This window comes from Microbacterium paraoxydans, from assembly GCF_020524545.1.
GTDB lineage: Bacteria > Actinomycetota > Actinomycetes > Actinomycetales > Microbacteriaceae > Microbacterium > Microbacterium paraoxydans_C.
In genome coordinates, this window is sequence record NZ_JAIVLG010000006.1 from 1 (window position 1) to 112,827 (window position 112,827).

Annotated in this window: 105 protein-coding genes (1 of these 105 only partly in view); 58 read left to right on the forward strand and 47 right to left on the reverse strand. The window is 69.0% G+C overall.

Annotated elements, in window-relative coordinates:
* Together LC041_RS12655 and LC041_RS12660 are read left to right on the forward strand one after the other, a co-directional pair.
* A partial coding sequence (locus LC041_RS12655; RefSeq protein ID WP_226532800.1) for an integrase core domain-containing protein occupies positions 1 to 118 on the forward strand: 118 nt, incomplete at its 5' end.
* A gap of 131 nt (positions 119 to 249) precedes the next feature.
* Positions 250 to 465, forward strand: a complete 216-nt coding sequence (locus tag LC041_RS12660) for a hypothetical protein (protein WP_226533446.1) — start codon at positions 250 to 252, stop codon at positions 463 to 465.
* Between the two features lie 10 nt (positions 466 to 475).
* Here LC041_RS12660 and nucS read toward each other — a convergent pair whose 3' ends face one another.
* Positions 476 to 1,171 (reverse strand): endonuclease NucS, encoded by a 696-nt coding sequence (gene nucS, locus LC041_RS12665; protein WP_047522024.1) that lies wholly within the window; start codon positions 1,169 to 1,171, stop codon positions 476 to 478.
* Between the two features lie 73 nt (positions 1,172 to 1,244).
* Positions 1,245 to 2,069: a GAP family protein gene (locus tag LC041_RS12670; RefSeq protein WP_226533447.1), complete on the reverse strand. Its 825-nt coding sequence runs from the start codon at positions 2,067 to 2,069 to the stop codon at positions 1,245 to 1,247.
* Between the two features lie 115 nt (positions 2,070 to 2,184).
* Here LC041_RS12670 and LC041_RS12675 point away from each other — a divergent pair, with 115 nt between their 5' ends.
* Positions 2,185 to 3,381 carry a sensor histidine kinase gene (locus LC041_RS12675; protein WP_226533448.1) on the forward strand — a complete coding sequence of 399 codons (1,197 nt, stop codon included), beginning with the start codon at positions 2,185 to 2,187 and terminating at the stop codon, positions 3,379 to 3,381.
* On the forward strand, positions 3,378 to 4,019 hold the full coding sequence (locus LC041_RS12680; protein ID WP_226533449.1) for a response regulator: 642 nt from the start codon (positions 3,378 to 3,380) through the stop codon (positions 4,017 to 4,019). Before LC041_RS12675 ends, LC041_RS12680 begins: the two co-directional genes overlap by 4 nt.
* 3 nt (positions 4,020 to 4,022) lie before the next feature.
* On the opposite strand, the gene LC041_RS12685 is transcribed toward LC041_RS12680, so the two are convergent.
* Positions 4,023 to 5,261, reverse strand: coding sequence for an MFS transporter (locus LC041_RS12685; RefSeq protein ID WP_226533450.1), 1,239 nt, complete (start codon positions 5,259 to 5,261; stop codon positions 4,023 to 4,025).
* 60 nt (positions 5,262 to 5,321) lie between these two features.
* On the opposite strand from LC041_RS12685, the gene LC041_RS12690 reads away from it, so the two are divergent.
* On the forward strand, positions 5,322 to 6,383 hold the full coding sequence (locus tag LC041_RS12690) for a LacI family DNA-binding transcriptional regulator (RefSeq protein WP_226533451.1): 1,062 nt from the start codon (positions 5,322 to 5,324) through the stop codon (positions 6,381 to 6,383).
* An 11-nt stretch (positions 6,384 to 6,394) separates the two neighbouring features.
* Here the strand turns inward: LC041_RS12690 and LC041_RS12695 are convergent, their stop codons facing one another.
* A complete protein-coding gene (locus tag LC041_RS12695; protein ID WP_226533452.1) occupies positions 6,395 to 7,891 on the reverse strand; it encodes a hypothetical protein in 1,497 nt (498 codons plus the stop codon).
* 119 nt (positions 7,892 to 8,010) lie between these two features.
* Here LC041_RS12695 and LC041_RS12700 point away from each other — a divergent pair, with 119 nt between their 5' ends.
* From LC041_RS12700 to LC041_RS12730, 7 genes are all read left to right on the forward strand, one after another.
* The gene (locus tag LC041_RS12700; RefSeq protein ID WP_226533831.1) at positions 8,011 to 10,980 is read left to right on the forward strand and encodes a Na+/H+ antiporter subunit A; all 2,970 of its coding nucleotides are present in this window, start codon (positions 8,011 to 8,013) and stop codon (positions 10,978 to 10,980) included.
* Entirely contained in the window at positions 10,980 to 11,549 is a 570-nt protein-coding gene (locus LC041_RS12705; RefSeq protein ID WP_226533453.1) for a Na(+)/H(+) antiporter subunit C, read from the forward strand. The genes LC041_RS12700 and LC041_RS12705 overlap by 1 nt, the downstream gene beginning before the upstream one ends.
* A complete protein-coding gene (locus tag LC041_RS12710; RefSeq protein ID WP_226533454.1) occupies positions 11,546 to 13,096 on the forward strand; it encodes a Na+/H+ antiporter subunit D in 1,551 nt (516 codons plus the stop codon). The genes LC041_RS12705 and LC041_RS12710 overlap by 4 nt, the downstream gene beginning before the upstream one ends.
* Positions 13,096 to 13,683 carry a Na+/H+ antiporter subunit E gene (locus LC041_RS12715; protein WP_226533455.1) on the forward strand — a complete coding sequence of 196 codons (588 nt, stop codon included), beginning with the start codon at positions 13,096 to 13,098 and terminating at the stop codon, positions 13,681 to 13,683. The genes LC041_RS12710 and LC041_RS12715 overlap by 1 nt, the downstream gene beginning before the upstream one ends.
* The gene (locus tag LC041_RS12720) at positions 13,680 to 13,949 is read left to right on the forward strand and encodes a monovalent cation/H+ antiporter complex subunit F (RefSeq protein ID WP_226533456.1); all 270 of its coding nucleotides are present in this window, start codon (positions 13,680 to 13,682) and stop codon (positions 13,947 to 13,949) included. The genes LC041_RS12715 and LC041_RS12720 overlap by 4 nt, the downstream gene beginning before the upstream one ends.
* Entirely contained in the window at positions 13,946 to 14,335 is a 390-nt protein-coding gene (mnhG, locus tag LC041_RS12725) for a monovalent cation/H(+) antiporter subunit G (RefSeq protein WP_226533457.1), read from the forward strand. Before LC041_RS12720 ends, mnhG begins: the two co-directional genes overlap by 4 nt.
* Positions 14,336 to 14,592: 257 nt before the next feature.
* Positions 14,593 to 15,474 carry an endonuclease domain-containing protein gene (locus LC041_RS12730; protein WP_226533458.1) on the forward strand — a complete coding sequence of 294 codons (882 nt, stop codon included), beginning with the start codon at positions 14,593 to 14,595 and terminating at the stop codon, positions 15,472 to 15,474.
* 82 nt (positions 15,475 to 15,556) lie between these two features.
* Here the strand turns inward: LC041_RS12730 and LC041_RS12735 are convergent, their stop codons facing one another.
* The 8 genes from LC041_RS12735 to LC041_RS12770 form a co-directional block, all read right to left on the reverse strand.
* Positions 15,557 to 16,318 carry an alpha/beta fold hydrolase gene (locus tag LC041_RS12735; protein ID WP_226533459.1) on the reverse strand — a complete coding sequence of 254 codons (762 nt, stop codon included), beginning with the start codon at positions 16,316 to 16,318 and terminating at the stop codon, positions 15,557 to 15,559.
* Positions 16,319 to 16,373: 55 nt separating this feature from the next.
* Positions 16,374 to 19,025, reverse strand: a complete 2,652-nt coding sequence (locus LC041_RS12740; protein ID WP_226533460.1) for a penicillin acylase family protein — start codon at positions 19,023 to 19,025, stop codon at positions 16,374 to 16,376.
* 95 nt (positions 19,026 to 19,120) lie between these two features.
* Positions 19,121 to 20,956 (reverse strand): YhgE/Pip family protein, encoded by a 1,836-nt coding sequence (locus tag LC041_RS12745; protein WP_226533461.1) that lies wholly within the window; start codon positions 20,954 to 20,956, stop codon positions 19,121 to 19,123.
* Positions 20,953 to 21,750, reverse strand: coding sequence for a hypothetical protein (locus tag LC041_RS12750; RefSeq protein WP_226533462.1), 798 nt, complete (start codon positions 21,748 to 21,750; stop codon positions 20,953 to 20,955). Before LC041_RS12750 ends, LC041_RS12745 begins: the two co-directional genes overlap by 4 nt.
* 17 nt (positions 21,751 to 21,767) lie before the next feature.
* Positions 21,768 to 22,400, reverse strand: coding sequence for a TetR/AcrR family transcriptional regulator (locus LC041_RS12755; protein ID WP_226533463.1), 633 nt, complete (start codon positions 22,398 to 22,400; stop codon positions 21,768 to 21,770).
* Between the two features lie 208 nt (positions 22,401 to 22,608).
* Positions 22,609 to 24,054, reverse strand: coding sequence for an argininosuccinate synthase (argG, locus tag LC041_RS12760; RefSeq protein ID WP_226533464.1), 1,446 nt, complete (start codon positions 24,052 to 24,054; stop codon positions 22,609 to 22,611).
* Positions 24,055 to 24,117: 63 nt separating this feature from the next.
* On the reverse strand, positions 24,118 to 24,534 hold the full coding sequence (locus LC041_RS12765) for a PIN domain-containing protein (RefSeq protein WP_226533465.1): 417 nt from the start codon (positions 24,532 to 24,534) through the stop codon (positions 24,118 to 24,120).
* Positions 24,518 to 24,748: an AbrB/MazE/SpoVT family DNA-binding domain-containing protein gene (locus tag LC041_RS12770; RefSeq protein WP_226533466.1), complete on the reverse strand. Its 231-nt coding sequence runs from the start codon at positions 24,746 to 24,748 to the stop codon at positions 24,518 to 24,520. The genes LC041_RS12765 and LC041_RS12770 overlap by 17 nt, the downstream gene beginning before the upstream one ends.
* A gap of 215 nt (positions 24,749 to 24,963) precedes the next feature.
* Here LC041_RS12770 and LC041_RS12775 point away from each other — a divergent pair, with 215 nt between their 5' ends.
* Positions 24,964 to 25,671 carry a ZIP family metal transporter gene (locus LC041_RS12775; RefSeq protein ID WP_226533467.1) on the forward strand — a complete coding sequence of 236 codons (708 nt, stop codon included), beginning with the start codon at positions 24,964 to 24,966 and terminating at the stop codon, positions 25,669 to 25,671.
* A gap of 3 nt (positions 25,672 to 25,674) precedes the next feature.
* On the opposite strand, the gene LC041_RS12780 is transcribed toward LC041_RS12775, so the two are convergent.
* Positions 25,675 to 26,082, reverse strand: a complete 408-nt coding sequence (locus LC041_RS12780) for a pyridoxamine 5'-phosphate oxidase family protein (protein WP_226533468.1) — start codon at positions 26,080 to 26,082, stop codon at positions 25,675 to 25,677.
* Positions 26,083 to 26,286: 204 nt separating this feature from the next.
* On the opposite strand from LC041_RS12780, the gene LC041_RS12785 reads away from it, so the two are divergent.
* Complete coding sequence (locus LC041_RS12785; protein ID WP_226533469.1) at positions 26,287 to 27,258, forward strand: alpha/beta hydrolase; 972 nt, start codon at positions 26,287 to 26,289, stop codon at positions 27,256 to 27,258.
* Positions 27,259 to 27,333: 75 nt separating this feature from the next.
* Positions 27,334 to 28,329 carry a hypothetical protein gene (locus LC041_RS12790; protein ID WP_226533470.1) on the forward strand — a complete coding sequence of 332 codons (996 nt, stop codon included), beginning with the start codon at positions 27,334 to 27,336 and terminating at the stop codon, positions 28,327 to 28,329.
* Between the two features lie 15 nt (positions 28,330 to 28,344).
* Here LC041_RS12790 and LC041_RS12795 read toward each other — a convergent pair whose 3' ends face one another.
* From LC041_RS12795 to LC041_RS12825, 7 genes are read right to left on the reverse strand one after another with little or no spacing between them, the layout of a single operon-like run.
* A complete protein-coding gene (locus tag LC041_RS12795) occupies positions 28,345 to 29,442 on the reverse strand; it encodes a hypothetical protein (RefSeq protein WP_226533471.1) in 1,098 nt (365 codons plus the stop codon).
* Positions 29,442 to 30,182, reverse strand: coding sequence for a hypothetical protein (locus LC041_RS12800; protein WP_226533832.1), 741 nt, complete (start codon positions 30,180 to 30,182; stop codon positions 29,442 to 29,444). The genes LC041_RS12795 and LC041_RS12800 overlap by 1 nt, the downstream gene beginning before the upstream one ends.
* A gap of 2 nt (positions 30,183 to 30,184) precedes the next feature.
* Complete coding sequence (locus tag LC041_RS12805) at positions 30,185 to 31,237, reverse strand: vWA domain-containing protein (RefSeq protein ID WP_226533472.1); 1,053 nt, start codon at positions 31,235 to 31,237, stop codon at positions 30,185 to 30,187.
* Positions 31,234 to 32,220 carry a vWA domain-containing protein gene (locus tag LC041_RS12810; protein WP_226533473.1) on the reverse strand — a complete coding sequence of 329 codons (987 nt, stop codon included), beginning with the start codon at positions 32,218 to 32,220 and terminating at the stop codon, positions 31,234 to 31,236. The genes LC041_RS12805 and LC041_RS12810 overlap by 4 nt, the downstream gene beginning before the upstream one ends.
* Positions 32,211 to 32,702 (reverse strand): hypothetical protein, encoded by a 492-nt coding sequence (locus LC041_RS12815; protein ID WP_226533474.1) that lies wholly within the window; start codon positions 32,700 to 32,702, stop codon positions 32,211 to 32,213. Before LC041_RS12815 ends, LC041_RS12810 begins: the two co-directional genes overlap by 10 nt.
* Entirely contained in the window at positions 32,689 to 33,576 is an 888-nt protein-coding gene (locus LC041_RS12820; RefSeq protein ID WP_226533475.1) for a DUF58 domain-containing protein, read from the reverse strand. Before LC041_RS12820 ends, LC041_RS12815 begins: the two co-directional genes overlap by 14 nt.
* A gap of 7 nt (positions 33,577 to 33,583) precedes the next feature.
* Positions 33,584 to 34,663, reverse strand: coding sequence for an AAA family ATPase (locus tag LC041_RS12825; protein ID WP_226533476.1), 1,080 nt, complete (start codon positions 34,661 to 34,663; stop codon positions 33,584 to 33,586).
* 248 nt (positions 34,664 to 34,911) lie between these two features.
* Between LC041_RS12825 and LC041_RS12830 the strand changes: the two genes are divergently transcribed.
* Entirely contained in the window at positions 34,912 to 36,336 is a 1,425-nt protein-coding gene (locus tag LC041_RS12830; RefSeq protein WP_226533477.1) for an NAD(P)-binding domain-containing protein, read from the forward strand.
* Positions 36,337 to 36,401: 65 nt separating this feature from the next.
* Here LC041_RS12830 and LC041_RS12835 read toward each other — a convergent pair whose 3' ends face one another.
* Both LC041_RS12835 and LC041_RS12840 read right to left on the reverse strand, forming a co-directional pair.
* Positions 36,402 to 37,103 (reverse strand): Pr6Pr family membrane protein, encoded by a 702-nt coding sequence (locus LC041_RS12835; RefSeq protein ID WP_226533478.1) that lies wholly within the window; start codon positions 37,101 to 37,103, stop codon positions 36,402 to 36,404.
* Between the two features lie 49 nt (positions 37,104 to 37,152).
* Entirely contained in the window at positions 37,153 to 38,085 is a 933-nt protein-coding gene (locus LC041_RS12840) for a DMT family transporter (RefSeq protein ID WP_226533479.1), read from the reverse strand.
* A gap of 240 nt (positions 38,086 to 38,325) precedes the next feature.
* On the opposite strand from LC041_RS12840, the gene LC041_RS12845 reads away from it, so the two are divergent.
* The 10 genes from LC041_RS12845 to LC041_RS12890 all read left to right on the forward strand — a co-directional run bounded on the left by LC041_RS12845 (position 38,326) and on the right by LC041_RS12890 (position 48,391).
* Positions 38,326 to 39,612, forward strand: a complete 1,287-nt coding sequence (locus tag LC041_RS12845; RefSeq protein ID WP_226533480.1) for an adenylosuccinate synthase — start codon at positions 38,326 to 38,328, stop codon at positions 39,610 to 39,612.
* 9 nt (positions 39,613 to 39,621) lie between these two features.
* Positions 39,622 to 40,788 carry a lactonase family protein gene (locus LC041_RS12850; RefSeq protein ID WP_226533481.1) on the forward strand — a complete coding sequence of 389 codons (1,167 nt, stop codon included), beginning with the start codon at positions 39,622 to 39,624 and terminating at the stop codon, positions 40,786 to 40,788.
* A 161-nt stretch (positions 40,789 to 40,949) separates the two neighbouring features.
* Positions 40,950 to 42,347 (forward strand): MFS transporter, encoded by a 1,398-nt coding sequence (locus LC041_RS12855; RefSeq protein WP_374197676.1) that lies wholly within the window; start codon positions 40,950 to 40,952, stop codon positions 42,345 to 42,347.
* Between the two features lie 154 nt (positions 42,348 to 42,501).
* A complete protein-coding gene (locus LC041_RS12860) occupies positions 42,502 to 43,083 on the forward strand; it encodes a biotin transporter BioY (protein ID WP_226533482.1) in 582 nt (193 codons plus the stop codon).
* A 107-nt stretch (positions 43,084 to 43,190) separates the two neighbouring features.
* Positions 43,191 to 44,627 (forward strand): dihydrolipoyl dehydrogenase family protein, encoded by a 1,437-nt coding sequence (locus LC041_RS12865; RefSeq protein WP_226533483.1) that lies wholly within the window; start codon positions 43,191 to 43,193, stop codon positions 44,625 to 44,627.
* 147 nt (positions 44,628 to 44,774) lie between these two features.
* Positions 44,775 to 45,077 (forward strand): DUF427 domain-containing protein, encoded by a 303-nt coding sequence (locus tag LC041_RS12870; protein WP_061015819.1) that lies wholly within the window; start codon positions 44,775 to 44,777, stop codon positions 45,075 to 45,077.
* A gap of 59 nt (positions 45,078 to 45,136) precedes the next feature.
* Positions 45,137 to 46,009 (forward strand): ABC transporter ATP-binding protein, encoded by an 873-nt coding sequence (locus tag LC041_RS12875; protein WP_226533484.1) that lies wholly within the window; start codon positions 45,137 to 45,139, stop codon positions 46,007 to 46,009.
* Positions 46,006 to 46,689 carry an ABC transporter permease gene (locus tag LC041_RS12880; protein WP_226533485.1) on the forward strand — a complete coding sequence of 228 codons (684 nt, stop codon included), beginning with the start codon at positions 46,006 to 46,008 and terminating at the stop codon, positions 46,687 to 46,689. The genes LC041_RS12875 and LC041_RS12880 overlap by 4 nt, the downstream gene beginning before the upstream one ends.
* Positions 46,686 to 47,411, forward strand: coding sequence for an ABC transporter permease (locus LC041_RS12885; RefSeq protein WP_226533486.1), 726 nt, complete (start codon positions 46,686 to 46,688; stop codon positions 47,409 to 47,411). The genes LC041_RS12880 and LC041_RS12885 overlap by 4 nt, the downstream gene beginning before the upstream one ends.
* 65 nt (positions 47,412 to 47,476) lie before the next feature.
* Positions 47,477 to 48,391 carry an ABC transporter substrate-binding protein gene (locus LC041_RS12890; RefSeq protein WP_226533487.1) on the forward strand — a complete coding sequence of 305 codons (915 nt, stop codon included), beginning with the start codon at positions 47,477 to 47,479 and terminating at the stop codon, positions 48,389 to 48,391.
* A 60-nt stretch (positions 48,392 to 48,451) separates the two neighbouring features.
* Here the strand turns inward: LC041_RS12890 and LC041_RS12895 are convergent, their stop codons facing one another.
* The gene (locus tag LC041_RS12895) at positions 48,452 to 49,672 is read right to left on the reverse strand and encodes an AI-2E family transporter (RefSeq protein WP_226533488.1); all 1,221 of its coding nucleotides are present in this window, start codon (positions 49,670 to 49,672) and stop codon (positions 48,452 to 48,454) included.
* Positions 49,673 to 49,734: 62 nt separating this feature from the next.
* Between LC041_RS12895 and LC041_RS12900 the strand changes: the two genes are divergently transcribed.
* Both LC041_RS12900 and LC041_RS12905 read left to right on the forward strand, forming a co-directional pair.
* Complete coding sequence (locus LC041_RS12900; RefSeq protein ID WP_226533489.1) at positions 49,735 to 50,034, forward strand: chorismate mutase; 300 nt, start codon at positions 49,735 to 49,737, stop codon at positions 50,032 to 50,034.
* Positions 50,035 to 50,197: 163 nt separating this feature from the next.
* On the forward strand, positions 50,198 to 51,364 hold the full coding sequence (locus LC041_RS12905) for an ROK family protein (RefSeq protein WP_226533490.1): 1,167 nt from the start codon (positions 50,198 to 50,200) through the stop codon (positions 51,362 to 51,364).
* Between the two features lie 142 nt (positions 51,365 to 51,506).
* Here the strand turns inward: LC041_RS12905 and LC041_RS12910 are convergent, their stop codons facing one another.
* The 3 genes from LC041_RS12910 to LC041_RS12920 are packed head-to-tail and all read right to left on the reverse strand — an operon-like array spanning position 51,507 to position 54,677.
* On the reverse strand, positions 51,507 to 52,427 hold the full coding sequence (locus LC041_RS12910) for a carbohydrate ABC transporter permease (protein WP_226533491.1): 921 nt from the start codon (positions 52,425 to 52,427) through the stop codon (positions 51,507 to 51,509).
* Positions 52,428 to 52,429: 2 nt separating this feature from the next.
* Positions 52,430 to 53,401 (reverse strand): carbohydrate ABC transporter permease, encoded by a 972-nt coding sequence (locus LC041_RS12915; RefSeq protein ID WP_226533492.1) that lies wholly within the window; start codon positions 53,399 to 53,401, stop codon positions 52,430 to 52,432.
* Between the two features lie 31 nt (positions 53,402 to 53,432).
* Complete coding sequence (locus LC041_RS12920) at positions 53,433 to 54,677, reverse strand: extracellular solute-binding protein (protein ID WP_226533493.1); 1,245 nt, start codon at positions 54,675 to 54,677, stop codon at positions 53,433 to 53,435.
* Positions 54,678 to 55,000: 323 nt separating this feature from the next.
* Here LC041_RS12920 and LC041_RS12925 point away from each other — a divergent pair, with 323 nt between their 5' ends.
* The 7 genes from LC041_RS12925 to LC041_RS12955 are packed head-to-tail and all read left to right on the forward strand — an operon-like array spanning position 55,001 to position 60,095.
* Positions 55,001 to 55,897 (forward strand): SIS domain-containing protein, encoded by an 897-nt coding sequence (locus LC041_RS12925; protein WP_226533494.1) that lies wholly within the window; start codon positions 55,001 to 55,003, stop codon positions 55,895 to 55,897.
* Positions 55,898 to 55,918: 21 nt separating this feature from the next.
* Positions 55,919 to 56,911, forward strand: a complete 993-nt coding sequence (locus LC041_RS12930) for an ROK family protein (RefSeq protein WP_226533495.1) — start codon at positions 55,919 to 55,921, stop codon at positions 56,909 to 56,911.
* Positions 56,908 to 57,852: a 1-phosphofructokinase family hexose kinase gene (locus tag LC041_RS12935; RefSeq protein WP_226533496.1), complete on the forward strand. Its 945-nt coding sequence runs from the start codon at positions 56,908 to 56,910 to the stop codon at positions 57,850 to 57,852. Before LC041_RS12930 ends, LC041_RS12935 begins: the two co-directional genes overlap by 4 nt.
* The gene (locus LC041_RS12940) at positions 57,849 to 58,703 is read left to right on the forward strand and encodes a class II fructose-bisphosphate aldolase (protein WP_226533497.1); all 855 of its coding nucleotides are present in this window, start codon (positions 57,849 to 57,851) and stop codon (positions 58,701 to 58,703) included. The genes LC041_RS12935 and LC041_RS12940 overlap by 4 nt, the downstream gene beginning before the upstream one ends.
* Positions 58,703 to 59,479 (forward strand): DeoR/GlpR family DNA-binding transcription regulator, encoded by a 777-nt coding sequence (locus LC041_RS12945; RefSeq protein ID WP_226533498.1) that lies wholly within the window; start codon positions 58,703 to 58,705, stop codon positions 59,477 to 59,479. Before LC041_RS12940 ends, LC041_RS12945 begins: the two co-directional genes overlap by 1 nt.
* A 35-nt stretch (positions 59,480 to 59,514) precedes the next feature.
* On the forward strand, positions 59,515 to 59,751 hold the full coding sequence (locus LC041_RS12950) for a hypothetical protein (RefSeq protein ID WP_226533499.1): 237 nt from the start codon (positions 59,515 to 59,517) through the stop codon (positions 59,749 to 59,751).
* Positions 59,748 to 60,095, forward strand: a complete 348-nt coding sequence (locus LC041_RS12955; RefSeq protein WP_226533500.1) for a type II toxin-antitoxin system PemK/MazF family toxin — start codon at positions 59,748 to 59,750, stop codon at positions 60,093 to 60,095. The genes LC041_RS12950 and LC041_RS12955 overlap by 4 nt, the downstream gene beginning before the upstream one ends.
* Before the next feature lie 261 nt (positions 60,096 to 60,356).
* Here LC041_RS12955 and LC041_RS12960 read toward each other — a convergent pair whose 3' ends face one another.
* From LC041_RS12960 to LC041_RS12980, 5 genes are all read right to left on the reverse strand, one after another.
* Entirely contained in the window at positions 60,357 to 62,807 is a 2,451-nt protein-coding gene (locus LC041_RS12960; RefSeq protein WP_226533501.1) for a CHAT domain-containing protein, read from the reverse strand.
* Between the two features lie 206 nt (positions 62,808 to 63,013).
* Entirely contained in the window at positions 63,014 to 64,582 is a 1,569-nt protein-coding gene (locus LC041_RS12965; protein WP_226533502.1) for a S8 family peptidase, read from the reverse strand.
* 56 nt (positions 64,583 to 64,638) lie between these two features.
* Entirely contained in the window at positions 64,639 to 65,094 is a 456-nt protein-coding gene (locus tag LC041_RS12970; RefSeq protein ID WP_226533503.1) for a hypothetical protein, read from the reverse strand.
* On the reverse strand, positions 65,091 to 65,771 hold the full coding sequence (locus LC041_RS12975) for an RNA polymerase sigma factor (protein WP_226533504.1): 681 nt from the start codon (positions 65,769 to 65,771) through the stop codon (positions 65,091 to 65,093). The genes LC041_RS12970 and LC041_RS12975 overlap by 4 nt, the downstream gene beginning before the upstream one ends.
* A gap of 68 nt (positions 65,772 to 65,839) precedes the next feature.
* On the reverse strand, positions 65,840 to 67,138 hold the full coding sequence (locus tag LC041_RS12980) for an MFS transporter (RefSeq protein WP_226533505.1): 1,299 nt from the start codon (positions 67,136 to 67,138) through the stop codon (positions 65,840 to 65,842).
* Between the two features lie 74 nt (positions 67,139 to 67,212).
* Between LC041_RS12980 and LC041_RS12985 the strand changes: the two genes are divergently transcribed.
* A complete protein-coding gene (locus tag LC041_RS12985) occupies positions 67,213 to 67,806 on the forward strand; it encodes a winged helix-turn-helix domain-containing protein (protein WP_226533506.1) in 594 nt (197 codons plus the stop codon).
* Positions 67,807 to 67,885: 79 nt separating this feature from the next.
* Here LC041_RS12985 and LC041_RS12990 read toward each other — a convergent pair whose 3' ends face one another.
* From LC041_RS12990 to LC041_RS13000, 3 genes are read right to left on the reverse strand one after another with little or no spacing between them, the layout of a single operon-like run.
* Positions 67,886 to 68,572, reverse strand: coding sequence for a hypothetical protein (locus LC041_RS12990; protein WP_226533507.1), 687 nt, complete (start codon positions 68,570 to 68,572; stop codon positions 67,886 to 67,888).
* Positions 68,572 to 69,486 (reverse strand): ABC transporter ATP-binding protein, encoded by a 915-nt coding sequence (locus tag LC041_RS12995; RefSeq protein ID WP_226533508.1) that lies wholly within the window; start codon positions 69,484 to 69,486, stop codon positions 68,572 to 68,574. The genes LC041_RS12990 and LC041_RS12995 overlap by 1 nt, the downstream gene beginning before the upstream one ends.
* Complete coding sequence (locus LC041_RS13000; protein WP_226533509.1) at positions 69,483 to 69,872, reverse strand: GntR family transcriptional regulator; 390 nt, start codon at positions 69,870 to 69,872, stop codon at positions 69,483 to 69,485. The genes LC041_RS12995 and LC041_RS13000 overlap by 4 nt, the downstream gene beginning before the upstream one ends.
* 101 nt (positions 69,873 to 69,973) lie before the next feature.
* On the opposite strand from LC041_RS13000, the gene LC041_RS13005 reads away from it, so the two are divergent.
* From LC041_RS13005 to LC041_RS13020, 4 genes are all read left to right on the forward strand, one after another.
* The gene (locus tag LC041_RS13005) at positions 69,974 to 71,173 is read left to right on the forward strand and encodes a class I SAM-dependent methyltransferase (protein WP_226533510.1); all 1,200 of its coding nucleotides are present in this window, start codon (positions 69,974 to 69,976) and stop codon (positions 71,171 to 71,173) included.
* Between the two features lie 352 nt (positions 71,174 to 71,525).
* A complete protein-coding gene (locus tag LC041_RS13010; protein ID WP_226533511.1) occupies positions 71,526 to 72,827 on the forward strand; it encodes a quaternary amine ABC transporter ATP-binding protein in 1,302 nt (433 codons plus the stop codon).
* Complete coding sequence (locus LC041_RS13015; protein ID WP_226533512.1) at positions 72,827 to 73,825, forward strand: ABC transporter permease; 999 nt, start codon at positions 72,827 to 72,829, stop codon at positions 73,823 to 73,825. The genes LC041_RS13010 and LC041_RS13015 overlap by 1 nt, the downstream gene beginning before the upstream one ends.
* Positions 73,826 to 73,875: 50 nt before the next feature.
* Positions 73,876 to 74,784, forward strand: a complete 909-nt coding sequence (locus tag LC041_RS13020; RefSeq protein WP_226533513.1) for a glycine betaine ABC transporter substrate-binding protein — start codon at positions 73,876 to 73,878, stop codon at positions 74,782 to 74,784.
* 216 nt (positions 74,785 to 75,000) lie between these two features.
* Here LC041_RS13020 and LC041_RS13025 read toward each other — a convergent pair whose 3' ends face one another.
* From LC041_RS13025 to LC041_RS13040, 4 genes are read right to left on the reverse strand one after another with little or no spacing between them, the layout of a single operon-like run.
* Entirely contained in the window at positions 75,001 to 75,768 is a 768-nt protein-coding gene (locus tag LC041_RS13025) for an ABC transporter permease (RefSeq protein ID WP_226533514.1), read from the reverse strand.
* The gene (locus LC041_RS13030) at positions 75,765 to 76,541 is read right to left on the reverse strand and encodes an ABC transporter ATP-binding protein (RefSeq protein WP_226533515.1); all 777 of its coding nucleotides are present in this window, start codon (positions 76,539 to 76,541) and stop codon (positions 75,765 to 75,767) included. The genes LC041_RS13025 and LC041_RS13030 overlap by 4 nt, the downstream gene beginning before the upstream one ends.
* On the reverse strand, positions 76,538 to 76,909 hold the full coding sequence (locus LC041_RS13035) for a DUF1048 domain-containing protein (protein ID WP_226533516.1): 372 nt from the start codon (positions 76,907 to 76,909) through the stop codon (positions 76,538 to 76,540). The genes LC041_RS13030 and LC041_RS13035 overlap by 4 nt, the downstream gene beginning before the upstream one ends.
* Before the next feature lie 2 nt (positions 76,910 to 76,911).
* A complete protein-coding gene (locus tag LC041_RS13040) occupies positions 76,912 to 77,247 on the reverse strand; it encodes a PadR family transcriptional regulator (RefSeq protein ID WP_226533517.1) in 336 nt (111 codons plus the stop codon).
* A 307-nt stretch (positions 77,248 to 77,554) separates the two neighbouring features.
* On the opposite strand from LC041_RS13040, the gene LC041_RS13045 reads away from it, so the two are divergent.
* Positions 77,555 to 82,753, forward strand: coding sequence for a beta strand repeat-containing protein (locus tag LC041_RS13045; RefSeq protein ID WP_226533518.1), 5,199 nt, complete (start codon positions 77,555 to 77,557; stop codon positions 82,751 to 82,753).
* A gap of 70 nt (positions 82,754 to 82,823) precedes the next feature.
* Here the strand turns inward: LC041_RS13045 and LC041_RS13050 are convergent, their stop codons facing one another.
* Positions 82,824 to 85,343: a LuxR C-terminal-related transcriptional regulator gene (locus tag LC041_RS13050; RefSeq protein ID WP_226533519.1), complete on the reverse strand. Its 2,520-nt coding sequence runs from the start codon at positions 85,341 to 85,343 to the stop codon at positions 82,824 to 82,826.
* Positions 85,344 to 85,426: 83 nt separating this feature from the next.
* Positions 85,427 to 86,326, reverse strand: a complete 900-nt coding sequence (locus LC041_RS13055) for an alpha/beta fold hydrolase (protein WP_226533520.1) — start codon at positions 86,324 to 86,326, stop codon at positions 85,427 to 85,429.
* A gap of 56 nt (positions 86,327 to 86,382) precedes the next feature.
* Between LC041_RS13055 and LC041_RS13060 the strand changes: the two genes are divergently transcribed.
* Positions 86,383 to 86,793 carry a helix-turn-helix domain-containing protein gene (locus LC041_RS13060; RefSeq protein WP_226533521.1) on the forward strand — a complete coding sequence of 137 codons (411 nt, stop codon included), beginning with the start codon at positions 86,383 to 86,385 and terminating at the stop codon, positions 86,791 to 86,793.
* Here LC041_RS13060 and LC041_RS13065 read toward each other — a convergent pair.
* Positions 86,790 to 87,512, reverse strand: a complete 723-nt coding sequence (locus tag LC041_RS13065) for an SGNH/GDSL hydrolase family protein (protein WP_226533522.1) — start codon at positions 87,510 to 87,512, stop codon at positions 86,790 to 86,792. The two genes, LC041_RS13060 and LC041_RS13065, sit on opposite strands and share 4 nt — an antisense overlap.
* Before the next feature lie 196 nt (positions 87,513 to 87,708).
* On the opposite strand from LC041_RS13065, the gene LC041_RS13070 reads away from it, so the two are divergent.
* The 3 genes from LC041_RS13070 to LC041_RS13080 are packed head-to-tail and all read left to right on the forward strand — an operon-like array spanning position 87,709 to position 91,180.
* Complete coding sequence (locus LC041_RS13070; protein WP_226533523.1) at positions 87,709 to 88,875, forward strand: MFS transporter; 1,167 nt, start codon at positions 87,709 to 87,711, stop codon at positions 88,873 to 88,875.
* Between the two features lie 4 nt (positions 88,876 to 88,879).
* A complete protein-coding gene (locus LC041_RS13075; RefSeq protein WP_226533524.1) occupies positions 88,880 to 89,356 on the forward strand; it encodes a cytochrome C5 in 477 nt (158 codons plus the stop codon).
* A gap of 21 nt (positions 89,357 to 89,377) precedes the next feature.
* A complete protein-coding gene (locus LC041_RS13080) occupies positions 89,378 to 91,180 on the forward strand; it encodes a glycoside hydrolase family 15 protein (protein WP_226533525.1) in 1,803 nt (600 codons plus the stop codon).
* A 157-nt stretch (positions 91,181 to 91,337) separates the two neighbouring features.
* Here the strand turns inward: LC041_RS13080 and LC041_RS13085 are convergent, their stop codons facing one another.
* From LC041_RS13085 to LC041_RS13100, 4 genes are all read right to left on the reverse strand, one after another.
* A complete protein-coding gene (locus LC041_RS13085; protein ID WP_226533834.1) occupies positions 91,338 to 92,342 on the reverse strand; it encodes a magnesium and cobalt transport protein CorA in 1,005 nt (334 codons plus the stop codon).
* A 317-nt stretch (positions 92,343 to 92,659) separates the two neighbouring features.
* Positions 92,660 to 93,685, reverse strand: a complete 1,026-nt coding sequence (locus tag LC041_RS13090) for a Gfo/Idh/MocA family protein (RefSeq protein ID WP_226533526.1) — start codon at positions 93,683 to 93,685, stop codon at positions 92,660 to 92,662.
* On the reverse strand, positions 93,682 to 94,692 hold the full coding sequence (locus tag LC041_RS17375; protein ID WP_226533527.1) for a Gfo/Idh/MocA family protein: 1,011 nt from the start codon (positions 94,690 to 94,692) through the stop codon (positions 93,682 to 93,684). The genes LC041_RS13090 and LC041_RS17375 overlap by 4 nt, the downstream gene beginning before the upstream one ends.
* Entirely contained in the window at positions 94,689 to 95,873 is a 1,185-nt protein-coding gene (locus tag LC041_RS13100) for an ROK family transcriptional regulator (protein WP_226533528.1), read from the reverse strand. The genes LC041_RS17375 and LC041_RS13100 overlap by 4 nt, the downstream gene beginning before the upstream one ends.
* A 189-nt stretch (positions 95,874 to 96,062) precedes the next feature.
* Between LC041_RS13100 and LC041_RS13105 the strand changes: the two genes are divergently transcribed.
* The 8 genes from LC041_RS13105 to LC041_RS13140 all read left to right on the forward strand — a co-directional run bounded on the left by LC041_RS13105 (position 96,063) and on the right by LC041_RS13140 (position 105,579).
* Positions 96,063 to 97,301, forward strand: a complete 1,239-nt coding sequence (locus LC041_RS13105; protein WP_226533529.1) for an ABC transporter substrate-binding protein — start codon at positions 96,063 to 96,065, stop codon at positions 97,299 to 97,301.
* A gap of 78 nt (positions 97,302 to 97,379) precedes the next feature.
* Positions 97,380 to 98,285 (forward strand): carbohydrate ABC transporter permease, encoded by a 906-nt coding sequence (locus LC041_RS13110; RefSeq protein ID WP_226533530.1) that lies wholly within the window; start codon positions 97,380 to 97,382, stop codon positions 98,283 to 98,285.
* Positions 98,282 to 99,193: a carbohydrate ABC transporter permease gene (locus tag LC041_RS13115; RefSeq protein WP_226533531.1), complete on the forward strand. Its 912-nt coding sequence runs from the start codon at positions 98,282 to 98,284 to the stop codon at positions 99,191 to 99,193. The genes LC041_RS13110 and LC041_RS13115 overlap by 4 nt, the downstream gene beginning before the upstream one ends.
* A gap of 19 nt (positions 99,194 to 99,212) precedes the next feature.
* Positions 99,213 to 100,265, forward strand: coding sequence for an NAD-dependent epimerase/dehydratase family protein (locus tag LC041_RS13120; protein WP_226533532.1), 1,053 nt, complete (start codon positions 99,213 to 99,215; stop codon positions 100,263 to 100,265).
* Positions 100,265 to 101,344 (forward strand): dihydrodipicolinate synthase family protein, encoded by a 1,080-nt coding sequence (locus LC041_RS13125; protein WP_226533533.1) that lies wholly within the window; start codon positions 100,265 to 100,267, stop codon positions 101,342 to 101,344. Before LC041_RS13120 ends, LC041_RS13125 begins: the two co-directional genes overlap by 1 nt.
* Complete coding sequence (locus LC041_RS13130; protein ID WP_226533534.1) at positions 101,341 to 102,354, forward strand: hydroxyacid dehydrogenase; 1,014 nt, start codon at positions 101,341 to 101,343, stop codon at positions 102,352 to 102,354. Before LC041_RS13125 ends, LC041_RS13130 begins: the two co-directional genes overlap by 4 nt.
* Positions 102,351 to 103,319: a GNAT family N-acetyltransferase gene (locus LC041_RS13135; protein WP_226533535.1), complete on the forward strand. Its 969-nt coding sequence runs from the start codon at positions 102,351 to 102,353 to the stop codon at positions 103,317 to 103,319. Before LC041_RS13130 ends, LC041_RS13135 begins: the two co-directional genes overlap by 4 nt.
* 106 nt (positions 103,320 to 103,425) lie before the next feature.
* Positions 103,426 to 105,579, forward strand: a complete 2,154-nt coding sequence (locus LC041_RS13140; RefSeq protein WP_226533536.1) for a peptidase C14 — start codon at positions 103,426 to 103,428, stop codon at positions 105,577 to 105,579.
* A 130-nt stretch (positions 105,580 to 105,709) separates the two neighbouring features.
* Here the strand turns inward: LC041_RS13140 and LC041_RS13145 are convergent, their stop codons facing one another.
* Positions 105,710 to 106,549 carry an SDR family NAD(P)-dependent oxidoreductase gene (locus LC041_RS13145; RefSeq protein WP_226533537.1) on the reverse strand — a complete coding sequence of 280 codons (840 nt, stop codon included), beginning with the start codon at positions 106,547 to 106,549 and terminating at the stop codon, positions 105,710 to 105,712.
* Positions 106,546 to 107,211, reverse strand: a complete 666-nt coding sequence (locus LC041_RS13150) for a GntR family transcriptional regulator (protein ID WP_226533538.1) — start codon at positions 107,209 to 107,211, stop codon at positions 106,546 to 106,548. The genes LC041_RS13145 and LC041_RS13150 overlap by 4 nt, the downstream gene beginning before the upstream one ends.
* Positions 107,212 to 107,437: 226 nt before the next feature.
* Between LC041_RS13150 and LC041_RS13155 the strand changes: the two genes are divergently transcribed.
* The 5 genes in view from LC041_RS13155 to LC041_RS13175 are tightly spaced (at most 1 nt apart) and all read left to right on the forward strand, a layout consistent with a single transcriptional unit that may run on beyond the window.
* The gene (locus tag LC041_RS13155; protein WP_226533539.1) at positions 107,438 to 108,976 is read left to right on the forward strand and encodes an ABC transporter substrate-binding protein; all 1,539 of its coding nucleotides are present in this window, start codon (positions 107,438 to 107,440) and stop codon (positions 108,974 to 108,976) included.
* A gap of 1 nt (position 108,977) precedes the next feature.
* Positions 108,978 to 109,940 (forward strand): ABC transporter permease, encoded by a 963-nt coding sequence (locus LC041_RS13160; RefSeq protein ID WP_226533540.1) that lies wholly within the window; start codon positions 108,978 to 108,980, stop codon positions 109,938 to 109,940.
* Complete coding sequence (locus LC041_RS13165; RefSeq protein WP_226533541.1) at positions 109,933 to 110,781, forward strand: ABC transporter permease; 849 nt, start codon at positions 109,933 to 109,935, stop codon at positions 110,779 to 110,781. Before LC041_RS13160 ends, LC041_RS13165 begins: the two co-directional genes overlap by 8 nt.
* On the forward strand, positions 110,778 to 112,535 hold the full coding sequence (locus LC041_RS13170; RefSeq protein WP_226533542.1) for an ABC transporter ATP-binding protein: 1,758 nt from the start codon (positions 110,778 to 110,780) through the stop codon (positions 112,533 to 112,535). Before LC041_RS13165 ends, LC041_RS13170 begins: the two co-directional genes overlap by 4 nt.
* Positions 112,532 to 112,827 carry the 5' portion of a hypothetical protein gene (locus LC041_RS13175; protein WP_226533543.1) on the forward strand. The gene runs 1,084 nt beyond the window's last position, so only the first 296 of its 1,380 coding nucleotides appear in the window; it begins with the start codon at positions 112,532 to 112,534; its stop codon lies off the right edge, out of view. Before LC041_RS13170 ends, LC041_RS13175 begins: the two co-directional genes overlap by 4 nt.

The following is a 112,827-nucleotide window of genomic DNA, read 5'->3' on the forward strand; positions in this document are numbered from 1 at the left end:
GCGATCGGCCGTCTACCAGACCTGGATCCACGGCTACAATCACCACCGACCCCATACCGCTCTCGGAGGCCTCTCACCCATCGACCGCGTCCACAACGTCCATGGGAAGAACACCTAGGGTGCCGCGGGAGGATGACCGTCCTTCCTGCACAGGTGTGCACGCAAGCATCTTGTGCACACCTTATGTGGATAAGAAATGTCCCCATATAAGGTCGTGACAATGGCTGTTACACGGGCAAGAATGGGGGCATGTACGTGTCGATGGAAATCATCACGATCTTGGCGACCGGGGCGACGACTCTGGTGGCCACCATCAGCGGATTCGGCTGGATGATCAGTCGCATGGACGCGCGGTTCGCGGCAGTGGACGCGCGGTTCACACGCATCGAGCAGGAGGTCTTCGAGGTGAAGATCGCGATCGCACGGCTGGAGGGACCGCCGCCGCGGCTCATCGCCGCGCGCTGACCGGGACGTCTCAGAACAGGCGGGGGATGCCCGACTCGATGCCCTTCATGTCGTCGTAGTCGAGCACCAGGCAGCGGATGCCCCGGTCCTCGGCGAGAACACGTGCCTGCGGTTTGATCTCCTGCGCGGCGAAGACGCCCTGGACGGGGGAGAGGTGGGGGTCGCGGCCCAGCAGCTCGAGGTAGCGGGTCAGCTGCTCCACGCCGTCGATGTCGCCGCGTCGTTTGATCTCGACGGCGATCGCGGCCCCGTCCGCATCGCGCACCAGAAGGTCGACCGGTCCGATCGCCGTGGGGTACTCGCGCCGCACCAGCGTCGCGCCCTCGGAAATACGTTCGACCTGCTCGGCGAGGAGCCGCTGCAGGTCGGCCTCGACGCCGTCTTTCTGCAGTCCGGGATCGACACCCAGCTCGTGCGACGTGTCGTGGATGATCTCGTAGATCTGCACGCGCAGCGCGTCGCCGGTCTTCTTGTGCGTGACGCGCCACACCTCGACGACGCCGGCACTCGCTTCTTCTTCGCCGGGAACCTCGCTCGACAGCGAGCACGGCGGACTCATCCAGTTCAGCGGCTTATAGCTTCCGCCGTCGGAGTGCACGAGCAGACTCCCGTCTCCTTTGTGCACGAGCAGACGCGTGGCGAGCGGGAGATGGGCGTTGAGTCGACCGGTGTAGTCGACCGAGCAGCGGGCGATGACGAGACGCACCCGTCGAGCCTACTTCGTCGGGAAGGTGCCTCGTCGCACCTCCGGCGACACAGGCCGCGAACGAGTCGATCGACTAGAAGAGCCCGAGCTCGGTGGCGGCGGAGCGCGCGATCAGGAATCCGATGATGCCGATGATCCAGGCGGTGTTCTCGGCGCCCGTGCGCTGCATCCACGCGGCGAAGCGTTCGAGCGGTCGCTGCACCAGGGGCGCGGCGACGAGGCGGAGCAGGAGCAGGATGATCGCGGGCAGGATCATCAGTACGCAGTATCCGGCGAGCGACATCACACGAAGTGGGGTGTCGATCCCGGCGTCCGCGAGCATCGTCATCGCGACGATGTACGGGAGCATCGTGGCGATCTCCACGACGCCTGCGGCGATCGCCACCGCCATCACGGCGGTTCCACGAGTGCGCGGATCGAGCAGACGGTCCCTCCACCGCGTGATGCGTCCGGGGCGGGTGCCGGCCGTGGTCGTCGTGGTGGGTGGGTCGGGTGTCATCGGCGACCGGCCGCCGGGCTCCTCCTGCGCTGCGGGCACGCTCTGTCGAGCGATCCTCTCGGTGGAACGGTTCTTCGTCGTCTTCTCGCCCGTCGGCATCACGAAGGCAGTGATCAGGAGCCCGCCTCCCACCAGGAGACGGAGGATGAGTCCGGCCGGAGACGCGAGGAAGGCCGAGGCGACGTCGACGAGGTTCACCAGTCCCCACAGGAACAGGAGGCCGACGAGCAGATAGAACGTGGCGATCGTCGCGAGGTAGAGCAGAATGCGCCCGGCACGGATGCGCCCCGGATGCAGGAGGAGGAAGACCGGGATGAGGAGGGTGCCGACGCTCAACCCGTCGATCAAAGCCAGAATCGCGAGGGAAAGGGGCAGCGGCAGCCCACCGAAAAGTTCCATGCCTTCACGCTCGCTGAAGTGGAGCCGCGATGGATCGGGCGAAAGTACCGATCTCCACGCGCTCTTCATCCCTTCGACGGATGCGTCGGCGAGCGCAGCGTGATTGCATGAGGGCATGCACGAGCAGGTCGACGGTGGATTCGGCACCTGGTATCGCCGTCACCGCTGGTGGGCCGATCCGGTCGGCATGGCCGTTCTCGCGATCGTGATGGCCGCGCTCGGATTCCGCGGCATCTGGGGGCCATTCTCGATGCTTCCCGAGCCGGTCTCACCCTGGTGGGCTCTGGTGCTCGCGCTGCCCGCCTGCGCGCTCGCGCTCGTCAAGAGGCGGATGCCGATGACGGCGCTCGTCCTGGTCACGGTGCTCTTCGTGATCGATCTGCTCACCGTCGGCGGCCTCGGCACCCTCGTCGTGCTGCTGGACGTGCTGTGGACGGCGGCGTTCCTCGCAGGACCGCAGGGGCGCCGCGTGCTGCTCGTGCTGTTGGGGGTGTCGACGGTCTTCCTCTTCCTGGCAGCCTGGTTCTTCACCGACGTGCGATTCCCCGTCGCGTTCCTCATCGGCGTGCAGTTCGGCGCGATCTTCGGCACGGACTACTGGTGGGCCGTCGCCGTTTCCCAAGCCCATGAGCTCGCAGAACTGCACCGCCAGCGCGCAGAGGACGCCGCTGCGGTCGCCGAGAGGGACCGCGTCGAGGCCGTGCAACGGGAACGGGAGACGATGGCACGGGAGCTGCACGACGTCGTCGCCGGTCATGTCATGGCGATGGCGATCCGTGCCGAGGCAGCGCTGTCGATGGAACCCGACCGCACGACGGACCGGGATGCGCTTCAGGCCGTCCGCGATGCAGGCCTCGATGCTCACGGTGCTCTGCGGACCATGATCTCGGTCCTGCGCCGCGGAAACGGAAGTCTCACTCCGACGCCGCGCTGGTCCGATCTTGCAGGAATCGTGCAGGAGGCGGAACGGACGGGATTGGTCGTCCGATTCGCCTCCGCCGATCTTCCCGACCTCGGTGCGGGCCCGGAGCAGGCCGTCGTCCGCATCGTGCGTGAGGCCCTGACGAACTGCATCCGACACGCGAGCGGCGCCGAGGTCGATATCACGATCGAAGGGGACGACGCCGGAGTCCGCGTCGTGGTGCGCTCGCGAGGAGGGATCGCCAGTGCCGCAGCAACGCACGGCGATGAGGGATGGGGACTGCAACTGCTGCGGGAGCGTGTCGGGGCGCTCGGCGGTGACTTCTCAGCCGGCCGGGTCGCGGACGGATGGTCCGTCGAAGGCAGGATCCCGGTCGAGGTACGAGCATGACGGCCCCGACCGTCATGCTGGCCGATGACCACGGGGCGATCAGAGCCGGCCTGCGCATCATGCTCGAGGCGCACGGGGTCACCGTGGTCGGGGAGGCGGCGGATGGCGACGTTGCCGTCCGCAACGCAGCAGCGTTGCGCCCCGATGTGGTGCTCATGGACCTGAGGATGCCGGGTCGCGACGGGATCTCCGCGACCCGGGAGATCGTCGAGCGCGGCTTCGGAGACGTCCTGGTCCTGACGAGCTTCGACGAGGACGAGCTCGTGATCGGGGCGATCCGTGCCGGTGCCGTGGGCTTCCTCCTCAAGACCGTCGACGCGCCGACTCTCGTCCAGGCCGTGCGCTCTGTCGCTGCGGGGGAGGGGGCGCTGGATCCGCGGGTGACTAGAAGAGCGCTCGCCGCGGTCGCCGGGAGCGCGGACACGCCGGCGCCGGCCGGACAGGCTCAGTACGACCTGACCTCGCGTGAGCAGCAGGTGCTCGACGGCATCCTCCACGGGTGGTCGAACGCTCAGCTCGCGGTGCGACTGTGTATCTCGGTGCCGACCGTCAAGACGCACGTGTCGAACGTGCTCACGAAACTCGGCGCGCGCAGCCGTTCCCACGCGGCCGCCCTGGTGCGCGGGTGGGAGGCCTGAGCCTCAGCCCTGGTCCCTGCGCGCGACCGGTGACTTCTCGTCGTCTCGGAGCGGACGAGCGGCACCGGAGAACAGCCCCGACAGCACGACGAGCGCGACCAGGATGAACAGCGTGTTCAACAGGCCGATGTGCTCGCTGATGACCCCGAGGACGGGCGGGCCGCCCAGGAAGGCGACGTAGCCGATCGTCGCCGCGGCGCTCACCCGTGCGGCGGCCTTGGCGGGATCGTCTGCCGCCGCGGACATTCCGAGCGGGAAGCCGAGCGACGCGCCGACTCCCCACAGTGCCGCGCCCACGAGCACGAGAGGGAACGTCGGCGCGAGGATGAACAGCAGGATGCCCGACGCCGCGGCGACCGCGAGGATGCGCAGCACCGTGACACGCCCGAACCGGTCGACCAGCGGTCCTCCGAACAGCCGCACCGACGTCATCCCGATGGAGAACACCGCGAGGGAGACCGCGCCCGTGCCCTCCGCGAAGCCGTGGCCCTGCTCGGTGCCGAGCGCGATCCAGTCGTTCGCACCGCCTTCGGCGAACGACATCCCGAGCATCACCATGCCGAGGAGATACGTCCGTGACTCGCGCCACGCCTCCAATGCGGTGTGCATCCGTGCGCGGAACGGGGGCTTCTCGTGATTCGTCGGATCGAGGGTCGCTTCGCGCGCCGGCACCTGGAAGAAGCAGGCCACGGCGATGACGGCGATCAGCACGCCCATGACGGTGGCGTGCGTGGCGACGTCGATCCGGAGTTGGGCGGCCAGCGCGCCGATCCCGGCGCCGATCACGGTGCCGAAGCTGAAGAACGCATGGAACACGGGAAGGATCGTGCGACCCATCTGCTGCTCGATCGCGGTCGCCTCGACGTTCATCATCACGTCCACCGAGCCGTTGCCGAAGCCGAACAGCGCCATGCCGATCAGGACCAGCGTGACGGAGCCGAAGACGTTCGCCCCGAGTCCGACGAGCACGATGCCGGTGGCGAAGGTCAGCATCGTCAGCAGCATCCCCCGGCGTGCGCCCGTGCGCGCCATCACGGCGGGGCCTGTCGAGATGCCGACGATCGAGGCGACGCCCATGCCGAGCAGGATCAGCCCGACCTGCGCGTTGTCGAGATCGAGTGCCTGTTTGATCCCGGGCACACGCGACGCCCAGGTCGCGATCGAGAGGCCGCTCGCCAGGAAGACGGCGAAGATCGCGGCGCGCCAGCGGACGAACTGCGATCGGGTGAGGGCTGCATCCATGCCGCACAGCCTATCGAATCGATTCGACCATCGGGAAGCGAAGCGAGCTATCCTCGAAGTATGAGCAGTCAGGAGACGCCGCGCCGGCCCACGATCGCCGACGTCGCACGCGAGGCGGGTGTGGCGACGTCCACCGCCTCGGTCGTCTTCAGCGGCAAGGCGAAGGTGGCCCCCGCCACTCGGGAGCGGGTGCTCGCCGCGGCAGCCGAGCTCGGGTACACCGGCCCCGATCCTCGCGCAGCCTCCTTACGTCGAGGGCGCAGCGGCATCGTCGCCGTCGTGCTCGAAGGTCATCTCCGTGCAGCCTTCCTCGACCCGGTCACGACCGCCATGATGGACGGACTCACGGACGGGCTGGCCGAGCTCAGCGCCGGGATCCTGCTGATGCGCGATGAGCCCGGGGAAGAAGGGGCGGGCATCGCCGATGCTCCCGTGGACGCGGTCGTGCTGATCGGCTGCTCGGGGCGCACCAGGTCCTCACTCGAGATCGTCGTGGGGCGGGGTCTTCCCGTGGTCGTGATCGAGGGGGACGCGGGCGAGTCGATCCCGCGCATCACGTTGGACAACGCGGCAGCCTCCGCCGATATCGCGCGCCATGTGCGGGAGCTCGGCCACCGCGATGTCGCTGTCGTCACGCTTCCCCTCGACACCGACCGCGAACGGACAGCGATCACGCCCGACCGGCTCGCGAACGCCACCGTCGACGTCACGATCCATCGGCTCGCAGGGACGCGCGAGGTCTTCCCCGATGCGCTCGCGATATCTGCGGCCGGAAGCCTCATCGACGAAGGCGTGCTGGTGGGACGCATGCTCCTCGCCGATCCGGCCACCCGGCCGACAGCCGTGCTCGCGCAGAGCGACCTGCTCGCGGTGGGCGTGATCCGCGCCGCGGAGGAAGCGGGGCTCCGGGTGCCGGAGGACCTCTCCGTCGCCGGCTTCGACGGGATCGCGCTCGACGGTCTCGGAGACCTCAGGCTCACGACCAGTGTGCAGCCGGCGGTCGAGAAGGGGCGGGCAGCGGGGGAGCAGATCGCGCGCATGCTCCGGGGCGAGCCCGGTGTGACGCAACATCTCACCTGTCGCTTCCACGCCGGCACGACCACGGGTCCAGCCCCGCGCTGACCAGGCGCGGATCAGCTGTGCTGCGGTCCCAGCGGAAGCGCGGTCTCACCGAAGTCGAGAATGCGATAGCGGCCGCAGTCGACCACGTCTTCGGGAACGGCAGGCACCGGCAGGCTCCACGGCACCGTCTGCGCGTCCTCGACGAGGAAGGACACCTCGCCGGCGTCGAAGTCATGACGGTTCACCAGCCAGGCATAGCCCCGCAGCTCGTGATCCACCTGCACGAGTCGGGCGGGGTCCTGCAGCTGCAGTTTCGGGAGGCGAACGGTCCAGAACTGTCCGGCGCCGGTGCGGCCCGAGGCGTCGACCCAGTCGGTCACGCAGGCCAGGTCCGGGTCGGCGACCTGCGCGGCGGCGGAGAGTCGAGGTGCACTCACCGCGCCGCCCGCCACCAGCAGCGCGATGGTCGCTGCGGCGAAGGTCCTGCGAGCCCGTGGGCTCATCCGCACGATGCGAGGCGACGCGACGAGCGCGAGCACGGGGGCGAACGCGAGAGGTTGCAGGTAACGGGCGGCGTGGGTGCCGACCGCGATCGCGCCGACGGCGACGAGGACCGGCATGAGCCAGGCGCTCGTGGCGACGAAACGGGCGCCGACTTCTGAGGCTCGTGCCGTGCGGAAGCCCGCGAGCACGAGGAGGGCGAGGACGATGAGCCCGGCGATCATCCCGGTGGGCGCGGACAGGCGATCGGTCAGCAGCGCGCCGTAATACTCCAGCGACTCGGCCCACCGCTCCGGCTGCACGTAGCCGGCCCCCGTGTTGGCGATCCATGCCGCTAGTGGAATGCGCCCGAAGACCCCGAGCGTCGTGCCGCCGAGGACGACAGCGAACAGAGTCCCGACCCGGCCCCTCTGCGTGCTCCGGATCAAGAGGACGAGGAGCAGCAGGGCGAGCGGAGCCGTCGCCCACACCGCATACAGAGGATTCGACAGGGTCGATACGAGAGACGTGACCCCGAGGGCGATCAGAGGGACGGGGCTGCCCGCCTCCCGGTCCAGCACGCGCCGGACCAGTCCGACCGAGAGCACGACGGCGACGACCGTCGCCGCGTAGTACGTCGTCGTCAATGACAGGGACGCGAGCTCGAGCGCATCGCGAGACGCCGACACTTCGGTGAGGGCGAGCAGGCAGAACGCGGCGAGGCTCAGCAAGGACCACGTCACGGGAGCCGAACGGTCGGTCCGACGCCCCGCGACCACACGGATCGCTCCGTACAGGGCGAGCAGGTTCACCAGGGCGTTCGCAGCCAGCAGACCTTCCACGGCGAACGGCAGGGTCGCGTCGAGGCCGACGAACACCGCGGTCTCGGGGAGGAAGAGCACGCTCGACATCGCCCAGTCCATCAGCTGTCCGGAGAGGATGGAGCGCGCGAACATGGCGACGACCAGGGAATCCCCGTCGCGGAACAACAACTCCGAACGCGCCGTCGAGGCGACCTGCGCGGCGGTGATCAGCGCCAGCGCGAGGGCGCCGACCCCTCCAGCCAGCTCCCGCACCCACGCCCGCATGCGACCACTCTTGCACGTTCGTGCAGACGGAGAACCGCGCGGGGCCCCTGGCGCCGGTAAACTGGATGCGAGACCCCCGCGAGAGCTGGGGGCCGACGACCCCCGAGGGAGCCGCGTATATGCTGACGCTCCTCGCCGTGTTCCTCCTCGGGTCGCTGTTGATGCCCGTTCTGGTGCGCTGGCTCGGGGCTCAGGCGTTCGCGATCGCAGCCCTCGTCCCGGCCGCCGCCTTCGTGCATGCGCTCGTCATGACGCCACAGGTACTCGACGGTCCGGTCCCGTTCGAGTCGGTCGCGTGGATCCCGCAACTCGGACTCAACCTGTCCATGAACATGGACGTGCTCGGCTGGGTGCTGACGTTGATCGTCACCGGCGTGGGTGCCCTCGTGCTGCTCTACTGTCGGTGGTACTTCCACGACGACACCGCGGGCATCGGGCAGTTCGCCGGGGTGCTGCTCGGCTTCGCCGGGGCGATGTACGGCCTGGTCCTCACCGACGACCTCGTGATGCTGGTCATGTTCTGGGAACTGACGAGCATCCTCTCCTACCTCCTCATCGGTCACTACCGGCGTCGAGCCGCGAGTCGACGCGCAGCGCTCCAGGCACTTCTGGTGACCACGCTCGGCGGACTCGTGATGTTCGTCGGAGTCGTGCTGCTGGTCGTCGACACCGGAACGTCGAGCATCCGCGAGATCCTCGAGATCGCGCCGACCGGACCGATCGTGGACGCGGCGATCGTCATGCTGCTGGTCGGAGCGATCAGCAAGTCGGCGCTGTTCCCGTTCCACTTCTGGCTTCCCGGCGCGATGGCCGCTCCCACTCCGGTCAGCGCTTATCTGCATGCGGCGGCGATGGTGAAAGCCGGCATCTACCTGATCGCCCGGTTCGCCCCGATCTTCGCGTTCAGCGCTCCGTGGCGCCCTCTCGTCATCACCCTCGGAATCCTGACGATGCTGATCGGTGGAATCCAGGCGTTGCGCGAGACCGACCTCAAGCGCATCCTCGCGTTCGGCACGGTCAGCCAGCTCGGCTTCTTCGCCGTGGTCGTCGGCTACGGCACCCAGGCGGCGGCGCTTGCGGGACTCGCCCTGGTCATCGGGCACGCGCTGTTCAAGTCGGCACTGTTCCTGATCGTCGGAGTCATCGACCGCCAGCTGTCCACACGAGACATCACAGAACTCTCCGGTGTCGGACGGCAGGCGCCGGTCATGGCTACGGCGGCATTCATCTCCATCGCCTCGATGGTCGGCATCGCTCCGACCATCGGATTCGTCGCGAAGGAATCGACCCTCACCGCTCTCCTCGACGATGCTCTCGGAGGATCCCCGTGGGGCCTGGTCGCGCTCATCGGGGTCGTCCTCGGGTCCATGCTCACTGCGGCATATGGGGCACGCTTCCTCTGGGGGGCGTTCTGGAAGAAGCGTGACGAGCAGGGTCGGCGGCTTCCGGACACCGTCTGGCCCGACCCCCCGGTGGGCTTCCTCTCGGCGCCGATCATCCTCGCCGGGGTCACCCTCGCCGCAGGCATCGGCGCCCCTGCGCTCGATGTCGCGCTGCAGGGCTACGCGCTCACTGCGAGCCCGGGGCTCGACCATGCGGGAGCAGCCGTCGAGGGCCCGGGGCACCTCGCACTCTGGCACGGCCTCGAACCCGCGCTGGGCATCTCGATCCTGTCGATCCTGTTCGGCATCGGGATCTTCCTCCTCAGCCGCAGGACCGGCTGGGATCGCAAGGCCCGCTTCCTGCGCTTCACGGCGGCGGACGTGTACTACTTCGTCATGCGCGGCGTCGACCGGCTGTCGGTCCTGAGCACCACCCTGACCCAGAGGGGATCGCTCCCCGTGTATGTGGGCACGATCTTCGTGGTCTTCGTCTCCGCGGAGGTGACCGCGCTCGTCGCGAGTGACATCGATCGCTACAACCTGTCCGCCTGGCACACGCCCGCGCAGCTCGTGGTGGCCCCGATCATGGCGGCCGCCGGCGTCTTCGCCGTTCGTGCGCGCAAGCGCTACACGGGTGTGGTCCTGGTGTCGGTCACCGGATTGGGAATGGTGGTCCTCTTCGCCACGAGCGGTGCCCCCGATCTCGCGCTCACTCAGATCCTCATCGAGACCGTCACCATGGTCACGTTCGCGCTCGTGCTCCGGCGCCTCCCTGCGCGGATGGGCGAGCACAACGCCTCCGTCGGACGGGTTCCGCGCGCGCTCCTCGCGATCGGCGTCGGCGTGACGATGGCCTTCATCGCCGTCGTGGCGACCCAGTCCCGGATCGCCGACCCGATCTCGGAGATCTTCCCCGAGATCGCCTACGAGATCGGCCACGGGAAGAACGTCGTCAATGTGGCGCTGGTCGACCTGCGCGGCTGGGACACGATGGGCGAGCTCTCGGTGCTCGTGCTGGCCGCGACGGGTGTGGCCTCGCTCGTGTTCGTCACGCACCGTGCCGACCTGCTGGCCGGCACCAAGAACCTGCCCAGGGCCACCCGCAAGGCTGCCCGCAGCCGTCCGCTCGTCGAGACGACCGAGGGCATCCGCTTCCAGACCTCCGAGAACGAGAGCAGTCCGCGCGCCTGGCTCGTCGGCGGACAGCGGATGAAACCCGAGAACCGTTCGATCCTGCTCGAGGTGATCGTCCGGATCCTGTTCCACACGATCATCGTGGTGTCGATCTTCCTGCTGTTCTCCGGTCACAATCTTCCGGGTGGCGGCTTCGCGGGCGGGCTCGTCGCCGGTATGGCCCTCGTCATGCGCTACATCGCCGGTGGCCGGTGGGAACTCGGTGCCGCGGCCCCCACCGACGCCGGACGGCTTCTGGGCACCGGGCTGATCCTGGCCGTCGGCACCGCGGTCGTGCCGCTCTTCTTCGGCCTTGCACCGTTGACCAGCACCTTCTGGGAATGGGAGATCCCCGGGATCGGGCACATGGAGTTCGTCACCTCGACGATCTTCGACGTGGGCGTGTACCTGGTCGTGATCGGCCTGGTCCTCGATGTGCTGCGCAGTCTCGGTGCCGAGGTGGACCGGCAGGCGGCCCTCCGGTCCACGCCGGGTCCCGAAGGTTTCCTCTCCCGTGAGGGGAGGACCCGCTGATGGACGTCTCGCTCACCCTGATCATCATCATGGCGGTGCTCTTCGCCTGCGGCGTGTACGCGATGCTGGAGCGCAGCCTGACCCGCGTGCTGATCGGCTTCCTGCTGCTCGGCAACGCGACGAACCTGCTGCTCCTGATCGTGATGGGGGTGCCGGGCAACGCCCCGTTCTTCGGCACCGAGGGCGAGATCAGCGATCCGCTCCCGCAGGCGCTCACTCTCACCGCCATCGTGATCACTTTCGCGGTCTCGGCCTTCCTCCTCGCCCTCATCTATCGCTCCTGGCAGCTCGGCCAGGCCGACACGGTCGAGGATGACGAGGCGGACATCGCGCTGCGCGAGCGCACCGACGCCGACGAAGACCTCATGGACGACGAGTCCGAGACGGACGACGACGAGGCGACCACGGACTTCGTGGGCGTGCAGACATCGCCGATCACGGTGCTCCACATGCGCGATCACTCCGCCATCCACGATGACGCTCCGTTCGACGCACCCACCGACTGGGGCGGACAAACAGACCACGACGAACGTCACGACCGCGGAGAGAACGAGGAGGGCAGGCCATGACCGCCCTCGTCCCGCTCCTGGTCGCCCTGCCACTCCTGGGAGCCGCCGTCACGCTCGTGTTCGGCCGGAACCCGCGGCTCCAGGTCGTCGTCACCGTGGCCACGCTCGCCGCGGTCTCCGTGATCGCCGCCGTCCTCCTCGTGGTGGTGGACGGCGGCGAACCGCTCGCGGTCTCCGTCGGCGGCTGGCCGGTGCCGTTCGGCATCGTGCTCTACGTCGACCGCCTGGCTGCGCTCCTCGTGCTCATCTCGAGCGTCGTGCTGGTCGCGGTCCTGCTCTTCTCGATCGGCCAGGGCGCCGCCGACGGTACCGATGAGACGCCGATCTCGATCTTCAACCCGTCGTACCTGATCCTCGCGGCAGGCATCTTCAACGCCTTCATCGCGGGCGACCTCTTCAATCTCTATGTCGGCTTCGAGATCCTGCTCGTCGCCTCGTACGTGCTGATCACGCTCGGCAGCACGGAGTCCCGGATCCGCACGGGTGCGGTCTACATCGTCGTCTCGCTGGTGTCGTCGATCCTGTTCCTGGCGTCGATCGCGATGATCTACGGTGCGCTCGGCACGGTCAACATGGCGCAGATCGCCGAGCGGATGTCGGAGCTCCCGCAGGAGACGCAACTGGTGCTGCACCTGATGCTGGTGGTGGCCTTCGGCATCAAGGCGGCGATCTTCCCGGTGTCCTTCTGGTTGCCGGACTCGTACCCGACCGCACCCGCGCCGGTCACGGCGGTGTTCGCAGGGCTGTTGACCAAGGTCGGCGTGTATGCGCTGATCCGTACCGAGACGCAGCTCTTCGCCTCGAACAGCATCGACACCCTGCTGCTCATCATCGCTCTCGCGACCATGATCGTCGGAGTGCTCGGTGCGGTCGCGCAGGCGGAACTCAAACGAATCCTGTCGTTTACCCTGGTCAGCCATGTCGGCTATATGATCTTCGGTCTCGCGATAGCGACCCCGGCAGCGATCGGTGCGACCGTGTACTACATCGTCCACCACATCGTCGTGCAGACGACGCTGTTCCTCGCGGTCGGTCTCGTGGAACGTCGAGCGGGGAGCACATCGATCCTGCGGGTGAAGGGACTCCTGAAGGTCGCGCCCGTGATCGCCGTGCTCTACTTCGTGCCGGCGATCAACCTCGGCGGCCTTCCCCCGTTCTCGGGGTTCATCGGCAAATTCGCGCTGTTCGAGGCCGCGGCATCCGTTGGCACACCGCTCATGCTTGTGCTGATCTTCGGTGGCATCATCACCTCGCTGCTCACGCTGTACGCCCTCATGCGTGCCTGGAACCTCGCGTTCTGGCGGGAGGAGGAGGACTCCACGGAGACCGAGGGACGCATCTCCTACCTCGGCAACGCCCCGGCAGCCGATGAGCAGCAGGAGCGTCGCCGCATCCCGAAGATCATGACCGTCGCGACCGGGGGGATGGTCGCGGTCACCCTCGCCCTCACCGTCTTCGCCGGTCCGCTCTATGCGCTCTGCGACCGTATCGGTGCCGCCCTGCTGCAACCCGTGAGCCTGGTGCAGCTGGAAGAGGAGGTGGGCTGATGGCGCCTGACACCCGACGGCACCTCTGGCGCGACCTCCGCGTGCAGCTGCCCTTCCTGGCGTGGCTCGTCGTGCTCTGGATGCTGCTGTGGGCGCAGTTCACCGTGCTGTCCTTCCTGACGGGGCTGATCGTCGCGATCTTCGTCACCCGCGTGTTCCGGCTGCCGACCGTCGCCCTCTCCGGCCGCGTCAACCTCTGGTACGCGGCGCTCTTCATCGTGCAGTTCCTCTTCGCCGTGCTCAACGGAGCGCTCTCGGTCACGGTCCAGGTGTTCGACTTCCGTCGGCAACCGGGCACGGCGATCATCGCGGTGCCGTTGCGCTACGCGGATGACCTGGTGATGACGCACGTCGCCGTGGTGTCGTCTCTGATCCCCGGATCGCTGGTCGTGGAGACCGACCGTGACCGGCGGATCCTCTACCTCCACGTGATCGGCGTCCGGACCATGGACGATGTGGAGAAGCAGCGCGCCGGCGTGCTCCGGTGGGAGCGCAGGATCGTGCGTGCGCTCGGCGACCCCGCGCAGTACCGTGCACTCAGGGCCGACGAGCGTGCCGGACTCGGAGCGAAGGGCGGTGTCCGATGAACATCCTGCTGCTGCTGATCATGGTCGTCTTCGGCCTCGCCGCGATCCTCGCCCTGGTCCGGATCGTGCGCGGGCCGTCGATCCTCGACCGCGCCGTCGCCTCCGACGTGCTCCTCACCGAGGTGATGTGCGTGATCGGTGCGGAGATGGCGATCAACGGGCACACCCGGAACATCCCGGTCCTCCTCATCATCGCGGCCATCGGAGTGTTCGGGTCGATCGCGGTCGCCCGGTTCGTCGCGAGAAGGGACAACACGACACCATGAACGTGTTCGGTCTCATGATCCCGGATGCCGTCATCGACGTGGCGGTCCTGGTGCTCATCCTGCTCGGCGCCGTGCTGTGCCTGTCCGCAGCGGTCGGACTGCTGCACTTCCGGGACGTGCCCTCCCGTCTGCACGCGGCCACCAAGCCGCAGGTGCTCGGGCTCCTCCTCATCTGCATCGCCATCGCGCTGTCGCAGCGGTCGGTCGGCGGCATCCTGCTCGGGTTGGTGCTGGTCGCTCCCGTCGTGCTGATGCAGTTCGCGACCGCTCCGCTCTCGGCGCACATGGTCGGACGGCAGGCCTATCGCAACGGCACCATCGAGCAGCGCGGCCTCGTCGTGGACGAGCTCGCCGAGTCGAAGCAGACCCCACCCGCTGCCGGCTGATCCTCCGCCCAGGGTCGCGACACCGGGGCTGAGAAGCGGTTCGTGATCATAACTCCCTAGATCCGAGCTCAGAGGGGTCGGATTCGCCGTAGTTCCTGCTGAACCGTCATGCTGTTGAGGAGTTGTGAACGGCGAGACTGCCGTCACCGCGGCCCTGACTGTTCCTCCCCAGCGACGGCATCGGGAAAGAACATCCCCATCCCGTGAAACCGGCCCCGCCCTTCGCGCCGATCCGTCAGGCTTCCCGGATGCGCCACATGACCATCCGCCAACGCGCTGCCCAGTTCTACGCCGCTACCGTCTTCTCGCGCGCCGACCTGACGGCGTCGGGAATGACCTCGCGCGACATCACTCGCGCCATCGACAGCGGTCGGCTTCGGCGACTGCGGCGAGACCGGTACGCCATCGAACCGGTGTCTGCCGCGGTGGCCGAAGCTGTACGGATCGGAGGGCGCCTGTCGTGCGTCTCGCTTCTCGTCGAGATCGGGGTCTTCGTCCATCTGCGAGATGTCCTGCATGTGCATGTGCGACCAGGATCCTCTCGGGTGCGACGACCTCAGTCGAAGCACACGCTCCTCCACTGGAACACATGGTCAGGCGACCCCGAACCGCTGCACGCGGCAGCGCTCGCCGATGCGGTGGCACAGGCGGTCCGGTGTCAGCAACCGCGTGCGGCCGTCGCGACGCTCGACAGCATCATGCACCACGGTCTGATGTCGTGGGACGAGGTCCTGCGCGTCTTCGAGTGGTTGCCCAAGCGCTATCGGCCGCTTCTCGCCCTGGTCGATTCGTCGGCGGAGTCGGGACCGGAGACGTTCATGAGGCTCCTCCTGCGTGCACTGGGAGTCACGTACGAGACCCAGGTGGTCATCGACGGTGTGGGACGGGTGGACTTCCTTGTCGAAGGGTGGCTCATCATCGAGTGCGACAGCAAGGAGTTCCACGAGGGCTGGGAGAAACAGGTCGACGATCGTCGGCGCGATCTGGCTGCCGCGACGAAGGGGTACATCACCATCCGTCCCCTTGCCTCAGACATCTTGCGCAGGGATTCCGCCCTGCGCGAGACAGTCGACGCCGTCATTCGGAGCCTGGGCCCGCACTTCCGGAACGGTGCGCGTGCACAACTCCTCAAGAAGTGAGCGAAATCCAGCTGCGCAGCGTTCAGATGCGGCAGGCTGCACCGAACTTGAGGAGTTGTGAACGCCGACGACGGGTGAGGGGTCAGAGACGGGCGGCGAACTCGTGGATCAGCCGGGCCGCGGGCTCGGAGTCGCTGATCAGGGTTCCGTGACCGTGGTCGGGGATGACTTCGAGAGCGGCCCCGGGAATGGCGTCGAGGATCTCGCGGCACCAGCTCAGCGGCGCCAGGGGGTCGCTCTCCCCGCGAAGCACCAGCACGGGGCACTCGATACGGACGAACGCGTCTTCGGGTTCGTGGACGATGGTCGCGCGCATCTTCCGGATCAGGTGCGGTCCTCCGCGCAGGTACTCCCTGGCCCCGCGCCAGAGGACCAACGGCCGCTCACCGATCAGGTCGAGCAGCAGGTACCGCGCTTGGGAGGCGACATTGCGGGCCGCCTTGTTCACGGTGGGGCCGGCGAGCACGGCACCCTCGACGAGAGAGGGATGCCGCGCCGCGAGCTCGGCCGCGATCTGACTTCCCATCGAGTGGCCGATCACGATGACCGGACCCGCCCCCGCGTGCTCCAGGTAGGCCGCGACCAGGTCGGCGTGCCGCTCCATGGTGAGGGTCCGCGTCGGCTCGGGCGCTTCGCCGAATCCGGGGAGGTCGAGCGCGATCACACGCCCCTCGAGGCGCTGCACGATGTCGAGGTAGACGCTACGGCCCATGCCGATGCCGTGCAGGAGCAGGTAGGTGTGAGGGCCCTCCCCGAACGTCTCGGCGATGAGGGTCGCACCTCCGTGTTCGAACTCCAGGAGCGTGGCGGGGGTGCCCTTCGGGGCGAGGTAGCTGGATGGCACCCACCTACGCTAGCCCAGCGCCCTGTGCCCCCGCGCCCTCCGCCGCAGGCGAATGTCAGCCGGCCGGGGTCAGTATCAGGGTGTCGACGGTGGCCGCTGTGACAGCCTTCTCGGAGAAGGCCCAGGGGGTCTGCACGCCCGCGGCCCAGTCCTCCGTCTGGTCGGTGTAGTTCGCGTGGAAGGCGTGGCCGGACGCGCCTGTGAGGTGGTTCCAGGTCGACGCGTCGAAGTCCGACAGGTCGACGACCATGCGCATCGAGGGCACCGTCGTCGTGGCGTACGAGACGCCGAGAGCCCATCCGGTCGCGTTCACCACGGACGCTCCGCCGCCCACGGGGAACGGGCCGCGGTTGAAGAGCGCTTCGATCGGCGCGATCCCGGAGGAGCCGAGCGTGTCACTGGTGAGGGTGATCGCGTGGAGGTCGCCCCAGTTCCACCGCGACACGTCCTCACCCTGCAGGTCGGCGAGCTCCTCGTATGCCTCTTCCGCCGACAACTGCAGCATGGAGTCCATTCCGTCGACCTCGAGCTTCTCGTTGGTCCACAGCGGGTCGGACGGATTCTCGAACATGTCGGCCACGACCGTGAAGAGTCGGCCTTGTCCGTCGATGGGAAGTGGGTGCTCACGGTCGGCGAAGATGTTCTGCACGAGGTTCGACCAGAGCACGTTGGCGTAGGCGGCCGCGGCCGAGGATGCCGAGTTCTGGGCGTCCCATGTGGCCAGCAGCGCCACGGCCTCCTCCGGGCCGGAGCCGCTGACCCGGATGTCGCCCATCACCGTCGCGAGCTGCTTGCCGATCCACATCTCGTTGTCCATCTGGATGTCGCGCATGTCTTGGGCGGTCAGCGGAGCGGCGGCGGCCCGTCGTTCGATCAGGTGCGCGATGCGTGCCGCGCGGTACCCGTAGTCCCAGTCGCGGGAGAGGAAGTAGGAGTAGTCGTCCGTCACGATCGCGTTGTTGGCGGTCACGATGTACCCCGAGTTGGGGTTGTACGACACCGGAAGGTCCTCGAAGGGGATGTAGCCCGTCCAGTCGTAGCTGCTGTCCCATCCGGGTTGAGGCATCCAACCGTCGCCCGCGCCGCGGACCGGGAGTCGGCCCGGAGTCTGGTAGCCGATGTTGCCCTCGGTGTCGGCATAGATGAGGTTCTGGGCCGGCACGTCGAAGAGGGATGCCGCGTAGCGGAAGTCCTCGAAGTCCTGCGCGGTGCCCAGGGCGAAGATCGCGGTCGCCGTCGTGCCGGGGTCGAGGGCGGTCCAGCGCAGGCTGACCGCGTACTCGGCGTCGTCCCCGGCGCCGGGGACGGGAGCGGTGGCACCACCGGCATCGAGGGCCGGTGCGGGGTCCGCGGCGATCGCCGTGAAGTCATCCGTGAGGCCCGAGATGATCGGCCCGTGCACGGTCGACCGGATCGTCAGCTCGATGTCGTCGGAACCGGCGACCTTGATCGTCTCGGTGCGCTGATCGAGCGGGACGAGCTCCCCGTCGCGCCAGTACTCGTCGCCGACGACACGCTCGACGTACAGGTCGGTCACGTCCGTCGTCAGGTTCGTGAATCCCCAGGCGACCTGTCGGTTGTGCCCGATCACGATGCCGGGCAGCCCCGAGAACGAGAACCCGCTGACATCGAACGGACAGGCGTCGTTCACGGTCGAGCACGTGAGCTGCACCTGGTACCAGACGGAAGGAAGGGACGCGCCCAGGTGCGGGTCGTTCGCGAGCAACGGCATGCCGCTCTCGGTGAGGTCCCCGGAGACCACCCAGGAGTTCGAGCCGATTCCCTCGCCCACATCGCCCACGAGTTCGCTCGCCGCTTCGATGACGCTCGATGTCTCGGTCCACTCGATCGTCGTGGTCGCCTGCTGGATCTGTCCCTCGGTCCCGGGAGAGGTGTAGGCGGCGGGCTCCGCACCGGTGTCGAGGGCGGGCACGGTGGAGATCTTCGGGACGATCACCGGATTCTCATCGAACGGGTAGTCAGGGTAGAGCTGCGCCAGCAGTTCGCTGGTATCGGCCGGCGTCTCGCCGGCCTCGTTCGAATCGGCGGCGAGGAGCGATCGCTCGGTCTCGTTCTCGATGTTGCCCCGGAGATCCCAGGCCATCGCCTTGAGCCAGGCTACGGAGTCGGCGGGTTCCCAGGGCTCGGGGGCGTAGTCGGGATTCTGTATGCCGAGAACTGCATATTCGAGCGAGAGCTCTGCTCCGGAGCGGGACGCGAGGTAGGCGTTGACCCCCTCGGCGTAGGCGTCGTAGTAGCCGAGGGTGGTGTCGTCCATCGCCTCGACCTCGGCCTCGGCGACGTCGCGCCAGCCGAGGGTGCGCAGGAACGCATCGGTCGCCGCCTGCGACTCGCCGAACATCTCGGCGACCCGACCAGCGGTCACGTGGCGGCGGAAGTCCATCTCGAAGAAGCGGTCCTGGGCGTGCACGAAACCCTGGGCGTAGAAGAGGTCATCCGTGGAGTCCGCCGTGATCGTCGGGATTCCGCGCACATCTCGCTGCACGGTGACCTCGGACTCGAGGCCATCCAGCTCCAGCGTGCCGGACGTCTGCGGGAAGGAGCGCTGGATCGTCCAGGTGACGAAGAACGCCGCGGCCACGGCGACCACCACGATCGCGGCCACCACCAGGAACGCGATACGTCCGATCCGGACGCCCACCGAGGGGCGCGTGCGTGTGGCGGAAACCTGCGAATCGGTCGTCATCGTCGAGAACTCTTTCGGGTAGACAGGTGGAACTCAGTCCCGTCGAGCCCCAGTGCGCGTGTCAGGGTCGCGCCTTCGCATCCTATCCGGGATCGTCAGCCGATCAAGCTCGGTTGCAGGTCGCGCAGGGTGCGGCGATGGGTCATGCGCGTCACGCCGATCATCGCCAGCAACAGCGCTCCGGCGAGCCAGGCCCCCAGGACGGCCAGATCCCATCCGGCGCGCGCGTAGTCGCCACCGTACATGAGCTGTCGCATCGCGTCGACGACGTACCCCAGGGGGAGGACGTGGTGGAGAGCGGCGAGCGGGCCGGGCAGCGTCTGCCACGGGAAGGTCCCTCCGGCGGTGACCAGCTGCAGCACCATCAGCACCAGGCCGAGGAACTGGCCGACCGACCCGAGCCAGACATTGAGGGCGAGGATGATCGCCGCGAAGGTGGCCGAGGCGAACATCAGCACGCCCAGGGTGCCGAGGGGGTGGTCGAAGCTGAAGCCGAGAGTGATGGCCAGGATGCCCATGAGCCCGAGCATCTGCACGGCGCCCAGCATCGCCGGGGTCAGCCACCCGGCGAGGGTGATGCGGATGGGGGAGTGCAGGGCCGTGATCGCGCGCCGCGAGATCGGCTTCACGATCAGGAACAGCGCGTAGATGCCGATCCATGCCGAGAGAGCGGCGAAGAACGGGGCGAGTCCGGCGCCGTAGTCCTCGGCGGAGGCGACCTTGTCGCTCGACACCTTCACGGGGTCCGCGATCGTGTCGGCCTGCAGGCTCCGCAGCTCCGGGGTGGAGGACGGAATCGCCTCGACGCCGGCGGCCAATCCGTCCCGCAGCTCGGTCGTTCCGGATGCGAGTGTCGCGAGACCGTCTCGCAGCTGGACGGCACCGCTGTTCGCGGCAGAGGCTCCGGTCGCGACCGTGCCTGCGCCCGTGGCGAGATCGGCCGCACCGGAGGCGAGGGATGCGGCGCCGTCGGCGAGCTGGTCGACCTTGCCGACCGCGCTCTGCACCTGGGCGTTGCCTTCTTGCAGCCGTGAGCCCAGCGGGTCGAGGGTGGCGAGGACCTGGTCGATCTCCTCCGAGGTGAAGCCCCGCTCCGTCAGGGCGTTCGTGATGTCGGTGCGGACTTGCGGGAGTGCGTTCGTGGCTTGCTGGACCGCCGCTCCGGCGCGGTCGGCGACCTCCGCCAACTGACGGTTCCCCGCGCTGACCTGCTGTGCGCCGTTCGCGAGGGTCTGCGCTCCTGCCGCGAGTTGTGCCGTGCCGTCCGCGAGCTGAGCGGTGCCGTCCGCGAGCGTGGAACTCCCCGTCGCGGCGGTCCCTGCGCCGTCGGCGAGCTGCGTCGCCCCGTCCGTAGCTGTGACGAGCTTGTCGCGCACCTCGCTGAGTCCGGTGAGCAGCCGCTCTGCGGCCTCGCTGCCGACCATCTCGGCCACCGAGCTGCGGATCTTCTCCACGGCCTGCGTGCCCATCGACGACGCGAGGTAGTTGTTCGCGTCGTTCGTCTCGAGTTCGATCCTCGCCTGATGCGGATCGTCCCCGGCGGCTGAGGTGAGCGCTGCGGAGAAGTCCGCAGGGATGGTCACGGTGAAGTCCACCGTGCCGGTCCGCAGTGCCTCGGACGCCTCGTCCGCGCTCATCCGCTGCCAGTCGAAGGCGTTGCCGTCGATGAGATTCTCCGCGACGTCCTCGCCGTAGTTCACCTCGTCGTCGGTGGCCGGCTCCGCGCCGGTGGTGGGGGCGGGGGCGCCCTCGTCGTCGACGACCAGGGCGACGGGAACCTCGGGGAACTTGGCGTACGGATCCTGGTTCGCCCAGAGGTACAGCCCGCCGTAGAGGATCGGCACGCAGATCAGGGCGACCAGGGCGAGGATCCCCATCCTGCTCGCAGTCAGTCGCCGTAGTTCGGCAGCGATCATGGCGGGAACTTTCATCGCCCGCCTCCGTTCTCTGTGGAGTCCTCGTGGTGTGTGGTGTTGGGGGGTTCGTTGGGGCTCGTGGTGTCCGCCGACACGCCAGATGCAGGACCATCGGTGTCGTTCGGTCCGACATCTGGCGTGTCGGCCACCGTATTGGCCACGGCCACGGCCTCGGGGGTGGGGGAGGGGAGCGGGGGAAGCGGCTCGACGGGACCGGAGGCGTTGATCGCCTCGAACTCGTGCATGCGCTCCAGGGCCACGGCCGCCGATCCGCCGACGATCACGAGCATCGCGTAACCGCGGTCGGCGAACTCCCCGGCGATGCGCCACCAGCCGTCCGGGCTTCCGCCGTGACGGTCGGGGGAGACGAGGACCAAGCCCTCGACCCCTTCACGCAGCACGGCGAGCTCGCACAGGATGCGCACGCGGGCAGCCGGGTCGATGTTGCCGATGGGGACCGAAGCGAGCTCGCTGAAGCCCAACCGCGCCAGCCAGCGCCGTGCGTGCAGGGGCGTGGCGCCGACGCCGGCGAACATGAGCTCCTCCCCCACGACACCGGCCAGGGTGATGTCCGGATGCGGATCGCTCACATCGGGGGCATCGACCAGCGCGATGCGTCGGCGCAGCGCTTTCGGATCGGCCGAGCCGTCGATGCTCACTCGCCCGGTGTCGGTGCGCATGCGGCCGCTCGCGATCAGCCCGAGCACGGTCGGGCGCTGCTCCGTCTCGGAAAGGGCGAACCGCACGGCGCCGGTGTGGAACTCCAGCGACGTCAGCGGAAGTGCCTGACCGCCACGTCCTTTGCTCACGTCCAGCAGGGTGACCTTCATGCGCGAGTCGTCCTCTCCGCCGGGGCAACGGCGATGTCGGGGTGGGCGGTGAGGAGATCGTCGGCTTCACGCCAGGAGAGGCCGGCGATGCTCAGCACGGTCCGCACCGCGACGTCAGCAGCCTCGGAGCTGGGGGTATCCGCGCGTGCGACGACGGTGCGTGCCATCTCCTCGATCAAGCGTGCCAGCGTCGGCGTGGAGAGGTCGGTACGGAAACTCCCGTCTTCCTGGCCGCGGCGCACGAGGTCGGCGACGGTGCGGCGCAGCGGTGCGAGTGCCGCCGCGGTGTGTTCCACGTGGGTCTCGTCGAGCGCGAGTGCTGCCGCGAGGTGCACGTGCGCGGCTTCGTGCCAGAGCCGGGCGGCGAGGCGGGCGAGCGTGATCCGGGCGTCCTCGTCATCGATCGACGCGGCGATGGCGTTGAAGCGCTGTGCTCCGGTCGAGATGAGCTCACGGATGAGGGCGTCGCGATCGTCGAAGTGTCCGTAGAGCGTGCGGCGGGAGAGGCCTGCGTTGCGCGCGATGACATCGATCGAGGCATAGGGATCGACCGCAAGAGTCGAACGCGCGGCGGCCAGGATGACGGCACGATTCTCGACGGCGTCGCGACGGGGTGCACGGGTTGTCATGAGTCCAGAATACGTATCATGCACACCATTGTGCAAGATAGTGGCACGGATTCGAAGTCGGCTCACAGAGTCCATGCCGCGCAGGCAGGACTCGCCCACGGAGGAATGAGCGACCCGGATGGATCAGCCATGCATCCGTGGGCGGATCATGCAGCTGCGCGGCAGGCTCGCGTGCGTCGCGGGCCGGTGCGAGTGGTGAGGCTCGGGGTCAGTCGGTGCCCGAGTCGAAGGCCGCACCCTCGGAGGCGGAGTCGACGGCATCGGCCAGGGTCTCATCGGCCTCGGAGACCGAGCCCTCGACGGCTCCGGTGATCTCGCTCGCCTCGCCGGCCGTGACGCGACCCACCAGCTCGCCCGTCGCGCCGCCCACGAGGCCGAGGCCCGCGTACTGCTCCAGGCGTGCACGCGAGTCGGCGATGTCGAGGTTGCGCATGGTGAGCTGGCCGATGCGGTCGACCGGGCCGAAGGCGGCATCGCCGACACGCTCCATCGACAGCTTCTCCGGACCGTAGGAGAGGTTCGAGGACACGGTGTCGAGGATGGTCCAGTCGTCGCCGCGGCGCAGGCGGATCGTCACGGTGCCCGAGATGGTGAGGCCGACCCAGCGCTGGATCGACTCGCGCAGCATGAGCGACTGCGGCTCCAACCAGCGGCCTTCGTACATGAGGCGACCGAGGCGACGACCCTGCTCGTGGTACGTGGCGAGGGTGTCTTCGTTGAGGATGCCGTTGACCAGGCGCTCGTAGGCGATGAACAGCAGCGACATGCCCGGAGCCTCGTAGATGCCGCGCGACTTCGCCTCGATGATGCGGTTCTCGATCTGGTCGCTCATGCCCAGGCCGTGGCGTCCGCCGATGGTGTTCGCCTCCATGACGAGGGCGACCGGGTCGCTGTACTCGACACCGTTGATCGCGACCGGACGGCCGGCCTCGAAGGTCACGGTGACGTCTTCGGTCTCGATCGCGACGGAGGGGTCCCAGAACTTCGCGCCCATGATCGGGTCGACGGTCTCGAGCGAAACGTCCAGGTGCTCGAGCGTCTTCGCCTCGTGCGTCGCGCCCCAGATGTTGGCGTCGGTCGAGTACGCCTTCTCGGCGGAGTCGCGGTACGGGAAGTCGCGCGCGACCAACCAGTCGCTCATCTCCTTGCGGCCGCCCAGCTCGGTGACGAAGTCGGCGTCGAGCCACGGCTTGTAGATGCGCAGACGCGGATTGGCGAGCAGGCCGTAGCGGTAGAACCGCTCGATGTCGTTGCCCTTGTAGGTGGAGCCGTCGCCCCAGATGTCGACGCCGTCCTCCTTCATCGCGCGCACCAACATGGTGCCGGTGACGGCGCGGCCGAGGGGCGTGGTGTTGAAGTAGGTCTTGCCGCCGGAGCGGATGTGGAACGCGCCGCAGGAGAGGGCGACGAAGCCCTCTTCGACCAGGGCGGTCTTGCAGTCGATCAGGCGCGAGGCCTCCGCGCCGTACTCCAGCGCGCGGCCGGGGATCGATTCGATGTCGTCTTCGTCGTACTGGCCGAGGTCGCCGGTGTACGTGAAGGGCACGGCACCCTTCTCGCGCATCCACGCGACGGCGACGGAGGTGTCGAGTCCTCCGGAGAAGGCGATGCCGACGCGCTCGCCGACGGGCAGGGACTGGAGGACCTTGGACATGGCTCCCAGTCTATCCGCGGGCGGCGTGTCGCCCTGTCCCGCATGACGGTGGGGATGCCGCCCTCAGGCGAGGAGGACCTCCACCCGGAGCGCGGCATACGTGCCCAGGGCGCGACGGTCGCACGTGAGTAGTGGGACGGCGGCATCCCGTGCGGCCAGGCCCACGAGTCCGTCGTACACCGAGCCCCCTGCGATGCCCGCCTCGGCGAAGGTGGTGGTCGCAGCCGCCGCCGTTGTCGGCGAAAGCGGTGCGGAGGCGGGGAACGACCGGTCGATGATCTCCTGCGCGCGACCGGGACTGACGCGGGCGGCGCCCGGCATGCGCGTCAGCACCGAGTAGGTCTCGACGGCCACGTGCCCGGCGAGCCCGATGACGCGACCGCGGGTGAGTTCGAGCATCCGTTCGTGTGCCGGGTTCCGGTCATGGACCAGCGCGATCGCGGCACTGGTGTCGAGGAGGAGATCAGCGCTGATCGGCAAGTCGGAGCTCCCGGACCTCGTCCACGGTGAGTGTCGGGCCGCCTGTGATGATGAGACGGCCATCCTTCTCGATGAGGTTGTCCGGAGCGTCGATCTCGATCCGGATGCCGTTGCCGTCGAGCAGGAGATCGACCGGGCCGGGGATCAATCCCACGCGCTCACGGAGCGCGGCCGGGATCACTATCCGCCCTGCCTTGTCCATGGTTGCTCGCATGCCATGACAGTACTATTCGAATGGTGGCAACGGAGTGCTTCCTCTCGGCGGCATTCTCCTGGGCTTCCAGAGGCGAAAACGGAGGCGCGGTGGGCGCGGGGCGGCGTGTCGAGGTGCGACTCGCCGATGGGCGCACGACACGTCTCCGTTTTGGCCGAAGTCGGAGCGGCGGGGAAGCCCACCGAGGTGGGAGAGTGGGCCCACGGAGGTACGACATGGGTGGAGCGATCCTGTGGGGTGCGGTCGCGGCGGCACCGCTGTTCGTCGGCGCGGCGCTCGCGCTGCTCCGGAAGTGGCCGCCGCGGTGGCTCGGTATCGTCCTGGGCTTCGGTGCGGGCGCGCTGATGGCGTCGATCGCCTTCGAGCTCTGGGAGGAGGGGCTCGATCTGGCGGGCCCCATCCCCCTGGTGATCGGCGTCGCGGCCGGAGCGATCAGCTACTACATCGCCGACCGCATCCTCGACGCGCGTGCCGCGAAGACCACGGCGAAGGCGGGCGGAGGTCAGCTCGCGGTGGGGGCGCTGCTCGACGGCATCCCGGAACAGCTCGTGCTCGGGATCGGCCTCGCTTCGGGGGAGCCGGTCAGCATCGCCCTCGTGGTCGCCATCCTGGTCTCGAACCTCCCCGAATCGATCGGTTCGGCCGCTGACCTGCTCGACGGGGGCATGGCGAAGTCGCGGGTGCTGCTGCTGTGGGCCGGGGTCGCCGTGCTCTGCGCCCTCGCGACGGTCGCGGGATTCGGGCTGGCGAGCATGACCGGGAACGAGTTCCGGTCGGCGGCGAGCGGCTTCGCGGCCGGGGCGCTGCTGGTGATGCTCGTGGACTCGATGATCCCCGAGGCGCAGTCGAAGGCGAAGGAGTCCACCGGGCTCGCGACCGTGCTGGGCTTCGCGCTCGCCGCGGGTCTGGCGCTGGCGAGCTGACGATCAGGTCGCTCCGTGCTCCTGGTCTCGTCGGACGACACGACCGGTGATGTGCTCGATGTGGAACGCCAGGGGGAGATCACGATCGCTCCCGGCCCACGGGGTCACACGAGCGCCGGCACCCGCCGCCTTCTCCTCGGGCACTCGGGACAGGGAGCCGTGCAGCAGCACGCTCCAGGCGGTGCTGCCGAGAGGGTCGTGATAGTCCACCTCGAACGAGACGTCGGCCGGCTCACGCGTCAATTCGGCCAGCAGCCCGTCGGGTGCGGTGCGCAGGAGGAGATCGCGGCCGGAGACGACGTAGTTGACGGGCAGGATCTGCACGCGGTCGTCGTGGACGAAACCGATGCGGCCGATCGTGGTGGTGCGCAGCAACTCGGAGGACTGCTGTTCATCGAGCACTCGGATCATCCGCGCCTCCTTTCCCTGTGGCGCCAGGCTATCCACGGCGGGAGTCGCGTTCAAGGGACACCTCGACCGAGGTGCGGAACGCACCCGCCATTCGGCGGACGGAACGCGTCGGATCGGCCTCGGCTGGCGGGTTATCCTCGGGTGCCGCGTGCGCGAGGCTGGCGAGACGCCGCCGCGACGGCGGCCGAGGACAAAGGAGTTCTGATGACGGACACGACCCTGGCACGACCGCCCTTCGATCCCGAGCTCGAAGCCGCGCTCGCCCTCGTCGGCGACCAGCTGCCATCCACGCTGACGCCCGAGATGATCCCGCTGCTGCGGCAGTCGCCCGTGAGTGGGGACGAGGAGATCTTCGCGGTGCTCGCGGAGCGGGGCTTCACGCGGCGCGACGTCGCGATCGCGGGCCACGGGGGCGACGAGATCGTCGTCTCCGTGGTCGAGAAGGAAGGACGCACCGGTACGGGTCCCGGCTTCTTCCACACACACGGCGGCGGCATGATCATCGGCAACCGCTGGCTCGGCGTGGTCGGATTCCTCGACTGGGCGGAGAGTTTCAACGGCGTCATCGTCACGGTGGAGTACCGACTCGCTCCGGAGTTCCCCGACCCGTACCCGGTGGAGGACTGCTACGCGGGGCTGCTGTGGACCGCGGAGCATGCCGACGAGCTCGGCATCGACACATCACGGCTGCTGATCGGCGGAGGCAGCGCCGGTGGCGGGCTGGCTGCGGGCACCGCCCTCCTCGCGCGTGACCGGCAAGGCCCCGCGCTGATCGGGCAGTTGCTCATCTACCCGATGCTCGACGATCGCGATGCATCGGTGTCGACGCAACAGATCGACGGGATCGGTGTCTGGGACCGGGGATCGAACGTCACCGGATGGTCGGCGCTCCTGGGTGACCGGAGGGGCACGGAGGACGTGTCGATCTACGCTGCGCCTGCGCGTGCGACCGACCTCTCGGGCCTCCCGCCCGCCTTCATCGACTGCGGCAGCGCCGAGGTGTTCCGCGACGAGGATGTCGCGTACGCCACGAAGCTCTGGGAGGCCGGCGTTCAGGCCGAACTGCACGTCTGGGCCGGAGGATTCCACGGCTTCGACATGTTCGCCCCGCACGCCGCCGTCGCGCAGGCCATGCTCGCGGCCCGCGACGACTGGGTGAGGCGCCTGCTCTCCTGAGTTCGGATTCCACGCCCGACGGGGTCGAGGCCGATCGACCCCGTAGGGTGGAATCCCCGTGCGATGGAGCCCGACATGCAAGACCTGCTGGGGCGGCTCACCGCCCTCGACCCGGATGCCAGCGAGACGCTCAAGGTCGTCGCGTACTTCGATGCCCTGGTGGCCCGTTCCGTCGGCGTCGAGAGCATGCTGCGCGGAGCCGCGGTGCTCAGCGGCGCGACCGCCGGGCACCGTGACGGACGACAGATCGTTCGGGTGCGCGCGGACGGGGTGCGCATCGACCCCGTCGAGCCGTCGCCCACCTGGCCCGTTCGGGAGAGCGGCCAGGACGCGATCGCCTGGATCGAGCGCGACGGGGACCCGCACACCAATGACGCGATGATCCTGGAACGGCTCAGTCTCGCACTCGGCATCATCCGCGCGCGTCGTGCGGTCGGTCCGGAGAGCGCGGTCGAGCTGGCGATCAGCTCCTACGCCGGCGCCGATGAGAGGGCCGCCGCACTGCCGCGCCTCCGACTCTCCGCGGACACGCTGCGGATGGTCGCCTCCCCTCCCGACCCGGCGCCCCTGCCGCAGCATCCTTCCGCCGTGGTCGCCACGAGGCACGGACTCACGCGCGCGACGATCCTGGATGCCTCCGCCGGGGTGCGGGGCGCCTGGCCGGACGACGCGGAGCTGCGGCTGGGCCTCGGGGTCGTCGGCACGGGGGAGCAGCTACCGCGATCGTGGTCATCCGCTCTGGTGGCGGTCCGGCTGACCGATCCCGCGGAACCGGTCGTCGATGCCGCCGACCTCGGAGCGCTCCTGCTGGTCGCGGAGGCCGCGGACACCAGCCCCCTCCATCCGGATGCCGCCGCGCTCGCGGCCCTCGACGACCGAAGCCGGGGATTGCTCGACGCCGTCTCCGAGGAGCAGAGCATCCGGGCGGCGGCGGTGCGCCTGGGAAAGCACCACTCCAGCGTGCAGGAGCGGATGGCGGCGCTCGTGGGGATCCTGGGCTACGACCCGCGCACCTCTCGCGGGCACGCCCGTTACGTCCTCGCCCGCATGCTGCTGACCCTCAGCGGCTGAGGCCACCCGTGCGACCTACTCGTAGCCCGGGTAGTCCTGCAGTCGCGTCTCGAACTCCTCCCGGTCGGCGTCGCTGAGCACCCCGCTCGCGAGCACGAACAGCTGGAGCCCTTCGAGCGGCTCGCCGGTGCGGGCGTGCTGCGCTTCGCGCGCCGCGAGGAATCCGCCGTCCTGATCATTCGAGAGGTCGTAGATGTCGGCGTAGAAGCGCAGCGGATCCGGGTAGTTCTCGGTGTAGTACTCCCACGTGTGCTGCGAACGCGGATCGTCGCTGCCGTACAGCTTCGTGATCATCCCCGGGTCGATGCCGGAGACGGCAGGGTCGTTGAACGAGTACAGGTTCCACAGCCCGTGCTCGACCACCACGTCGTCGATCACGGCCATGACCGCATGTTTGCGCTCGTCGTCCTGGACGGGCTGCTCGGTGGCCCAGCCCTGCGAGGTGTATTCGACGAGCATCGACTCCCCGCCGTATCCGTTGCGCTCGGGGCGCAGGTCCTCGTCGCCCACCGCGACCCAGGTGTACCCGAACTCCTGCGTGAGCCGCGCGCGGATGTCGGCGAAGAGCGCCTCCGACTGTGCGCGCACTTCCTCCAGGGACTGCTGCGCGAGAGTCTGCTGCGGATCCGTGCCCTTGATCCCCGGATACGCCTCCGCATGCTTCTGCTCGGCCGATTTCATGCCCTCGTAGTTGCCCGAGGCCGACGTCTGCAGGGCGCTCATGCCGCCGACGGTGGCGACGTTGAACAGGATCGTGACGATCAGGGCGATCGCCCCCAGCAGGCGCCCCCGGGGCGAGAGCAGAGCGGCGATGACGGTGGCGACCACGACGAGCTGCGCGGTCACCATCGTGACGCTGTAGAGGATGTCGGTGCTGCCGGCCAGCAGTGTGCCCAACAGCGACAGGGCGAACAGGACCGCGATGGCGAGGGCCGTCCACCCGAGTGCGTTGGCGGGCTTCTTCGGGTCTTCCTCGATCGCGACGGAGACCACAGCGGGGGCGGAGGGGACGAAGGCCTCACGACGCGCGCCGCGGTAGCCGCCGGGAGGGGGCACCGGGGGCGCGCCCTCGGTCCCCGCGAGGTAGCGGGCCCGCTGCTTCTCGTGATCCATCACCACGGCTTGTCCGTTCCCGACCCGCCGGGGTCATCGCCCAGCTGCTGGTCGCGCTCCTGGGTGCCCTGCTCGAGCTTGTCCTGAAGATCCTGCAGCTTGTCCTCGGACGGTTGCTCGTCCTCGTCCGGCTGCGAAGGCGGGGGCTGCTGCTGCTGATCCTGCTCCTGTTGCTTCTGCTTCAGGCGGTCCTCGGCGCCGTCGAGCGTGTCGGACATGTCGCGCTGCGGATCGGACGACTGCTCCTGAGCCCCTTCGCTGTGGCACTCCTCGGGCGTCTCGGCGATGATCGTCAGTGCCTCACCGTAGAGCTGGGTCGCGGTCACACCGTCGCCGTCGGCGCGTGCGGCGTCGCCCATCCGCTCGACGACGAGAGCCAGGTTGATCCGCACTCCGCACACTTCGAGCCCCGTGGCCAGGGAGAGTGCTTCCTCGAGCTCCGCCCTCGCCTGCGGCAGCTGCTCGGCCGCTCCGAGAGCCGTGCCGATGTTGAAGGGCGCCTTGTACGGCTCGAACCAGTTGAGGAAGTCCTGTCCGCGCGCCGCCGCTTCCGAGCCGGCGAAGTCGTCGACCACGTAGGCGGTGATCGCCTGGTGCGCGAACGCGTACATGCTCAGCAGCTTGCCCACGAAGAACAGCGCGGCGAGAGTGAGGGGGAGCGTGCCGATGGCGACCCATCGACGGACACGGCGGCGTCGCCGGTTGGACCGCAGGAGCGCGGCGGCGGCATCATTCGACATCGTCACGAGGCGGCTCCCGGTCCCCGGCGGGATTCCCGGGGTGCGCGCAGTCGCCGGAGCTGTGCGATCAACATCGTGGCGCGCGCGAGCTCGACGCCGAGGATGAGGAGGATGACGAGCGCCGCGACCCAGTACAGCTCGATGACGTTGCCGACCTCTCCGGACTCGGCGTAGTCGGTCGTCGTCGACGGTGCTTCGGGCAGCACGGGTTCGCCATCCGCGGTCCGATGCTGGTAGTCCACCCCGAGCTGGTCGGCGATCCTCTCCAGGTTCCCTTCGTCGATCACGGACAGGGCGTCGGATCCCTGGTATTGGATGTAACCGGTCCCGCTGTCGGAGAGGTCGCCGGTGGTGATGCGCATCGGTCCGCCCTCGGCCGTGCCGTAGCCGAAGACGCCGCCCGCGTCGGTGTACTTCTCGCTCCCGCTGAACGGCTCCGGCGGGGTGTCGACGGTCTGCTCGCCGTCACCGAGGTAGAACACCATCCGCGACCGGTCGGGCGAGGACTCGGCCGCCGAGGCGAGCGTCTCGGCGAGCAGCGGCGCGGCGAGGCCGATCGAACTCCCGCGGGACTGGCTGGTGACCTCGGGTCGCAGCACGTCCAGCGAGCCCAGGAGAGACGTGGTGTCGGTGGTGAGCGGCATCCGCAGCTCGGCCGCGGCGTCCGACGTGATCAGGGCGAAGCGCGCGCCCGGATACTCCTCGACGAGCGCGCGCACGTCTTCGCGGATGCCGTCGAGTCGAGGCTCTCCCTCGCCCCAGTCCTCGGCGACGATGCTGGCCGTCGTGTCGACGACCAGCACGATGTCGGTGTCCGTCGCGAGGGTCTGGGTGGCACCGCCGGGGATGCCGGGGCGCAGCAGCATCGCGACGCAGGCGAGCACCAGCACCAGGCGCATGGCCCAGAGGGCGCGGCGTCCGGCGAGGGAGCCCGCTGCGGACGCGGCAGAAGCCGTCGACGTCGCCGGTCGCACCAGGATCCAGAAGACCAGGGCGATGATCGGGAGGCAGATCAGGGCGATCAGCAGCGGGGCGAGGACGGGATGGAAGATCACAGTCGCACCCTCCACAGCACCACGACGAAGGCCAGGAGGCAGATCGACAGCAGCGCGATCCAGACGTCGGGGGTGTCGGTCCAGACCACCTGCGCCTCCCCGCGCAGCTCGGTGGCCTCCTGCTCCTGCACCTGGGTGACGATGTCGGAGACGGTGGTCGTGTCGCGCAGGCCGAACGCGGCGCCGCCGGTGGACTCCGCGGCCGAGGTGAGTTCGGCGCTCACCGTGGCGTCCTTGCCCTGCACCGGATTCAGGGCGAACACGCGCACGCCCTTGGACGCCGCGTAGGCGGCCGCTTCGTCGAGCGTGACGATCGATGCGCCGTTGATCTCGTTGTCGGTGGCGAAGATCACCGAGCGTGACCGGTCGTCGTCCGGGTGGTCGAAGCCCATCGTGCAGGCGGCGAGTCCGTCGCCGATCAGCGAGGCGCCGTCGCCGTTGAGCGTGCCGAGCCAGTGCTCCGGGATCTCGTCGCCGTAGTCGAAGCTCCGGGTCATGCTCTCGAGGTGCTCGCGGATGAAGTCGTAGTCGTCGGTGAGCGGGAAGATCTGCACCGGTGAGCTGTTGAAGATCGTCAGGCCGATCCGTTCGCCCTCGAAGCCGTCCAGCAGCTCGTCGAACACCGTCAGCACTTCGACGTCGACCTCGGTCATGGATCCCGAGACATCGAGGCACAGCATGATGTCTCGGCTCGTGTTGACCGGCTGGACGGTCTGCGCCGACATCGGTCGGGCGGACACCACCCCGGCCACGAGCGCCGTCACCGCGCCCAGGGCGAGGATGCCCGAGAGCGCCACCGCTCGCTTCGCCAGGGCCTGACGGAAGGTGGGCAGCGCGCGGAGCCGTTCGGCGCGGGCGATCCGTGCCGTGTCCCCTGCGCGACTGCGGCTGCTCCGGCGCAGACCCAGGACGAGGCCGATCGCCACCGCGATCAGCACGAGCGCCGCTGCCGCGAACAGCACCCAGGTATTCGCTAGTGCCATGAGCGCACCACCGTCCTGGCGGCCTCGGCACCGGCGACGGGATCGATCGCGGGACCCTGTCGGAAGATGCTCGGGTAGTAGTGCCTGCCCATCGCATCGATGAGTGCGGGATGGACGCCCCGCGCCACGAGGTCATCGAGCGCGAGGACGGGCGCCTCCAAGCCGCTGTACTCGTTGACGAAGGTCCGCACGACTCGGCTCAGTTCGAGGTTCGCCTGTCGCGGGGAGAGGCGGCGCTCGCGGTAGTCGGTCTCGATCTGCTGGATGCGCGTCAGGTACTCGGTGCGCAGCTGCGACAGTACGTCGACGATCAGCGGTGCCTGTCCGGCGCTCTGCTCGCCGACGGACAGGGTGTGCCGCGGGCGGGTGAGGAGGATCAGGAGCCAGGCCGCCGCGATCAGCACGAGCAGGATGCCGAGCGCGAGCAGCATCCATCCCCAGCCGTACTGCGCGGGAGGGTAGAGCTCGTCAGAGCCGGGCATTCGACCTCCGATTCAGCAGCTGCAGGAGCTGCGTGACGGCGTCGTCCTGCCCGTCCAGGGAGGCGTGGCTGATCTCCATCCGCGTGAGGAGTTCGGCGAGACGCGCGGCGTCGGCCTCGCGCTGCGCGGTGAGCTCTCGCACGATCCCACGGTCGCCCTGCACGAAGGCCGGCACCTGCCAGCGGCTGTCGACGTCGCTGCGGATGCGCCCGGTCGCGTGGTCGAGCACGGGCTCGGCGTCGCGCAGAGTGAGCCACAGGACATCGTGCTGCACGCGCAGGCGGCGCAGCATCCGTTCGGTCTCGTCGGTGATCGGTGCCTCATCGGTGACGAGGACCACGATCATCCGGCGGGAGATCGTGCGCGTGATGAACGACAGCAGGGCATCGCGGTCGCTCGGCGCGGAGCTCTCGTCGATCGCGTGGTCGATGGTGCGAAGGGCGTGTTCGAGCGCCCCCTCGCTGCGGCCCGGCGCGAGCCGACGCACCTTCGCGGAGTCGCCGTAGACCGTGGTGAAGTCGTCGCCGTGGCGCAGCGTCAGCACGCCGAGCACGCCCGTGGCGAGGATCGCCAGCTCCTTCATCGAGCGTTCATCGGCGGCGAGGGCCGACATCGAGCGGCCGGTGTCGACGGCGAACAGGACGGTGTGCATCCGCGTCGCGCGCGAGCGCTTGACCAGAGGAGTGCCCAGTCGTGCCGTCGCCCGCCAGTCGATGTCGCGCACCTGATCGCCGTACTCGTACTTGCGCAGGTCTTCGAAGTCGAGGCTCCGCCCGCGCAGGAGCGATGCGTAGGCACCGTCCAGTGCGTGCAGCGACTTGCGCGTCGAGTGGATGAAGAGCTTGCTCTTCACCTGCGTGATCAGGCTGGCCATGGACGGGTCAGGGGGTGGGGACCGACGCGAAGATCTGGTCGATGATCTCCTCGCTGCGGATGCCCTCGGCGTCGGCCTCGAAGGTCAGGAGCACGCGGTGACGGAGCACGAGGTGCCGCAGCTCGCGGATGTCTTCGGGGAGCACGTGCGCGCGCCCCTTGAGCAGAGCCAGGGCCCGGGAAGCCTGCAGGAACGCGATGCTGGCACGGGGACTCGCCCCGTACTTGATGAAGCGCGCGCGTTCCTCGCCGATGTACGGCGCCGGGTTCCGGGTGACATAGGCGATCGACACGATGTAGTTCCGGATCGCGGGGTCGACGTAGATGCGGCTCGCGACGTCCTGCAGCAGGTGCACATCGTCGAGGCTGACCGTGCTGCTCACATGGCGGTCGGGGTCGAGCACACCGGAGTCGATGCGGCTGAGGACCTCGAGCTCTTCGGCGGGGCTCGGGTACTCGACGATCTCCTTGAGCAGGAAGCGGTCCATCTGCGCTTCGGGCAGCTCGTACGTGCCCTCCTGCTCGATCGGGTTCTGCGTCGCGATCACGAGGAAGGGCTTCGGCAGGTGGTGGACCTCGCCGCCGATGGTGGTCTGGTGCTCCTGCATCGCCTCGAGCATGGCGCTCTGGGTCTTGGCGCTGGAGCGGTTGATCTCGTCGAGCAGCACGAAGTTCGCGTGCACCGGACCGAGCACGGTGCGGAAGGAACCGGTCGCGGCGTCGTAGATCTGGTTGCCGGTGATGTCGCTCGGGAGCAGATCGGGTGTGCACTGGATGCGCTTGAACTGTGCCTTGACGGTGTCGGCGAGGGTGCTGGCGGCCGTGGTCTTCGCGAGCCCAGGGACGCTCTCCAGCAGGATGTGACCGCCGGCGATGAGCGAGACGAGCAGGCTCGTGCGCAGCCGATCCTGACCGACCATCTTCGCGGAGTAGGAGGCGGAGATGATCCGCAGCACCTCCGCGGCTCGGCTGAGCTCGGCGTCGGTCGGCGCCGCGCTCGCCGGAGCCGGAGCCGGTTCGTGGGCGGGGGCGGGCGGAGGCGGCGGAGCGGCGATCGTCCGCGGGTCGGGCGTGGAGGACTCGGTCATCTGTAGGCTCCCTCGTTCAGGGACGCGCGTCGCAGCCATCCCCCGCGGACCAGCGTAATCGCATCCGTCCGCGTCGCTCTCAGCGGGAGGGCGGGCGCGACCCTCGGGTGCCGGTGACCGACACTGCTAACGTCGAAGGGCAGCCGCTTTCCGGGCAGGTCGAGCTTCTCCGCTCCCACCGGGACAGAACTGTTCCTCGCTCGGATGCGGCCGTGCCGATACATGACAGAAGAGTATGAGGACGATACGTGACGAGTAGAGAACGAGTAGCGATCATCGGCGCCGGCCCCTCGGGGATGGCGCAGCTGCGGGCCTTCGAATCCGCGGCCCGTGCGGGGGCGGACATCCCCGACCTGGTCTGCTTCGAGAAGCAGGCCGACTGGGGCGGACAGTGGAACTTCACGTGGCGCACCGGACTGGACGAATTCGGCGAACCGGTGCATTCCAGCATGTACCGCAACCTGTGGTCGAACGGTCCGAAGGAGGCGCTGGAGTTCGCGGACTACAGCTTCGACGAGCACTTCGGCCGCCCGATCTCGTCCTACCCGCCGCGCCCGGTGCTGTGGGACTACATCGCCGGTCGGCTGGAGAAGACCGATGTGCGCGACCTGATCCGCTTCCAGACCGTGGTCCGCTGGGTGGAGTTCGACGACGAGCGCGAGGTCTTCACCCTCACCAGCGAGCACCTGCCCTCCGGCGAATCGTCCGTGGAGGAGTTCGACCGCGTGATCGTCGCCAGCGGGCACTTCTCGTTCCCGAACGTGCCGGAGTTCTCCGGTATCGAGACGTTCCCGGGGTTCATCAGCCATGCCCACGACTTCCGAGGCGCCGAGGCCTTCGAGGGCAAGGACGTGCTGGTGATCGGCGCGAGCTACTCCGCGGAGGACATCGGCAGCCAGGCGTTCAAGATGGGGGCCCGTTCGGTGACGGCGAGCTTCCGCTCCGCGCCGATGGGGTACGACTGGCCCGAGGGCATCGAGGAGCGTCCGGTCCTCGAACGCTTCGAGGGCAGCACCGCCTTCTTCGCCGACGGCACCTCGAAGCAGGTCGACGCGGTCATCCTCTGCACCGGCTACCTGCACAAGTACCCGTTCCTGCCGGACGACCTCGCCCTCTCGTCGCCGAACAACGTGTACCCCGACGGTCTGTACCGCGGTGTGCTCTGGCAGGGCAATCCCCGGCTGGCCTACCTCGGCGCGCAGGACCAGTGGTTCACGTTCAACATGTTCGATGCGCAGGCCTGGTACGTGCGTGACCTGATCCTCGGTCGCCTGTCCCTGCCCGACGAGCAGGAGCGGGCGGCATCCATCGCCGAGTGGCGCACGCGCTTCGGGCAGATCGACTCGGCCGCGGCGGAGATCCGCTTTCAGGCGGACTACATCCGCGATCTGCTGCAGCTCACGGACTACCCGGAGTTCGACATCGACCGGGTCGTCGAGATCTTCCTCGCGTGGAAGCGCGACAAGAAGGACGACATCATGGGCTACCGCGACCGCACGTACGAGTCGGTCATGACAGGAACCCTCGCGGTCGTGCACCACACGCCGTGGCTGGAAGAGCTCGACGACTCGCTCGAGCGCTACCTCGACGTGGACCCGGATGCCACCGAGACCGCGCGGATCATCGAGGGCCGGCCGCGTGACGACGACCGTGAGGCGCTCGCCGCTAACTGAGCCTCTGTTGACGCCTCCGCCCCTCCACCCGTTCGGGTGCGAGGGGCGGTGGCGTCAGAGGCAGATCAGGAGTCGATCGGGGTGGTGCCGCGGCGCCTGCCGATCCAGACGACGCCGGCGGCCACGGCGAGGATCGCGATCGCGATGCCGACGATGTAGGCGGAGACCCCGAGGTAGCCGCCCGGGACGGTGTGGGGGTTCAGGAACGGATACGGGTACCAGTACGGCTGCCCGGTCGCCGGCGAGATCACCAGGTTCGCGCGGATCATCGTGTAAGCCACCCACACGAGGGGGAAGACGGCCGTGACCGCCACGGCGCTCCAGCCCAGAGCACGTCGTCGCGGCGCGAAGAGTAGGTCGAGGAGCATGATCAGCGGCACGATCACATGCAGTACCTCGTTGGACCAGGGGACCGTCGCCCCCTGCGGCAGCTCGATCCCGCGGAGCAGCGTGTTGTAGACGATACCCGTGACGATGGCGTAGGTGCTCGCGCAGACCAGCGTCAGAGCGAGCCAGCGCGGTTCGGAGCTCGTGGTCTTCCGGGCGAGGACGCCCCAGAGGCCGCCGGCAACGAGCGCGACGGCCGCGAGGACGTTCGAGAGGATCGTGAAGAAGCTGAAGAAGTTCACGATCACCGTGGGGAGGTGAGACCCCCACTCGGTCTCCGAGGTGACAGCGATCTCGAGTGTCCGCACCAGTTGGGCGACGATGGCGGCCACCGCGAGAACGGATGCCGCGAGTCGCGCGTAGGGCCACCAGGTCGTCATTTCGCCTCCCGTCCGCAACTGTAGTCATCCATCCGGAAGGTTGGCGGCATCAGGTGCGGCGTCGCCACCGCAGCCGTGTGATGAGGACGCCGAGCAGGCAGAGTGCTCCACCGAGGAACATCAGCGGCGTCGGCACCTCGCCGAGAATCGCCCAGGACATCAGGATCGCGATCGCCGGTACGACGTAGGTGGTGGCGGAGGTCTGCCCCGCGGTGCTGCGCTGCAGGACATAGGCCCAGGTGGTGAAGGCGACCGCCGTGGGGAAGATGCCGAGGTAGACGACCCACAGCGTCGCGTCCGGCGGTGCGGTCTGCAGCGAGTCGATGAGGCTGCCGACCCAGGGCAGCAGCGCGATCGTGCCCACGCCCGCACCGAGCCAGGTCAGGGTGGTCGGATCGACGCCGGAGGTGAGCAGGCGCTTCTGCACGAGCGTGCACCCGGCGTACATGACGGCGGCGAGGAGGGCGAGCAGCAGGCCGGTGATGTCGGGGCCGGCGCTGGTGGTGGAGTTCATGCCGATCAGCACCACCCCGAGGAACGCGATCGGGGCGCCGATGATGAGGGGCTTCGGGAAGCCTTCGCGCAGGAAGAGTCCGCTGAAGACGACGACCATGAGCGGTGCGAGGTTCACCACCATCGCGGCCGTCCCCGCATCGAGCGTCAGCTCGGCGCTGTTGAGGGCCAGGTTGTAGACGCAGAACCAGCCGACGCCCCACACCGCCACGAGGAGCCAGTGGCGACGGGCGGGGATGCGGATCCCGTGCCGCACGGCGATGATCGTCAGGACGACGGTGCCCACGGCCATCCGCAGCAGCGCCAGAGCGCCCGGGTCGTAGTGCGGGCCCGCACCACGGATGCCGATGAACGCCGAGGCCCACAGCACCACCGTCACCAGCGCGGCGACGAGCACGAGCACGCCCTGACGCTTCGGCGCCTCGGTGCTCATGCGGATACCGGACTCGCCGGATGCTGCTCGTGACATCCCTCGATCCTGGCAGGGGCTTCCGACACCCGACGAGCCGCCGGAGCGACACGCTCCGCACGTTTTCGGCCACCGCCTCCCCCCCGCCCCTGCAGAGCGCGATATGTCACCTCCAGACGCCTCCGGAGGTGACATATCGCACTCGGAGGGCGGGCCGAAACCCTCCCGATAGGATGGGACCGCCCGAAGAGGGCCAGCTCATCGGCCGGTGCAAACCCGGCGAAAGCCAGGGGGTTACCCATGCCAGGAATCGTTATCGTCGGCGTGCAGTGGGGCGACGAAGGAAAGGGCAAGGCCACCGATCTGCTCGGTGAGCGCACCGACTGGGTGGTGAAGTTCAACGGCGGGAACAACGCCGGGCACACGGTCGTCGTGGGAGACGAGAAGTACGCACTGCACCTGCTGCCCTCCGGCATCCTCTCTCCTGGCGTGACTCCCGTGATCGGCAACGGCGTCGTCGTCGACCTCGAGGTCCTGTTCTTCGAGCTGGAGGCGCTCGCCGCCCGCGGCATCGACGTCTCGCGTCTCAAGGTCAGCGCCAACGCGCACATCATCACGCAGTACCACCGCACGCTCGACAAGGTCACCGAGCGCTTCCTCGGCAAGCGCATGATCGGCACGACCGGTCGGGGCATCGGTCCCGCCTACGCCGACAAGATCAACCGCGTCGGCATCCGGATCCAGGACATCTTCGACGAGAACATCCTGCGCCAGAAGGTCGAAGGCGCTCTGGATCAGAAGAACCACCTGCTGGTGAAGATCTTCAACCGTCGCGCGATCACCGCCGACGAGGTCGTCGAGGACCTGCTGTCGTACGCCGATCGCCTGCGCCCCATGGTCGCCGACACCGGCTACCTGATCGCGGAAGCTCTCGATCGTGGCGAAGTCGTCGTGTTCGAAGGCGGTCAGGCGACGATGCTCGACATCGACCACGGCACCTACCCGTTCGTGACGTCGTCGTCGGCGACCGCGGGTGGAGCGGCGACCGGTGCGGGCGTCGGCCCCGGTGCGCTCGACCGCATCGTCGGCATCGTCAAGGCGTACACGACCCGCGTCGGATCGGGCCCCTTCCCGACGGAGCTCTTCGACGAGCAGGGCGACTGGCTGCGCAAGCAGGGCTTCGAGTTCGGCACCACGACCGGCCGTCCGCGTCGGGTCGGCTGGTACGACGCGCCCATCACCCGGTACGCGACGCGCATCAACGGCATCACCGACCTCGTGCTCACCAAGCTCGACATCCTGACCGGGCTCGACAAGATCCCGGTGTGCGTCGCCTATGACGTCGACGGCGAGCGGTTCGACGAGGTTCCCGTCAACCAGACCGACTTCCACCACGCGAAGCCGATCCTGGAGTACTTCCCTGGCTGGAACGAGGACATCTCCGTCGCCCGCACCTTCGAGGACCTGCCGCAGAACGCGCAGGACTACGTGCTGGCGCTTGAGAAGATGAGCAACACCCGCATCTCGGTGATCGGTGTCGGCCCCGAGCGCGACCAGGTCATCGTCCGCCACGACCTGCTCGACTGATCCCTCTCGATGACACGCTTCTGGCTCGGCGGCTACGGCCCCGGCATGGGTGGCTCCGCCGACGGCATCGGCCTGCTCGCGGGGGATGAAGGCCGGGAGGCCAGCACGCTCGCGTACCGAGGCGCGGTCGCGGAGGTTCCTTCGCCGTCATGGCTGGCGCAGCATCCGACGCTCGACGTCGTCTACGCGGCGCTCGAAGGGGATGCCGCCGTGCAGGCGTACGTCCGTACGGGGGACGGTGCCCTCGCCCCGATGGGCGCACCGGCGGCGGTCGGCCAGTACGTGTGTCACGTCGCGGTCGCCCCGAACGGCTCCGCCCTGGTCGCCAGCTGCTACGGGGACGGGCGCGTGGTGCGGCTCGGCCTCGATGCGGACGGGCGGATCGTGCCCGCACGGCCGGATGCGGCGGCGGAACTCCGCGCGGCGCTGTTCGGGGAGCTCACGGATCCCGCCGACACGCCAGATGTCGGACGCCCTGGAGCCTTCCGTCCGACATCTGGCGTGTCGGCCTCCGCAGTGCCGCCCACACCCGGTGACGGCATCGCTGCGGTCGACCCGTACGGGGTGGGCGGTGACCGGGTCTCGCACGCGCATGCCGCCGTGTTCCTTCCCGACGGTCGCATCGCCTCGACGGACCTCGGGTTCGACCTCGTGCGGTTCTGGAGGCAGAGCGGCAGCGGGCTCGCGCTCGACCACGAGGTCGTGCTCCCGCTCGGCACGGGCCCGCGGCACATGGTGCTGCACCCCAGCGGGCACCTGCACGTGGTGACCGAGTACTCGTGCGAGGTGTTCACGCTCGCCGAGGCGTCCGATCGCACGTGGAGTGTCGTCTCCTCGACACTGTCGAGCCCGATCGCCCAGGTGGGGACGGACTTCCCCGCCGAGCTCGCCCGCACGCGCGACGGCCACTTCCTCTACACGGCCCTGCGCGGAAGCAACACGATCGCGGCGCTGCGTGTGCGTGGCGGCGGTGAGGCTCTGGAGTCCGTGGCGCTCGCCGAGGCGGGCGTCGACTGGCCGCGCCACCACCTGGTGCACGAGGGCAAACTGCTGGTCGCGGGGCAGCGTTCCGACACCATCACCCTGCTCGACCTCGACGAGCGCACGGGCGCGCCCCTCGGCATCCGCCATGAGGCGCAGGTCCCGACGCCGACGCACTTCCTGCCGGTGCGCTGATCCGCGGCCCGACGTCTGGCCCGACTGCGGACCATCTGTCGGGAGGATGCACGGATGCCGGGAACACGCCGCGTCCGCGCCCGACATCCGTTCGGGCTCCCGACAGGTGGTCGGCACGTCCGCTTGACCTCAAGATAACTTGAGGTTCTAGCGTCGTCTTCATGACTTCGGAGACCGAGCAGGTGTCGACGCCGGCCGCGGCCGCACCGCGCATCATGAGCAGCGACTACCTGTGGATCACGATCGGCGCCTGTGCGCTCGTGTTCCTGGGGGCGTTCGAATCCCTGGCGGTCACCACCGTGATGCCGACCGTGAGCGCCGAGCTCGGCGGAGAACGGCTGTACGCGCTCGCGTTCGCCGGACCCCTTGCCACCGGGGTCATCGGCATGGTGATCGCCGGGAACTGGGCCGACCGTCGAGGACCGGTGGCTCCGCTGTACACCGCGGTCGCCATGTTCGTCGTGGGACTGCTCATCTCGGGTCTTGCGCCGACCATGGAGGTTCTGGTGGCCGGACGGTTCGCTCAGGGGCTCGGCAGCGGCGGCCTGATGGTGGCGCTGTACGTCGTGGTGGCTCGCGTCTACCCGCAGGAGCTCCATCCGGCGATCTTCGCAGGCTTCGCGGCGGCCTGGGTCATCCCCTCGCTGATCGGTCCGACGATCGCGGGTGCCGTGACCGAGATCTGGAGCTGGCACTGGGTCTTCCTCGGCGTGGTCATCCTGGTGCTGGTGGCACTGCTGATGGTCGTGCCCGCACTTCGCACCCTGGCGAACCACGGCGATGCGACGACTCCCTGGGCGTTCGGGCGACTCGGATGGTCGGTGCTCGCGGCGGTGGCCGTGCTGGCGCTGAATCTGGTCGGCGACATCCCCGGTTACGGTCCGGCTCTCGCCGTCCTTGCCGTGGTGGTCGCCCTCATAGCCGTGCGGCCGTTGGTCCCGCGCGGGACGCTTCGGGCGCGCCGCGGACTGCCGTCTGTCATCCTCGTCCGCGGGGTCGCGGCCGCCGCGTTCTTCGGGGCGCAGGTCTACCTGCCCTACCTGCTCACTGATCGGTACAACCTGTCGCCGACAGTGGCGGGGCTCTCTCTGACCGGCGGTGCGCTCGCCTGGTCTCTCGCCGCGACCGTCCAGGGGCGGCTGGGCGCACGCCTCTCGAGCGTGACGGCCGTGAGGATCGGGACGGGTCTCGTGTTCGCCGGCATCGTGCTGACCGTCGCGACCGCGGGACTCCGCGGGGACGCCCTGCTGGTCGCGGTGGCGTGGGTCTTGGCGGGGATGGGAATGGGGCTCATGAGTCCGCGCACCAGCGCCCTCACGCTCGCGATGTCCACGCCGGAGAATCAGGGCTTCAACAGCGGCGCGATGACGGTCGCCGACTCGTTCGGAAGCGCCATGGCCCTGGCTGTCACGGGAACGTTGTTCACCGCGCTCGCGGACACCGACCCGTTCCTCGGGGTGTTCGTGCTGGCTGCGGTCGTCGCCTTCGCCGCGGCGATCCTCTCGTCGAGGATCCGTGTCGATGGCGTCACGGAAGCACGAGAACAGGAGGTCGTATGAGTCCGAACGCGGCGAAGGCTGATGAGAGGTGCGCGTTCGCGATGCCGAGGCCGAGCCTACCGATGACACCAGGTCGGGTGATTTGCGCGCGTAGAGGTGCGTCCGTACCCTGGTGAACGGTGTTCAGGTGAACACCGTTCAGGAAGGATGAGCGATGACCGCCTCGACCCGTGACTCCAGTGCGACCCTCGGCCGGGTGGCCGTGTTCGCCGCTCTCATCATCGTGTTGGGCACGGTCGTCGTGCCGCTGCCCGGCGGCGTTCCCATCACCGGGCAGACGCTCGGTGTCATGCTCGCGGGGCTCGTGCTCGGTCCGCGAGTCGCGCCCTGGTCGATCGCTCTCGTGCTGGCGCTCGCCGCTGTCGGACTCCCGGTGCTCGCGGGGGGACGCGGCGGCCTGGGCGTCTTCGTCGGTCCGACCGTGGGCTACCTGATCGGCTGGATCGCGGGGGTCGTGGTGATCGGGCTGCTCATGCGCACCGGACGGTTCGCCTTGTGGCGCTGCGCGGCGGCTGCGCTGGTCGGCGGGGTGCTCGTCGTCTACGCATTCGGCATCCCGGTCCAGGCGCTCGTGACGGGGGTTCCGCTCGACCTCACCGCCCTGTCGAGCCTGGCCTTCCTCCCGGGTGACCTCGTCAAAGTGACCGCGGCCACCCTGATCGTCGTCACCCTGCGCCGCGCCTATCCCCGCGCCTTCGCCGACGTCCGCCGGGGACGGGAACTCGCGACGGCCTGAGCTTTCACCCCTCCTCCGCCACGCCGGAGGGAACAACTCACCCGTGACTCGGCGTTGGTCTTGAGCGAGACTGGGCGACGGAACCGGCCGACGGAGAGGTGCCAGGCATGAACGCAGCGCAGAAGACCGACGAATACGACCTGATCGTGCTGGGCGGAGGTCCGGTGGGCGAGAACGTCGCCGATCGCGCCGTGCAGGGCGGACTCACCGCGATCATCGTCGAGAGTGAGCTCGTCGGAGGTGAGTGCTCCTACTGGGCGTGCATGCCGTCGAAGGCGCTGCTCCGCTCGGCACAGGCGTTGCGGGCAGCGCAGCACGTGGCGGGCGCCTCGCAGGCGGTGACCGGAAAGCTCGATGTGCGGGCGGTCTTCGAACGACGTGACTCCTTCACCAGCAACTGGTCCGATGACGGTCAGGTGAAGTGGCTCGACTCCGCCGGGGTCGATCTGGCACGCGGGCACGGTCGACTGACGGGCGAGCGGGAGGTGACCGTCACCGATGCCGACGGCACTGAGCGCGTCCTCCGTGCACGGCACGCGGTGGCGATCAGCACCGGATCAGACGCCGTCATCCCGCCCATCGACGGTCTCCGTGAGTCCGCACCCTGGACGAGTCGAGAGGCGACCAGTGCCGAGGAGCTGCCGGAGAGCCTGGCCGTGATCGGCGGAGGCGTGGTCGCGGTCGAGATGGCCACGGCATACGCGGCGCTCGGCTCGAAGGTCACCGTCATCGCCCGCAGCGGTCTGCTCGGGGGGATGGAGTCGTTCGCCGGGGAGCGCGTCGCGGCCGGCCTCAAGGAACTCGGCGTCGACGTGCGCACCGACACGGGAACGGCATCCGTGCGCCGTGGTGCAGATGGCGTGACCGTCACGCTCGACGGCGGCGAGGAGATCACCGCGACCGAGGTGCTCGCTGCGACGGGTCGTTCGCCGCGCAGTGGAGACATCGGTCTCGATGTCGTGGGCCTGGAGCCCGGCCGTTGGATCGAGACAGACGACACCCTCCGGGTCCCCGGATCCGCGTGGTTGTATGCGGTCGGCGACGTGAACGGGCGCGTGCTCCTCACCCACCAGGGCAAGTACCAGGCGAGGGCGGCGGGTGACGTCATCGTCGCCCGTGCCCAGGGCGACGACGTGGATGACGCCCCGTGGGGTCGTCACGTCGCGACGGCGGATCAGGCGGCGGTCCCGCAGGTCACCTTCTCGATCCCCGAGGTCGGCTCCGTCGGTCTGACCGAGGCGCAGGCGGTCGAGGACGGAATCGCCGCGAAGGCGATCGACTACGACCTGGGGTGGATCGCGGGGGCGAGCCTCTACGAAGACGGTTTCGAGGGGCAGGCGCGGCTCGTGATCGACACCGACCGCGATGTCGTGATCGGCGCGACCTTCGTCGGTCCCGAGGTGGCGGAGCTCGTGCACGCCGCCACCGTGGCGATCGTCGGCGAGGTGCCGATCGCCCGTCTCTGGCATGCGGTGCCGTCGTACCCGACCGTCAGCGAGATCTGGTTGCGACTCCTGGAGGGCTACGGGCGCGATTCCGCTTGAACCCGACGGTCGCGCCCGCAATCCGTTTTCGCGGGCAGGCCGAACAGATGCGGGATTGTTTCTCACATTGACGGCCCGCGCGCAACCCTCGAGCCCGATGTCCCCACCGTCTTATACGCTCGAACCCACATCCGAGGAGGCAGGACCATGAAGGCTGTACTCGCAGGAACCGTCATCGCCGAGGCCGACGAGAGCGATCTCGCCCGCATCGAAGGGAACTGGTACTTCCCGCCCGCATCCATCACACCCGGAGTCCTCGTCGAGAGCCCCACGCCCTACACCTGTCCCTGGAAGGGCGCGGCTCAGTACTACTCCGTGCAGACCGACGGCGAGCTCCACACCGACTACGCCTGGTCGTATCCGAATCCGTATCCGTCGGCCTTCGATCGCGTCGGCAAAGACTTCTCCGGATTCGTGGCGTTCGATCCGCGCGTCGAGGTCGGCCCGTAGCCCTCTGAAGAGCCAAGACCCGTCCGCTCGCACATCGATCGACCGACTGGAGACCAGCCATGATCGAGTTCCGCAACGTCACCAAACGCTTCCCCGGCGGTGCGCTCGCCGTCGATGACTTCAGCCTCGTGCTGCCGTCGCGCAAGACCACCGTGTTCGTCGGCTCGTCCGGCTGTGGCAAGACCACTCTGCTCCGCATGATCAACCGCATGGTCGAGCCCACCTCCGGCGACGTCGAGATCGATGGGGAGAGCGTGCTCGAGGGCGACCCGGTGGCCCTGCGCCGGCGCATCGGCTATGTGATGCAGAACTCCGGACTCATGCCGCACTTCACCGTCATCGACAACGTGGCCACGGTGCTGCGTCTCACCGGGGTGAAGCGAGCTGCGGCCCACGAGCGGGCGCGCGACCTGCTCGACACGGTCGGCCTCGACCAGGCGCTCGCCGACCGCTACCCGAGCCAGCTCTCCGGCGGCCAGCAGCAGCGTGTGGGCGTCGCCCGCGGACTCGCCGCCGACCCGAACATCCTGCTCATGGACGAGCCCTTCGGAGCGGTCGACCCCATCGTGCGGGCCGACCTGCAGCAGGAGACCCTGCGGTTGCAGCACGAGCTCGACAAGACCGTCGTCTTCGTCACGCACGACATCGACGAGGCGTTCCTGCTCGGCGACCAGGTCGTGATCCTCGACAAAGGTGCGCGCATCGTGCAGGTCGGCAGCCCGAGCGAGATCATCGAGAACCCGGCGGACGACTTCGTCTCGGCGTTCATCGGCGCCGATCGCGGCCGTCGCGCCCTGCACCTCAAGCAGACCCCGCGGGGCACCGTGGTGGTCGACTCGGAGGGGCGCACGCAGGGCTCGATCGTCGACGTGCCCGATGCTGTCAGCGACGCACTCCTGAGCGAGGAGAGCGTGACGAAGGGCGCTCCGTGAACTGGATCGCTGACAACGTCGGCCTCATCCTCGAGCTGACCGCCATCCACCTGCAGCAGAGTGCGATCGCGATCGTGCTCGGCTTCGTGCTGTCGGTTCCGCTCGGGTGGGTCGCCTGGCGCTACCAGCTGGTCAAGGGGCCGGTCATCGTCCTCACCGGCCTGCTCTACACGATTCCGTCGCTCGCACTCCTCATCCTCCTGCCGTCTGTCGCGGGGTATCCGGCCCGGAGCCCGATCAACCTCATCGTCGGTCTCACCATCTATGCGGTCGCGATCCTGGTGCGTGCGGTCTCGGATGGTCTCGACTCGGTCGATCCCGCCATCCGGCAGTCGGCCACCGCGATGGGCTACGGCGGGTTCCGCCGGTTCTGGACCGTCGACTTCCCGCTCGCCGGACCCGTGGTGCTCGCCGGGCTGCGTGTGGCGGCCGTCAGCACGATCTCCCTCGCCACGGTCGGCATCCTGGTGGGCGTGACGAATCTCGGCTACCTGTTCGAGAACGGCCTGCAGCGCCGTATCCTCGCCGAGGTGTTCGCCGGCGTCATCGCGGTCGTGGTGATCGCCCTGGTCATCGATCTGCTGCTCCTGCTCCTCGGCCGCGCACTGATGCCGTGGACGCGCGCCGCCAAGACGCCGTCGGCCGCACGACAGGCAGCCACACTGAGGACCGCCGCATGAACGTGTTCACCGACGCCATCGCCTGGCTCTTCTCCCCCGACCGGTGGGAGGGGCCGTATTCGTTGCCGATCCTGTTCGGCCAGCACATGTACTACACGCTGATCTCGGTGCTGATCGCCGCCATCATCGCGGTGCCGATCGGATGGCTCATCGGCCACACCGGCCGCGGCCGCGAGATCGCCGTCGCCGTCTCCGGCGCGGCCCGCGCGATCCCGTCCTTCGGACTCCTCGTGCTGCTCGTGCTGCTGCTCGGCGTGCTCCGCATCCCCGAAGCCGCGATCATCACGTTCGTCCTGCTGGCCATTCCCTCGCTCCTCGCGGGCGCCTACACCGGGCTCGAGGCCATCGACCGCCGTGTGCTCGACTCGGCGCGCGCGATGGGGATGACCGAGTGGCAGGTGTTCTGGAAGGTCGAGGTGCCCCTCGGGCTGCCCCTCCTGGTCGGCGGCATCCGCGCGGCTCTCCTGCAGGTGATCGCGACGGTCACGATCGCCGCCTACGTGAACCTCGGTGGTCTCGGCTGGCCGATCATCCAGGGCATCCCGCTGCGCAAGTTCGACCAGGTGCTCGGCGGTGCGATCCTCGTCGCCCTCCTGGCGCTGGCGGTCGACCTGATCTTCGCCCTCCTCCAGCACGCCGCCGTCCCCGCCGGGGTGCGAGCGCCGACCACGACCCGTCGGTCGCGTGCCGCCGCCGCCTCGCCCGCTCCGGCCACCGCCTGACACGTCCACAGCCCCTCACCGTCCTACAGCACCCATCCCGTTGTCCCAGAGAAGAGGAACTCCCCATGTTCACAGCACGTAAGTCACGACTCGCCCTCGCCGGTGGCGCCGCGCTCGCCGCGGTGCTCGTCCTCGGCGGCTGCGCCAGCAGCAACCCGCTCGACGCTCCGACCGATGACGCGGGCTCCGGCGGCGACACGATCGTCATCGGCTCGCAGGCGTACTACTCGAACGAGATCATCGCCGAGATCTACGCACAGGCGCTCGAAGCCGCAGACTTCGACGTCAAGCGCGAGTTCAACATCGGACAGCGCGACGCCTACATGCCCGACGTCGAGTCCGGCGCGATCGACGTGTTCCCCGAGTACACGGGCAACCTGCTCGAGTACCTCGACGACAGCGCGACCGCCACCAGCCCGGAAGACGTCTACGCCGCGCTGCAGGACGCGCTGCCCGACAGCCTGACCGCTCTCGACTACGCCGAGGCCTCGGACCAGGACACCTACACGGTGCTCAAGAGCTTCGCCGAGGAGAACGGCCTCACCTCGATCGGCGACCTCTCGAAGGTGACGACCCCGGTCACGATCGGTGCGGCACCGGAGTTCGAGCAGCGCCCGTACGGTCCCGCGGCCGCCAAGGAGGTCTACGGCGTCGACCTCGCGTTCTCGGCCACCGGCCCGACCACGCTGGAGTCGCTGCTCGCCGGCGAGATCCAGGTCGCTGACATCTACTCGGCCGACCCCGCGTTCCAGACCGAGGACATCGTCGCGCTCGAAGACCCGGAGAACATCATCCTGGCCTCGAACGTCGTGCCGATCGTCTCGAGCGATGTCGCGGACGAGGTCGCCGACGTGATCAACGCCATCAGCGCCAAGCTCACCGCCGAGGAGCTGGTCGGTCTGAACGTGCAGAGCACGGTCGACCAGAAGTCGGCGAGCGACATCGCCGAGGCCTGGCTGACCGACAACGACCTCATCTGAGTCGGATCACAGAAGCGCCCGGACCCTCAGGGGTCCGGGCGCTTCGTCGTTGCACGAGAGTCAGATGCGGGCGTCCTGTTTCGGTACCAGCACCTGCTTGATGATGATGAGGATGGAAGCGGTGACCGGCACGGCCACGAGCGCCCCGAGGAGGCCGAGCAGCGTGCCGCCGGCGAGGGCGCCGATCACCACCAAAGACCCCGGGACCGCGACCGCGCGGTTCATCACCCGCGGCGTCAGCACGTAGGCCTCGATCTGCATGTAGATGAGGTAGATCGCCGCGAAGATCAGCGCCGAGACCGGGTTGGTGAAGAGCGCGAGCCCGGTGCCGATGATCCAGAACAGCACCGAGCCGACCAGCGGGATCAGGGTGACGCAGAAGGCGATCGCGGCCATCAGCGGGGGGAACGGCAGACCCAGGATGGAGTAGAGAGTCAGGGCGAGGATCGCGTTGCAGAAGGCGAGAACCACCATCCCCATCACGTATCCACCCACCGAGTCGGTGATCTGCTCGGTGATGTCGCTCGCACGAGCGCGGTCGCGGGCCGGGGCGAGACGCAGCAGGCCCTGCTTCATGCCGGGAAGGGTCGCGAGGAAGTAGAGCGTGAGCACGAGCACGACGATGGCGCCCGAGATGCCGGTCGCGATCGACGCTCCGACGGCGAGAGCACCGCCGCCGATCGTCGCCAGGTTGCCGAAGTCGGTCAGGAACTTCTGGACCTCGGCCACGAGGTCTTGGAACTGATCACCGAACTGCGCGTCGAGTGTGGCGTAGAGGTCGCTGGTGGTGAAGTCCTGGATCATCCCGGGGACGGAGCGCACGAAACCGGCGATCTGCTCGATGACGATCGGGATGACCATCCACAGGACGAGGGCGAACACCGCGATGAGCGCGAGGATCGTGATCACCACCGCGATCGCCCGCGACAGGCCGCGGCGTTCGAGGAAGCGCACGGCGGGGTCGAGGCCGAGTGCGCCGAACAGGGCGAGCGCGATGTAGATGAGCACGGTGGACAGGCTCGTGAGGGCGAGGCCGATCACCAGCGCGCCGAGTCCGCCGAGAGTCAGGAGGAAGCCGAACACGAACGGGCGGTCGATGCGCGTCCAGAACGAGCGGCTCGGCGTCATCGGCTCGATGACCACCGGGCGCGGTGCGGCGGTCGTGGCAGGGGCCGCCGAGGGAGAGTCGGCGCTCGGTTCCGAGGTGTCCGTGCGTGAGGCTCTCCGGGCGGGCGCGATGTCATCGAGGGGAGCGGACTCGGGCGACTCTTCGTTGCTCATGTGCTCACGATAGCGGTGCCGCGGCTCCGAATCCCGGCGTTCGACGGCTCTAGAGTAGGGGCATGACCGCCGCCGAGGACCCGAAGGCCGAACTGCTCCGACTTCGCGCCACCATCGACAACATCGACGCCGCACTCATCTTCATGCTGGCCGAACGCTTCCGCGCGACCCAGCAGGTCGGACATCTGAAGGCGGAGCACGAGATGCCTGCGTCCGACCCTCACCGGGAGGAGCAGCAGGTCGCCCGCCTGCGTGCTCTCGCGGAGGAAGCGCATCTCGATCCCGAGTTCGCGGAGAAGTGGTTCAACTTCGTGGTGGCGGAGGTGATCCGTCACCACACCGAAGCGGCGGAGAGCCGCTGAGAGAGGTGCCGGACGGGCGACGGTGTGTGCAGCACTCGCCCGTCCGGAGCTTTTGTGGGATTCATCGACCAACTAAGTTCAATGAATAAACTTACGGAGAGACTACGGATCACGCCACGATCTGTCAACCGCTCGCCGCGGGCGAGCTCCGGAACGGACGCACATGCTCAGCACGGATGAGGGCCTCGACACCCAGGCGTCGGTGCGGCGCGCGAACCTCCGACGTGCGCTCCAGCTGGTGTTTCGCAACCCGGGCACCCAGACGCGCGCGGGCATCGCGAGAGCGACGGGTCTGACCGCAGCCACCGCGTCGTCCCTCGTCGCAGAGCTCATCGAGAACCGACTGATCGTCGAAGGTGAGCAGGCCGCGAGCACGGGGGGCAAGCGGGCGACCACGCTGAGCGTCGACGCGAGTCACCACGTGATCCTCGTCCTGGTGATCCAACCCCTGCACGCGCACGTCGCCCTCGTGGCGCTCGACGGCACCGAGGTCGACGTCCGTCGCGCGGACTACACCCCCGAGACCCGTGACCGCGCACTCGACGACGCCGTGGCCGCGGTGGCTGCCGAGTTCGGTCCGCGGGTGCTCGCTGCGGGGGTCCAGCTCCCCGGCACGACGGACGGGCGCTCGGTGCTCGAGAGCGTGCAGCTGAAGTGGGAAGACGTGCCACTCGCCGAGAGGTTCGAGCGCGTGCTGGGCGCGCCCGTGCTGCTCGTCAACGACGTGGATGCCGAGGCCATCGCCGAAGCCGGAATGGAGGAGTCGCCGTCCGGGTACCGGCTCTTCCTCCACCTCGGTGGGGGCGTGGGCGCTGCGGTCACCCTGAACGGCGAACTCGCGCCCGGTCCGCGCGATCGTGCCGGTGAGATCGGGCATGTGCAGGTCGTCTTCGGCGAGTCGGCGCGTGCGTGCCGGTGCGGACGGCGCGGCTGCCTCGAGTCCGCGGCAGCCCTGGGCGCCATGATCGGGGACGAGTTCACCGATGCGATGGACGCGTCCGAGATCCGTGCTCTCGCAGCCCGCGCGGACGAACGTCACCTCGACGAGGGGGCCCGCGCGCTCGCGAGGGCCGTCAAGCTCATCAGCGCCCTGCTCGACCCGACCGAGGTCGTGATCGGTGGCCCGGCGACCGAGCTCGGGCCGCGCTTCCTCGACCGGGTCCGCCGTGAGACGGAGTACCCCTCCCGCGGTACGGCGCAGGTCCCGGTCCGCTACGCGGATCCTCGGGTGTCGCTCGCGGCCGGCGCCGCTCAGGCCGCGCTCACGTCGGTGCTTGGCGTGCGCTGGAACCCCGAGCAGCTGCGCGCCGCCTCCGCGTCGAGCCGCTGAACGCCCCGCGGCGTCAGCCCGCCGCGCGGAATGAAGGAGTTCTCACGGAGTGAAGGAGTGCATGTGGATTCCGCTCCTTCACTCCGTGAGAACTCCGTCAGTCCAGGAGGACCCTTCCGCCGCGGCGACCTCGCCGGGGCTCCTACTTCACACTGCCGGCGGTCAGGCCGCCGACGAGGCGCTTCTCGATGAGCATGAACAGGATGACCACGGGCAGGATCGCGACGATCGAGACGCCGAACACGTACTGCCAGCTGGTCTCGTACTGCCCGACGAATTTGGTGAGGGCGACCGACAGCGGCTGATTCTTGTCGGTCGAGAGGATCACGAGCGAGGCGGCGAACTCGTTCCAGCAGGCGACGAACGTGAACACGATCGCCGTGACGATGCCCGGCCACACGAGCGGCAGGTTGATCTTGAAGAGCACGGTGAAGCGTCCGGCGCCGTCGATCTGGGCGGCTTCGTCGACCTCCTTGGGGATGCCCGCGAAGAAGGAGTGCATGATCCACACCGCGAACGACAGGTTGAATGCGGCGTTGATGAAGATCATCGCCGCCCAGGTGTCGCCGAGTCCGAGCACCGTGAACTGACGGAACAGGCCCGACGTCAGCACGGCGGGCTGCAGCATCTGCGTGATGATGACCAGGAAAAGGAACACCATGCGGCCCGGGAACTTGAAGCGGGCCGTGTAGTACGCCGCGGGCAGGGCGACCAGCAGCACGAGCAGCGTTGCGAACACGGCGATGATGATCGTCGAGATCAGGTTGTACGGCAGCGGCGTTTCAGGAGTGGACCACATCGTGATGTAGTTCTCCCAGTGCCACTCGGTCGGCAGGTAGGTCGGGTCGACGGAACGGATCTGCGGCTTGGTCTTCACGGAGCCGAAGAACATGATCAGATACGGCAGCACGAAGATCGCGAGCACGAGGAAGCCGGCGACGGTGCGGAGGACGACGCGGGGGAGCGTGACCTGGTCTTCGGTGTAGCGGCGCTTGCGACCAGGGATGCGCGGCGCGGGCGAGGACCCGGCGGTGGTGACGAGGGCAGTCTCGGTCACGGTCATGATCAGACCTCCTTCATGGGCTTGACGATCTTCACGTAGGCCGCGACGATCACGATGACGATGAGGAAGGCCACGACGGAGAGGGCGCTCGCGACATCCACCTTCTTCTGCAACTCGATGTACTTGAAGATCAGCGTCATGATCGTGTCGGCGCCGTAGCCGGGGATCGAACCGGTCATCACCTTCAGGATCGGCAGCGAGTTGAACACGTTGATGATGTTGATCAGCACAGCGACCGCGAGTGCGCTGCGCAGCTGCGGCAGGACGATCGACCAGTAGGTGCGCGCGGGGCCGGCTCCGTCCATCTTCGCCGCCTCGATCGCGTCGGCCGGGACCGACTGGAGCCCGGCGAGGATCGTGTAGGTCGTGAAGGGGAGCGACACGAAGATCGCGATCACGATCGACCAGAGGAACGCCGTCGTGGGGTTCTTCGTCCAGCCGTACCCGACGGCATCGTCGGAGAGCCCGATGTCGTAGAGGAACTTGTTGAAGACGCCGAAGTACGGCTCGAGGCTGTAGTAGAACACCATCGTCGTCATGACGACGGAGGCGGCCCACGGCACGATGACGGCCATGCGCACGAGCTGGCGTCCGGGGAAGGCCTTGTTCAGGATCTGCGCGAGTCCGAGCGAGATGACGACCGTGAACAGCACGACCGACACGACCCAGACGATCGTGCGGAAGAAGATCGGCCAGAACTCGGCGAACGTGAAGACGGTGACGAAGTTGTCGAAGCCGACGGATCCCTTGTCCAGTCCGGACAGGGAGATGTCGCGCGTCGAGTTGAAGAACATCACTCCGGCGGGGAAGAAGACCACGCCGATGATGAGGAGCAGTGCGGGGGCGATCCAGGGCAGCGCCTGGAGGAGATCCTTTCCACCCGGCCTGCCGCGGAAGGCATCCGGGGTCTTCCGGGGGCGGGGGCGGCCTGTGGCCGCCCCCGCGAGGTTCGAGGACTCTGTCTTCTGGCTCATTCGGGTACCCGAACCTCTCCGATCAGCGGGCTCAGCCCGCGTCGACCTGCGCCTGGATCTCGGTCAGCACGTCCTGTGCCGGCTTCGTCTGAAGCTGGCCGAACAGTGACTTGAACGCACCGTCGGCGGCGGACCACTGCGGGTTGGTCGACGGGTAGAACTGGGCGTCGGGCAGCACGTCGAGGAACGGCTTGAGCGCCTCCTCGCCGGAGAGCTGCTCAGCACCCGACTTGGTGACCGGAAGGAAGCCCTCGGCCTGCACCCACGGCACGTACACGTCGGCCGAGTAGTAGTAGTCGAAGAACTTGGTGATCGCGTCCTTCTTGTCGTCGTCGTTCTGGAACGCCATCAGCTGGTCCATGACGCCGAGCGTGAACGGCGAGCCGTCCTTGGTCGGGATCGGGACGATCGAGTAGTCCAGGTCGGGGTTGCCCTCGGCGATCTGACCGACCGTCGGCGGGAGGCCGACCTGCATTCCGATCTTGCCCTGGATGAAGATGTCCATCAGCGGCGAACGCTGCGTCGAGCCGGGGTCGGCCTGTGTCGCACCGGCGTCGATCATCTTCTTGATCTGCTCGGCGCCGACCAGGTTCTCCGGAGTGTCGATCGTGATCTCCGACGCATCGCCGAAGGATCCGCCGCCACCCCACAGCCAGACGGCCGCCTCGGCCTGCGCCTCTTCGGAGCCGAGCGGCATTCCGTACCCGGCGACGCCGCCGCCGAGTGCGGACACCTTGGTCGCGGCATCCAGCAGCGAGTCCCAGTCGGTGGGAGCCTCGACGCCGGCCTGGTCGAGAAGCGCATTGTTGACGAACAGGGCACGCGCCGAGGCGATCAGCGGCAGAGCGTACGCGGTGCCGTCGACCTCGGCGTTCTTCAGGAACGACTCCTGGAAGTCGGAGTAGGTCTCCTCCGAGACGACGTCCTGGACGGGGTAGAGCAGCTCATCGCCCACGAATCCGGCGAACGGACCGCCGTTGTAGATGTCCGGTGCCTCGCCGGCCTGGATCTTGGTGGAGACGACCTTCTCGAGGTTGTCCCACGACTGCACTTCGAGCTTGACCTTGATGTCGGGGTTGGCCTTCTCGAACCCGTCGATCACCGTCTCCCAGTTCGCCTTGGTGCCGTCGGAGTAGCTCGGGACGAGGAGGTCGAGAGTGGTGGATCCGTCTCCGCCTCCGCTGTCTCCGGACGATCCGCCGAACCCGCACGAAGCGAGCGAGAGCGTGGCGACGGCCGCAATGGCGGCGGCGCCGAACCGCAGTGACTTCTTCATGTGTATTGCATTCCTCACTGTGAGTGTCCCTCCCTGGCGGCGGGCCGCTTCGGGAGGGGGTGTGGTGCACAGTCGCAAGCACATCACGCGACGGTGCGTGGTGACCGCTTCGCCGGATGGCAGCGCGATCGTTCAAGCCGGGGCTCGGGGTTCTCGACATCGACGGGAATCGACGCCGAGGCGTTGGAACTTTTCCGATTATTTGTCAGGGGAACAAACAAATCAAGCAGAACCTGTAGTTGATGTTCCTATGCGCCATACTATGATCGGATCAAGCATCAAACAATCACAAGTAAGCAACTTCTCTCCAGGAAGGCACCTCGATGACTGCATCACTGCCCGGCGCCCACATGCGCGAAGAGCTCCACTCCCAGCCGCAGACCTGGGCCACGGCCGCGGATCTGAAGGCCGAGCAGGGCCTGCTTCCCGCCACCGGTGCACGCGTCGCCGTCGTCGGATGCGGCACGTCCTGGTTCATGGCGCAGTCGTATGCCGCCCTCCGTGAGACCGCAGGACACGGCGAGACCGATGCGTTCGCCGCCTCGGAAGCCTTCATCGATCGCGGGTACGACGCGGTCGTCGCCCTCACCCGTTCGGGCACGACCACCGAGGTGCTCGAGCTCGTTGAGCGCATCAAGGGGCGCATTCCCACGATCGGCGTGATCGGCGACCCGACGTCGCCTCTCGTCTCCCTCGTCGACGAGGCGATCCTGCTCCCCTTCGCGGACGAGGAGTCGGTGGTGCAGACGCGCTTCGCGACCACCGCGCTCGCGCTCTTCCGCGCCTCGCTCGGCGAAGACCTCACCGGAGCGATCGCCGACGCGACCGCCGTGCTGGCCGAACCCGGCGATGACGAGCTGCGCGACGCGGAGCAGTACACGTTCCTCGGGCGGGGGTGGACGATCGGTCTCGCCCATGAGGCGGCGCTCAAACTGCGCGAGTCGTCGCAGTCGTGGACCGAGGCGTACCCGTCGATGGACTACCGGCACGGCCCGATCGCGATCGCCGCACCCGGACGCGTGACCTGGCAGTTCGGCGCGGCCCCCGAGGGACTCTCCGCCCAGGTGGAGGCCACGGGAGCCCGTTTCGAGCAGCGTGCGATCGACCCGCTCGCCGACCTCGTGCGTCTGCACCGCACCGCTCTCGATCGTGCCGTCGCGCGGGGGCTCGACCCCGATCAGCCCCGCAACCTCACGCGATCCGTCATCCTGGATGCATGACGCACGCCGCCGGAGCCGACCATGACCCGAGCTGACGGGGCCGCAGCCGTCCCCGACGTCGAACGCGACGCCACGGGCGAGGCGCTCGCCGCCGTGCGGACGTTGGGCCCGGGAGCGCCCGTACTGGCGTTCGACGTCGGCGGCACCGACATCAAGTCGGCGCTCTTCGACGCGGACGGCTCGGCTCTCGGACTCCGTCGCACGTCCACGCCGATCGCGGACGGCGATCGCACCGAGGTGCTGCTCGCGCGTCTGGAGGTGCTCGCGGCGGAGCTGCGTGCTGCGCATCCCGACGTGGTGCCGCAGGCGGTGGGGCTCGTCGTCCCCGGGATCGTCGATGCGGAAGCCGGGCTGGGCGTGTTCGCGAGCAACCTCGGCTGGCACGATTCCCCGTTGCGCGATCTCGCGGCCGCTCGCCTCGGCATGCCCGTGGGGTTCGACCACGATGTCCGTGCGGCGAGCTGGGCAGAGCGTCGGCTCGGCGGTGCCCGCGACTACGCCGATGCGGTCGTGCTCGTGATCGGCACGGGGATCGCCGGTGCGTTGCTGATCGGAGGGGTCCCCCACACCGCCGGCGGATACGCGGGCGAGATCGGCCATTCGCCGATCGCCGACGGCCCGATCTGCGCCTGCGGCGCGCGCGGATGTCTGGAGGCCGTCGCCTCCGCCGGGGCGATCGCCCGACGCTACCGTGAAGCGACCGGCGTCGCGCCCGACGGTGCGAAGGACGTGATCGCCCGAGCCGCGGCCGGAGACGAGGTCGCGGCGGAGATCTGGGACTCGGCGCTCGATGCGCTGACGATGTCGCTCGCGCAGCTCACCGCCGTGGTCGCCCCCGAGGCCGTGGTCATCGGCGGCGGGCTCTCCCGTGCCGGTGGGGCCCTGTTCGACGAGTTGCGCACCCGCCTGGCCGCACGTCTCAGCTTCCACCGCCTCCCCGTCCTCGTCCCCGCCGAGCTCTCCGGGAACGCCGGTCTGCTCGGCGCCGGTCTGCGCGCCCGGGAGCTCACGTGATCCTGACCGTCACCCCCAATCCCGCCCTCGATCTCACCTGGCGGGTCGACCGCCTGGTCGAGGGCGGCACGCACCGTGCGGATGCCGGTGCGGCCCGCGCGGGAGGCAAGGGGCTCAATGTGGCGCGTGTGGCGCACGCCGAGGGGGCGTCCGTCGTCGCCGTCACCACGGCCGGCGGCCGGGTCGGCGAGGAGTTCGCGGCCGAACTCGACGCCAGCGGCGTGCCGCACGTCCTCGTTCCCGTCATCGCCGAGACCCGGCGCAGCATCGCCGTGGTCGATGAGTCGCTCGGCGACACCACGATCATCAACGAGCGCGGCAGCAACCCCGCCGACCCCGAGTGGGCCGCCCTGCTCGCGGAGGTCGTCGAACGGCTGCCCGGAACGCGGGTGCTGGTCGTCTCCGGGAGTGTGCCGCCCGGAGCTCCGGAGTCCCTGCTGCCCATGCTCATCGGGGTGGGGAGGGATGCCGGGGTGCCGGTCATCGTCGACACGTCCGGACCCGCGCTCCTGCGGGCCGCGGATGCCGGCGCCACCGTGCTCAAGCCCAACGCGGCAGAACTCGTCGAGGCCACCGGGATCACGGACCCTGTGGCCGGAGCGCGGTCGCTGATCGCCCGCGGCACCGAGCTCGTGCTGCTCTCGCTCGGCGCGGCGGGGATGCTCGCCGTCACGGCATCCGCGCTCGTGCATGCGCGCCTCGACGCACCTCTCGCCGGCAACCCGACCGGGGCCGGTGACGCAGGGGTCGCCGCCTGCGCTGTGCTGTACGCCGAGGGCGTGCGCGATCCCGAGCAGATCCTGCGCCGCGCCACCGCGTGGTCCGCCGCCGCCGTGCTGACACCTCTCGCCGGGGACATCTCGCCCCGCTGGACCGAGCTCGAGCAGCAGCTCCTCCTCTCGCATCCCGACCCCGCATCCTTCCGGAAGGACCCTTCGTGACCCTCGTCTCCGCTCGCGACCTCGTCTCCGCGGCAGCCGCCGCCGGGACCGGCATCGGCGCCTTCAACGTGATCCACCTCGAGACGGCCGAGGGACTGGTGCGCGCCGCCGCGCTCGCTCAGCTGCCCGTCATCCTGCAGATCTCGCAGAACTGCGCCGACTACCACGGAGGGCTCGAGCCGATCGCGCTGGCCACGCTCGCGGTGGCGCGGCGCGTCGAGACCCCCGTGGCGGTGCACCTCGACCACGCCGAGCGACCTGAGCTGGTGGACGAAGCCATCGCGCTGGGCTTCGGGTCGGTCATGTTCGACGGCGGTGCGCTGCCCTACGACGACAACGTTGCGCTGACAGCCGCGGTCGCCGCTCGCGCCCATGCGGCCGGAGTGTACGTCGAAGGCGAGCTCGGCGAGGTGGGCGGCAAGGACGGTGCGCATGCTCCGGGAGTGCGCACGGATCCCGACGAGGCGCGGGCGTTCGTCGCGGCGACCGGGGTGGACGCGCTCGCCGTCGCGGTGGGGTCTTCGCATGCGATGACCGATCGCACGGCCTCGCTGGATCTCGACCTGATCGGCCGGCTGCACGAGGCACTGGCCGTCCCTCTGGTGCTCCACGGATCGTCCGGAGTCGCGGATGCCGTGATCGCCGACGCCGTGCGCGCGGGGATGACCAAGATCAACGTGTCCACGCACCTGAACGGGTTCTTCACCCGCGCCGTGCGCGAGAAGCTGGCCGCGGATGCGCGGCTGGTCGATTCGCGCAAGTACCTCGCCCCCGCCCGCGACGCGCTCGCGGACGAGGCCGCGCGCATGCTTCGGCTGTTCGCGCTGCAGCCCGCCGGCGCGGTGGCGTGATGAAGCGCGCCGCCCGGCTGAACGCGATCCTCGATCTCCTCGCCGCGAGCGGAGAGGTCACGGTCGATGAGCTCGTGGAGCGGTTCGGCGCGTCGTCGGCCACGACCCGACGCGACCTCGACTCTCTCGCCGAGCAGCGCCTGCTCACCCGCACGCACGGCGGCGCCGTGGCGCAGACCGTCGCCTACGAGCTGCCCATCCGCTACAAGAGCCACCTGCGCACGCACGAGAAGGCCAGCATCGCGCAGGCCGCCGCCGGTCTCGTCGCGCCCGGCATGGTCGTCGGGCTCTCGGGTGGCACCACCACGACGGCCATCGCCGCCGCACTCGCCGCCCGCGACGAGCTGTCGGGGAACGGGGGCATCACGGTCGTCACGAACGCCGTGAACATCGCCGCCCAGCTGGCCACGCGGCCCGACATCAAGGTGGTCGTGACCGGAGGGGTGATCCATTCACGCAGCTACGAACTCGTCGGGCCGTTCGTCGAGCAGCTGCTTCGGGGGGTGCGCCTCGATATCGCGTTCATCGGCGTGAACGGGATGGACGCCGTCGCCGGTGCGACCACGCAGGACGAGCGCGAGGCCGCGGTGAACCGGATGATGGCCGAGCGTGCACGCCGCGCGGTCGTGGTGACCGATGGCAGCAAGCTGGGTGTCGAGGCCTTCTCGAGCATCGGCGGCGTCGACCTCTTCCCGACCGTGATCACGGATGCCGGTGCCGATGCCGAAGTGCTCGCGGGCCTGCGAGCCGCCGGGTACGCGGTGCTCGTCGCCTGAGGCTGCGGTTCCCAGCGGGCCGGTATACTCAAAGTATGACAACGACCATCAAGGTGAACGATGACCTCCGCGACCGGTTGAAGGAGCAGGCGGCACGTGACGGTCTCACTCTCGGAGCGCATCTCGCTCACCTTGCCGACGCAGAGGATCGTCGTTGGAGATTGCAGTCGTTGAAGCGAGCGATCGAACGGACGGCGACGGCGGAGACGGAATCGCATGCCGCAGAGGCTGCCGAATGGGAGCGGGCCGACCTGACCGACGCGACCGCATGAGTTCCTCCTCAGCGCTCGCACCGGGACGAGTCGCCTGGGCCGCACTCGAACCAGTGCGAGGGAGGGAGCAGGGGGGACATCGTCCCGTTCTCGTCGTGGCCTCGGCCGGATATCTGGATGCCGTGACCACGCTGGCCATCGTGCTGCCGATCACGACGACCGACCGAGGCTGGCCGAATCACGTCGTCGTGGAGGGGCCGAGCGGACTCGATCGTCCGTCGTGGATCATGACCGAGCAGCCTCGCACGCTTTCGCGTGATCGCCTCACCGGGACGGCAGGTGAGGTCACGGAGGAATGCCTGGCGTCGGTGCGCGCCTGGCTGGGGGACTTTCTCGACCTCTGAGCAAAGCTGCCTGAACCCCGGACATCCCGAGGGCCCCGACGTCCCCAGATCGTCGAGGCCCCTTGAGGGTGTCGCGGCGGCGTGCCGCGTCATCCTCGAGTAGATGGTGTCCGTGTCGTGATTCGCGCTCCCCAGCGCGCGTGATTCCCCAGATCCGACTGCGCCTCCCTCGCGCCTCTCCCTTCGAGGCCCTTCGCATGGCACCTTCCGAAGAACAGGAGCACGCGGCATCCGTTCTGATACACCGATTTGAGAAAAAGGTCAGAATCCGTCGCCGTGGCACTGGAACGGGGCGGTGTGGCCGGTGTCGAGGGCGGCCCGCCTGAGGGCGTCCGCGGGTGCAGCGCCGGCGGAAAGGCCGGTGTGGAGGGCACTGAGCAGTTCACCGGCGACCTCATCCGGGACCGCCACCGGAGCGGCGATGACGCAGTCGGCCCCCGCATGCAGCCAGACGCGGGTCATGCCCAACGCCTCTTCGCCCCAGCGCACCGAGGAACGGCCGAGCTCGCACGCCGACAGGATCACCGTCGCGGGGACACGGGGGATCAGGTCGACGTCGTAGCCGAAGAGGGCGCCGTCGGCGAGCTCGAAACCCGAGAACAGCGGATTGTCCACCGCGTGCTTGCCGTGCGCCGCGATGTGCAGCACGTCGGTGTGCGCAGCGAGTTCGGTGACGGCTGCGACCGTCGCTTCCGTTCCCTCCAGGATGTCCGGCATCAGGTCTGCGCCGCGCCAGGCTGCGGCGGCCCGGGCCACCTCGTCTCCCGCCCGAGCGACCCGTGGGCCGCTGGCGAACCCGATCGACGTCGGAGGCGAGCCGACACGGACGCGCCCGCCCAGCAGGCGGGACACCGAGGTCGCGAGCGTGAACGGCACGCCGATCATGCCCGGCAGCATCGCCCAGGGCACCCCGGCGAGAGCGCCCGGTGCGGTGATCGCCAGTCGATCCGCCGGAGGAGCGGCCCGGAGCAAGGGCGCGAGCAACTCCGCATCGAGGAGGGCCAGCCGAGACGCGAGAACCCGCTCCGTCACCGCCCCCATCCGTCCGCCGCGAGTCAGGGCGGCCATGTCGAGGTCGGCGCGGAGGCCGTCGAGCGCCGTACTCACGCGACTCCAGGAGAGGTCGACGACGGTGGCTCCGGAGGATGCCACGACGATCCCGTGGAGTGCGGAGCCCGTGAACACGTACGACAGCACCGCGGTTCCCGGGGCGAGTCGCGCCGTCGCCTCCGCGAGGCCGAGTCGTTCGCGGGTGCCACCGGGCCCGGTCGTGGCCCACTGGCGCTCTCGCATCCGGTCGCGAAGGGCCTGCACCCGGGCATCCCTCGTCCAGTCGGCACCCGCGAGCTCGGCGCGCAGCATCCGCAGCTCTGCCAGATCCACGGCGAGGGATTCGTCATGCGGAGGTCGGACGGGAGCGACTTGCTGGCTGAGATGTCGTGCGCGCTCCGACCACTCGAACAGGATCTCCGGATCCTTCTGGCGTGCTGCGGCCGAGAGCCCCGCGAACATCAGATCGCTGCCGTGCATGGCGACCGATGCCTGCAGGTCGAGCGCACCGAACGACTGCTGCCAGGTGGTGAGGAGGTCGAGTCCGGCCGCGGCAGCACGCAGCGCCTCCCGGTCGCGTCCGGCCGAGGCAGCGCGGGCGGCGCGCACCTCCTGGGCGCGCAGGCGGAGGGGGGTCGGAGCGTTCTCGTCGAGCCGGGGCAGGCGTCCGCGACCGTCTCGCCGCGCGCTCAGCCGCAGACCGGTCGCCTCGGTGCGGAATCCCCAATGGTCGAGAGCTCTCGCGACGCGGTCGAACTCCTCCGCGTCGATCGCGCGATGCGGTCTGGCGCGCTGCCCTGCCTCCAGTCGCACGGCGTCAGCGCGGGCCGCCCACCCGTGGTTGCCGAGCGCCGCGAAGCGCCGGGACGCCGTCCGAGCCGCTCGTTCCGCGGCGGCGGGGTCATGGCGCAGGAGCGACCGGGCGAGGTGGAACTCGGCCTCGCCTCGGGTCTGCCTCATCCGCTGCGCCCCGAACTCGGCGGCGACCTGGCCGAGCAGCGTCTCCGCCTCGGTGGTGAGTCCCGCATCGCGGAGCACCTCGGCGCGGTCGAGGTCGCTGATCGCCGCGGCGAGGTCGCTGATCGCGGCGAGCTTCGGACGCGAACGGGTCATCAGCGTGAGGGCGGTGACCAGGTCGCCGCCGAGGAGTGCCGCGTAGCCGAGGTTGTGCCGTGCCTCGGCGAGCGGACCCTCGTCGTCGTTCGCCTCGTACACCACGATCGCGCGACGCAGATCCTCGATGCAGGCCTCGAGCTCTCGCTGCTGCATCCGCACCACCGAGCGGTTCATCAGGCAGTTCGCGAGCTCGGTCGTCTCGTCGCCGATCGCCGTGAGCGTGTCGATCGCTCGGGTGAGCATGGCTTCCGCGTCGGTCAGGCTTCCGCCGTGCATGAGGAGCGTGCCGCGCTGGCCGCTGAGGACGGCGATCGTCTCGGGACGCAGCCCTGAGCGGCCGAGCGCCTCCCGGCACAGCTGCTCGGCCGCGGCGGGCTGCCCCTTCTGGGCGAGGACGTAGGCGATCGTGCCGTCGATCCGTGCGCGCAGGTCGGGGTCGTCGGTGCGCGCCGCGGCGGTGTCCAGCGCGCGCCGCGCCTGGGTGAACCTCCTCGCGTTCGCCGCCTCGACGCCGCGACGGTGCAACTCGGTGGCGGACAGGGGCATCCCCCCAGGATGCCGTGCCCGCGGTCATCCCGCTACGGAGGTCGGGAGAGCTGGCCGCACATCTGTCCCAGATGTCGGAAGAAAAGACGGATGTCGGGCGTGCGGCGGCGTGTCGCTCCGCCATCCGTGAATCGCTCCGACCTCCGTATGGCGGGATGGTGCGCGGGATGGTGCGCGGGGCGGGGCGGCGCAGGGTGGGCCGGGCGTCAGCCCGGGTCGACCGGGGTCGGTAGGGACTTCAGGACGGCGGCGACCGCTTTCGCGGCGGCGCTCGGGGTGACGCCCCCGAGCGGCACGGTGCCCAGCTGGGCGGCGATGCGTCCCGCGACGTACGGCGCCGAGAACGAGGTTCCGCTCCACACCGCGAACCCACCCCGGTAGTCGTCGGGGTCGATCGTCTCGCGGCGGAGGCCGTCGACGTCCGCGCGGGAGGTCGCCTGGGTGCCGCCGACGAACGCGGGCGAGGTGCTGACCACGGCCGCGCCCGGCGCATAGGCCTGCACCCACGGGCCGATGTTCGAGAACAGCGCCACCGATCGCGCGGAAGGGTTGAGCGCACCGACCGACACGAGCGGTGCGTTCCGGTCCGTGGGGATGCCGTTGTCCGCGCCCGGCCAGGGCCACAGCGACGCGGGGAAGGAAGGCCGGTCGATCGCGTCGTTGCCGGCGGAGCAGACGACCACGCAACCGAGCTCCCTGGCCTTGGCGAGCAGCTGGAACAGGGTGAGGCTGAACAGCCCGTCGGTCGGCGTCTCGTGGTAGTAGCTGAGCGAGAGGTTGAGGACATCGATCGGGAAGCCGGTCTTCGGGTCGTCCCGGTGCCGGCTGAGGAGCGTGACGACCTGTGCGATCGTCTCCAGGAGCGTGCTCTCGTCGATCACCCCGAGCGCACCGGCCACGCGGACCGACAGGATGTCGGCATCCGGCGCGGTCTGGCGCACGAGTCCCGCGATGAAGGTGCCGTGGCCGGCGACGGCGTCGATCTCGCCGTCGAGCTGCCCGTACAGGTCGGGGTAGCGTTCCGGGTCGGCATCGTCCGTGAGGCCCACGGGCACGCCGTCGAGGTCGACCTTCCGGGTGACGATATCGGCGGGAAGCCAGTCATGCTCCCCGCATCCGGTGTCGAGCACCGCGACGACGGGTCGACGCCCGCGTTTCGGGGCGGCACCGCGCACGGGCGCCGGACCCAGCCACGTCACGGGCTGTCGTGCGCCTCGCCCCGGCTCGAGGTAGTCGTCGCTGCCCCCGGCCCCGCCCGCGCCCCGGATCGGGTTCGTGCGGGTGAACGGGTTCGTGCGGGTGAACGGGTTGGTCCGAGTGAACGGGTTGAGCCCGACGGGGTCGATCGACAGCACGTGATCGAGGCTGGTGCGGGGCATCGTGGAGCGGGACATGCGGCGGGCACGCTGGAGCACCCGCCAGGCGTCGGGCGCGACAGGCGATTCGCCGCGGACCGGTTCGTCGGGAGTCCGCAATCGCGCGCGCAGGAAGCCGGGCACGCCAGGAACCAGTTCGCCGTCGGCCGCCGAGCGGCCGCCGTCTTCGATCTCGAGCTGCCAGCCGAACGTGTCGGCTGCATCACGCAGTGTGCGCACCTCGCGGTCGTAGGCCTCGTCGTCGCCGAGTGCACGGGTGATCAGCAGTCGCTCCGGCAGATAGGCCGTCGGATAGGCGCGGATGCCGTCCACGGGCTCCGTGCTCGGATCGAGTGCCGTGCCCCGGCGGATCGATCCTTCCGCGCGGTCCTGCCAGGTCCATCCCTTGGGCTGCTCCATCGTCATCCTCTCGGTGCGGGTCTCCCCGCGGCTTCATCGACGGGCGGCGCCCGCAGTCACAGCTCGAATTGCGGGGTCGCGAGCGTACGCGTCTCGTCCCCGATCTCGGTCGTCAGTCGCACACGGGTGAGTCCCGGCGGCACGTCGTCGAACACGAAGCGCCCTGTCTCCTCGGGCGTGGTCGACCGAGCCCGCTCGCCCTGCGTCAGCACGATCTCCGCCGTCGCGGTGTCGACCCACCCGTCGACCCGGCGTCGACCGGAGGCCGTGCGTGTGACGTGCAGCAGGATGCTCGTCGAGCCGTCGCTGAACTGCAGGGTGAGGGCATCGGCGTCGCCCCGCACCGCACCGAGCTCACCTTCGACGAGGGTGAGCAGCGCATACTCGCGGTTCAGGCCGTCGGCGGCGACCGCGGCGACCATCCGGTCGATCAGACCGGCGGGCACCGGATCCACCTCGCTCCACAGCGTGCGGAGCCGGGCGAACATCTCGGCGTCCTCGTGCTCGGTCATGCGATTCCCCCTGTCTGCGCTGCCGGCGGCGCGTCGAGCAGAGCGCGCAGCTTGGCCAGGCACCGGTTGCGTGTGGGGCCGATGCTGCCGATGGGCATGGCGAGGTCGCCGGCGATGCGTGCGTAGTCGGGTCGGTCCTCGAAGGCGATCACGCGCAGCAGCTTCTGGCACCGTTCGTTGAGTCGGCGCACGGCCGTCCACAGCCGACGGTTCTCGTCGCCGCGCGCCGCGTGCTCCTCTGCCGATGCTTGCTCGGGGAGGAGGGAGTCGAGGTCATCGGTATCCGTCGTGTCGACACGACCGTGCGCCTTCGCGACCTTCCACGCTTCACGGCGAGCAGTGGTGGTCAGCCAGGCGGACACGGCGCGGGAGTCGCTGATCGACCCATGCCCGCGCACCAGCTGCAGCCAGGTCGTCTGCACGACGTCTTCCGCGAGCGTGCGTTCGAGCCCGTACGCGCGCACCACGTGCCACAGCACAGGGGTCATCAGCCGGACGAGCTCATCCATGGCGCGGCTGCTGCCCTCGCACCATGCATCGAACAGGTTCGCGGCGCGCTCCCATCGTGCGAGCCCGTCGTCCGAGGCAGGATCGAGAGCGGCGCCGGGTGCACCGTCGATCATGAAGCCCATTGTGATCACACCTACCAGGAGCACGGCAAGGGCTTTCTGATACATGTCCGAGTCCAAGAACTCTCGCCGTGGACTGGAGGCGCCCTCGGCGGATGCGGATGGCGCCGACGGAGTCAGACCGATTCGAACCGCTCGGCATGCGTCGCCCAGCCCGACTCGACGGGCAGGGCCCGCAGCGCGCGGTTGCCGACCGCGAGGATCACGGACACCAGGCACAGCGCGGCGCAGATCAGCAGCGTCCCCTCGCGTCCGATCCCGGCGAGTCCGAACCCCGCGACCAGAGGCGCGAGCGGCATGGCGCCCATCGCGAGCACGCCGGCGGCGCTGTTGGCGCGACCGAGGAGCGCACTCGGGGTCGCGACCATGAAGTAGCCCAGCATCGCGGCGTTGAGGGAGGGGAGCAGCAGGACGGATGCACCCAGCACGATGGCGATGGCCCAGGGCTCGGTGACGGTCGACAGCGCGACCGCACCGCCCGCGACCACGGCGAGCCCTGCGATCGTGAGCACTCCGGCCCGGATACGCGGGACGAGCATCGGAGCACAGACGGCGCCGATGAGCATCACCGCGCCGATCGATGCGGAGAGGGTGCCGATCACGAACTCCGGGTAGCCCTCCTGCTGGAGCGCGTAGACGACGGTCGTGATCGCGGCATTGAAGCCGAGGTTGATGATCGTGGTGATCAGCAGCACGCCGCGCAGGTCGGGGCGGGAGAACAGCCACCGGAATCCCTCGCGCAGTTCGGCCCAGGCGTCGGGCTTCTTCACGGCGTCCGCGGCGGAACCCTCCTGTGCCGCGCCGGCGTCGACCACCCCGGCACGGCGGGCTTGGCGTCCCAGCATCCACGCGGTCAGGGCGGCGATCGCGTGGCACAGTGTCATCGCCACGCCGACGAGCCATCCTCCGACGCCCAGCAGCAGGCCGCCGAGGGGACCGCCCGCGAGCTGCAGCGCCGCATCCCGCCCCTGGTTCGCGGCCTGCGCGCGTCCCATCGCGTCGTTGGGCACGATCTCCTTGATCGCGCTCTCGCCGGCGACGTCGAACAGGCCGCTGCGTGCGGCCAAGAGGACGTCTATCACCAGGAGCGAGCCGAAGGTCAGGGCGTCTCCGAGGGCGAGGAGGGTGAAGCCGCCCGCGAGCACGATGCCGACCACGGAGCCGAGGAGCATCAGCGCGATGCGCCGGTGCCGATCGGCGAGCACGCCGCCGGCGAGCGTCATCAGCAGACGCGCGATCATGCCCGCCCCGCCGACGATGCCTGCCTGGGCGGGGTCGTTGGTGACGATCAGGGTGAGCAGGGGGATCGCGAAACCGAAGAGCGAGGCCGCCAGGCCCTTGCTCGTGTCGCTCACGAGCCAGGTGAGATACCGGGGGTTCCGCCACAGGCGGTGCGGCGCGGTCTGCGTGCTCATGCGTCGAGATTAGATGCGCACGAACAATTGCGCAAGGAACATTGCGCAATTTAGGGTGCGGGTAGGATCGGCACATGACGGAGGACGGCGCGAAGAAGGGCACGAGCGAAGATCCGGTCTGGATGACGACGGCCATGCTCAAGGCGTACTCGCATCCGCTCCGGCGCCAGATGATCCGCCTCTTCTCACGGCGCGACTTCCTCCGCGCCGCCGACATCGCCGCGGAGCTCGGCGTGCCCGCCAACAGTGCGAGCTTCCATCTGCGCGCGCTCTTCGAAGCCGGGCTGATCGAAGAGGCGCCCGACAAGGCGCGCGACCGGCGTGATCGGGTGTGGAAGGGGCGCAGCGGCGCCCTCAACGTCGGAGGGCCGGAGAGTCCGGTCGCCGACGACGAGCTCCGCCTCGCGGTCGTCTCCGCCCTGGTCGAAGACCACCAGGATCTGGTGCGACGTGTGATGGCGTGGACGCCCGAGTACGTCGCCGGACGGACCACCGAGGTGCACGCCGCCTTCACGCAGCGCACCATCCGCCTGACCGAGGCCGAGTTCGACGAGGCTCTCTTGCAGTTCGGTAAGGTGCTGGATGCCGCGAGCGAGGCGCATGATGAGACGGACCCGGACGGCCGCTACTGGCAGCTGGATCTGCTCGCCGCCGACGACTCCATCTGACGCGGCTGCGCCGAGGCGCCGGTAGCACGAAGACGCCGACCGCCCGAGGGGGCGGCCGGCGTCTCCGGCAGGCGTTTCGCTAGGGGATCGCCCGCCGGAAGGCGAGGAACGAGACCCCCATCAGGACCGCGGTGGCCACGAGGCCCCAGAGTGCGAGGCCGAGGGCTCCGAGGCCGCCGAGCCCGGTCCAGACCTGACCCCACAGCTCGAACCGGGTCACGAGGTACACCAGGCCGACGAGCACGAGCGCCAGCGTGATCCAGACGATCGTGAGCACCATCAGGCCCCAGCTCTTGTAGATGGTCGCCCCCGTGAATCCGACCACGAAGAAGAACAGCGCGAGGGCGAAGTAGACGACGAAGGCTCCGAGCGGGCCGGCCTCCCACAGCCACGGGAGGTAGAACACCCACCCGTTCACCCCGTAGCCGTTCGTGGCGACCTCGATGCCTCCGCCGATCAGGAAGAGGACGCCCATGAACGTGCTGGCCAGGACCGCGGTCAGCATCGTGCCGAAGAAGAACTCTCGACGGGTGATGCTCATCGCCTGCGAGAACGGGAAGGTGAGCGTCATCGCCGACAGGCCGATGGCGAAGAAGTACCAGAGGGGAGCCTGCCCGCCCCCGCCGTACTTCGCGCCGTCGCCCGGGATCATCGCGTAGATCAGCACCGAGATCAGGGTCGCTCCGGCGAGGATGATCAGCGGGACCCAGATGAAGGTCTGCCGATTGATCATCTGCAGGCGGATGACGTTGAGCGTGCGTCGCATCAGCGCACCTCCTCTTTCGTGGTGGCGGATCTCGGGGAGCCGGCCTCGGCCTTCTGCGTGAGGCGCACGATCAGCTGTTGCAGCGAGACCGGGGCCAGGTCGAGCCCGGATGCCGCGATGTCGGCGCGCTCCTGCGCCGACACGGCGCCGAGGACGGTGACGGAAGCCACGCGGCCGAGCGTCTCCCGGTGCAGCACCTCGCGGTCGCCGACCCAGGCGTCGACCTTCGCGGCGTCACCCACGACGGTCACGGCGCGGTCGCGCACGGCATCCGTGTCCTCGTGCAGGAGGATCTGACCGTTGTCGATCACGATCACCTTCTCGATCAGGTTGGACACCTCGTCGATCAGGTGGGACGAGAGGATCACGGTGCGCGGGTGCTCGGCGTAGTCCTCGACCAGGCGGTCATAGAAGATCTGCCGCGCGACGGCGTCGAGGCCGAGGTACGGTTCGTCGAAGAAGGTGATCTCGGCGCGCGAGGCGAGTCCGATGATGACCCCGACGGCCGAGAGCTGTCCGCGGGAGAGCTTCTTGATCGTCTGCTTCATCGGGAGCTGGAACTCGTCGATGAGCTCGTCGGCGAGCGCCTGGTCCCAGTTCGGGAAGAACAGGCTCGCCGCCTTGAACGCATGCTTGGGATAGGCGTCGTCCGGGTACTTCTGGCTCTCGCGGACGAAGCAGATGCGGCTGAGCACGTGCGCGTTCTCGTAGGGGTGCTCGCCGAAGACCTTGACGGTGCCGGAGGATTCGAAGTTCTGCGCCGTGAGGATCGACATCAGTGTCGTCTTGCCGGCGCCGTTGCGGCCCAGCAGTCCGTAGATCGCGCCTCCTTCGATCGCGAGCGATACATTGTCGAGTGCTCGCTTCTCCTTGTAGCGCTTGCTGAGGTCCTGCACCTCGATGACGGCGGTCATGCGGGGGTCTTCCCTTCTGAGTCGGTGTTCTGTGCGGCGCGCTGCCGGAGCAGGTCCGCGAGGTCTTCGGCGCCGAGCCCGAGCGTGCGGGCCTCGGCGAGGAGCGGGTCGATGTAGTGGTCGGCGAAGGCGGCACGGCGCTCGCCGAGGAGCAGGTCCCTGGCGCCCTCGGCGACGAACATGCCGATGCCTCGGCGCTTGTAGAGCACTCCCTTGTCGGTGAGCATGGCGACTCCCTTGGCTGCGGTGGCGGGATTGATCCGATAGAACGCGGCGAGCTCGTTCGTGGAAGGGGCCTGTGCCTCTTCGGCGAGCGAGCCGTCGACGATCGAGTCCTCGATCTGCTCGGCGATCTGGAGGAAGAGCGGCTTGCCTTCTTCGATCACGAGTCCTCCGCGTGGTTAGTGGGTTACTTACTCGACTAAGTAACCACGTAACCTGCGCCGTGTCAACCTGTTCGCCGTCGGGCTCCGCGTACAGTGGGCTGGTGTCGGAGTTCCCTTACAGTCGCCTGCGCCGCTGGCCCGACGTCGAGGCGGACAACCTCCACGCGCACGATGCCACGGATGAACTGCTCGTCGAGCGAGCGCGCGCGTTCGGTGTGCCCGGAACCGAGACGGTGGTCATCGGCGATGGGTTCGGCGCGATCACCCTGGCGCTGACGGAAGCCGGACTCGACGGTGTCCGAGTCCACCAGGACCTCGCGACGGGACGCCGCGCACTGCAACACAACGCCGCAGAGCTCGAGATCGCAGGTTTCGTGTCGTACGAGCTCGAACCCGCGCTGCTCGAAGGCGCCCGTCTCGTGGTGCTGCAGCTGCCGAAGTCGCTGGCGGAACTCGAGGAGATCGCGGATGCCGTCGCACGCTGGGCAGCGCCCGAGGTGGTCCTCGTGTGCGGCGGCAGGGTGAAGCACATGACCCTGGCGCAGAACGAGGTGCTGGGGCGGAGCTTCGCGCACGTGCAGGCCCAGCGTGCAGCGCGCAAGTCCCGGTTGATCGAGGCCTCGGCACCCCGTCCTGGCCCGGCGGATCCGCCGTTCCCCGTGGCGGCGCGGCACGATGGGCTGACGCTGCTCGCCCACGGTGGAGCCTTCGCGGGTGCTCGCCTCGACATCGGGACTCGGGTTCTCCTCGAGGTGCTCGGTCTGGACGGTTCACAACTCCGCAAAAACGGCGGGAATCAGACCCGAAAGGGCCGGATCGGCGCGGGCGGAGGGAATTCTTCCGGAGTTGTGAACGCGACGGAGTCGTCACGTGTGCTCGACCTCGGCTGCGGTACCGGCGCCCTCGGCGTCTCGTACGCCCTCGCGCATCCGGCCGCGCGGGTGACCGCGACCGACCGCTCAGCTGCGGCCGTGGCTTCCGCCCGTGCGACGGCGTCCGCGAACGGGGTCGCCGATCGCGTCACGGTCATGCACGACGACGCGGCCTCCGCGTTGCCGGATGCGTCGTTCGACATCGTGCTGCTGAACCCGCCGTTCCACCTCGGCACGAGCATCCACGTGGGCGCGGCCACTCGCCTCTTCGAAGCCGCGGCGCGCGTGCTCCGACCGGGGGGTGAGCTCTTCACGGTCTACAACTCCTCGCTCGGCTACCGTGCCGAACTGACCCGTCTGATCGGCGCGACCGAGCAGCTCCGGCGCACTCCGAAATTCACTGTGACCCGCAGCGTCCGGGGTGGCTGAGCGCACGTTCCGATCCCCCACGAACGCCCGTTACTGGATCGTTGGATACCTGCGCAATCCCCGGTCAGGCGAAGAAAACGTGTGTGGTGTCTGTGCCGGGATTTGCCGCTGATCGGCCATTTCGTTACGTTGGAACGTGGGCCTGACGGCCCGAAGACCAGTCCGCGATCACGTCCTTCTTTCGATGAGCTGTGCTGCGAAGAGGCGTGGGCGTACGGTCGATGCTCTATCGCGGTGGATCCGAAATCCACCGTCTGTGCCGCCACAGCAGATATGTCGAACGGCCTCGAGAGCGTCACCCGGACGTAACCGAAGCAGGCTCAGCCACCCGAAGGCGAGTCGCAGGGGAAACGTGTCCGATATCGCTCTCGAAGCGCGCAATCTGTACAAGGTTTTCGGTAAGAATCCGAACACCGCCGTCCGTCGCCTGAAGGCTGGTGAGAGCCGAGCCGCTGTGACCGACGCCGGCACCGCAGCGGTCATCGACGCCAGCTTCACCGTCAACCGCGGTGAGATCTTCGTCATCATGGGCCTGTCCGGTTCGGGCAAGTCCACCATCATCCGCATGCTCAACGGCCTGCATGATGTGACCGACGGCTCCGTCACCGTGAACGGCGACCCGATCACGGGTATCCCGGCCTCGAAGCTCCGCGAGATCCGTCGCGACCGCATCTCGATGGTCTTCCAGCACTTCGCCCTGCTGCCGCACCGCACGGTTGCTGCGAACGTCGCCTACCCTCTCGAACTCAAGGGCATACCCAAGGCCGAGCGCTTGGCCAAGGCGGAGGAGATCCTCGCCCTGGTGGGTCTCGAAGGCCAGGGTGACAAGCTGCCCTCCGAACTCTCCGGCGGCATGCAGCAGCGTGTCGGCATCGCCCGCGCGCTCTCCGCCGACAGTGACATCTTGCTGATGGATGAGGCTTTCAGCGCGCTCGACCCGCTGATCCGCCGCGAGATGCAGGAGCAGCTGCTCGAACTCCAGCAGAAACTCCAGAAGACGATCGTGTTCATCACGCACGACCTGAACGAGGCCATGTTCCTCGGTGACCGGATCGCCGTGATGCGCGACGGTCGCATCGTGCAGATCGGCACGCCCGAGGACATCCTGATGGACCCGGCGAACGACTACGTCGAGCAGTTCGTGCAGGACGTGGACCGCGCCCGCGTTCTCACTGCGGCCAATGTGATGGAGCGTCCGCGCCCCGTCGTACCGCACACCGCCGGACCCCGCACGGCCCTGCGCCAGATGCGCGATGCGTACATGTCGGCGACGTACGTGGTGGGTCGCGACCGGCAGCTCGTCGGTGTCGTGACCGACCGTGACGCCGTCAAGCTCGTCCGCCAGGGGGCGACGACGCTCGATTCCATCGTCAAGCCGGTGCCGCAGAGCGTCCGGGAGGACGACGTGCTGATGAACCTGTTCGTCCCCGCCGTCGAGTCCCCGCTTCCGCTCGCGGTCACCGATGCCGACGATCGTCTGGTCGGCGTGATCCCGCGCGTGACGCTGCTGGCGGCGTTGGGCCCCGGCCCGGGCGCTACCGAGGAGATCACGCTCCCGCTGATCCCGATGCCGCAGGCCGAGATCGACGCCGTGCTCGACGACGGGTGGACTGCTGAACCGACGGAAGCTTCGACGACGGAGGAGGTGCGCTGATGGACGGTTTCCGCATTCCCATCGGGACCTGGATCGAATCCGTTGTCGACTGGATCAAGGACAACCTCGATGGCCTGCTCGACGCCATCTCGTTCGTGATGAGCTTCCTCGTCGAAGGGCTGACCGGCATCCTGCTCGCCCCGAGCTTCGCCGTCATCATCGTGATCGCCGCGCTCATCGCCTGGATCGTGCGCTCGTGGCAGCTCGCCCTCGGCACGATCGTTTCGTTCGGACTGATCGTCGGGATGGACCTCTGGGTTCCCGCGATGCAGACCCTCGCGCTCGTGCTCGTCGCGGCCGTGATCGCCGTGCTGATCGCCGTGCCGCTCGGCATCTGGTCGGCGCGCAACGGCACCGTGCGCGCGGTGCTCAAGCCCGTGCTCGACTTCATGCAGACCATGCCGGCGTTCGTGTACCTGATCCCGGCGATCGTGTTCTTCGGCATCGGCGTGGTGCCGGGCCTCGTGGCCACCGTGATCTTCGCGCTGCCCCCTGGTGTGCGCCTCACCGAGCTCGGCATCCGCGGCGTCGACTCCGAGACCGTCGAGGCCGGACAGGCGTTCGGTGCGAAGCCCGGGCAGATCCTGCGCGGCATCCAGCTCCCGCTTGCGATGCCGACCATCATGGCCGGTGTCAACCAGGTCATCATGCTCGCCCTGTCGATGGCGGTCATCGCCGGAATGGCGGGCGCGGACGGCCTCGGGAAGATGGTGGTCGAGGCGATCTCGACGATCAACATCCCGAAGGGCGTCGAGGCCGGTCTCGGCGTCGTGCTGATCGCGGTCTTCCTCGACCGCGTCACGGCGGCGCTGGGGGCACCCGGCGACAACCGTTCCTCGCTGCTCAGCATGATCGAGCGGCTTCGCACGCCGAACGGCGGGGGGAGCGGAGCAGCATCCGCCTCCGCCTCCGAGGACGCCGAGCAGAAGGATGCGGCGAACGAGGCGGAGCGCGCCAAGGCGTCGCCGCGGCGGGCGCCCATCGGCGGCGTGCACTGAGGTTCACCCTACGGAACAACACCCATACGGAACTGAGAGAGAGAAATCACATGAAGAAGAAGATCCTTGCACTCACCGCAGTCGGCATCGCCGCATCGCTCACCCTCGCGGGCTGCAGCGGCGACGGTGCGGGCGGCACGGGCGGCGGCGACAGCAACGCCGACGACAAGGGCACGATCACCCTGGGCTTCCTGCCCTCGTGGACCGACGGCCTGAGCACCGCGTACCTGCTGCAGGACCAGCTCGAGAAGATCGGCTACACGGTCGAGATGAAGACGCTCACCGAGGCGGGCCCGCTGTACACCGGCCTCGCGCAGGGCGACGTCGACATGTACCCCTCGGCCTGGCCCGAGCTGACGCACGCCTCCTACATGGAGGAGTACGGCGACAACATCGAGGACATCGGCACGTACTACGACAACGCCAAGCTCACGATCGCGGTGCCGGAGTACTCCGAGCTGAACTCGATCGAGGACCTCAAGGGCAAGGGCGCGGAGTTCGACGGCAAGATCATCGGCATCGAGCCCGGCGCGGGTCTCACCGCCCAGACCGAGAAGATGATCCCCGAGTACGGCCTCGACGGTGAGTACCAGCTGGTCACCTCGTCGACCGCGGCGATGCTCACCGAGCTGAAGACCGCGACCGACAAGCAAGAGGACCTCGTCGTCACGCTGTGGCGTCCGTTCTGGGCCAACGACGCCTTCGGCATGAAGGACCTCGAAGACCCCATGGGCGCCATGGGCGAGGCCGAGGGCCTGCACTTCCTCGGCACCAAGGGCTTCGCCGAGGAGTTCCCCGAGGCTGCTGAGCTGATCGGGAAGATCAAGCTCGACGACGCCCAGTACGGCGCGCTCGAAGACCTCGTGGTCAACGAGTACGGCGAGGGCAAGGAAGCCGACGCGGTCGACGCGTGGCTCGAGGAGTTCGGCGGCGAGTTCGACTGGACCGTCACCAGCTGACCTGATCCCGGTTCGGGCCCCACTTCTCGTGGGGCGACACGCCAGATGTCGGATCCTTCGCCTCGAAGGGTCCGACATCTGGCGTTTCAGCCGATGGGTGGTGTGGGGTCGCGTGGTCCGGGGTCGGGTGTGGGGGTCGTGCCTCGCCGAGCGCGGCGAAACGCCCCGGACGGGTCGAGTGACCCGGTCGGAGCGTCCCGTCTCGCTTCACGTCGATCAGCTGACCTTCTTCCGGTAGGAGATGATCGCGAACACGTAGGCGACCACGAGGATGCCGATGCACCACGCGAGGGCGACCCAGATGTCGTTGCCGACGGGTTGTTCGGCGAACAGCGCCTGGATGGTGTTGACGATCGAGGTCACCGGCTGGTTCTCGGCGAACCACTGCACCGGGGCCGGCATGGTGTCGGTCGGCACGAACGCCGAGCTGATGAACGGGAGGAAGATCAGCGGGTAGGAGAACGCACTCGCACCGTCGACCGTCTTGGCATTCAGGCCCGCGATGATCGCCAGCCAGGTGAGCGCCAGCGTGAACAGCATCAGGATGCCGACGACGGCGATCCAGGCCCAGACGCTCGCTCCGGTGCGGAAGCCCATCAGGAAGCCGACGCCGAAGATGATCGCCAGGGTGATCGCGTTCGCGGTGAGGGAGGTGAGCACGTGCGCCCACAGCACGCTCGATCGGGCGATCGGCATGGAGTGGAAGCGCTCGAAGATGCCGCTCTGCAGGTCGGTGAAGAGCCGGAACGCGGTGTAGGCGATGCCCGAGGCGATCGCGATGAGCAGGATGCCCGGGAGCAGGTAGTTCACGTAGTTCTCGGCGCCGGTGCTCTGCTGCAGAGCACCGCCGAAGACGTACACGAACAGGAGCATGAGCGCGATCGGGGTGACCGCCGTGGTGATGATCGTGTCGGGACTGCGGAAGATGTGCCGCATGGAGCGGCCGGTGAGCGTCGCCGTGTCGGCGGTGAAGTGCGTGGTCATGCTGCGTCCTCCTTCTTCGTGGATGAGGGGCCGATGAGGGTGAGGAAGATCTCCTCGAGGGTGGGCTGCTTCTCGACGTACTCGACCTTCGCGGCCGGCAGCAGGCGCTTCAGCCCGGCGAGCGTGTCGTCGGCGATGATGCGGCCCTCGTGCAGGATCGCGATGCGGTCGGCCAGCTGCTCCGCCTCGTCGAGATACTGCGTGGTGAGCAGCACCGTGGTGCCGGTGTTCGCGAGCTCCTTGACCACGTCCCACACCTCGATGCGGGCTTCGGGGTCGAGGCCGGTGGTCGGCTCGTCGAGGTAGATGACCTCGGGGTGTCCGACCAGGCTCATCGCGATGTCGAGCCGGCGACGCATGCCGCCCGAGTAGGTGCCGACCTTGCGGCTTCCGGCATCCGTCAGGCGGAAGGTGGCCAGCAGATCGTCGGCGACCTTCCCGGGGTCGGGCAGATGCCGCAGCTTCGCGACGAGCACCAGGTTCTCGCGTCCGGTGAGGATCTCGTCGACGGCGGCGAACTGCCCGGTGAGGCTGATCCGCTCCCGGACGCCGACCGGGTCCGCGGTGACGTCGATGCCCTGTACCGCGGCCGTTCCGGCATCCGCTTTCAGGAGCGTGGAGAGGATGCGCACCATCGTGGTCTTGCCGGCGCCGTTCGAGCCGAGGAGGGCGAAGATGCTGCCCTTCTCGACCTCGAAGTCGACGCCGCGCAACACGTGCAGGTCCTTGTACGACTTCTCGATGCCCTGCACCGAGATGGCGGCGTTCGTCATGATTCGTCCTCCTTCTTCTTCGCCTCGTCGAACGCCTTGATGAGGCGCGCGCGCTCCTTGTCGATCCAGTGGGTGCCGCCGTAGGCGCGGGCGTACTCCTCGGCGTATTCCACCGGGTCGTCGCCGACGATCGCGCTGACCGGGGTGCCGTCGATCGCGGCCCGCTCCCAGAGATCTGCGAGGTCGAGGAACATGGTGACGATGGTGTCGCCGTCGGTGATGCCGCCGTAGTACAGGTAGTACCGGTACTGGGCATTGGCGACCTCGCGGTACGGCGAGGGCAGGGCGTCGATGCGCGCTTTGGCCTGCTTGTACTGCTTCTTCTGCTCGAGCGATCCGGTGAGCGCTTCGATCCACTTCGCGGCCATGGTCAGTTCTCCTTGTTCGTGTCGTTCAGTCGTTCGATGTGCGTGCGGAGGAAGTCCCAGGTCTTCCAGAACTCCTCGAGCTCCTGCTTGCCCTGCGGGTTCAGGCTGTACACCTTGCGGGGCGGGCCCTTCTCGCTCGGGACCTTCTCGACGTCGACGAGATGCTTCTGCTCGATGCGCACCAGGAGTGCGTAGATCGTGCCCTCGGCGATGTCGGTGAACCCGTGGTCTCGGATGCGTGTGGTGATCTCGTATCCGTAGGCCGGCTGCTCGGCGAGGAGCGCCAGAACGATGCCCTCCAGAGTGCCCTTGAGCATCTCGGTCATCTGCTTGCCCATCCGGTCCTCCTTTCCTCTTCTAGTACTCAGTGTTGCTGGGTACCGGTACAAAGTAACACCGAGTACCGGTACTTAGCAACACCGAATACCAGAAAGCTCTCCGATACGGCGCGGGGAGGGGAGGAGGGGGTGAAAAGGAGGGGTGAATTCTCCGGGGTCTGCCGGAGCGGGGGGTGGAGCCCGGGCAGTCTGACAGGTGGCCCGAGCCGAGTTCGCCATGCCTGAATGGTGCTCGGCAGTCGCCTGAGGGGGCGGGGGTTTCCGTGCGCGAACGCGCGACGGGGGAGCGATGAACGGGGAGACTGTCATGGGGTTTCGTGTTGCCCGCAAGGACTACGCATCCGATGGCCTTTCGTCTGAGCGGCGCGGCCGCTGGCGGGGCCGAGCGAAGAAGCTGATCGGAGGCGCCGTCAGCACCGCGCTGGTCGCCTCCTCCATGGTCTTCATCGGAGGCACGCTGACAGCAGCTCCCGCGCTCGCGGCCGACCCCTTCCTCTGCACGCCGGGCGCCGTGTACGTGCAGAGCGCGACCGAGGTGCGCGAGTTCATCGTGAACGAGCAGGGCGGCACCCCGGGCAACGGCGGCACGCTCGGCGGCGAGACCCTCGGCACCGACCACTCCAACAACGCTCTCGGCATCTCCTCCAGCGGTCGATACGCCTACACGGTCACCAACGCCGCCGGCACCAAGACGCTGGCCAAGCACGACCGGGTCACCGACGTCACGACCCGCACGACGTTCACGCTCAACTCCTCCGTGCTCCGTGGTGCTGTCCACCCCGTGACCGGTGTCTACTACTTCGCCAGCGGAACCGTCAACGGCGCCATCAACCTCTACGCCTGGAACGAGAGCGTCACGCCGCAGGCCTATGTGCAGGTCGGCACCCTCCGCCCGACCACCGGCAGCACCGCGTTCGGCGCCAACGGCGACATGGCCTTCAGCGCCTCGGGCCAGCTCGTGCTCGTGGCCGACAACATCATCTACTCGTCCGACCTTCCCACCTCACTCACCCCGAGTACCGCGACCATCGACGCCAAGCAGGTCCACAACATGGGCGCCGGGGTGCAGGGCAACGGCATCGCCTTCGGAAACCTCGGTCACATCTTCGTCTCGGTCTCCGGTGGCGGAAACCGCATCATCGAGGTCGACCTTCCTCGCGGAGAGACCGTCAACACCACCTCGATCGGAACCTTCGGGCCGACCGACATGGCCAGCTGCACCTTCCCGAACACCCTCACGCTGAAGAAGGACCTCCCCGAGGGGCGCCACGCAGCCACCGACCAGTTCGCCCTGCGCGTGCAGTCGCCTGCCGGATACCAGGTCGCGCAGACGAACGCCACGACGAGCGGCGAGAGCACGGGACTGCAGCCCGACTACGCGGGACCGGTCTTCACCAACCAGGGCGACACCTTCCAGCTGTCCGAGTCCGCAGCCGGCACGACCGACCGCACCCGCTACGCCGAGTCACTGGACTGCGTGCAGGTGAACTCCGACGGGACCACCTCGCCAGTGGCGGTGACCTCGTCGGGTGAGGTGACGCAGCCCGCCGGCCCGCTCGGCACCGACGTCACGTGCACGTTCACGAACGTGCGTCTGGCCCCCGACCTCGCGCTGCGCAAGACCTCCGACCCGGCCGACGGCGTCGCGGTGCACGCCGGTCAGCGCCTCACGTACACCGTCGAGGCGGAGAACACGGGCAACACGCTCCTCGACCCCGTCCAGGTGACCGACGATCTCTCCGGAGTGCTCGCACACGCCGAGTACCAGGGTGATGTCGTCACCAAGATCGACGGAGTCATCGTCGCGTCCGGGGCCGCCACGGTCACCGGTGACGAACTCGCCTGGACCGGTGCGCTCGAGCCCGGTCAGGTGCTCACCGCCACCTACTCGGTGATCGTCGACGACGGTGTCGAAGGAGAGCGGATCGCCAACAGCGTCACCGCCTCCGGCACCCCGCCCGGCGGGCTGCCCCCGATCGATCCCCCTGCCGTCACGACCGAGAACCCCGTGGCGGGATACACCGTCGCCAAGAGCGCCGACCCCGCCGACGGTACCGTCGTGGAGCCGGGCCAGACCATCGAATACACCGTGACCGGGACCAACACCGGTGCCACTGTGCTGAACCCCGCCTCGATCTCGGACGACCTGTCCGCCGTGCTCGCGCACGCGGCCTACAACTCCGACGTCGCCACCGCGTTCGACGGTGTGCCCGTCACGACGGGCGCGGCGACCATCACGGGCGACGACCTCGCCTGGACCGGGGCTCTCCAGCCCGGAGAGACCGTGACGATCACGTATTCCGTGACCGTGGAGGCCGACACGTCGGGTGAGATCCTGAAGAACACCGTCAGCGGCACGGCGACTCCGACCACCCCGAACCCGGGCGACCCCGACGGGCCGCAGGTGCCGGGTGAGCCGATCGTCCCGCCGACGGTCACCACCGAGCACCCGGTCATCGGTTCGGGCTTCACGATCAGCAAGTCCGCCGACCCCGCATCGGGCACGGCCGTCGCGGCCGGTGACACCATCACCTACACGATCACCGGCACCAACACCGGCGACACCGACCTCGACCCGGCCCGGATCGTCGACGACCTGTCGGGTGTTCTCGGCGACGCCGGGTACAACGACGACGTCACCGCCGACCGCGGCACGGTGAGCGTCGCCGGCGACACGCTGACCTGGACGGGCGATGTGCCCCGCGGCGAGTCCGTCACCATCCGATACTCCGTGACGGTCGACGCGGGCGTCGATGCGGCGCTGCTGAACAACGTCGCCAGCGGCACGGCCACGCCGCGGATCCCGGTGGACCCGTCCGACCCCGATGGCCCGACCACTCCGGGAACCCCCATCGTCCCGCCGGACGCGGAGACGAACCACCCTGTCGTCGACACCGGCTTCGAGGTGTCGAAGTCGGCCGACCCGACCTCGGGCACCGCCGTGCGCGCGGGTGACACCATCACGTACACGATCTCCGGCGTCAACACGGGCAACACGACGCTCGATCCCGCGTCCATCGTCGACGACCTCTCGGCAGTGCTCGCCCACGCGCGGTACGGCGGCGACGCGACCGCCTCGACCGGCACGGTCGAGGTCACCGGAACCACACTGACCTGGACCGGAGCCCTCGATCCGGATGACCGTGTCGAGATCACCTACACCGTGACGGTCGACGCCGACGCGACCGGCGTGCTGCTGCGCAACACCGTCACGGGCGAGGGGACCCCCCTCATCCCGACGGACCCGACCGACCCGGACAGCCCCACCACGCCCGGCACCCCGGTGACGACGCCGCCGTCGACGACGGAGCACCCGGTCGCCACCCCCGGCTTCACGCTGACCAAGTCGGCCGACCCGGAGACCGGAACGCGTGTCGACCCCGGCAGCGTCATCACCTACACCGTCACGGGCACGAACACGGGCGACACCGTGCTCGACCCCGCGGTGATCTCCGACGACCTGAGCGGTGTGCTCGCGCATGCCTCCTACAACGACGATGCCGCGGCCTCCCGCGGCGACGTGAGCGTCGACGGCGAGTCCCTCGCGTGGAGCGGCGTGCTGCGTCCGGGACAGGACGTCGTGATCACCTACTCGGTGACGGTCGACCCGGCAGCGGGCGGTGAGACGATCGCCAACACCGTCACAGGCACGGTGACTCCGCTCATTCCTTCCGACCCGAGTGATCCGGACAGCCCCACGACGCCGGGCACGCCGATCACTCCGCCGCCGTCGACCACGGAGCACCCGGTCAACGAGCCGGGCTTCACCTTCGCCAAGTCCGTCGACCCCGCAACGGGCACGGCTGTCGATCCCGGCGATGTGCTCACCTACACGCTGACGGCCGCCAACACCGGTCAGACCGCTCTCGACCCCGTCGAGATCGTGGACGACCTGTCCGAGGTGCTGCCGTACGCGTCGTACAACGACGACGCCGAGGCCGTGATCGACGGACTTCCGGCCGGTGTGCTGGTGCGCACCGGCGCGACGCTCCGCTGGGCGGGTGCGCTCGCGATCGGGCAGACCGTCACCGTCACGTACTCCGTGACGGTCGGGGCCGACGGCGTCGGATCCGTGGTCGAGAACACGGCGACGGCGAGTGCGACGCCGCCAGGAGGCTCGGTCATCACGCCGCCCCCCGGTGTCACGAGGAACCCCGTGGACGTCCCCGGATTCTCCGTCTCGAAGAGCGCCGACCCGGTCGCGGGGACAGCGGTCGATCCCGGTAGCGTCATCACCTACACCGTGACCGGTGTGAACACCGGCGAGACCGTCCTCGACCCGGTCGCGATCGCGGACGACCTCTCCGGTGTCCTTGCCCACGCCGACTACAACGGCGATGCGACGGCCGCGATCGGCGCCACGCCCGCGGCGGCCCCGGTCGTCACCGGTGACAGCCTGGCGTGGACGGGATCCCTCCAGGTCGGCGAGACCGTCACGATCACGTACTCCGTGACCGTGCAGGCGGACGCGGGGGGAGCGATCCTGGAGAACTCGGCTTCGGGATCGGCGACTCCGCCCGGTGGCGTGCCGCCGATCGAGACGCCACCGGCCACGACGGAGCACCCGGTCAACGAGCCCGGCTTCGAGCTTCGCAAGTCGGCCGACCCCGCCTCGGGAACCCGCGTCGACCCCGGCAGCGTCATCACCTACACGGTGACCGGCGTGAACACCGGTGAGACGGCCCTGGCGCCCGTGAACATCAGCGACGACCTGGCCGGAGTGCTCGCCCACGCCGTCTACAACGGCGACGCCACGGCGACCGTGATCGACGGGTCCGCGCCCGCTCCGGTCATCGACGGCGACGAGCTCACCTGGTCGGGTGCGCTCGCCGTCCGCCAGCGCGTCACGATCACGTACTCGGTGACCGTCAATGGCGACGCGGGTGGCGCGACGATCGCGAACACGGTGGCCGGAACCGCCACCCCGCCCGGTGGCGGGGAGCTCACGCCGCCGCCGGTGACGACCGAGAACCCGGTCGGCACTCCGGGCTTCACGTTCGTCAAGACGTCCGACCCCGGGTCGGGGACGGCTGTGGCCGCTGGTAGCGTCGTCACCTACCGTCTCGTCGGCACCAACACGGGTGAGACCGGGCTGGACGAGGTCGTCATCACGGATGATCTGTCCGGAGTGCTGCAGCACGCCGACCTCCGGGCCGGTGCGACCGCCGTCGTCGGCGACCGCGCTGTCGCCGCTCCCGTGGTGGACGGGACCGAGCTGCGCTGGACCGGCAGCCTCGCCGAGGGGGAGAGCGTCACGATCACGTACTCCGTGGCGGTCCACGCCGACGCGGCGGGAGCGAAGCTGCGCAACGTGGCCGTGGGGACGGCCACTCCTCCCGGTGGCGAGACGATCACACCGCCGCCGAGCTCGACCGAGAACCCGGTGCTGACGCCTCTCGCCATCACCGGTGGGATCCTGGCACCGTGGGTGCTGGCGCTCGCGATCATTCTGCTGCTCGGCGGTGCCGTGCTGCTGATCGTGCGGCGACGCCGCTCGCAGGCCTGACGTTCGTCGGGAGGGCCCCGTCTGTCGCGGTGCGACGGGCGGGGCCCTCGGCGTCTCCCTCCGGCGGAGCTCAGTCGGCCAGGAGACCGTGTCGCGCCGCCTGCTCCAACGCCTCGGAGCGGTTGCCGGCGCCGAGCTTTCGATAGAGGCTGCGGAGCTGGGTCTTGAGGGTGTTCTGCGACACACGCAACTCGTCGGCGATCGTCGGCAGCGGCGCGCCGGACGTCAACGCGCGCAGCACGACCTGCTCACGCGGGGTCAGTCGGGGGCGGTTCGCGAAGGATGGCAGCGCCGACCGGCGGGGGAAGCTCGTGCGTCCGGTCGGGTCGAGGTCGGCGCGGACGGCACCGAAGTCGTCCGCCCCCAGAAGCACGAGCGGAGTGGTGAGGCCGCGGTCCGCGAGCAGCGCGTTCAACGCGTCGCTCGAGATCTGAGCGGCTGCCGGGGATACCCGGCGCAGCGCGGCGCTGTGCACCGCCGCGGCTTCGGCGCGCTCGCGGGCGGTGGAGGGCCGCAGCCGGGTCTGGCCGAGGAGTCGGATCACCTCAGCGGCCGCGCCGTCGATGAGCGCCAGACGCGCCCGCTTCACGACGGTACCGAAACGGTCGGATCCGGCATCGCGCTGCACGATGCGCTTCGCCGCGCTCACGTCGCCGAGGGCGAGGTGCAGCAGCACTCGCGGCCGTGACAGTGCGTGGCGCACATGGGGCGCATTCGCCTCTCTTCCGCGGAGGCGCGCGAACGATTCGAGGCGCTCCAGTCCGGCGGCGACATCCCCCTCGTGCAGCGCGATCCACGCTTCCACCGCGGCCATCGTTGTCCAATGCTCGCTCGTCGCTCGGTACGGTTCGAAGAAGCGGACGTGCTGCTTCGCTGTCGCGAGATCGCCGTCCTCCACAGCGAGCATCGCCCCGGCGATCCGGTAGAACGTGCTCTGATAGCTGTCGAGGAGCTCGGGGTCCCACTCTCCGTCGCGGATCAGCGAGAAGTAGTGCCGTGCTTCTGGCAGGTCGCCGTTCAGGGCGTGGACGCCCGCGAGGAGGCAGATTCCTTGGAACGCGTTTGCATTCCCGTGCGCCGCCGCGAGCGCCGTGGCCTGCTCCCACAGGCGGATGGCTTCTTCCTGCTGCCCGCCGTAGTACAGGGAGATGCCCAGATGCGTGCACAGCAGCGGCATGTCTCGTGCGTACTGCTGCCATTGCGCCTCTGGCGTCTCATGGAAGAGGGTCAGAGCCCGGGTTGCGACCTGTGCGGCAGGCTCCGGCCGCCCGATGGCGCGCAGCGAGGCGCTCTCGGCGGCCCAGATGAAGATCCGTTCCGTCGCCGAGAGAGTCGTCCGACGGGAGTTCGCCGCAGCAACGGCCAGGCGCAGCAGCTGGAGCCCGCGCTGACGCCGGAGTCGATTCGGCTTGAGGCACATGCCGAGCAGCATGGCGACGAGGGGTTCCTGCTTGAGCCGTGCCACGGGCACATCGGAGAGCAGTTCGGGGACGGCGCGTCGGTCACGGTGGAGCAGGCGGTTCCACCCGGCCATCGTGACGTGTGTCGCGAGGCGCAGATCGTCGTCTTCGAGGGCGAGCCGCAGACCCTCGAGCGGCAGGTCGCGGCGCACCGCACCTTCTGCGGCGAGGCGCCGAAGGTGCGCGAGTTCGCCAGGAAGGGTGCGGCGGAGTTCACGGCGCAGCATGCCGCGCGTGAGCGGAGTGAGGGTGAAGGTGCAGCCTCCGTCGCCGGTCCAGCGGCCGAAGCCGAACATCTCGGCCTGGTCGAGTGCCTTCGCGATGTCGGGGTCGCGCGTGAGTGCCACGGCCAGGGGAAGGTCGACCGAGTCGGTCACGCTGATCCGCAGGAGGCTCTGGAGTGCCTGCGGATCGAACGCGCACTCGGCGAGCCGGTCCTGCAGAAAGTCCTCGATCACCGCGGTCGCGGCGCGGAGCGAGGCGGTGTCCGTTCCGCCCCCGCGGAGCACGAGGGCGCGGATGAGCGCGGGGAAGCCTCCCGTCGCCTCCCGGATCTCGATGGCGTCGTCGTCGTCCACGTCGAGCGCCCGAGAGATCTCCTCGGCGTCGAACATGAGTCCTTCGGGAGGGATGACCGTCGTGTCGATCACGAGATCCAGACTCTCGCTGTCGAAGGGACTGGGGCGGTTGGTGGCGACGATCAGCCGTGTCCGCGGGGTGGCGGCGACGATGCGGCACAGGGCGAACACCCCTTCGCGGTCCACGTCGGCCGCATCGTCGAGTACGACGACCAGCGGCCCCTCTGCGTCGCGCAGGAGCGCGGCCACCGCAGCCCAGTCATCGTCGCCTCCGGTGCTGTCGGAGGGGACCGCGCGGGCGAGGACCTTCCGCAGCGCGCGGGCGAGGAGGGCGCTCGTGGCGATGGCGGGCGAGACGGTGATCCAGGCCACGCGGGACACGGTGGTCGACGCCCACTCCACGAGAGCAGTCGTCTTGCCGGTGCCGGACGCGGAGCGGATGAGCGTCAGGGGCGTCTCGGTCTCGAGTGCGGCGATCAGTCGTGGTCGAGGGATGGCCTGCGCCGACACTCGCGGTAGATGCCCGTCCCCCTGCGCGACAAATGCCGACACCTCAACCTCCCCAGGTCCCCGCCTCCAGGATATTCCGAAATATCGGAGGGGATCGCGATTGCAGGTCCGCGTGTGCGGGGCGATCAGCCTGTCGAGGGGGACGGCTTCCGAGCGGCTCCCCGTTGGTTCGGAGCATCGCGTGAATCCTCGAGCCACTCACCGAGAGCATCGATGACCGCCTCGGGCTTCTCCCAGGGCGTCAGATGCCCGGCCCCGTCGAGTACGAGGACGTCAGGTTGGCCGGGGAGCCGGGCTTGCAGCTCGTATGCCTGTTCGAGCGGGATCCATGGGTCTTCGCGTCCCCAGCCGATGCGGGTGCGGCAGCGTACGGCTCCCAGTTCTTCCACGACGGCGTGGGTGTCGGCGGCATCGAGCGAGGCGATCTGGCGGTAGAACGCCGCCTGGCCGACGGGCCCGGTCCAGGGCGATGCGAGTGCCTCGACCTGAGGAGCGGAGAGTCGGCCGGCGCCCGCGATGTACTCCCTCACGAGCGCAGAGTGGAGGTTCCCCGGGAGGCGGGAGAACACGTCGGCATGCTGCGCCACCACGCGGAAGAAGGGCGACCCCCAGGGGTCGAGGGTGACGATGTCCCACAGGAACAGGCTTGCGAAGTCCATGCGGTGCCGCAGGTGTGCCCCGAGGGCGACGGCACCGCCGATGTCATGGGCGACCACATGAGGGCGCTCCAGGCCCCAGCCTCGGACCAGGGATGCCAGACGTGCGGACTGCGTCGACAGGTCGGTCGCCACGGTCGCACCCATCTGGGACGCGCCGTAGCCCGGCATGTCCCACAGGAACACGCGGTGCTCGCGACTCAGCTCGCGCGCGGCATCCGCCCAGACCAGTGACGACCACGGCGTTCCGTGGCACAGGATCACATCGCCCGCCGAGGTGCCGGGCGGCGAGAGCACCCGAGTGGCGACGCTCACTCCCCCGACGTCGACGAAGACCTGATCGGGCAGCGGCGGCCGGTGTGTCATCATGGGGCCACGGTAGAACCTCAGGTCGACCTGAGGTCAAGAGGGAGGCGGGTGCCTCGATGAAGATCGGTGAAGCCGCGCGGCGCATCGGCGTGGACGATCACGTCCTGCGGCACTGGCACGACACGGGCGTGGTCGTTCCGGAACGGACGGTGTCGGGCCACCGGGTCTACACCGAGGAGCACATCCGGCGCCTCCGCGTCGTGCTGGCGTGCCGGAGCATCGGGATGAGCCTCCCCGAGATCAGGCACGTGCTCCATCGGGACGAGGACGGACGAGTCGACGTCATCAGGCAGCGGTTGCGGTGGATCCGCTCGCAGCGCGCACAGCTCGAAGACGCGGAGAGCTTCCTCGAGCACGTGATCGGCTGCAGGCACGACTTCCTCACCCGATGCCCGGACTGCACGCGATACGCGCTGAACGACGCCGACCGGCTGCCGGGCGGCGACGTCAGAGCCCGCGATTCCTAGGCGTTGAGGCGCGCGGCGGCGACGACACCCTCGAGCAGCGCCAGGGCCCGGCTCCGTGCACTCGCGGGCTGAAGGCCGAGCGCGGCGGTGAGCTCGAGGGCGAGCGCGGCGTGACCGGCGGCGTTCGGGTGGAACGGGTCGTTCATCAGTCCCCATGGCACTCCGCCGTCTCCGAGCCCGGCGAAGCGCGCGAAGTGATCCACGAGGATGACATCGTCCTCCGCGGCGACCCGGCGCACCGCTTCCGCGAAAGCGCCGATCCGCGCGCGCTCCGGGGCGTTGGCGACATCGATCGCGGGCGGCGTCTGCAGCACCGGGACGGCACCGAGCCCGCGCACGCGTAGGACGAAGTCGTGCAGCGACGAGGCGTACTGCTCCGGGGAGATCGTGGCGCGTCCGCTACCGGTCGACGCGTCGTTCGTGCCGATCATGAGCGTCACGACATCGGGCCGCCAGGACCCGACGCGGCGCTCCCAGTCGTCGAGGATGTCGCTGATGCGGTTCCCGCTGATCGCCGTGTTGACGACGGCATCGCGCACGCGCTCGAGCTCGCCCCGGATGATCTCGTGCAGGTGCTCCGGGTAGCTGCGTCCTCCCTGCGTGTGGACCAGGCCGTGCGTGATCGAGTCGCCCGTGATCACCCAGTTCAGCGGTTCGGCGCTGACGAGTGCGTCGGCGAGGCGGCGGAGGTCGGTGGCGGCGGATTCGGCATTCGGCACGGCATAGAGCCTATCGGCGCGAATGCGGCGCGTACGTCGTCCCGGCTAGGGTGGAGGCGTGAGCCCTGAGACGGAAAGACCGTAGAACGCGGGTGCAGCGCACGTCGTGCGCTCCCCGCATCTTCGTCGACCCCTCTTCTCCTTCTCGCCGTCCGCTGCCTTCGCGCGGGGGCGGCGTCCGTCCGACTGGATGCTCATGCCTTTTCTCGTTCCTGTCCTCGCCCTGGCGATCTTCGCCCAGGGCACCAGCGAGTTCATGCTCGCGGGTCTCCTCCTCCCCCTTTCCCGTGATCTGGAGGTCGAGCCGTCGACCGCCGGCCTGCTGACCTCGGCCTTCGCCGCCGGCATGGTCGTCGGTGCCCCGGTCATGGCGGTGCTCGCGGGCCGATGGCGCCCGCGTCGGGCACTTGTGCTCCTTCTCGTGGTCTTCATCGTGGCGCACGTGGTCGGGGCGGTGGCCCCCGACTTCCGCCTGCTGTTCATCACTCGCGTGCTCGCGGCGCTCGCCAATGCCGGCTTCCTCGCGATCGCCCTGGGGACGGTCCGCGGGATCGTGACCCCGGCGCAGACGACGCGGGCGGTCGCCGTGCTCCTGGCGGGGACCACCCTGGCCACGATCGTCGGCGTTCCCGCCGGGGCTGCGCTCGCGAACGCCTTCGGGTGGCGTTCCACCTTCTGGGCGGTCGTCCTGCTGTGCGTCCCCGCCGTGACCGCGCTGCTCCGCGACCGCACGCTCGGTGCGCTCCCGCCGGCACCGCGATTCGGAGTGCGTGCGGAGCTCGCCGAGCTCCGCCGACGTCCGGTGCTCATCGCGGTGGTGCTCGCCGTGCTCGTGAACGCCGCGACCTTCGGAGTGTTCACGTTCCTCGGCGTCATCGGAGTGGATGCCGGCGTCGAGACGGCAGCGATCCCCGCCCTCCTGGCCGCCTTCGGGATCGGAGCGCTGCTGGGCGTGGCCGCGACCGGACGCTGGGCGGCCCCCGTCGAGCGCGCATGGATCACTGTCGCCGCCATGGCGCTGACCGTGGTCTGGGTCGCGTTCGGAGCGGGCGTCGAGGTGGACTACGTGGTCTTCATCGGGGCGTTGCTCTGCGGTGCGGCGTCGTTCGCGGTCGGCTCCGCGCTGATCGGCCGCATCGTGGGGCAGGCGTCGGGAGCGCCCAGGCTCGGCGGCGCGTATGCGACGGCGGCGCTGAACATCGGCGCCGTCGGAGGGCCCGCGCTCGCCGGTATCGCCTACGGCCGGTCGGGTGCCTCCGGGGTGCTCGTCGTCGCTGTGCTCCTGACGGCGAGCGGGGTGATCCTCACCCCGCTTCTGGGTGGGCGACGGACACCCACGGATGCGGCAGATGCGAAAGACTGAGGGCATGACCTCTTCTGCGCTCGACACCCTCCTCGCTCGCATCGTCGAGAGCGGCCTGATCGATGAACCGGCCGCCGAGAACGGCCTGGTGTACGGGAGGGCGAGCATCGACGCGGCGGGCACGGTGGTGACGGTCAATGTCGATGCCGAGTTCGACGGCGAGCACGACGACGAGATCGACCAGGACGCGTTGATCGCCGCGATCTCACGGATCCTGTCCGTCAGCGAGTCCCGGTGGCGGTCCGTGGTCGACGAGGTGGCGACCGAGATCGACGATGCGGTCGACGATGAGCCCGTCGTCGAACAGATCGACCTGCGGGACGACCTCGAGGCGACGTCGGTCGTGGTGTTCGCAGACGCGGTGCTGCTCGCCTTCCTCGCGCCGAAGCAGTTCCCCGATTCGCGGATCCTCGTGCAGCTGGATGCGGAGCTCGAGGTCGACGGCATCGAGGTCCGCGAAGATCTGATCGATCACGGATGATCCCGTGGTGAGGACGTGGACGTGAACGCGCGCGTGCGCATCGAGGACTATGCCCTGCTGAGCAACTGCCGCACGGCGGCGCTCGTCTCCCGTGCCGGAAGCATCGATTGGCTGTGTCTGCCGCGGCTCGACTCCGCGTCGGCGTTCGCAGCCATGCTCGGAGACGAGTCCCACGGGCGATGGCTGCTGCGCCCCACGGACCCCGCCGCCGTGAGCACCCGGCGATACGACGAAGACACCTTCGTGCTCGTGACCCGGTGGGAGAGCGCGGACGCGGTCGCCGAAGTGCACGACTTCATGCCGATCGGTTTCGACCCCGACGCCGCCATCCGGCGCAGCGACCTCGTCCGTAGGGTCGTCGGGGTGCGCGGCTCGATGAGCTTCGAGCAGCAGCTCAGCATCCGCTTCGACTACGCCAGGGTGATGCCGTGGGTGCGTCAGGTCGGGTCGCACGATGCGCCGTGTCTGGTCGCCATGGGCGGTCCCGATGCCCTCGCGTTGCGTGGTGCGGCTCTGGAGCCGATCGACCACCAGCACCGAGGTGAGCTGACGGTGACCGCCGGTGAGACGCGCGACCTCCAGCTGACCTGGTTCCCCTCCCATCTGGACCTCCCGCCGGCTCTCGACGTGGCGAAGGAGCTGGGCGAGACGAAGCAGTGGTGGCAGGACTGGGCCGACCGGATCGCGCACGACGGTCCGCACCGTGACGAGGTGGTCAGGTCGCTGCTGATCCTGAGGGCGCTGACCAATCACGAGACGGGCGGCATCGCGGCCGCGGCGACCATGGCACTGCCCGAGGAGATTGGAGGCCGACGCAACTGGGACTACCGCTACGTGTGGCTGCGCGATGCGGCGCTCACCCTCGAGGCGCTGTGCGCTCACGGCTTCCTCGGTGTCGCGGGCCAGTGGCGGGAGTGGCTGCTGCGGGCGGTCGCCGGAGACCCCGCCGATCTGCAGATCATGTACGGGCCGGCGGGGGAGCGGGATCTTCCGGAGCGGGTGCTGTCGAACCTCCCCGGGTACGAGGGATCCGTGCCGGTGCGGATCGGCAACGGCGCAGCCGACCAGTATCAGGCGGATGTCGTGGGCGAGGTGTTGGTGACGCTGTCGGCCGCGCGGGCGGCCGGGCTCAACGAGTCCGGCTTCTCCTGGCCGCTGGAGCGCGAGCTGCTGCGGTTCGCCTCGGAGCAGATCGAGCGCCCCGATCAGGGCTTGTGGGAGATCCGCGGTGAGCCGAGGTACTTCACCCACTCGCGGGTGATGATGTGGGCGGCCTTCGACCGTGCGGTGCGGGCGGTCGAGGAGTACGGCTTCGACGGCCCCGTCGAGCGCTGGCGCGGGCTGCGCAACCGGATGCGCGAGGAGATCGATCGTGAGGGCGTCGTCGACGGCCACTTCGTGCAGCACTACGAGACGACCGAGGTCGACGCCTCGCTCCTGCTTCTTCCGCAGGTGGGCTACTGTCGGCCGGACGATCCGCGCATGCTGGCGACGGTCGCCTGCATCGAGCAGACTCTGATGCCGGATGGGCTGGTGCGGCGATATCGCACGGCGACGGGAGTGGACGGCCTCGCCGGGACGGAGGGAGCCTTCCTCGCGTGCTCATTCTGGCTGGTTGAGCAGTACGCCACGACCGGACGGCGCGCCGAGGCGCAGGCGCTCATGCGGAGACTGTGCGCATTGGCGAACGATGTGGGGATGCTGTCGGAGGAGTATGACCCGGTGGTGGGCCGGCAGCTCGGCAACACCCCGCAGGCCTTCTCGCACCTCGCGCTCGTGCGGGCTGCGGACGCCCTGTCGCGGACGGAACCCCGGACGCGCTGAGAATCCTGCTCCCGCGCGGGTCACGCCGGACCTCAGGTCGTCGACGATCCCGCGGAATCAGGCCATCACCGCGGTTCAGGCCGCTTCGGGGCCAAACGGCCTGATGCGGCGTGATGGCCTGATCCCGGGCGACCCCGGAGCAACGACCGCTGCGGGATCACAACCACTTCTTGTACTTGAACACCCCGAACAGCCCGACGGCGAAGGCGACCATCGCCCCGATCGCCATCGGATAGCCGAAGGCCCAATGCAGCTCGGGCATCACCTCGAAGTTCATCCCGTACACCGTGCCGACCAGCGTCGGAGCGAAGATGATCGCCGCCCACGAGGAGATCTTCTTGATCTCGTCGTTCTGTGCGAGCCCGGCCTCGGTCTGGCGGCGGGCCACCAGTGCGGAGTGCACGGTCAGCGCGTTCTCGAGGATGGCCCGGAAGGAGTCGATCTTCTCGTTCACGCGGATCGTGTGGTCGAGGACGTCGCGCAGGGACCGCTGCAGCTCCTCGTCGATGCGGTACTTCGCGGACCCCCGGCGCAGCCACTCCAGCATCCCGTTCAGGGGGTGCACTGCGCGCTGGAAGTTGATGACCTCGCGGGAGAGCTCGTAGATGCGCCGGGACAGGGCGCTGTCATCGTCGCCGTCGCCGAAGAGCTGGTCCTCGATCTCGTCGATGTCGTTGAGGAGTCCCGCCACGATCGGCTCGTACCCGTCGACGACCTCGTCGAGGATCGCGTACAGCACGGCCTCGGGGCCCATCGCGAGCAGTGCGGGGTTCGCCTCCATGCGGGCGCGCACGGCGGCGAGGTTGGGCGACTCGGCATGCCGGATGGTCACCACGAAGTCGGGACCGACGAACAGGTGCAGCTCGCCGAACTCGATCGACTCCTCCTTGTCGCGGTACCGGGCGGGGCGGAGGACAGCGAACAGGGTGTCACCGTAGCGCTCCACCTTCGAGCGCTGGTGCCCGGAGAGCGCATCCTCGACGGCGAGCGGATGCAGGTCGAACTCCCGGGCGACCGAGGCCACCTCCTCGGGGCTCGGCCGGTACAGCCCGATCCAGGCGATGCCCCCGGCGGCATCCAGCATCCGGTACGTCTCGTCCAGGTTCTTCGGGGTCTCCACGCGACGTCCGTGGACGTACACGCCGTTGTCGATGAGCGCCATCATGCGGCTCCGTTCTCGCGGGCGCACGGCAGCAGAAGGCTCCGTGCGCTGATTCGTCAGGGGCGGATGACGCCGCCGACGCTGCGGGAAGGACGTGCGCGTGCGGATCGGAGGATCAACGCGTGAGCGCGGGGAGTCGCGACGCAGCGAAGGCGGCGTCGTTACTATCACCGGACATCGCCATCACCGCCTTTCGGGACTCATCGGGTCGAGCGACCCAACGCGCCAGCATACTCCTCCTGCATGAGAAGCGCGTGCGGGATCGAAAAGGGACCGGAGAGGCCCGCCGCAGGAGCGTTTTCGATCCCGGTCCGGGGTCACCGGAGCGTCACGACCTCACCACCGCGGGCGGCGGAGGCCTGCGCGGCTGTGGCGATCTCGACCGTGCGGACGCCCACGTCGGCATCGGGCTGCGGCTGCTCCCCCTCGCGCACGGCACGAACGAACTCGGAGATCAGCAGCGCGTCGAGGTCGGCGCCGATGGGGCTCCAGGTCTCGCCGTGCGCATCATGCCCGGCCACACCCTTCGCGAAGGGGCTGACGGAGACGGTGCCGCGTTCGGCGATGATCTGCAGAGTGAGCCCACCCCAGGTCGCCGAGCTCATCGGCCAGCTCCAGGAGCAGTCGATCGTGGCGATCACGCCGCTCGGGTACTGGATCGTGACGAGTCCGCCGGTCTCGACCTCGAGCTCGCGCTGCGCGTGGAGGATGCTGTTCGACACGGCGCGCACCGATCGGGCGCGCTCGCCGAGGAGCTCGTCGAGGATGTCGGCGCAGTGCACGACGTGATCGACCAGCGCGCCGCCTCCGGCCAGTTCCGGATCCGTGAACCAGGCGCGGTCCTGCGGAAGCTTCCCGTTGTTGATGCCGGTGACGCCGAGGACCTTCCCGAGGCGACCGCTGCGCAACTCCGTGATCGCGTCGCGCACGCTCGGCGCGAAGCGCACCGGGTAGGCGACCATGAGGATCACGCCGGCACGTTCGCACGCGTCCTGCATCGCGACGGCGTCCTCGACGGTCGTGGCCAGCGGCTTCTCGCACAGCACGTGCACCCCGGCTGCGGCCGCGCGCTCGACGAGGGCACGGTGCCGGGAGTTCTCGGCGGCGACCACGACGGCATCCGGCTTCCAGGCGAACGCCTCGTCGTACGTGTCGACGTAGGCGACGCCGAGTTCGGCTGCCAGGGCCGCACCCCTGGGGGCATCGTCGGGAGCCGCGGCACCGTCGGGATCGGCGGCGACCAGCTCGATCCCCGGCATCGCCTTCAGGGCGTGCACGTAGCTCAGCGAGTGCGTGTGCGCGAACGAGAGCACGGCGATCCTCAGCGGGACGGGAGCGTTCATCGGGCGGTCTCCTCGATGTCGGCGGAGCGTTCGGGCAGGGCGATCGGGGCTTCGCGGGCGATCGAGGCGTACGCGGCCTCGGCCACGGCCACGGCCTCGATGCCGTCGGCGGGGCTGACCCTCGCGTCACGGCCCTCGCGCACAGCGGCGACGAAGTCGGCGATCTCGGCGTAGTACGGGCTTTCCTCGGGTGACATCGGCGGCAGGTAATCGGTGTCGCCCTCGGGGAGCACGGCGTCGGTCCGCAGCGCGGTGTCCTCCGCGCTGTCGTAGCGCAGGCGCCCCTCGGAGCCTGCGACCTCGACGCTCGTGCGGAACGGCATCCCGGGGGCGACCCAGCTCGCGTGCAGGTGACTGATGACGCCGTTGCGGTGGGTCAGCACGACATGCGAGGTCACGGGGGCGGGCACGCGGTCGTCGACCGTCGGCGGGTTCTGCACCGCATAGACCGTCGCGACGGGGCCCGCGAACCAGACCGCCTGGTCGATGTCGTGGATCATCAGGTCGCGGATCACGCCGCCCCCGGTGCTCTCCGAGAAGAACCAGGGGGTCTGCGGAGCGGATCCCGACCGACTGAACCGCTGGACGGCGAGCATGCCGATGCGACCGGCGTCGATGCCCGCCTTGATCTGGGCGTACTCACCCATGTACCGCACGACATGGGCGGGGAAGAGCCGGACGCCGGCCTCTTCTGCGGCTCGGGCGATGGCTGCAGCGGCCTCAGCGGTCGCCGCGAGCGGCTTCTCGCAGATCACGTCGAGCCCGCGCGCGATGGCCCGGCGGGCCAAGTCGGCGTGGGTGCTGCTCGGGGTCACGATGTCGACGATGTCGACCAGGCCGATGAGCGTGTCGACGTCGGGCACCAGCTCGAAGCCGTACTCCTGGGCGATCGCCTCGGCTCCCACGAGAGAGGTGACGTATCCCTGGGCACCGAGCGCCCGCCAGGCGTCGGCGTGCACGCGCGAGATTCCACCGGCGCCGATGAGTCCGACCTTCACACTGCTCACTGCTTCTCCTCGGGGTTCTCGACGGTGTCGCTGCCGCTCCCGGCCACCTCGAGCGGCAGCGGGGTGATCGGCGGGGCCGGCATGTCCTCGATACCGTAGATCTCGGCGGCGTGCCGCTGGAACGCGTGCACGACCGCTCCGTGCGCTGCGGCCTCGGCACCCAGGCGCGCTTCGGCGATCGGCACCTGGAACGGCAGGCCGAGATGGCCCGGCAACGCGGCCCGCAGAGGGGCGAGCAGCTGCTCGTGCGCCGCGGACAGCCCGCCGCCGATCACGATCATGGCCGGGTCGACCGTCATGGTCAGTGTGGCGATCCCATGGGCGAGTTCGTCGATGAAGCCGTCGAGCTCCCGCTGGGCGTCCGCGTCGCCCCCGCGCGCCCTCGCGAACACCTCGGCGGCGGTCGGAGCGGTCCGCCACGTGATCTGCCCCGTCTCGGTGTTCAGCCCGCGGAACGCGAGACGGCCGATGTCGCCGGCGGCGTTGTGGATGCCGCGCCGCGGGCGTCCGCCGAGGATCAGCCCCATCGCGATGCGGTTGCCGACCGAGAGGTAGATGACGTCTTCGACCAGCTGTGCGACACCGAGGTGGTGTTCGGCGACAGCCGCGAGGCGCACGCCGTTGTCGACGGCGACCGGGCAGCCGAAGGCCTGCCGCAGCTGGGATCCGATGTCGATGCCCGACCACTCGGGGATGACGACGGAGGTGGTCACGCGACCGACGTCGTCGACGATGCCGGGGAGGGCGACGCCGACCGCACGCACTTTCGATGCGGGGAACGAGGCTGCGGAGAGGGTGCGGCGGACGTCGTCGATCACGGCGGCGAGCTTGGAGGCGCCGTCGGGCTGCGCGGCCACCCCGGAGTAGCTGCGCTGCGCGATCACGAGTCCGGACAGGTCGGCGAGCACCACGCGCACGCTCGCCACCCCGATGTCGATCCCCACCACGGTGCCGGCGGCGCCGTGGAAGGAGTAGCGCCGGGCAGGGCGTCCGGCGCCGCCGCCGTTGTGGACCGGGGCATCGACGATCAGCGCGGACTCGGCCAGGACGGTCACGGCGTTCTCGACCGAGGTGCGCGAGATCTCGAGCGAACGAGACAGGTCGTTCACGGTCGCGGGCCCGACGTCACGCAGCTGCAGAGCGGATCGCGCGACGATCGAAAGTGGACGGGTCACGGCCATGTGCGGTCCTTCCTTCTTCGCCGTCGTCGGGTGCGATCAAATTAGCACACCGAATTCTCAGATCAAGCTTTGATGTTCTCGAACGGGAAACACGGCCGAAACAAGCGTCTGAGAACTTGTACTTGACGAATTATCCCAACCAAGTGTCATAATGAACCGTACTCAGCACGGTATAAGCAAAGGAGCACCATGCGCGTCAGCAAGATCACCGGCGTCGTCGCGGGAGTCGCGGCCGCCACCCTGTTGGCCGGATGTTCGGCCGGCGGAGGCAGCACCGCAGAGGGTGAGCAGGACATCAAGGTCTGGCTCTACCCCGTCATCGCCGATGAGGCGGTGCACAAGGACTTCTGGGACTCGACGATCGCCGAGTTCGAGGAGCAGAACGAGAACATCAACGTCTCCTACGAGATCTTCCCGTGGGCGAACCGCGACGAGGCTCTGCAGACGGCCATCGCTGCGGGCAAGGGGCCCGACGTCGTCTACCTCATCCCCGATCAGCTCGCGGCGTACCAGAAGTCGATCGCGCCGCTGAACGACCTGCTGAGCACGCAGCGACAGGACGACCTGCTGCCCAACGTCAAGTCGTCGGTCACGATCGACGGCGACATCCTCGGCGCGCCGGTGCTCACGAGCGCGCAGCCGCTGATCTGCAACGCCGCCGCGTTCGAGGCGGCCGGCGTCACGGAGTACCCCGAGACCTGGGACGACATCACCGCGATGGCCCCCAAGTTCACGGAGAAGGGCATGTACGCCCTCAACTACCCGGCATCCGCCGAGAACACCCTCAACCTCACCTACTACCCGCTGTTGTGGCAGGCGGGTGGCGAGGTGTACACGAAGGACGGCGACGTCGGCTTCGACAGCAAGGCCGGCACCCAGGCGCTGACCTTCCTGACCGACCTGGCAGAGGCGGGCGCCCTCGACCCCGAGGCGCTCACCACCAACGTGCCGCTCGAGCAGACCGCCATCGCGCAGGGCAAGGTCGGCTGCACCTGGAACAACGCGGTCCCCGAGGTCCTGCCGTTCTGGGGCGAGGAGAACGTCAAGGTCCTCGCGCCGCTGACCGAGAAAGAATCGGTGGCCTACGGGACGGTCGGATCGCTGTCGGTGCTCAAGGGCTCCAAGGCGCAGGACGCGGCGGCGAAGTTCGCCGAGTACGCCACGAGCGCCGACGTCATCGAGCCCTACCTGAAGGCCGCCGGCTACTTCTCGGCCCTCAGCACCACCGAGCCGCTCTACGCCGACGACCCGCTGCTCGGCGAGGTCGAGAAGTACGTGCCCGACACCACGGTCGGTGAGCTCAACACCTCGTCGCGTGCCCTGATGGGTGTGCTGGCGCCCGAGATCCAGGCGGCGCTCCTCGGACAGAAGTCGCCGGAGGATGCGCTCGAGGATGCTGCGGCCGCCGCGGCACCGCTGATCAAGTAGAAACGGGATCGGGGGCGCGCGCCCACCCGACGCGCGCCCCCGCACCACCCTCCACTCCCCCCACGTGAGGTATCACTGATGACGACGGCAACCACGGCGAAGCGGCCCGCAGGCCGGGTCGCGCGGGTGCTCGCACGACGCGAGGCGCGCATCGCCTTCCTGTTCGTGCTTCCCGCCTTCCTCCTGTTCATCGCCTTCCGCTTCGGCCCGAGCATCGTCGGCGTCGCGCTGAGCTTCTTCGACTACGACATCACCGGTGAGATCGCCTGGCGCGGGCTCGACCACTTCCAGCGCATGGTCGCCGACCCGCTGTTCTGGCGGGCCATGGGCACCACGCTGATCTACACGGTGTTCGCGGTGCCGATCGCTCTCGTGCTGTCGACCGTGATGGCGCTCGGGGTGCGCCGTGCGTTCCGCGGTGCGCGGTTCTTCCGCTCGATCTTCTTCCTCCCCGTCATCACCTCGCTGGTGCTCGCCGGCTCGATCTTCGTCTGGATCTTCTCCGCGAACGGCCCGTGGTCGGCGCTGATGACCCCGCTCGGGCTGGGCGGATCGTGGCTCGGCAGCACCGTGCTCGTGATCCCGGCGATCGTCGTCGTCGGCGTCTGGTCCCGCTTCGGCTACGGGATGATGATCCTCATCGCCGCCCTGCAGGACGTGCCGCGCGAGCTCGAGGAGGCCGCCCTGATGGACGGTGCGAACGCGTGGCAGCGCTTCCGCTACGTCATCCTCCCGGTGCTGCGACCGACCTTCTTCTTCCTCGCGGTGATCGAGACGACCGCCGCCTTCCAGGTGTTCGACGTCATCTACGTGATGACCCAGGGCGGACCGGCGAACGCGAGCTACTCGCTCGTCTACATGCTCTACGACCAGGGCTTCCGCTACTTCGACTACGGCTATGCCGCCGCGATCGGTGTGGCGCTGTTCATCATGACCCTCGTCGTCGCGCTCATCCAGCGCCTGGTGATCGGAAAGCAGAAATGACCGCTCTGTTGCAGCCGCCGACGACGACCGACGCTCCCACCCCGCCGAAGACCGCCACGCGGAAGCGGCGCCGCGCCTACCGCGCGCTCCAGCCCACCGGCTGGGGAATCGTCGGCCGCTGGATCTGGCTGAGCCTGGCCGGCATCCTCAGCTTCTTCCCCTTCTACGCCATGGTCGTGCTGAGCCTGAAGCCCGGCATGGTCGTTGAACTCCCGGGTTCGCTGCTGCCGTGGACCGACATCTCCTTCGACGCCTACGAGCAGGTGCTCGCCGGGCAGAACATCCTGGGCTGGCTGGGCAACACGCTCATCTACTCGCTGGTCTCGGTGGTCGCGGTGCTGTTCTTCTCGGCGCTCGCGGGCTACGCCTTCGCCAAGAAGCGCTTCCGCGGCAAGGAGGTGATGTTCTGGTCGTTCCTGGCGATGGTGATGGTGCCCTTCCACGTCACCCTGATCCCGACGTTCATCCTCATGGCGAACCTCGGCGGCGTCGACACCTACTGGGGTCTGATCCTGCCGTCGCTCGCGAACGCGCAGGCGGTGTTCCTGATGAGGCAGTTCATCTCCGGGCTGCCGGATGAGCTGTTCGAAGCCGCGCGCATCGACGGTGCCGGCGAGTTCCGCATCTTCCTGCGGATCGTGCTGCCGCTGTGCAAGCCGATCCTGGCGACCCTCGGCATCTTCGTCTTCCTGTGGCACTGGAACGACTTCCTCTGGCCGCTCATCATCGCCAAGTCGAACTCCATGTTCACACTCACCGTCGGCATCTCGTCACTGCAGCAGCAGAACGTCCCGCTGAGCACGATGCTCGCAGGATCCGTCGTCGCGCTGCTGCCCATCTTCCTCGCGTACCTCATCGCTCAGCGGTACGTGCAGGAGGGCGTGGCCGGTACGGGCATCAAGGGCTGAGAAGAAGGGAAAGCACGACGTGACTCAGCACCATTTCACGACTCCGCATCATTTCGCGACGGAGGCGGAACTCGAGGACGCACTCGGCACGCCGAGCGCCGGCCTGATCGACGACCTCGCTCGCGGGGCGGGTGACCTCGTCATCCTCGGCGCGGGCGGCAAGATGGGCCCGACCCTCGCGATGCTGGCCCGCCGCGGGATGGATGCCGCGGGGCGGCAGGACGACGCGGTGTACGCGGTCTCGCGTTTCGGCGACGCCGCGATCCGCGAGCGCCTCGAAGCCGCCGGTGTGAAGGTCGTCTCGTTCGATCTGATCGAGAACGACGACTTCTCGTCTCTGCCGGATGCGCCCAACGTGGTGTTCATGGTCGGCGCGAAGTTCGGTGCCGCGACCAACGCCTCCTGGGCGTGGGAGGTCAACGCCGCTCTGCCCGACCGGGTCGCCCGCCGCTACCGTCACAGCGCCATCTCGGTGCTCTCGACCGGCAACGTCTACCCCTTCGTCCCCGCCTCCTCCGGCGGAGCCTCCGAAGAGATCCAGCCCGCGCCCATCGGCGAGTACGCGCAGTCGTGTCTCGGACGCGAGCGCGTGTTCGAGTTCGGCGCGCAGGAGCGTGGCACGAAGGTCGCGATCATCCGTCTGAACTACGCCGTCGACCTGCGCTACGGCGTGCTCGCCGACATCGGCACCGCCGTGCACGCCGGACAGCCGGTCTCGGTCGCCACGGCCAACGTGAACGTGATCTGGCAGGGGTACGCGAACGAGGTCGTGCTGCGCAGCCTCGTGCACGCCTCGACCGACCCGTTCACGATCAACCTCACCGGCCCGGAGCTGCTGAGCGTCGAGTCGATCGCTCGCCGCTTCGGCACCCTGTTCGACCGCGACGTCGAGATCGTCGACGAGTCGCAGCCGACCGCGCTGCTCAGCGACGCCCGCCGCTGCATGGCGCTGTTCGGCTACCCGGCGGTCTCGGCCGAGACCCTCATCGGCATGCAGGCCGACTGGATCGACCGGGGTCTCCCGATGATCGCCAAGCCCACCAAGTGGGCCGTGCGGGACGGCAAGTTCTGATGGCGAGCGCAGGTACCGCGACCGTCCCGTCGCTGCGGCCCGAGGCCGCGGCGACGCTCGCCCGCGGCGCGGTGATCCCCGCGCATCCGCTCGCGCTGACCGCCGAGCGCACGCTCGACGAGCGCCGCCAGCGCGCCCTCTCGCGCTACTACCTCGACGCGGGAGCCGGTGGGCTCGCGGTCGGGGTGCACACGACCCAGTTCGAGATCCGCGACCCGGAGCACGCGCTGTTCGAGCCCGTGCTCGCGCTCGCAGCCGAAGAGATGGAGGCTCGTGGCGACGCGAACCTCGTGCGCATCGCCGGAGTGGCCGGCGACACCGCACAGGCCGTGGCCGAAGCCGAACTCGCGCGGTCGCTGGGCTACGACGCCGTGCTGGTGAGTCCCCGCGTCGCGGGCGCAGACGAGCGTGCCCTGCTCGAACGCGCCCGCGCCGTCGGCGAGGTGCTGCCGCTGGTCGGCTTCTATCTGCAGACCGCGATCGGCGGGCCCGTGCTCGACCGCGACTTCTGGCGCGAGTTCGCGTCGATACCCGCGGTCGTCGCCGTCAAGGCCGCACCCTTCGACCGGTACCGCACACTCGAGCTGGTGCGCGGGGTCGCAGCATCCGGGCGCGCCGACGAGATCGCCCTGTACACCGGCAACGACGACGCGATCGTCGCCGATCTGCTCTCGGCCTTCCACGTCGACTCGCCCACAGGGCCGCACACGCTGCGCTTCGTCGGCGGGCTCCTCGGGCAGTGGGCGGTCGGCACGCGCGCTGCCGTCGCGCTGCTCGAACGGGCACGCCAGGCGATGGAAGGCGATGCCGTGGCGTACCGCGAGCTTGGACTCCTCGCCTCCGACATGGTCGACGTCAACCAGGCCGTGTTCGACCCCGGCAACGACTTCCACGGCGTGATCGCGGGCGTGCACGAGATGCTGCGTCAACAGGGGCTGCTCGAGGGCATCTGGTGCCTCGACCCTGCAGAGGGGCTGTCGCCGGGGCAGGCGCAGGAGATCGAACGGGTCCGCCACGCGTACCCGGCACTGAACGATGACGCCTTCATCGCCGAGAACCTCGAGGCCTGGTTGCGATGAGCGGCGCGACGAACACTCCGACCGTGGTCGCGGTCGTGTCGGAAGAGCTCTTCGGGGAGTTCTTCTCGGCCGATGATGCGCAGCGTCTGCGCGACCTCGCCGCTGATCTCGGCGGAGCGTTCGTCCGCGTCGACCGGCTCGCCGATGCCGAACTCGCCGGAGCGAGGGTCGTCATCACGAGCTGGGGCGTCGGAGCGTTCGACGCCGAGGTGCTCGAACGACTGCCACGGCTCGAACTGATCGCGCACACCGGTGCCACGATCAAGCCGTTCGCGACCGACGCGCTGTTCGACCGCGGCATCCGCGTGACACAGGCGGGCGCGGGCATGGCGCGGTCGGTCGCCGAGGTGTCACTGACCTTCACGCTCGCGCTCCTGCACCGAGTGCCCGAGATGCACAACGCCCTGCGCGAGAGCGACGGCTGGTGGGATGCCGCGGCCGTCGGGGTGCAGCGCGAGATCCTCGGCGCACCCATCGCCGTCATCGGCGCATCGCGCACAGGGCGTGCGTACCTCGAGCTGATCCGCGCGCTGGGTGCCGAGCCGCTGCTGGTCGATCCGACGCTCGATGCGGCAGCCGCCCGCGGCCTGGGGGCCGAACTGCTCCCGCTCGACGATGCACTCGGCCGCGCGCAGATCGTCGCCGTGCACGCGCCCACCCTCCCGGAGACGCACCACCTGATCGGCCGACGCGAGCTGGCGCTCCTGCGCGACGGGGCGGGACTCGTGAACACCGCACGGTCCTGGTTGGTCGAGGAGGCCGCGCTGATCGATGAGCTGCGGCGCGGGCGCCTCAGCGCCGCGATCGACGTGTTCGACGAGGAGCCGCTCGCCGCCGACAGCCCGTTCCGCTCGCTCCCCGGAGTGCTGGTCACCCCGCACCGGGCGGCGGGCACGCACCAGGGACGGCTGCGTCAGGGGCGCATCGTCACCGCCGAGATCGCGGCCTTCGTCGCGGGGCATCCGCTCGTGCACTCCGTGGACCGCGACCAGCTGTCGTCGATGGCATGAGCGCCGTCGTCGTGCGGTCGGCGCGCGTCGAGGACGAGGCCGCGCTCGCCGCGTTGTGGGCCACGGCGTTCATCCCGCCGCTGATGCCGGCGCAGTGGCTCCTCGACGCCGAGCGGCACGCGCACACCCTGGTCGCGGAGGATGCCGAGGGCGTCTGCGGCTCGATCCTGGGGCTGCCCAAGCGGCTGCGGGAAGCGGATGGCGGTGTCGCCGATGTGCACGCGATCGGCAGCGTCGCGGTCGCCGACCGGGCACGGGGGCGCGGGCTCGCCCGACGACTCGTCGCCGCGTCGCTGGAGGCGGGCCGCGACGCCGACTGGGCGCTGCTGTTCACGGGTACCCCTGAGGTGTACCGGTCGAGTGGATTCGGCACGTTCGAGATGGCGCGGGTGCTGGCGGGTCCGTGGACTTCACTGTCCGGTTCCGGTTCCGGTTCCGGTTCGGGTTCGGGTTCGGCGCGGGCGGCGACGGTCATCGCGTCGACCGTCGGGGCAGGTGCTCTCGCGCCTTTGCGGGACGTCTATGAGCGCTCGCGCGACGGTCACGTGGTGCTCGCACCGATGCGAGACGAGCGGGACTGGGCGATGGCCGAGGTGCGGATGCAGGGTGCGACGCTGTATCTGCACACGGACAGCGCCGCGGACGGTGCCGCGGTGCGGGGGTATGCGATCGCCGAGACGCGGGGGCGTCTCGGGGCTCTGCTCGAGACCGCCGTGCTGCCGGAGGCCGCCGACCGTGATGGCGTGCGCCGCGCGCTGCTCGCCGCCCTCGCCGAGGACTGGGCGGCAGCCGGAGTGAGCCGCTGCGAGCTCGCGGTGCCCGCCGTGCCCGACGAGGAGGCGGCGGTGCGCGAGTTCGCACCCGATGCGGTACGACATCTCGACCGCACCGGCATGACCCGCCCGTTGCGGCGCGGCGCGCGCCTGCACGGCATCCGCCATTTCACGGCGGGCGACTACTTCTGAGCATCCGCTCGGAGCACGGCACTGGGGATGGGGATCGATCGGAGACGCGGATCGGCCGGACGGCCGGACGCCTGACCGCGGCGATGACGCCGCAAGGAGGATGACCATGACCCTGTTGGACAACACCCAGACCGAGACTGCGACCCTTCGCAGCAGGCGCATGCTGCTCGCCGGATTCGGAGCGGCTGCCATCGGCGGCGTCGCGGCGATGGGCGCCTCGGCGCCCGCGCAGGCCGCCGGTCCCGTCGCGCCGATGGACTCGGCGGGCTCGAAGACCGTCGCCAATGGCGGCACGACCTCGGCTCTTGCGAAGCGCAAGGGCAAGGACGGCGACCTCGTGCGCACCACCGGATACGCGGCAGCGGGCGACGGCGGGGGCGGGCTCTACCGCTTCGTGAAGAAGGACGCCCCTGCGGCGAACGGAGGCACGGTCGTGGCAGGGTCGAAGGGCGGTGCGTGGCTGCTGCTGCACGAGGGGGTCGTCGACTTCCGGGCCTTCGGGATCATGGACGCGAGCGTGAACGCCGACGACGCTCTCGACGCGATGGTGAACGATGCGAGCATCCGTCGGATCGAGGCGCACAGCGACCTGAACTTCGTGCGTCGGCACACCTTCACCCGCTCGCGGATCGCGTTCGACTTCGGCGGGCACCTCATGACGACGGTCGGTATCGAGAACGCCGGAAAGGACGACCCGTTCGCGGCGGTCATGTTCTTCCGCGGCGAGGTCACCGATGCGGTGCAGGAGGCGCGGCTGAACGAGGTCGTTCCCGATCTGGGTGACGTGTTCCCGGTCGCCGACTCCTCGTTCTTCGCGGTCGGCGACTGGTACGCGGCCGAGGTCAACGCGCTCGCCGGCCGCTGGGAGCGCGAGCTGCAGCGCCTGGTGCAGGTGACGCAGATCGTCGACGGCACGCACATCCGCATCAACTACAAGAACGGCTGGCCGCTCGGCAAGGACCGCACCATGACCTGGCGGCGCGTCGTGCCCGTGCAGGACGTCACGGTGTCGAACCTGAAGTTTCTCGGCACGGGGACCGACGAGTACACCGGATCGCACCCGTTGGCGTTCGAGTACGCGGTGCGCTGCGACGTCGACCACATCGACGGCACCGGCACGTTCTGGCCGCTCATCCAGCGTCGCTGGAACACGTACTACTCGACGGTCAGCTGCACACTGAAGAACCCGACCTCGGTCACGTGGGGCGGGGCCGGGTACCTGACGCAGCAGATCTACTGCCTGTACGGCTACGTCGCCAACTGCCACACCGCCAATGCGCGGCACCTGAACGACTTCACCGCGAGCGCCTACTGCCTGGTCGAGAACTGCCACGGCGACGGCGACGACCAGGGTCCCTTCGTCACGCACGGACAGTACGAGCACGACCTCACCTACACCGGAAACTCGGGCCTCATGACGTTCGCGAACTCGGGCGCCGCCTGGGGGTCGGCTGCCAAGCGCATCACGGTGCGCAAGCACGTGTGCTCCTGGTTCGTGGCGCGCGTGCGCATCACCGACCTCACGCTCGAAGACGTGCAGGTGATCGGCAAGCCCTCGCTCTCGGGGTCGGGCATGCTGTGGATCAACGCCGACGGCGCTCAGCTGCGCGGATGCACGGCCTCCGACACCCTCATCATCACGCAGGCGTCGGACAACTCCGCGCGGCCGACCGTGATCGCCGACTCGCACTTCACGTTCGTCGCGCCGGGCGAGCTCACCAACGCCACCGTGAAGACTCCGGTCACCTTCGTCGACACGGTGCTCGACCGCGTGGGCGGCATGAAGATCACCGGCTCCGGAGCGGTCACTTTCCGAGGTTCGACGCTCAACGCGGCGGATGACGCGGCGCCGATCGTCTCGTCATCCGCGCACCTGCGCTTCGAGGGGTCGACGCTGCGCAACGCCCGCATCGAGGCTGCGCGCGGCGAGCGGCAGAGCGTCGAGGTCGCCGGGTCGGATGTCGCGATCAAGGGAGGCAAGGCCGTGGCGCGCACCGGCGACGGAGAGCTTCACCTCGCCCTGAGCGACAGCACGTTCCGCGCCGAGGGCTCGGCGACGCACGTCGCCGTGACGAAGGGTGTGAACCACTACCGCGCTGTCGGCAACCGCTTCGAGGGCGGTGCGTTGGAGCTGGCGGATGCCGCCTTCGGCGCGGAATCCACGCTCCTGCACACCGGCAACGTGGAGTCGGCCGTCACGCGCACGGCGTTCCCCACCGAGGGCGACCGGGTCGTGGCCTCCGCGAACCTCGTGGTCTGAGCGTCCGTGGGGCCCGTCCACCTGTCGGGAGAATGACCGGTTGTCGGGCCGGAAGCCGTGTTCCGGCCCGACAACCGCGAGAACTCCCGACATCCGTGCGCGCGGCGCCGGTCCCCTCGAGCCGCGCGGGTCAGGGGCGGATGCCGGTGAGCTGGGCGCTGCGCTCCCACAGGGCCTCGGCGAGGGCGGGGTCGTTCACCTGCGGGTTGACCTTCGTGGTCAGCTGGCGCTCGTCGTAGTAGGCGCCGGAGAACCAGGTCTCGTCGGGGGTGCCTTCGATGAACCAGCGCAGCGTCTCCCCGCCCTGCTCCGGGCCGATCAGCAGCACCCGCCGTAGGGGTGTGCGGTACAGCAGTCGCATGATGCTCGACGACTCGGCCGCGAAGTTCGTACGCACCGTGCCGGGGTGGAACGCGACCGCGCGCAGCCCGTCGGCGTGGAACTTCGTGTGCAGGCTCTTCGTGAACAGCACGTTCGCGAGCTTCGCGTCGCCGTAGGCCTTGTTCGGGCTGAAGCGGCGGGTGTTGTCGAGGTCGTTCACGTCGAGGTGCCCGAACAGCCTGTGCGCGATGCTCGAGGTGTTCACGACCGCGCCACCCGCGGCGAGCAGTTGCGGCAGCAGCAGGTTCGTGAGCAGGAACGGTGCCAGGTGGTCGACCTGCATGGTCTTCTCGAAGCCGTCGATGGTCGGAGTGCGATCGCCGAAGATGCCGCCGGCGTTGTTGGCGAGCACGTCGATGCCGCTGTCGCCGACGGCATCCGCGATCTTCTCCGCCAGTGCCCGCACGTCGTCGAGGCGGGCGAAGTCGGCGGTGAACCACTCGGCCCCGGCCTGTGCGGCGACGGCTCGGGTCTTCTCGGACGAGCGTCCGACGAGCAGCAGCCGGTGACCGGCGGCGGCGAGCTGGCGGGCGGCTTCCGCTCCGATGCCGTCGGAAGCTCCGGTGAGGACGATCGTCTTCGAGGTCATGGGCGTCCGTCGGCGGCGACGGTCGGGGTGATGCGGCGCACGGCGCGGGTGACGTGCTCGGCGATCACGGCCCGCGCCTGCTCGGGGTCGCCGCTCGCGATGGCGTCGACGATCTGCTGGTGGCTGCGCACGTGCTCCTCCTGCTCCGCCGGATCGAGCGCCGAGTTGGCGGCGTGGATGAAGCCCGTGATGCGGCCGCGCAGCTGTCCGCTCAGCTCGTCGAGGAAGCGGTGCTCGGCGAGGTCGGCGAGGGTCTCGTGGAAGAGGCGGTCCTGGCGCAGCACCTCCTCGATGTCTCCGGGGGCGGCGGCGGACATCGCCTGGATGATGGCGCCGAGTCGGGCGGCGGACTCGTCGCTCCACCGTTCCTGCACACGGATCGCCATGAACTGTTCGAGCACGATGCGCAGACTCGAGATCTCCTCGAGGTCCTGCGCGCTCAGTTCTGCGACGCGGGCGCCGCGACGGGGTTCTCGGGTGACGAGGCGTTCCTCGGCCAGTCGGGTCAGGGCCTCGCGCACCGGGATGTGGCTGACGCCGAGTCGGTCGGCGAGCTTGCGCTCGACGAGGCGCTCGCCGGGCGCGAGCTCTCCGGAGTAGATCGCCGAGCGCAACTCGTCCGTGACCTGTTCGGCGATGTTCTGATCCGAGACGCTGCGCACCGTGGCTCTCCTGTCTGTGCCGGGAGCTGTGAAGGCTCTCGGTCGAGTTCCTGCATCGACCGATGCTATGGCAAATCTGCCGGAGTGGCGGCACGCCGGTCCGGTGGACGTAACGAGAACGTAACCGCATCCGCCCGATTCGCACTAGACGGGGCCGTCTTTTTGCTACATGCTATAGCGAAACCCTCGTTACCCGAATGCATCACCCGACCCAATGGAGGCACCCATGTCGCGTCGTCGTGTCATGCTCGGCGGAGCAGTGCTGCTCACCGCCGCGCTCATCACCGCTGGCTGCAGCAGCACCCCGTCGACCCCCGACGGCCAGGCGCAGGAAGGCGGCGCTCTGACCGTCGCCGCGGCGCAGGGCATCCCGCAGCTCAACCCGGCCATCCGCACGTTCGCCTGGGAGGAGGTGCTGTTCCCGCTGCTGTGGAACGGCCTCACCAAGACCGACGAGTCCGGCGAGATCGTCGGCGACCTCGCCGAGAGCTGGGACACGTCGGAAGACCAGAAGACCTGGACCTTCACCCTGCGCGACGGGGTCACGTTCTCGAACGGCGACCCGTTCACCGCCGAGGATGCCGTGGCCGCGTTCGACTATTACCTCGACCCGGAGACCGCCACGCAGGAGAAGAACAAGATCGACATGGTCACGGATGTCACCGCATCCGATGACTCGACTGTCGTCATCACGCTCTCCGAACCGATCGCGACCTTCGCGGCGGGCATCGTGTGGGTCAAGATGATCGACGTCGACGCGCTCGACACGATCGACAAGGAGCCGATCGGCACCGGCCCCTACATCGTCGACGCCTTCACCCCCGACGACAGCCTCACCCTCGTCCCGAACCCCGAGTACTTCGGAGACGCGCCCGCGCTGGACGAGATCACGATCGTCAAGGCCGCCGAATCGACGGCAGCGGTCACAGGGCTCCGCTCCGGCGACATCGACGTGCTGTGGTCGGTGCCGCAGGGTGACGTCTCGGGCCTCGAAGGCGGCGGCGACATCGCCCTCGTGCGTCCGGACAACCCCAGCCAGTGGCCGTCGTGGGAGGTCGACACGCAATCCGCACCGTTCAACGACGTGCGCGCCCGCCAGGCGCTCGCCTACGCGACCGACCGTGAGGCGATCCTCGAGGCCGCCTACTACGGACAGGGCACCGTCTCTCCGACGAACAACGCGCTCGGCGAGGTCAACCCCTGGTTCGGCGGCGATCTGACCGACTACTCCTACGACCTCGACAAGGCCAAGGAGCTGTTCGCCGAGGCCGGCGTCACGGAAGGCAGCGAGCTCACCTGGTGGGGCGTCGCCGGACAGTACCCGGAGTGGAACACGAGCGGTGAGATCCTGCAGGCGAGTCTGAAGGAGATCGGCATCACCCTCACGATCGACAACAACGACATCGGCACCTGGGTCGACTCGTTCTACCCGGCGGGCAAGAGCTTCCCCGGCTACATCGTGCCGAACTTCCAGTCCACGCCCCCGGAGCCGGCTTACTCGCTGAACTTCTACCTCGAGGGCCGCTGCGAGTGCAACTGGGTCGACCCCGAGTTCCAGACCGCGTTCGCGGCAGCCGTCGCCGAGCCCGACGAGACCGCCCGCGCCGAGAAGTGGGGCACGGTGCAGACGATCATCAACCAGCAGGTTCCGCTGATCGTGCCGCTGCAGTCGACCGTGGTCACCGCGACCAGCACCAAGGTCGACGGCGTGTGGGTCGAGGGCGGCGGACAGCTGCACCTCGAGAACGCGCAGCTCAAGGGCTGACGTGCTCGTTTCCGTCCTTCGGCGGGTGGCGATCAGCATCGCGATGCTGATCGCCACCTCGCTTCTCGTCTTCATCGTGCTCCGGCTGCTGCCGGGCGACCCGATCATCACGCGCCTCGGATCGACGCCGGGCGTGGATGCCGAGATGCTGCAGCGCCTCCGTGAGGAGGCCGGTCTCGACGCCCCCATCATCGAGCAGTACCTGCGGTGGATCGGCGGCGTCTTCACCGGCGACTTCGGTCAGTCGTACTTCAACCAGTACTCCGTGTCGGAGCTCATCGCGCAGCGTCTGCCCGCCACGCTCGAGCTCACCCTGATCGGCATCCTGCTCGCCGTGGTCATCGCGACCCCGGCTGCCGTGATCGCCTCGCTGCGTCCGCTCGGCGTGGTCGACCGCATCCTCACCGCGATCTCGACCGCCGGGATGGCGCTGCCGCAGTTCCTGATCGGCATCGTGCTGATCGTGGTCTTCGCGGTGCAGCTGAAGTGGCTGCCCGCCCGCGGCTACACGCCGTTCGGGGAGGACCCGACCGAGAACCTCGTGCGCATGATCCTGCCCGCCTTCACCCTCGCGTTCGCCGCCGCCCCGCTGCTCATGCGGTTCCTGCGCGCCTCGATGGTCGAGGTGCTGGATGCTCCGTACATCCGCACCGCGCGCGGCAAGGGGCAGTCGGCCAGCGGCGTCGTGATCGGCCACGCGCTGCGCAACGCCCTGATCCCGGGGCTCACGATGCTCGGCCTCATCGTCGGCTACACGCTCGGCGGCGTCGTGATCGTGGAGTACGTGTTCGGCGTGCCGGGTCTCGGGTCGCTCGCGATCGACGCCGTGTTCAAACGCGACTACGCGGTGCTGCAGTCGGTCGTGCTGCTGATCTCCGCGATGTTCATCCTCACCACGCTCATCGTCGACCTCCTCTACGGCGTGCTCGACCCGCGTCTTCGTGCAAGGAGCAGCCGTGGCTGACACCCTCACCCTCGCCCTGCGCTCGTCGCGTCCGCGTCGCAGAATCGCGTTCGCGTCGTGGGTTCCGCTGGCACTTCTCGCGCTGATCGTGCTGATCTGCGTCCTCGCGCCGATCGTCGCGCCCTACGACCCGTCGGCGCAGTCGTCCGATCGCTTCGCGGGCCCGTCCGCGGTGCATCTGTTCGGCACCGACGAGCTCGGCCGCGACCTGTTCAGCCGCGTTCTCTACGGCGGGCAGCTGACGATCTTCATCGCCGGGGGCGCGACCCTCGTCGCCATGGTGCTCGGCATCGCCTGGGGCATGGCGGCGGCTTTCGCCCGCGGGTGGATCGACGAGGTCCTGATGCGGCTCGCCGACACGGTCATGGCGATCCCGCAGATCCTCTTCGCGCTCGTGTTCATCTCGGCCTTCGGCGCGGACCCCGTCAAGCTGGCTGTGATCATCGGCATCCTGCTCACGCCGACCACCGCTCGCCTCGTACGCTCCTCGGTGCTCAGCGAGCTGCAGGAGGACTACTACACCGCCGCCGTCGCCTTCGGTTCGACGCGCAGCCGACTGCTGTTCGCTGAGGTGCTGCCGAACGCCCGCGGGCCGATCGTGGTCCAGGCGGCGATCAACGCGGCCAACGCCATCCTGCTCGAGGCCTCGATGAGCTTCGTCGGGCTCGGCATCGCGCCGCCCGAGGCGACCTGGGGCACCCTCGTGCAGCAGGGATACCAGAAGATGTACCAGTCGATCGGGTATGTGCTGTTCCCAGCGCTGTTCATCTTCGTCACCATCTGGCTGCTCAACGTGCTCGCCGATCAGTTCGGCGGCGATCGGAAGGGGAAGGGCCGATGACCGATGTCACGCCCGTCCTGCAGGTGCAGGATCTGACCGTCTCCTACGGTGAGGCGATGCCGGTCAAGGGCATCAGCTTCTCCGTGCGACCCGGCGAACGGATCGGGCTGGTCGGCGAGTCCGGCTCGGGCAAGTCGCTCACGGCACTGTCGATCATGCGTCTCAACGAGGGCGCGACGCTCGGCGGCAGCATCCGCCTGCGCGATCGGGAGCTGCTCACCCTGAGCAAGCGGGAGATGACCCGGGTGCGCGGCGGCGAGATCGCCATGGTCTACCAGGACCCGATGTCGTCGCTCAACCCCGTGCGCACGATCGGACACCAGCTCGTCGAGGCGATCCGCCTGCATGACCGGGTCTCGAAGGAGGCGGCCCGCGCTCGGGCCGTTGAGCTGCTGACCGAGGTCGGCGTGCCGCTCCCGGAGGAGCGTCTGGCGCAGTACCCGCATGAGTTCTCGGGGGGCATGCGCCAGCGGGTGATGATCGCGATGGCCATGTCATCCCGGCCGGCCGTGCTGATCGCCGACGAGCCCACCACCGCCCTCGACGTCACCACCCAGTCGCGCATCATCGACCTGCTCGATCGGCTCGCCGAAGACCACGGCACGGCCGTCGTGCTCATCACGCACGACCTCGGAGTGGCGGCCGGGTTCTGTGAGCGCATCCACGTGATGCGGCACGGACGAGTGATCGAGGAGGCGCCGGTCGACAGGCTCTACGCCGCGCCGGACCACCCCTATACGAAGGCGCTGCTCGGCGCGGTCGTCGACCTCACCGTCGATGTGCACCAGCCGATCCGCACTTCGGCCGAGGTGCTCGAGTGCGGGACCGAGCCGCTCGTCGAGGCGGGGTCGATCAGCGCGGTGGATCGTGCTCGTGAGACGGGTGATGTGCTCGTCGACGTGCAGGGAGTGTCGAAGGTGTTCACGCTCGGATCCGGGAGGCGGGTGACCGCGGTCGACGACGTGTCGTTCCAGATCCGTCGCGGCGAGACCGTGGGGCTCGTGGGTGAGTCCGGCTCGGGCAAGTCGACGGTCTCGAAGGCCGTGCTCGCTCTCGGCGGGATCGATGGCGGTGCCGTGGTCTTCGACGGGCAGCGACCGCACGAGATGCGGGGCGAGGAGCTGCGGCATCTGCGGAGGCGGATGCAGATGGTCTTCCAGGACCCGTTCTCCGCGTTGAACCGGCGGCAGACCGTGTCGCAGATCATCGAGGCGCCGCTGCTCGCCCACGGGATCGGCAACCGGGCCTCCCGGGTCGAGAAGGTCCGCGAGGCCATGCATCGCGTGCGGCTCGACGAGGAGTTCGCGCACCGGCTGCCCCGTTCGATGTCGGGCGGGCAGTGTCAGCGCGTGTCGATCGCCCGCTCGCTCGTCCTCGAACCCGAGTTCCTGGTGCTGGACGAATCCGTGTCGGCGCTGGACGTCTCGATCCAGGCGCAGGTGCTCAATCTGCTGCGCGAGCTCCAGGCCGAACTCGGACTGACCTATCTCTTCATCAGCCACGACCTCGCCGTCATCCGGTACATGTCGTCGACGGTGGCCGTGATGCAGCAGGGACGGATCGTCGAGATCGGGGCGCGCGACGCCCTCTTCGCGAATCCGCAGCACGAGTACACGCGCGGGCTGATGGCGGCGATCCCGGTGGCCGATCCGGTGCGGGAGCGTCGTCGACGTGCAGAGGCCGCAGTGCTCTGGCAGTCTCAGGGTGCGGTGACCGGCGCTGTTCCGGCCGGCGTGGGAAGGAAGGCATCATGACGCGGACCCATCTCGGAGATCGCATCCGCATCCCGCGCACACAGGCTCGCATCGGCGTGGCGCGGCGAGACATCACGCCGCCCACCGGCATTCGTGCGAAGAACTGGGGTCCCGCGGACTGGGAGCGCTCGGAGGGCGCGCACCGTCCGTTCGAGCTCACTGCGCTCGCCGTGATCACCGCGGATGACCGGCCGCGTGTGCTGTTGGCCGTCGACGGCACGTGGTGGCGCCGCGTCGCCGACGAGCAGGGTGTGCGCGGTGCCATCCTGTCGGGCCTCGGACTCGATCCGGA

What these genes read in the sequence shown, in the direction of transcription:
- LC041_RS12745 (WP_226533461.1), bottom strand. Translation starts at nt 20,956, where the DNA reads ATGAAAGTTCCCGCCATGATCGCTGCCGAACTACGGCGACTGACTGCG.
- LC041_RS12890 (WP_226533487.1), top strand. Translation starts at nt 47,477, where the DNA reads ATGTTCACAGCACGTAAGTCACGACTCGCCCTCGCCGGTGGCGCCGCG.
- LC041_RS12715 (WP_226533455.1), top strand. Translation starts at nt 13,096, where the DNA reads ATGGCGCCTGACACCCGACGGCACCTCTGGCGCGACCTCCGCGTGCAG.
- LC041_RS13100 (WP_226533528.1), bottom strand. Translation starts at nt 95,873, where the DNA reads ATGGCCGTGACCCGTCCACTTTCGATCGTCGCGCGATCCGCTCTGCAG.
- LC041_RS13040 (WP_226533517.1), bottom strand. Translation starts at nt 77,247, where the DNA reads ATGGGCAAGCAGATGACCGAGATGCTCAAGGGCACTCTGGAGGGCATC.
- LC041_RS12850 (WP_226533481.1), top strand. Translation starts at nt 39,622, where the DNA reads ATGACACGCTTCTGGCTCGGCGGCTACGGCCCCGGCATGGGTGGCTCC.
- LC041_RS12950 (WP_226533499.1), top strand. Translation starts at nt 59,515, where the DNA reads ATGACAACGACCATCAAGGTGAACGATGACCTCCGCGACCGGTTGAAG.
- LC041_RS12990 (WP_226533507.1), bottom strand. Translation starts at nt 68,572, where the DNA reads ATGCGACGCACGCTCAACGTCATCCGCCTGCAGATGATCAATCGGCAG.
- LC041_RS12895 (WP_226533488.1), bottom strand. Translation starts at nt 49,672, where the DNA reads ATGAGCAACGAAGAGTCGCCCGAGTCCGCTCCCCTCGATGACATCGCG.
- LC041_RS12910 (WP_226533491.1), bottom strand. Translation starts at nt 52,427, where the DNA reads ATGACCGTGACCGAGACTGCCCTCGTCACCACCGCCGGGTCCTCGCCC.
- LC041_RS12985 (WP_226533506.1), top strand. Translation starts at nt 67,213, where the DNA reads ATGACGGAGGACGGCGCGAAGAAGGGCACGAGCGAAGATCCGGTCTGG.
- LC041_RS12925 (WP_226533494.1), top strand. Translation starts at nt 55,001, where the DNA reads ATGACTGCATCACTGCCCGGCGCCCACATGCGCGAAGAGCTCCACTCC.
- LC041_RS13070 (WP_226533523.1), top strand. Translation starts at nt 87,709, where the DNA reads ATGCCTTTTCTCGTTCCTGTCCTCGCCCTGGCGATCTTCGCCCAGGGC.
- LC041_RS12825 (WP_226533476.1), bottom strand. Translation starts at nt 34,663, where the DNA reads ATGACCGAGTCCTCCACGCCCGACCCGCGGACGATCGCCGCTCCGCCG.
- LC041_RS12790 (WP_226533470.1), top strand. Translation starts at nt 27,334, where the DNA reads ATGCAAGACCTGCTGGGGCGGCTCACCGCCCTCGACCCGGATGCCAGC.
- LC041_RS12785 (WP_226533469.1), top strand. Translation starts at nt 26,287, where the DNA reads ATGACGGACACGACCCTGGCACGACCGCCCTTCGATCCCGAGCTCGAA.
- LC041_RS13115 (WP_226533531.1), top strand. Translation starts at nt 98,282, where the DNA reads ATGACCGCTCTGTTGCAGCCGCCGACGACGACCGACGCTCCCACCCCG.
- LC041_RS13155 (WP_226533539.1), top strand. Translation starts at nt 107,438, where the DNA reads ATGTCGCGTCGTCGTGTCATGCTCGGCGGAGCAGTGCTGCTCACCGCC.
- LC041_RS12815 (WP_226533474.1), bottom strand. Translation starts at nt 32,702, where the DNA reads ATGCCCGGCTCTGACGAGCTCTACCCTCCCGCGCAGTACGGCTGGGGA.
- LC041_RS12755 (WP_226533463.1), bottom strand. Translation starts at nt 22,400, where the DNA reads ATGACAACCCGTGCACCCCGTCGCGACGCCGTCGAGAATCGTGCCGTC.
- LC041_RS12670 (WP_226533447.1), bottom strand. Translation starts at nt 2,069, where the DNA reads ATGGAACTTTTCGGTGGGCTGCCGCTGCCCCTTTCCCTCGCGATTCTG.
- LC041_RS12695 (WP_226533452.1), bottom strand. Translation starts at nt 7,891, where the DNA reads ATGCGGGCGTGGGTGCGGGAGCTGGCTGGAGGGGTCGGCGCCCTCGCG.
- LC041_RS13125 (WP_226533533.1), top strand. Translation starts at nt 100,265, where the DNA reads ATGGCGAGCGCAGGTACCGCGACCGTCCCGTCGCTGCGGCCCGAGGCC.
- LC041_RS12870 (WP_061015819.1), top strand. Translation starts at nt 44,775, where the DNA reads ATGAAGGCTGTACTCGCAGGAACCGTCATCGCCGAGGCCGACGAGAGC.
- LC041_RS12920 (WP_226533493.1), bottom strand. Translation starts at nt 54,677, where the DNA reads ATGAAGAAGTCACTGCGGTTCGGCGCCGCCGCCATTGCGGCCGTCGCC.
- LC041_RS12995 (WP_226533508.1), bottom strand. Translation starts at nt 69,486, where the DNA reads ATGACCGCCGTCATCGAGGTGCAGGACCTCAGCAAGCGCTACAAGGAG.
- LC041_RS12800 (WP_226533832.1), bottom strand. Translation starts at nt 30,182, where the DNA reads ATGTCGAATGATGCCGCCGCCGCGCTCCTGCGGTCCAACCGGCGACGC.
- LC041_RS12770 (WP_226533466.1), bottom strand. Translation starts at nt 24,748, where the DNA reads ATGCGAGCAACCATGGACAAGGCAGGGCGGATAGTGATCCCGGCCGCG.
- LC041_RS12710 (WP_226533454.1), top strand. Translation starts at nt 11,546, where the DNA reads ATGACCGCCCTCGTCCCGCTCCTGGTCGCCCTGCCACTCCTGGGAGCC.
- LC041_RS12660 (WP_226533446.1), top strand. Translation starts at nt 250, where the DNA reads ATGTACGTGTCGATGGAAATCATCACGATCTTGGCGACCGGGGCGACG.
- LC041_RS12875 (WP_226533484.1), top strand. Translation starts at nt 45,137, where the DNA reads ATGATCGAGTTCCGCAACGTCACCAAACGCTTCCCCGGCGGTGCGCTC.
- LC041_RS12740 (WP_226533460.1), bottom strand. Translation starts at nt 19,025, where the DNA reads ATGACGACCGATTCGCAGGTTTCCGCCACACGCACGCGCCCCTCGGTG.
- LC041_RS12930 (WP_226533495.1), top strand. Translation starts at nt 55,919, where the DNA reads ATGACCCGAGCTGACGGGGCCGCAGCCGTCCCCGACGTCGAACGCGAC.
- LC041_RS12845 (WP_226533480.1), top strand. Translation starts at nt 38,326, where the DNA reads ATGCCAGGAATCGTTATCGTCGGCGTGCAGTGGGGCGACGAAGGAAAG.
- LC041_RS13075 (WP_226533524.1), top strand. Translation starts at nt 88,880, where the DNA reads ATGACCTCTTCTGCGCTCGACACCCTCCTCGCTCGCATCGTCGAGAGC.
- LC041_RS13020 (WP_226533513.1), top strand. Translation starts at nt 73,876, where the DNA reads ATGAAGAAGAAGATCCTTGCACTCACCGCAGTCGGCATCGCCGCATCG.
- LC041_RS12970 (WP_226533503.1), bottom strand. Translation starts at nt 65,094, where the DNA reads ATGACCGAGCACGAGGACGCCGAGATGTTCGCCCGGCTCCGCACGCTG.
- LC041_RS12955 (WP_226533500.1), top strand. Translation starts at nt 59,748, where the DNA reads ATGAGTTCCTCCTCAGCGCTCGCACCGGGACGAGTCGCCTGGGCCGCA.
- LC041_RS13060 (WP_226533521.1), top strand. Translation starts at nt 86,383, where the DNA reads ATGAAGATCGGTGAAGCCGCGCGGCGCATCGGCGTGGACGATCACGTC.
- LC041_RS13105 (WP_226533529.1), top strand. Translation starts at nt 96,063, where the DNA reads ATGCGCGTCAGCAAGATCACCGGCGTCGTCGCGGGAGTCGCGGCCGCC.
- LC041_RS12865 (WP_226533483.1), top strand. Translation starts at nt 43,191, where the DNA reads ATGAACGCAGCGCAGAAGACCGACGAATACGACCTGATCGTGCTGGGC.
- LC041_RS12900 (WP_226533489.1), top strand. Translation starts at nt 49,735, where the DNA reads ATGACCGCCGCCGAGGACCCGAAGGCCGAACTGCTCCGACTTCGCGCC.
- LC041_RS12960 (WP_226533501.1), bottom strand. Translation starts at nt 62,807, where the DNA reads ATGCCCCTGTCCGCCACCGAGTTGCACCGTCGCGGCGTCGAGGCGGCG.
- LC041_RS12700 (WP_226533831.1), top strand. Translation starts at nt 8,011, where the DNA reads ATGCTGACGCTCCTCGCCGTGTTCCTCCTCGGGTCGCTGTTGATGCCC.
- LC041_RS12945 (WP_226533498.1), top strand. Translation starts at nt 58,703, where the DNA reads ATGAAGCGCGCCGCCCGGCTGAACGCGATCCTCGATCTCCTCGCCGCG.
- LC041_RS12905 (WP_226533490.1), top strand. Translation starts at nt 50,198, where the DNA reads ATGCTCAGCACGGATGAGGGCCTCGACACCCAGGCGTCGGTGCGGCGC.
- LC041_RS13055 (WP_226533520.1), bottom strand. Translation starts at nt 86,326, where the DNA reads ATGATGACACACCGGCCGCCGCTGCCCGATCAGGTCTTCGTCGACGTC.
- LC041_RS13135 (WP_226533535.1), top strand. Translation starts at nt 102,351, where the DNA reads ATGAGCGCCGTCGTCGTGCGGTCGGCGCGCGTCGAGGACGAGGCCGCG.
- LC041_RS13025 (WP_226533514.1), bottom strand. Translation starts at nt 75,768, where the DNA reads ATGACCACGCACTTCACCGCCGACACGGCGACGCTCACCGGCCGCTCC.
- LC041_RS12980 (WP_226533505.1), bottom strand. Translation starts at nt 67,138, where the DNA reads ATGAGCACGCAGACCGCGCCGCACCGCCTGTGGCGGAACCCCCGGTAT.
- LC041_RS12775 (WP_226533467.1), top strand. Translation starts at nt 24,964, where the DNA reads ATGGGTGGAGCGATCCTGTGGGGTGCGGTCGCGGCGGCACCGCTGTTC.
- LC041_RS12965 (WP_226533502.1), bottom strand. Translation starts at nt 64,582, where the DNA reads ATGGAGCAGCCCAAGGGATGGACCTGGCAGGACCGCGCGGAAGGATCG.
- argG (WP_226533464.1), bottom strand. Translation starts at nt 24,054, where the DNA reads ATGTCCAAGGTCCTCCAGTCCCTGCCCGTCGGCGAGCGCGTCGGCATC.
- LC041_RS12675 (WP_226533448.1), top strand. Translation starts at nt 2,185, where the DNA reads ATGCACGAGCAGGTCGACGGTGGATTCGGCACCTGGTATCGCCGTCAC.
- LC041_RS12810 (WP_226533473.1), bottom strand. Translation starts at nt 32,220, where the DNA reads ATGGCACTAGCGAATACCTGGGTGCTGTTCGCGGCAGCGGCGCTCGTG.
- LC041_RS12690 (WP_226533451.1), top strand. Translation starts at nt 5,322, where the DNA reads ATGAGCAGTCAGGAGACGCCGCGCCGGCCCACGATCGCCGACGTCGCA.
- LC041_RS13045 (WP_226533518.1), top strand. Translation starts at nt 77,555, where the DNA reads ATGGGGTTTCGTGTTGCCCGCAAGGACTACGCATCCGATGGCCTTTCG.
- LC041_RS12730 (WP_226533458.1), top strand. Translation starts at nt 14,593, where the DNA reads ATGACCATCCGCCAACGCGCTGCCCAGTTCTACGCCGCTACCGTCTTC.
- LC041_RS12705 (WP_226533453.1), top strand. Translation starts at nt 10,980, where the DNA reads ATGGACGTCTCGCTCACCCTGATCATCATCATGGCGGTGCTCTTCGCC.
- LC041_RS13035 (WP_226533516.1), bottom strand. Translation starts at nt 76,909, where the DNA reads ATGGCCGCGAAGTGGATCGAAGCGCTCACCGGATCGCTCGAGCAGAAG.
- LC041_RS12820 (WP_226533475.1), bottom strand. Translation starts at nt 33,576, where the DNA reads ATGGCCAGCCTGATCACGCAGGTGAAGAGCAAGCTCTTCATCCACTCG.
- LC041_RS12680 (WP_226533449.1), top strand. Translation starts at nt 3,378, where the DNA reads ATGACGGCCCCGACCGTCATGCTGGCCGATGACCACGGGGCGATCAGA.
- LC041_RS12855 (WP_374197676.1), top strand. Translation starts at nt 40,950, where the DNA reads ATGACTTCGGAGACCGAGCAGGTGTCGACGCCGGCCGCGGCCGCACCG.
- LC041_RS13130 (WP_226533534.1), top strand. Translation starts at nt 101,341, where the DNA reads ATGAGCGGCGCGACGAACACTCCGACCGTGGTCGCGGTCGTGTCGGAA.
- LC041_RS13030 (WP_226533515.1), bottom strand. Translation starts at nt 76,541, where the DNA reads ATGACGAACGCCGCCATCTCGGTGCAGGGCATCGAGAAGTCGTACAAG.
- LC041_RS12840 (WP_226533479.1), bottom strand. Translation starts at nt 38,085, where the DNA reads ATGTCACGAGCAGCATCCGGCGAGTCCGGTATCCGCATGAGCACCGAG.
- LC041_RS12915 (WP_226533492.1), bottom strand. Translation starts at nt 53,401, where the DNA reads ATGAGCCAGAAGACAGAGTCCTCGAACCTCGCGGGGGCGGCCACAGGC.
- LC041_RS13090 (WP_226533526.1), bottom strand. Translation starts at nt 93,685, where the DNA reads ATGAACGCTCCCGTCCCGCTGAGGATCGCCGTGCTCTCGTTCGCGCAC.
- mnhG (WP_226533457.1), top strand. Translation starts at nt 13,946, where the DNA reads ATGAACGTGTTCGGTCTCATGATCCCGGATGCCGTCATCGACGTGGCG.
- LC041_RS13170 (WP_226533542.1), top strand. Translation starts at nt 110,778, where the DNA reads ATGACCGATGTCACGCCCGTCCTGCAGGTGCAGGATCTGACCGTCTCC.
- LC041_RS12975 (WP_226533504.1), bottom strand. Translation starts at nt 65,771, where the DNA reads ATGTATCAGAAAGCCCTTGCCGTGCTCCTGGTAGGTGTGATCACAATG.
- LC041_RS12685 (WP_226533450.1), bottom strand. Translation starts at nt 5,261, where the DNA reads ATGGATGCAGCCCTCACCCGATCGCAGTTCGTCCGCTGGCGCGCCGCG.
- LC041_RS12795 (WP_226533471.1), bottom strand. Translation starts at nt 29,442, where the DNA reads ATGGATCACGAGAAGCAGCGGGCCCGCTACCTCGCGGGGACCGAGGGC.
- LC041_RS12835 (WP_226533478.1), bottom strand. Translation starts at nt 37,103, where the DNA reads ATGACGACCTGGTGGCCCTACGCGCGACTCGCGGCATCCGTTCTCGCG.
- LC041_RS13110 (WP_226533530.1), top strand. Translation starts at nt 97,380, where the DNA reads ATGACGACGGCAACCACGGCGAAGCGGCCCGCAGGCCGGGTCGCGCGG.
- LC041_RS12780 (WP_226533468.1), bottom strand. Translation starts at nt 26,082, where the DNA reads ATGATCCGAGTGCTCGATGAACAGCAGTCCTCCGAGTTGCTGCGCACC.
- LC041_RS13145 (WP_226533537.1), bottom strand. Translation starts at nt 106,549, where the DNA reads ATGACCTCGAAGACGATCGTCCTCACCGGAGCTTCCGACGGCATCGGA.
- LC041_RS13085 (WP_226533834.1), bottom strand. Translation starts at nt 92,342, where the DNA reads ATGGCGCTCATCGACAACGGCGTGTACGTCCACGGACGTCGCGTGGAG.
- LC041_RS12885 (WP_226533486.1), top strand. Translation starts at nt 46,686, where the DNA reads ATGAACGTGTTCACCGACGCCATCGCCTGGCTCTTCTCCCCCGACCGG.
- LC041_RS12720 (WP_226533456.1), top strand. Translation starts at nt 13,680, where the DNA reads ATGAACATCCTGCTGCTGCTGATCATGGTCGTCTTCGGCCTCGCCGCG.
- LC041_RS13015 (WP_226533512.1), top strand. Translation starts at nt 72,827, where the DNA reads ATGGACGGTTTCCGCATTCCCATCGGGACCTGGATCGAATCCGTTGTC.
- LC041_RS13140 (WP_226533536.1), top strand. Translation starts at nt 103,426, where the DNA reads ATGACCCTGTTGGACAACACCCAGACCGAGACTGCGACCCTTCGCAGC.
- LC041_RS12860 (WP_226533482.1), top strand. Translation starts at nt 42,502, where the DNA reads ATGACCGCCTCGACCCGTGACTCCAGTGCGACCCTCGGCCGGGTGGCC.